This is a genomic window from Maribacter sp. 2-571, assembly GCF_050589625.1.
In the GTDB taxonomy this organism is placed as follows: domain Bacteria; phylum Bacteroidota; class Bacteroidia; order Flavobacteriales; family Flavobacteriaceae; genus Pelagihabitans.
Genome location: NZ_JBNGOP010000001.1, coordinates 173,014 through 288,356, shown reverse-complemented (window position 1 = coordinate 288,356; position 115,343 = coordinate 173,014). Strand labels below are relative to the sequence as shown.

The following is a 115,343-nucleotide window of genomic DNA, read 5'->3' as shown; positions in this document are numbered from 1 at the left end:
TCATTTCCAACTCCAACTCCTCCGGATCGACATCTTCGGCGGGAATACGAAAGTTACAGGTATGATCGAACATGAACTCTACGGAACCGGAAGTGCCCAGGCTGCCGTTACACTTTTTAAAATAGCTACGGACGTTGGCTACGGTACGGGTATTATTGTCGGTAGCGGTTTCGATCAAAATAGCGATACCATGGGGGGCATAACCTTCAAAAAGCACTTCTTTATAATCGCCTAAATTCTTGTCCGAGGCCCTTTTAATGGCCCGTTCAATATTGTCTTTCGGCATGTTCACCGACTTGGCGTTTTGAATTACCGCACGCAATCGGGAATTGGAATCGGGATCGGGACCGCCTTCTTTTACGGCTATAACGATATCCTTTCCTATTCGTGTAAAGGCCTTTGACATGGCCGACCACCGTTTCATTTTTCGTGCTTTCCTGAATTCAAAAGCTCTTCCCATAGTATTCGAAAACTTTAGTTCGTGTAATTAGAAAAGTAAAAGTAAGAAAATTTAAAGCCACGGCAAGTCACCTTGCCGGATGATGGAAATAATGAACTTGTCTTGCGTTTTTTCGTTCGTTCGAGAAACTACGGTTTTGTGCCCAGATGAAGACTTTTTTAAGCTGCATAGCCAGGCTACGAAACACAAAAAAGCCTTCATATGAGTATAAAAGATACTTCAGAAAGGAATTATAAAAACGTAAGGCGCGTTCAATATGTGCTTGCCCTTAGCCTTCGCCGAATACGATTTTTTCGATAACGGCCGCCAGCTTAAAATCTTTCTCGGTTATGCCTCCCACATCATGGGTGTTCAACCGTATGTTCAGGGTATTGTACACATTGCTCCAGTCGGGGTGGTGCCCCTGTAATTCGCATTCAAAGGCGATACGGGTCATTGTGGCGAACGCTTCCTTGAAATTTCCGAATTGCAATGCGGTTTCCAATGCTCCGTCCGTATATTCCCAACTGTCCATAGTGGCCAATTTTTCCTTGATCTGTGCTTCGCTAAGTTTTTCCATAATGCTATTTCAACGTTAAAAATGGTATTATTTTATGATGTGGTGATCGATGATTTCCTGATAGGCGACCCTCAGATTTTTGGGAAGCGTGTTCACCTTTGGCAATACCGCCAAATAACGTTCTTCGTTGGTGGTGTAAACCCGTTTGAAAATGGGATTAAAGTTTCCGATACGGTCCATTACTTCCTTTACAAAGTCCTCGTGGTGTACCAGGTCATAGCTTCCCAAATGAAAAATTCCCGTTTTATTGCGGTTGATCAGGTAATGTATCTGTTGTGTAAGTTTATCATCACTGGTAACGTTGATCACCAAATTCGGAAATACCTCAATGGGTAGATTGTTCAGGGTATTTTCCTTCATTTCCCTGATTCGGGGCGATTGGTTCCCAAAAACCATCGGTACCCTTAGGATGGCCATTTTTTTCTTGGGCAACCGAAGCAACATGTTCTCGATCTTGATCTTGAGCCTCCCATAGATGCTATCGGAGAGGGTTTTATCGTATTCGTAGGAGGGATATTTGCTATACGCATCAAAAACGTTCGCTGAGGATATGAAATAGATACGGCAGTCGTTTTTACTGACATACTCGACCAGATGCCGATGGGCCGCTACCTGACTGGCAAAATTACCCCGAAGCGCCGAAATGATCAGCTGTGGTCGTACGTTTTCCAAAAAATCAAAAACGTCGTCTTCTTGAAGGTCATAGCGGAAGAACTGCTGGTTCCCTTCAAAGCGTTTTCGAGCACTGTAATAAGTACCATAGGTGTCAAAATACGACCGGAGTTCACGGTATATGGCATTTCCGATAAAACCACTACCGCCTAAAATCAATATTTTTTTTCCTCCCGCTTCCACCGAACTGCCTTTTTATGATTTCCTAAGCCTTGTAAAACGGCAATTTTACAACGGTTGCCGGGACGGCTTTTTTTCGGATTTGAATGTGAATGTTGGTTCCCGTTTTGGAAAAAATGGTGGGTACATATCCCAGCCCGATGCCTTTTCCCAAAGAGGGCGACATGGTACCCGAGGTTACCGTTCCTATTTGTTTTCCTTGGCCATCAACAATATCATAACCCTGTCGGGGTATGCCCCTCTCGTTCAGTTCAAAGGCGATAAGCTTGCGTTCTGGGCCATGGGTTTTTTCCTTTTCCAAAGCTTCGCTGTTCACAAAGGTCTTGGAAAATTTGGTAATCCACCCCAGTCCGGCTTCAATGGGGGAAGTTTGTTCGTCAATATCGTTACCGTAAAGACAATACCCCATTTCCAAACGTAAGGTGTCCCGAGCGGCCAGTCCGATCGGCTTAATACCGTAATCGGCTCCGGCTTCGAACACCTTGTCCCAAATTTGCTGAACCTCCTCGTTCTTACAGTAAATCTCGAAACCGCCCGATCCGGTATATCCGGTAGCCGAAATGATGACATGGTCGATGCCCGCGAAATCGGACACTTCAAAATGATAAAATTTTATGGCCGAAAGGTCCACAGCGCTAAGGGATTGCATGGCGGCTACCGCCTTTGGTCCCTGAATGGCCAATAAGGAGTAGCCATCGGAAATATTGCGCATGTCGGCATTATATTCCGAATTGTAGGACAGGATGTGGTTCCAATCCTTTTCGATATTAGAGGCATTCACCACCAGCAAATATTGGTCGTCCTTTATTTTATAGATGATCAGGTCGTCTACGATACCGCCGGTTTCATTGGGTAGGCAGCTGTACTGGGCCTTACCTATGGTAAGCTTGGAAGCGTCGTTGGAGCTTACTTTTTGGATCAGGTCCAAGGCATGCGGTCCCGAAATCAAAAATTCGCCCATATGGGACACATCGAATACCCCTACGCCCTTGCGAACGGTTTCGTGTTCGATGTTGACCCCTTCATAAGAAACGGGCATACGATACCCGGCAAAAGGAACAATTTTGGCGCCTAAAGCCTCATGGGTAGTAGTCAATGCGGTATCTTTCATGATTTTGCTTTACGGTAACAAAGCTATTGAAAATATGGTGGACCAAAGTAGCGGCTTTACATGTTTTTAAAAAAAGAAACCGCAACACCTTGCTTTTGAACATTTCCCCGAATGGTATGCTTACAAAACGGCCCTTGGTAGGGCCATTGGTAAAGCGTTTTGGCCCCATACTATAGTAAGCAATGGTCGTTTTGGAACGGATCAAAACATACCGCTCCAGTGGCAACGCTAACCTCTTTTTTGTAGGAATTTTAATATTTTTTTAAATTTTTCAGGGATTATTTGTACTATTGTAACTGGTCATCCAATTTGGTTAACCAATCTGGTGATCCAATTTTTAAAAAGGTGAGAACACCTAATTATGAATATTAAACCCTAAATTTTTATGAAGTATTTTTATGAACCACTTAAGTTTAGCGCATCCAGAATAGCCCTTGTTGGCCTATTGATGCTTAGTTTTTTCAACTGTTCCAGAGACAGTTTATCCGAAGAGGAAGCCGTACTGACGACCGTAAGGGCGATTTCCCTTTCTCCAACGAATGCTTTTACCGTTCAAGCGGAAGCGTACGATCGTATGAGCGGTGTTCGAACCGAAACCACCAGTGACAACGGTGGTGGAGAAAATGTAGGATGGATCGATACCGGTGATTATTTGGAGTATGACGTGAACGTGCCGGCCGCAGGGAGTTACAAATTTGAATTTAGAGTGGCATCCTCAAACAATCCCACCGCCTTCGATTTCTACCAAGGAAACACGAAATTGGCCAGTGTTGCCAAGCCGGCTACGAATGGTTGGCAGAACTGGATTACCACTACAAAAACAAGGGAGCTTTCCGCTGGTAACGGTACATTGAAAATTTTGGCGACCGGTGGTGGATGGAATATCAATTGGATTCGAATTACACCGGTATCCCTTGATAACTCCAACAATACGGCCACCAATTTGGCCTTGAACAAAACTGCCGAACAATCGTCCGAGGATTATGGCGGTGGTGCCGAGCGGGCCGTAGATGGCAATACATCGGGAGTATGGGGCAACAACAGCGTTACCCATACCAAAAATTCAAACCGTCCATGGTGGCAGGTACGATTGGGACAGGACTATAACATCGGACAGATAAAGATTTGGAACCGCACCGATTGTTGTACGGGCCGTTTGAGCGATTTTGATGTTTTTGTTTACAACAATGCGGGAACACAGGTATTCAAAACCACGATCAAAGATGCGCCAAACCCTTCGGTAACAGTTAATACCGGCGGTGTTTCCGGGTCGAGGATACGGATCAAGCTTAAGGGCACCGATGCATTGTCCTTGGCGGAAGTACAGGTATTTGGTGATGCCGCGGAGCCTACCGGTACTGCCAATATTCCTGCGGACCTCATGGAGAACTGTAAGCAATGGAAAATAACCTATCCTACGGGCGATGAGGATAAAACACTTTGCGACGAAAACAATAACGAGTTTTTCTATGTGAACGAGAGCAGGAACGGAATCGTTTTCAGGGTCCCGATCCGCGACAACAATGGTTTCACCCTAAACTCGCCCAATGTGCGGAGCGAATTGCGGGAACGAAAATTGGATGGTTCGAGCGATGTGTTCTGGACTACCGATAACACGCATGTGCTGTACGTAAAACAGGCCATAACCCACCTTCCGATCCGAAAGGACGAACTGGTGGCCACCCAAATACACGGTAAAAAATCGGAAGGTATCGATGATGCCATGGTCGTCCGGTTGGAAGGAAGCAAAATGTTCCTCAGCTTCAATGGAGGGAAGTTAAGAAGCAATGTGACCATTAAGAACAACTACCAATTGGGTACGGTGCACGAAGTTATTTTTGTGGTCAATAATGGAAAGCACTACTGTTATTATGGTGAGGATGGCAATTTAAAAAGCGCCTATGCCAATGGTAATGCTGCCCAATACCTAGTTAAAGATGGCAGTAGGGATTACGTTTTTGATCGGTCCTATGGGGATGCCTATTTTAAGGTGGGCAACTATACGCAAAGCAACCCTTCCACCGAAGGATCGGCAACCAACGATCCCGATAATTATGGAGAGGTCGTGGTCTACGACTTTTACGCCGAGCACAGTCCAAAACTCTGAACAGGGTTACGGCCCTAGCGGCATCGTATTGAAAGAAAGGCCCGTGATGGAAATATCACGGGCCTTTTTTACGTATCTTTTTTTGAGTGTTACCACTTACTTCGAAGTAAGGAAAACGGTTATTCCAGCAAATGGGCCTTTAGTTCGTCATAGGAAACGATAGGCTTTGCGTGTTTTTCCTTACCCAATACCTTTTGAATTTGGGGAGGGATATCGGGCGAAATGCCCAAGGCGTCCTCGACCACATCAAGAAATTTAACGGGATGTGCGGTCTCTAGAAAAATACCGTAGGTATTCGGATGCTCCGATACGTACTTTTTAAGCCCCAAGTATCCCACGGCTCCATGCGGGTCGGCAATGTATTCGCCATTTTTATAGATGCTTTTCATAGCTTCCCTGGTCTGGTCGTCGGTAAATGAATAGGAGGACAGCATCTGTTCCAAAAGGCCATGGTCGTTTTGAAAGAGGTGGCGTATGCGAACAAAGTTGCTGGGGTCGCCGACATCCATGGCATTGCTGATGGTTGCCGTCGATGGTTTTGGCTCGTACGCACCGGTTTTCATAAATTTCGGAACCGTATCGTTGGCATTGGTGGCCGCAACAAAGTGTTTTACCGGCATGCCCAATTTGTACGCGACCATTCCCGCACAAATGTTTCCAAAATTCCCGCTGGGCACCGAGAACACGATTTCTTTCCCTTCCTTTTTGGCCTGCTTATAGGCAAATAAGAAGTAGAACAATTGTGGCAACCATCGGGCGACGTTGATCGAGTTGGCCGAGGTCAGTTTCATATGTTCCAAAAGCGCTTCATCCAAGAAAGCGGTCTTTACCATTTTTTGACAGTCGTCAAAAGTACCCGCTACTTTTAGGGCCGTAATGTTTTGCCCCAAGGTGGTCAATTGCCTTTCTTGGATATCGCTTACCTTACCGTCGGGGTATAGAATGACCACCTGCACCCCTTCAACGCCCAAAAATCCATTTGCAACGGCTCCCCCCGTATCCCCAGAGGTAGCAACGAGTACTGTTACCTCGTTCCGGGTGTTTTTTGAAAAATACCCCAGACATTGTGCCATAAAGCGGGCACCTACGTCCTTAAAGGCCATGGTAGGCCCATGAAAAAGCTCAAGGGTTCCCGTGCTGTCGTCGATAGGTACTACCGGAAAGTCAAAGTCGAGTACCTGCGAAAGTATTTCCTTTAACGCGCTATCGGTAAGGTCTTCTTTTACGAACTGATGTATGGCCCGAAAGGCAATTTCATGGTTTGAAAGCGTTTCGATGGTATCAAAAAACGTAGCGGGCAAAGGGTCGATTTCCGAAGGAAAATACAGCCCCCGGTCCGGAGCGATCCCATTGATCACCGCGGCTTTAAAAGAGACCTTAGGTGCGTTTCCGTTTAGACTATAATAGTTCATTGGTCACAATTGTTAGTTAAAAAGGATGCACTTGAGTGCAAGACTTTCCTCCGAGTATTCGGGGCTACAAATCTTGAACAAATTGGCAGTCCCACTTGACAGTCAATGCTTTTTATAGAGCACAAAACAACCTACTGCCAAGTTTTTACGGATTACTTTGATGCTATGTTGAAAAAGAATTTCATTCTTTTCCTATAAACCTATTCATTGTTAAATGCATAGTGGTTTGGTCAATCCAATAATTTTATCCCCTCATGATTGATCTTGGAAACGTGTACATCGTAATCGACCCCAATATCGCGATAGGTCTTTTTCATTTGTTCCCCAACGTTTTGGGCGATTTCCAATCCCTTACTCAAGGCAAAAATGGAGGGCCCCGAACCCGAAATACCACTTCCCAAAGCGCCTGCTTTAAGTGCTCCCGATTTGATGTCGGCAAAACCCGGAATTAGGATGGAGCGTATCGGTTCTACGATATGGTCCTCCAGGGAACGCCCTAAAAGGGCATAATCGTCGGTAAACAATGCGGCAACCAGTCCCCCCACATTGCCCCATTGCCGAATGCCGTCCTGTAAGGTAATATTGGTCTTAAGGATTTTTCGGGAGTCGGCCGTTCGGACTTCGATCTGCGGATGGATTACGGTTGCATACAATTTCGAAGGGGCCGGTATGGGTACAATATCCAAAGGTTCATAACTGCGTACTAGCGTAAATCCGCCGTACAGTGCCGGTGCCACATTATCGGCATGGGCGACACCGCTGGCCAACCGTTCCCCTTCCATGGCGAAGGCTACCAATTGTAAGGCATCGAAGGGCTTGCCGAGCAATTCGTTCATTGCCCAAACGGCACCTGCCGAGCTTGCGGCACTACTGCCGATACCACTTCCGGCCTTGATTTTTTTATATATTTCAATTTCAAAACCACCGGTATAATCGGTCTGTTCCAAAAGAGCCATACCCGCTACACCGGCTACGTTTTTATGGGTTTCCATCGGTAGGTCCTGTCCTTCCAGTTTGGTAATGACGATTCCTTTTTCCCTGCTTTTCCGTACGACCATTTCATCGCCTACAGCATCCAAGGCCAGTCCCAACACATCAAAACCACAGGAAATATTGGCAATGGTCGCCGGACAAAAAACGCGGATCTCGTTCATGATGCTATCGTTTTATATGCTTGTTCAATCCTTTCCATTGCCTTGTTAAAAGTTACCGATACGGATAATGTCCGCAAAAATTCCGGATGCGGTAACATCGGCCCCGGCCCCGGCTCCTTTGATGATCATGGGTTGATCGGGATAGCGCTCCGTAAAGAACAGTACAATATTATCACTGCCCTCCAAATTATAAAAATCGTGGTCTTTCGGAATATGCTGTAGGCCTACGCTGGCCTTTCCGTTTTCAAATTGGGCCACGTATTTTAATTTGCTATCCGCGGCGATCGCCTCTGCATACATTTTTTGAAAACTGGCCTCGTGCTTTATTAAGGATGCAAAGAAATCGGTATTGTTATCGGTGTCCAGACTTTCTTGTGGCAAAAACGATTTGTTTTCGATATCCTCGATTTCCAAACGGTGTCCACTCTCCCGGGCCAAAATCAATATTTTTCGCATCACATCGATACCGCTCAGATCTATTTTTGGGTCGGGTTCTGTAAACCCCTCTTCTTGTGCCTGTTTTACGATATCGTGGAAGGTGCTGTTTTGGTCGAAGTTATTGAACACAAAATTCAGGCTTCCAGAGAGTACGGCCTGAATTTTTAAAATAACATCGCCCGATGCGATTAGGTGTTTTAAGGTATCGATGATCGGAAGTCCGGCGCCTACATTGGTCTCGAACAAAAACGGTGCATTGTATTGGCGTGCCAAAAACTTCAAGTTTTCATACGCATCGTATTCCGATGAACAAGCTATTTTGTTACAGGTGACCACCGAAATGCTCTTGCTTAAATAGTTGGCATAATTGGCCGCTACGGCTGCACTTGCCGTATTGTCGACAAAAATGCTGTTGCGGTAATTGAGCCGGGTGATGTTCCCTAAAAACTGCTCACTATCGGTTTTTTCCCCTTTGGCAAGGACATCGGCCCAATTTTCGAGATCGATTCCCTGTTCGTCAAAAGCCATGGTTCGCGAATTGGAGATACCGATGACCCGAAGGTTCAATTTTAACTGTGTCCGTAAATACGCCTTTTGCTGTTGGATCTGTTTCAAAAATTTAGCGCCTACATTACCGACGCCCATAACGAACAGGTTCAATTGCTTTATATTTTCCTCAAAAAACACTTCATGCAAGACGTTCAACGCCTTTTTAACATCGGCTTCCGAAATTACCGCGGAGATATTGCGTTCCGAAGCCCCTTGTGCAATGACACGAATGTTGACATTGTTCCTGCCCAATGTGCTGAACATTTTTCCGCTGAGGCCCTGATGTTGTTTCATGTTATCACCGACCAGGGCGATAACGGCCAGTTCTTTTTCCGCGATGACCGGTTTGATCTTTTGTCGCTCGATTTCATAGGCAAAGGCACCGTTTACCGAAGCAACCGCACGATCGACGTCCAAGGCCGATATGCCCACGCAAATGGAGTGTTCGGATGAGGCCTGTGTAATGAGTACTACACTGATGTCCTCTTGGGAGAGTACTTCAAAAAACCGTTTGGACGTTCCCGGAATACCGACCATTCCAGGGCCTTCCAAGGATAAGAGTGCGATACCGCCGATGTGACTTATACCGCGAACGGTCTTCCCTTTTTCGTTCTTGCTCTTGGTGATCAGCGTACCTTCCGCATCGGGATCGAACGTATTTTTTATAACAATGGAAATTCCTTTGGACAGTACGGGCTGTATGGTCGGTGCATAAAGCACTTTTGCCCCAAAATGGGAAAGTTCCATAGCCTCTTCATAGGAAATATGGGGTATGGCCTTAGCCTGTTTTACCACCTTCGGGTTGGCGGTATACATGCCGCTTACATCGGTCCAGATCAGCAATGCTTCGGCATTTACGGCGGCGGCGATAATAGCTGCCGAGTAATCCGAACCACCGCGTCCCAAGGTAGTGGCGTCGCCATCGTGCGAGGAGGCGATAAAGCCGCCCATGACCACGATATCGGGCTGGGAGCCATTAAAAAAAGCTGTGCATCGTTGGTCGGTTTCCCTAAAGTCTACCGATGCTTTTCCGTAAACGGTATCCGTTTTTATAAGACTTCTACTATCCTGGTATACCGCTTTAAGATTTTCCGCAATGAAGTATTCGCTAATGATGTAGGACGATAGCAGCTCACCGTAACTTACAATTTTATCGGATAGCTTGGGGGTGATTTCCCCAATCAGGAAGGCACCTTCCAACAGTGTTTCCAATACGTTCAATTCACTTTTCACCCTACTTAGAACGGCACTTTGTATTGCAATCGGAAGCAGCTCCTTAATGGTTTCCAGATGGCGCTGCTCTATTTTTTGAAGCAATTCGATATAGGACTTGTCCTGTTCCGCCGCTGCGGCCGCCGTTCTTAACAACAGATCGGTGACGCCCCCTAAAGCGGATACGACCACAATTTTTTTGGATGCCGTATTGGTGGAGACGATCTGTTTGACAAGGGATATATTTGTTGCATTGGCAACCGAAGTGCCACCGAATTTTAAAACTTGCATAGGGAAAATAGATTAGGAATACTGGACTGAACAGGCGATAATTCGCAAAAACGGAAGTAATTATAGATAGCTTACCCCAAAGGGGTAGTAAGGGTGATGATAGCCGTTACAAAAAGGTTGATTGAAAAGCTAAAATTTTTTGGAATTGTCATTTCTATTGCCTTATCGCTAAAGTTCAAAAGTAGTACATTTGAGGCCTTGCACAAACGTTTGTAGGTATTTTTATAAAATCCGCGAATATTGTTAGGATATTTTAAAAATGTCGTAATAATTTCGGTACCATAGGGGTTACGGTAAAGAAAAGGGAAAAGCATTCTGTGAGCGCAAGGGATGCCAAAGCAAATTATAGCGATGAAACTATTTTCAAAGGAACAGATTTACGAAGCCGATCGTATTACCGAAAAAAAGCAGGAGATCCAAAGTGCGGAACTAATGGAGCGTGCGGCCGTCCAAATTTTCAATTGGATGCACCTGCGCATGCAAGGGGCCCCTGTAAAGATCCACTTGTTTTGTGGCATCGGAAATAACGGGGGCGACGGCATTGCGTTGGCACGCCATTTACAGGAACATGGGTATCATATTGCGGTATATGTAGTGAACTACAGCAAAACGCGTTCAAAGGACTTTCTGGTAAATCTGGAGCGATTAAAATCGCGAAAGGTCTGGCCCGAGTTTTTGGATTCGGATGCGTCATTTCCAGAAATCGGAAAAGACGATATTATTGTCGATGCCATTTTTGGTATCGGGTTGAACCGTGCCCCGGCAAAATGGGTGGTACGGCTTATGGGTCATTTGCACGCTTCGGAAGCTTTTATTTTATCGGTAGACCTTCCTTCGGGACTCTATACCGATCGCAAGGTCGAAAACGATGCTGCGGTAATACGTTCGAACTACGTGTTGAGCTTTCAGGCACCGAAGCTCGTTTTCTTTCTTCCGAAAACGGGAGGGTATTTGGAGCAATGGGAGGTTTTGGATATCGGGCTCGATCCGAAATATCTTGCGGAGACGGATACCGCGTTTCGAATTATCGGAAAAAATGAAGTATTGCCCATGTATATCCCCAGAAAAAAGTATTCCCACAAGGGAAACTATGGGCATGCCCTGATCATTGGTGGCAGTGTCGGAAAAATAGGGGCGGTACACCTAGCGGCCAAAAGTTGTTTGCGCGTGGGTAGTGGTCTGGTAACGGCCTTGGTACCCGAATGTGGTGCACTCCCCTTGCAAACGAACTTACCGGAGGCCATGGTGGCGACAGCAAACGGAACGACACATATAAACGATTTCACGGCTCCCATAACGGCGAATGCCTTTGCTATCGGCATGGGTCTCGGTACCGAGGCGAAAACGAAAAAGGCCTTTTCCGATTTTCTAAAAAAGACCGACGCCCCTTTGGTGTTGGATGCGGATGCCTTAAACCTATTGGCCCAAAACAAGGACTTGCAAAAACAACTGCCGAAACGCACGGTGCTTACCCCTCACGAAAAAGAATTGGAGCGGTTGATCGGAAGTTGGGAAAATGATTTTGAAAAATTGGAGAAGGCCATGGCGTTCGCCGCCCGGCTCGATTGTATTTTGGTGATCAAGGGCGCACATACCATTACGATCGATGGTGATAAAGGCTATGTGAACACAACGGGAAACCCTGGGATGGCCACCGCGGGAAGCGGCGATGTATTGGCAGGGATGATCGCCGGTTTAATGGCCCAAGGGTACGCTCCCTTGAACGCTGCCATTTTTGGGGTCTATCTTCACGGAAGGGCAGGGGATATCGCAATTGAGGACAAAGGCTATCAGGCCTTGATCGCTTCCGATATTACCGATGCGATCGGTGCCGCTTACATGGATCTCTTTAAAGTGCCCGAGCCGTCAAAGGAAGCGGAAACGAATGAGGCTTAGTATACCGCCGTATCAGCAGGCCGGACGTCGTGGTTGGTTTGTATGATAGAGGACAAACTACTTCCCCTTCACCATACGTTTTACCCATGCCAAGGCATTTTCATAGTCGATGAAAAATTTCATGGGTTTTTTGTAGAACAATTTCTCGATCTTAAAATTGTGCATATCCATTTCCTTGCGGGATATACCGGTGTAGGAATTTAAACTTCTTCAAAATTTATTATATTTAATATCATTGTTGCCTTAAAATTACCCGAGTAAAAAGCCGTCATTTTTTGCTTGGACGAAAAAGAAAAATAAAGCCTAGCAGTAGCTAAGGTTGTTTTTTATTTGGAAGTATAAACCGAAAAGGGCAATTTTTAAAGGGTAATTTTAAGGCGGAAATGGTATAATCGAATCCTAGGCCGAAATATTGTTTTATGGATCAGAAATCCTTGAAAGACTTGCAATCCGACGATAGATTGAAGCTGAAAGTGCTTTACAATAAATATCGTAAGGAATTTTTGGGTTTTGGAAAACGGTATCATTTGGACGATGACACCTTGGCCGATGTGTATCAAGAATCTTTTTTGGCGCTAAGGCAACGTGCGGTAGAAGGAAAATTGAACAAGGTCAACAGTTCGATGAAGACTTATCTTTTTGGTATAGGAAAGTTTAAAATATACGATACCCTTAAAGCAAGGAAAATAAATACGCGTTACCAAAACGCGCTTCATGGTATGGTAGAAGAAATACCTGAAATCGAGACCGATGCTGCTCCAATTCTGTCGGAAAAACAATTGCTGCTACGTACCCAACTGAAGGCCCTAGGGGAAAAGTGTAGACAGGTGTTAACGATGTTCTATTATAGGGGACTAAACATAAAAGAGATTGCCGAGCAAGGTGGGTATGCCAATGAAAATGTGGTAAAGGCGCAAAAATCACGTTGTTTAAAAACGCTTAAACAACTGTGTAACGTATAGTATTATGGATAAAGAAACGCTTTTGGTAAAATACTTACAGGACAAGCTAGCACCTGCGGAGTTGTCGGTGTTTAAGGAAATGTTGGACACCGATGCCGAATTTAAGAAGGAGGTCGAATTTCAAACCGATGTAAAACGGGCGATAGTAGCCAACGAGGATGACGATTTCATGGAGATGCTTTCCGAATTTGAAGCGGAAGCTCGGGCAAAAGAACGGGTTAAACCGATACCTAAAACTCAAAAGAACAGTAGGCTTCCAATACAATGGCTTGTAGCCGCTTCCTTGTTGGTGTTGCTGGGGTTAAGCTATTGGTTTTTTCAGGATAATACTGCCGATACCACCGATTTGTTTGCCCAAAACTTTGTTCCCTACCGTAACGTAACACATCCCGTAACGAGAGGGGATGCCATGGTCGATTCCAAAACGCAGGCGTTTTCGGCTTATGGGAAGGGAGACTTTAATAAGGCCATTTCTCTTTTTACACAATTATATGCATCCGATAAAGAGCCGTATTATCTTTTTTATAAAGCTAATGCCCTTATCCAAATTAATAAAGCAAGTGAAGCTGTTCCCTTGTTAAAAGAACACTTGAAAACGAAAGATGCATTGAGCGATAAATCAAATTGGTATTTGGCTATGGCCTACCTACAGTTAAAAGATGCGGATAAGGCAAAAGCAGCACTTCAAAGGGTAGTGGAAACTAAAGCATACAAAGCGGAGGATGCTAAGCGGCTGCTTGATGCGCTTTAACTTTTTTGTATCCGAATCCTAAGATTCCCACCCCGATCAGTCCGATTCCAAAATATATCCATGGAGAAGTTGGTTTCTCCGATATGGGTGAGTTATTTCCCAAGACTACAAAACCGGCCCAATAGTAGGGGTGTTTTAGCTCTTCTTCCTCGGTACTCTCGAGATATTCGAGTTTTGCTTTTTGAAGGGCTTTTGATTTTGAATGGCCATTACTCAGATGTTCGTAGTAGTAGCCCATGAGTTCGCTAGTGGCCTGGTCGTCGTTTTTCCAAAGGGAAGTCGTTAAACTATTGACTCCCGCATACTGAAAACCACGCGCGAGACTTAGCATTCCTTCGCCTTTTAGAAGTTTTCCGACTCCGGTTTCGCAGGCACTGAGGGTTACCATTATAGCATCTAATCTGATGTTATAAAGGTCCTTAATGTACAAACGGTTTTCTGCTTTTTGACCAGTACTAAAAGCCAAATATGAAAAGTCCGGTGCGTTGTCATCCACTATGGCATGTGTGGCAAAGTGAAAAATGGAAAAATCGTCTTTGATGTTTAAGAAGTTCGTTAGGGATGCCTCGTTCCCTAAGACTGTTTTGCCCGCAAACGACTCCGTTATCGATTTTACTTCCTTTTGGGCAAAAGGCAATTGGTTGAAACCTGTGTTGGGAGCGAAAGTAGGGGCAATCGCCAAAAGTCCTTTTTTAACCTCATATCTTTTGGATTTACTTGAACATAAAATGGTTGCCGAACCGGCATAGGCGATATCAACTTTGTGCAAGAGGTACTTGTTTGGTCCCGCTCCATCGGTCAAGGTTCCAAAAGGAATGTAATGCAGCAAGCCATCGGCGATAATTGTAATTTGTCCCGTTTTGGTCTTATCTATCCAAGGCGCTACTAACTCGGCATATAATCGGTTTCCAATTAGGTGTATTTCATGTTCATTTGCAGATGTGGGTTTTGAGAGCAATTTGTAAAATGCTTTTATATTTTCCCTGGTTTTGGTTGAAAATGGAAGTTTTAAAAAATGCGTTTGGGATTTGTCAACCAAAATTACGTAAAGCGTATTCTCTGTTTGGTGAAAAGAGATTACCGATTCATTGGTACTCAAGTATGACTGCAGTTCTCCGATATTTATCGTTTTAGTGTCGTACTTTAAATGATAATAGGCCGGGAATTTTTCTTTCAGCCCTTTTAAAAATTCATGATACTTGTTTTTTATGTTGAAAAGGGAATCATCAAGTATAGCGCTTGAAGCTTTTTGCGATGTGGCCTGTTTTTTTTCGATATTGGTGATATAGGCCCTGTAGTGAAGTTCCTTTTCCAATGTGGCGTTCGGGATTGCTCCAAAAGCGTTTGCTTCAGCATTTTTAACTGATTCCAATAAGAGAATACCCTTACTTTTTTCCATATATAGAAAAGCATTTTCCAAATATTTCTGCTCCTTGGTACTCTTGTAGGCCTTGTAGGCGGCATCTATCATTTCATGAAAAGTGGGATAGGTCTGTGCCAACAAAAACTGTTTGTCTATTTTACTTTCAAATTCTGGTCGAATCGCATCCAAGGTTGCAATGATGGTTTGAGCGGTTTTATCATTGGCCTGCAGTTTCTTCTGTGCTTGTTCCCGTTCGGTAATCGCGTTTATTGCTTCTATTTTTTTTCTTAAGATCGTGAGCAGCTGTATTTTTGAAAAGACGTCGGTGGGCGTAGGATTTTCATCCCATTTCTTGGATTTAAACCCATTTGATGCGGCTATCAAAGCGTTTTGGTAGTGGTCCAGCGCTATGGGGACGTTTTTTTGTGAACGTGCTAAATCACCTAATTTTAAATAGATATCGGCAATGTCCTTGTGCCTGTCTTTTTGATGAATGGCAATCGTTGTTTTTAAGATTTGATCTAATAATACCTTAGATTTTGAAAACTGTTTTTTTTCGATGAAAATTTCTGACCGATTGAGATCGGCCCTTTTTTGGAATGGAAATTTAATTCCGGTAAGATTTTTAATCTTATCTAAAACCAATAGTGCCCGATTATGGTTTCCTTTTTTAAGGTACAATTCTGATAAGTTCAAATAAGAAACTATCAAAGAATTTCTACCCCCAGCAGTTGCTTTCGTTTCGTAATAGACGACACAATCTTCCAGAATATTTTGGGCCTTTTCATATTGTTCCTGCTTGATCAGCAAATCGGCCAAGACCATCATGGATTTTACCTTAAAGGTTGCAATTTCTACGTTTTTTTGTTCTCTTTTCTGGCAGAGTCTAATCTGTTTTTCGAAGAAGATTTTGGCCCTTTCGTACTGTCCTTTGTTTTTGTTGATCAATCCCAAAAAATCAAGACTGCTTAAAAAAGCGCTTATTTGATCATCACTTAAATCATCTTCTGGAATAGAGCTAAGCTGTTTAAAGATTTTCTCGAAGTATAATTTTGCCTTACCGTACTGCTTAAGATCAAAGTAATAGTTGCCATAAAAAAGAATAACACTGTTTTGATAATATTCCAAATCGCTCATAGAGGACGAGGCGTTACTGACTTCCGTTTCAAAGAGCTTCAGTTGCTTGGAATACTCCGACCAATCAAAATAATACGTTGTGGTATACACCAAATAATCATATAAAGAAAGAGTAATATCTTTTCGGTCCTGTTTTTTGGATAGCGTTATTGCCCTGTCAAAATAGTAATAAGCGCTATCCTTGTTGGTAAAGACAAAGCCTTCGGCCTTATCGGAAAGTTGGCTGAGCGTATCGTCACCTTTGTTTTGCGAAAACAATGGGCTCAAAAAAAGGAACGCCAATAATGTGATTGGAAACGTTCTCACTTTTTAAGGTTAAATTTTTTGGACGGGAATAAACCAAGTTTTCTTATCATAATGTTCAATTCCTCTGATTCATCACCTTTTATCAGTTCCATTTTAAAATTCCCTGTTTCGGGAAAGGCAATCCGGTAGGCACCATCTTTCTTTTCAAATGGAAGTATAGTAGTTTGCCCTTCGCTGTCTGTAAGTTGGATTTTCTCAAAAGGGATTGGATAAATAAGATTGATTACTTTTCCTAAACCTCTGCAGGTCGACGAACCACAACCACCGATGATGGGACGCTTTTGGTATAAACTTTTACAATAGACTTCCTTTATCCTTTCAATATTTAAATTATTGTAGGTTGTCTTTGGGTTACAACTAGCCGTGTATGTATCCGTACAAGGTTTGCACTCTTGAATAGCGTCTATCTGAATGGCAAAAGGTTCCACCGAAGCTTCATCAGTACTATCTTGACGGTCCATTTTTTGAAATTCCTCGTAAATACGTACTTGTTCCTGTGCCAGGGTAAAATCTACTGTTGGTACACAACTACAGACTAAAAAGGTCAAATATAGAAGGGCCGACAATTTAATCGTTTTCATAATTTTTTTAGTTTTGGTTATTTTTCAATATGTCTTGATATCTTTTAGATAGGTTAACACGACTATGGTTCTCACTTTTCTAAAAATAGGTATTTTCTTGATTCGTCATATGATATCGTTTTGATATAGGCTATTATTTACGTTTTCATTGTTAACCTTATTATCGTCAGGGTTGACCAAGGGGTAATCTAAAACCTTTTAAAATGAGAACAACAACAAAATTTCCTAGACTACACGTCACGAAAAGATTTTTTTTACCAATAATCGTAGCAATTCTGACCATCGGTTGTGATTACCTGGACGATGTAACGGGCAATCCCGATGGAGAACCCGCTGATTGTACTATTGTTTGCGATGGGGAACGACCCGATTTTGAAATTATTAACGGGGCTATACTATGTAAAGATTCCATTCATTCAAATTATCAGATTGGTTGGCGCTACACGGTTCGCAATACCGGATACATGGGTGATGCGAGAAGTATTCAGGCTTGGTTGAGCGATGATTTACTGATAGATGCCAACGATACCCCGGCGGGAGGTGTTGCCCTAGGTATTCTTGAGCCTTGCAACGAATTCACCGGTGATTTTGGTGCTGGAGACCCGAGCGATCCGATTTTGATCGATAAAAAGTACTTGTTGCTCCAGGTCGATCATCGACAAGAAACGGATGAATGTGATGAATCGAACAACGTTTTTGCCATATCGATTCCCGAAAACTACGAAAACGCCTCTTGTTGTGAAGGAGGTTTACCGGATTTTACAATTACTAAAGGGCAGTTGCTGTGTCCCGATTCGGTTTCGACGAACTATCAGATAGCTTGGCGGGCCGAGATTAAAAATTTGGGTACTGCGAACGGTACCGGCAATGTTCAGGGCTGGTTAAGCGAAGATGATTTGGTCGATGCTAGCGATGCGGCCGCGGGCGGAATTGTTTTTGGGAACCTTACCGCGGGCCAAACTACAACGGAAACCTTTGGTGCTACACTAAATGGTGGTACGGTACCCGAAAGATATTCCTTTTTATTGTTACAGGCCGATTGGCAGGATGCCGTTGAAGAATGCGATGAAACGAACAATGTACGCGCCATACCGATTCCGAAGGGATATCCGGATACCCTTTGTTGTGATTTGCCGGATTTCCCTGCCAAAATCGTAACCGAAGCGGCAAGTTTTACCGGCCGTGGCGGACATACTTCATTCACTTTCAATGATCGGTTATGGATTATTGGAGGCCAAAAAAACACAGGGCTTTTAAACGATGTTTGGTCCAGTTTAGACGGCGTTAATTGGGAAGAAATGACGAGCAGTGCCCCATTTTCGAAACGTTCATTGCATACGGCCACGGTGTACGATAATAAAATATGGGTCATTGGGGGTGCAGATGATTCCGATGGGCTTGCCGATGTCTGGTATAGTGCCAACGGTTACGAGTGGAACTTGGCCACTTCTAATGCCGCCTTTGGTCCTAGAAGCAACCATGTTACCATGGTTTTTGATCGTAAATTGTGGGTGATTGCCGGAAATGATGGCGAATTACGTTTAAATGATGTTTGGTATTCTAGTGATGGATCCCATTGGACAATGGCCACCGAGAATGCCTTTAACCAAGCGAAGAGTCACCATCGGTCCCTCGCTTTCCAAAATAAGATGTGGGTCATCGGTGGTCTTGATGATAGCGAGGTATATAGTAGTTCAGATGGGTTCCATTGGTATCTTGAGAATTCAAAGGCCCCATTTGGTAATCGTTATGGCCAACAGGAAATTGTTTTTAAAAACAAAATGTGGCTTGTTGGTGGCGGAAAGCGTTCGGGAGCTTCGGAAAAAGATGCTTGGTACAGTACCAACGGAAAAACATGGAAAAAGGCAACTGAAAATACAGGGATAACGCCGATTAGTGGGCATTCCATCGGTACTCTAGAAAATAAACTGTATATCATTGGAGGTTGGACGGACGATTCCGATGATACGAACACTGTTTGGGCAATAGAATGAGTTTACGTTGAATACTACGGAAAAAGGCCTTTTTCCAGAGAAAGTACTTTTTTTAACAGATGGTGTTAACCCTTTGAAAGGTGATGGGGACAAAGGGAAAAATAATAACTATTAAAACTTTTGATTATGAAAAATGTATTTAAAAAAGCAAGGTTCCTACTATCTATCTTTATGGTATTGTTCTTGGCCGCATGTACCGGTGAAGATGGTGAAGATGGCGCTATGGGGGCAACAGGGGCACAAGGAGAGCGAGGTCTCGATGGGCAAGATGGTACCGATGGGGAAGATGGGAATGCCAATGTAAGCACCTATACCTTCGACGCTTCAATATTCACAGGAAGCAATTTTGCGATTCCCTTAGAGCAATTGACCGAAGCGGTCTTGAAAAACAATGCAGTGCTGACATATATCAAAAGAGGCGACTTTTACTACCCGATTCCAGGAGTAAGCATTAATGTTTTGTTTGAGGTAGAGTTTGGCGTAGGTGAGCTTAATGTCTACGCCTATGATCGTGCTTCTAGTTCTCTTTTCAACGTAATCGCGGGAACTTTTTCCGAGGTGAAAGTGGTTTTGATAGCGTCTTCTTCCGAACAAACGGGTAAAACTGGGGGTGCTGCCGTTCTTTCACGAATGAAGTCCCAAGGAATCGATATCAATGACTTTGAACAAGTAGCGGAGTATTTTGGACTTAGGGATTGAGTTTACCGTTGGTAGATGTAATGTCAACAAATGGAGCGGGAGAATTTTCTCCCGCTTTTCAATTTTGAACTATGGTTTTGTACCTTCTCTATTTTTAGTTACAAAATAGTATCCATACGAAACAATTCTTCTTACTTGCCCTTCACCCTACGTTTTACCCATGCCAAGGCATTTTCATAGTCGATGAAAAATTTCATGGGTTTTTTATAGAACAATTTCTCGATCTTAAAATTGTGCATATCCATTTCCTTGCGGGATACGATGGCAAAGGCCTTTAAATTCTTTAACTCCCGCAAATAACCGTATATGGTCGGATCAATGGCCGAAGAATTTTTCCGGAGGCTGATAAAACCGAAGTCTTTATTGCGATAGTGTATTTCCGATATGCCAATAATCTGATATGCCCGTTCCAAGGTCAGCGTAGAGCCTTCGTCAAAAATGGATACCATGTAATTTTCATATACTTGAATTTTCCCTATTTCCAATTGATATTCCCTAACGGTAATCTTCTTATTGGATTTTCCCACTTTCATGCTATGTTATTTATAATGTCTCGAGACGAAAGTAGCGGTATGCTCGTTGTTAGGGTAAAAAAATAGATTAAAAGCGTAAATATCGTTTATACTGCTACCCCTTGATGGAACTTACATGGTGGTTTTGGATAGTGCGGACATCACCGCATAAAAAAAGGCCGTTTAAAACGGCCTTTTTAAACTATTTTCTTACCAAATGTCAGGCTTTCGGAGACTTTTCCGCTTTCTTGATCTTTATGGTAAGTTCCTCTTTTTTGGTATCGAGATCCATATGGATGCTATCGCCTTCTTCCAGTTTGGAATTTACGATTTCCTCGGCCAGGGCATCCTCGATGTACTTTTGGATCGCCCGCTTTAACGGACGCGCACCATATTGCTTATCAAACCCTTTTTCGGCGATGTAATCCTTGGCGGTATCCGTTAGGGTAAGGGTGTAGCCGATATCCTTGATCCTATCGAACAATTTACTGAGTTCGATATCGATAATCTTGTGGATGTCCTCTTTTTCAAGGGCGTTGAACACTACCACATCATCGATCCGGTTCAAAAACTCCGGGGCAAACGCTTTTTTTAATGCATTCTCGATCACACTCTTTTGATTGGCATCTGCCTGTGAAAGTTTTGCGGAAGTGCCAAAACCGACACCCGCACCAAAATCTTTCACTTGTCGTGCCCCAATATTGGAGGTCATGATGATAATGCTGTTCCTAAAATCGATTTTGCGTCCCAAACTGTCGGTAAGGTAGCCATCGTCAAGTACTTGGAGCAGCATGTTGAACACATCGGGATGGGCTTTTTCTACCTCGTCCAGTAAAATAACGGAATACGGTTTGCGCCGTACCTTTTCGGTAAGCTGCCCACCTTCTTCGTATCCTACATATCCTGGAGGTGCCCCTACCAAACGGGAGATAGCAAATTTTTCCATGTATTCGCTCATGTCGATACGGATGAGCGCATCTTCCGAATCGAAAAGTTCTTTGGCCAATATTTTGGCCAATTGTGTTTTACCGACACCGGTCTGACCTAAAAATATAAAGGAACCGATGGGTTTGTTCGGATCTTTCAATCCGGCTCGGTTTCGCTGTATGGCTTTCGCTACTTTTGCGACTGCCTCATCCTGTCCGATGACGTTGCCCTTTATCAATTCGGGCAATTCCGCTAACTTATTGCTTTCCGTTTGGGCAATACGGTTTACCGGAATACCGCTCATCATGGAAACGACATCTGCCACATTGTCCTCCGAAACGGTCTCTTTGTGCAATTTGCTTTCTTCCTCCCATTTTTCTTGGGCGATGGCGAGTTCTTTTTCCAACCGCTTTTCGTCATCACGAAGTTTTGCGGCCTCCTCGTATTTCTGTTTTTTGACCACGCTGTTCTTTAATTCCCGAACATCTTCCAACTGTTTTTCGAGTTCAAGAATTTGCTTGGGCACGTCCATATTGACGATATGCACCCGAGATCCGGCCTCGTCCAGGGCATCGATGGCCTTGTCCGGTAAAAACCGATCGGTCATATAACGGTTTGTCAGTTTTACGCAGGCAACAATGGCCTCGTCCGTATAGCTGACGTTATGGTGGTCCTCATATTTTCCTTTGATGTTCTGAAGGATTTCAATAGTTTGCTCTACGCTCGTAGGTTCTACGATCACTTTTTGGAAACGACGTTCCAATGCACCGTCCTTTTCAATATACTGGCGGTACTCGTCCAAGGTAGTCGCTCCGATACATTGTATCTCGCCCCTTGCCAAGGCAGGTTTGAACATGTTGGAAGCATCAAGGCTTCCGGTAGCACCACCTGCACCGACTATCGTGTGTATTTCGTCAATGAACAGGATAACGTCGTCGTTCTTTTCCAGTTCGTTCATTACGGCCTTCATCCGTTCTTCGAACTGACCGCGATATTTTGTACCGGCGACCAAAGAGGCCAGATCTAAGGTTACTACCCTTTTGTTATAAAGTATCCGCGAAACTTTTTTATTGATGATTCTGAGGGCAAGCCCTTCCGCAATGGCACTTTTACCGACACCGGGTTCTCCTATCAGCAACGGATTGTTCTTTTTTCGTCGGCTCAAGATCTGCGATACGCGCTCGATCTCCTTTTCGCGACCTACTACGGGATCCAAACGGTTTTCTTCGGCCATTCGGGTAAGGTCCCTGCCGAAGTTGTCCAATACGGGTGTTTTGGACTTTTTGTTTCCCTTTTGGTTGCCACCAGATCCAAAACCGCCATCCTTTCCTTCGCCAACATCTTCAGGTTCGTTCGGGAAGGATTCCGATGTTGGTCCATCTACGATTTCATCGTCACTGGTGATCATGAACTTAAACTGTTCCTTTACCCCATCATAATCCACCTTTAGTTTGTGGAGCAATTTTGTGGTAGGGTCGTTTTCGTTCCTCAGGATGCACAATAACAAATGTGCCGTATTGATGGAGGAACTTTGGAATAGTTTGGCCTCTAAAAAAGTGGTCTTCAGGGCCCGTTCCGCCTGCCGGGTCAAATGCAGGTTCTTTTTATCTTTTTGAATGCTGTTCGAGCTTGGGTTTGAAGGACTCAATATTTCCACTTTTCTCCGCAAGTGGTCCAAATCGACATCCATGGCGTCCAAAATACTGATCGCCTTACCGTTTCCATCGCGCAAAAGTCCTAGCATCAAGTGTTCCGTGCCAATAAAGTCATGACCTAGGCGGAGCGCCTCTTCCTTACTATATGCAATTACGTCTTTTACTCGGGGTGAAAAATTATCGTCCATAAACTATACTTGTTATGTATAAAATTAGTAAAACTACTTCAATCTATGGCAAATACTGTACCCATATTCGATAAAGTAGTGGGAAATGACGAAAAAAGCGCCGCTTTCTCAAATATTTAACAGCTTGAAGAGGCCGTTCGGACCCGTGTTGTGGTGTTGATAAATTATTGAATAAAACAATTTGGAAATGCTTTGAAAGGTATGATTTTGCTTATATTGGCATGCTTTTTAACACTTATAAACACTAAGATTTTCAAATGGCTGAAGGAGAAAAACTGATTCCTATCAATATTGAAGATGAGATGAAATCGGCCTACATTGATTATTCAATGTCGGTCATTGTGTCACGTGCGCTACCAGATGTGCGTGACGGTCTAAAACCGGTTCACAGAAGGGTGCTCTATGGCATGCACGAACTGGGTGTCCGGTCCAACAGTTCACACAAGAAATCTGCCCGTATCGTGGGAGAGGTCCTTGGTAAGTATCACCCGCACGGGGATACCTCCGTATATGATACCATGGTGCGTATGGCCCAAGAATGGAGTTTGCGCTACATGCTGGTCGACGGACAGGGAAACTTTGGTTCGGTAGATGGCGATAGTCCTGCCGCAATGCGGTATACCGAGGCTAGAATGCGAAAGATTGCGGATGACATGTTGGCGGATATCGATAAGGACACGGTAGACCATCAATTAAATTTTGACGACTCGTTGGAAGAGCCCACGGTACTTCCGACCAGGGTGCCCAACCTTTTGGTGAACGGTGCATCGGGTATCGCCGTAGGTATGGCGACCAATATGCCTCCCCATAATTTATCGGAGGTGGTAGACGGTACGGTTGCCTACATCGACAACAACGATATCGAGATAGATGAACTGATCACCCATATAAAAGCGCCCGATTTTCCTACGGGAGGTATTATTTATGGTTATGAAGGCGTAAAAGAGGCTTTTCATACCGGTCGTGGCCGTGTGGTCATGCGGGGCAAGGCGATCATAGAAGAGGTTCAGGGAAGGGAATGTATTATCGTTACCGAAATTCCATACCAGGTGAACAAGGCCGACATGATCAAGAAAACGGCCGATCTGATCAACGATAAAAAGATCGAGGGTATTTCAAGCATACGGGACGAATCGGACCGGAAGGGAATGCGTATCGTTTATATTTTAAAGCGCGATAGCATCCCCAATATTGTGCTGAACATGCTGTACAAGTATACGGCGCTGCAATCGTCTTTCAGTGTCAACAACATTGCCCTAGTGAAAGGTAGGCCCCAACTCCTTAACGTGAAGGAGATGATCCATCACTTTGTGGAACACCGGCATGAGGTGGTGGTCAGGCGTACCAAATACGAATTGAAAAAAGCGGAAGATCGCGCCCATATTTTAGAGGGCTTGATCATCGCCTCCGACAATATTGACGAAGTGATCGCCATCATTAGGGCCTCCTCAAATGCGGAAGAGGCGCGGGAGAAGTTGATGGAGCGCTTTAAGCTATCCGAAATTCAGGCGAAAGCCATTGTAGAAATGCGTTTGCGGCAGCTTACCGGTCTGGAGCAGGATAAGCTAAGGGCCGAGTACGATGAAATTATAAAGACCATTGCGGACCTGAAGGACATTCTTGACAAAAAGGAACGACGCATGGAAATCATAAAAAATGAACTTGCTGAGGTCAAAGAAAAGTATGGTGACGAAAGACGGTCCGAAATCAACTTTGCGGGTGGCGACTTGAGTATTGAGGACATGATCCCCAATGAGCAAGTGGTCATTACCATTTCGCACGCCGGTTATATCAAACGGACCCCACTCACCGAATACAAGACCCAAAATAGGGGAGGGGTCGGACAAAAAGCGTCCAGCACCCGAAACGAAGATTTTCTCGAACACCTTTTCGTGGGAACCAACCACCAATACATGCTCTTTTTTACCCAGAAAGGGAAATGTTTTTGGATGCGGGTCTATGAAATTCCGGAAGGAAGCAGAACTTCCAAAGGAAGGGCGATACAAAACCTGATCAACATTGAACAGGACGATACGGTAAAAGCGTTCATTTGTACCCAAGACCTTAAGGACGAGGAATACGTAAATAGCCATTTTGTGATTATGGCGACCCGAAAAGGGGTGGTGAAGAAAACCTCTTTGGAGCAATACTCGCGTCCACGTCAAAATGGGATCAATGCCATTGGCGTGCGGGACGGGGACGAGCTCCTTGAGGCAAAATTGACCACTGGTACCAGTCAGATTTTCTTAGGATTGAAATCCGGAAAGGCAATCCGGTTCGAGGAAGGTAAGACACGCCCGATGGGCCGTAACGCATCCGGGGTACGCGGTATTACCCTGGCCAACGAGCAGGACGAAGTGATCGGAATGGTTTCGGTACACAATTTTGAGGACGATATTTTGGTCGTGTCCGAAAATGGATACGGAAAGCGTTCGAGCCTAGACGATTACCGTATTACCAATAGGGGCGGTAAAGGTGTAAAAACCATATCGGTAACCGATAAGACGGGAGGTTTGGTAGCCATTAAAAACGTATCGGACTCCGATGATCTGATGATCATCAATAAATCGGGCATCGCCATTCGAATGAGCGTTGAAGATCTTCGCGTTATGGGCAGGGCCACGCAAGGGGTACGGCTGATTAACATTAAAGGGGACGATTCCATTGCGGCGGTCGCCAAAGTAATGAAAGATGAGGATACTTTGGAAGAGGTTGACTTAAACGACATCGAAGTAAAAACTGAAGATGGCACGGCTCTTGATAATGAGGGTACGGAAGAAACAAAAGAATAATAATCAATAACACTAATTTATAATAACAGGAAAAATGAGAACTAGAATTTTAATGCTTGTTACGATGTGCTTTACCTTGGCGGGTTTTGCTCAAAAAAATGAGATAAAGGCAGCGGATAAAGCCCTTAAAGGTGGAGATGCCGCCGCGGCCAAAACTGCCTTGGAAGGGGCCGCAGGTGCTATTTCCGGTGCCGATGCCAAGCTACAGGCCCAATACTATTACCTTAAGGGCAAGGCATATGCCGATTTGGCAAAGAAAGGGGAAGCGAACGCCTATCAGGAATCCGTAGCTGCCTTTCAAAGCCTTTTGGAGGTAGAGGAAAAAAGCGGAAAGAAGAAGTATACCGATGAGGTTACCCAATCCATGCAGGCCATGACCGCCGATTTGGTCAACGCAGCGGTGGAGGATAACGCGAAGAAAAATTTTGATGCGGCCGCGGAAAAATTATATCTCAGTTATAAAATAAGTCCTAAAGATACCTCTTATCTGTATTTTGCCGCCAATAGTGCGGTACAGGGCGGAAATTATGAAAGCTCCCTAAAGTACTACAACGAGTTGATCGAGGTAGGATACGATGGTAGCGGAACGGTCTATAAAGCGACCAATGTTGCTTCCGGAGAAGTAGAGGAGATGGACAAAACACAGCGAGAGCTGATGATCAAGGCCGGAACCCACAGCGATCCCATAGATGAGACCGTACCTTCCAAAAAGTCGGAAATTATCAAGAACGTTGCGCTGATCTACACCCAGTTGGGACAGAACGATAAGGCTATCGAAGCATTTAAGACCGCCCGGGCGGACAATCCGGACGATGTGAATTTGGTGTTGAGCGAAGCCAACCTATACTATACCATGGGCGATAAGGAAAAGTTCAAGGAATTGATGGCCGAAGCCGCTACTATGGCACCGGACAATGCCGACCTTCACTACAATATTGGGGTAATCGCCATGGAGCAAGGTGAATTGGAAGAGGCCAGAACGGCCTACCTTAAGGCCTTGGAAATCGATCCGAACTATACCAATGCGCAGCTGAACCTTTCCACAACCTATGTGAACGAGGGGAACGGTCTGATTGACGAAATGAATACCTTGGGGAACTCCAGAGCGGATATTGCCCGTTATGACGAGTTAAAAGTTAAAAAGGACGAACTGTTCCAAGAAGGTGCCAAAATCCTAGAGGATGCCCTTAAGGCGAGTCCCGAGAATACCAGTATTCTTACGCAGTTGAAGAATATTTATGGCGCCATGGGCGACAATGACAATTTTATGAGAATCAAAAAGTTGTTAGGGGAATAAAACTATTCCCTTTTCAGCTAAAAAACCCTATGGTCATGTACCATAGGGTTTTTTTGTGCCCAAAGGTTTTCGTGTTTCATATTACCCATACCGTTCCAATGGGAAACGTTGGTTAGCTAAAGCCTAAGTTGCTTTTTGGGTATGCGCAAACGCTACTTTACTTTGCAAGGAAGGGTCATATCAGTTTTTTGATGACCCGAAGTTGGTGGCTATAAATACCGCGCTCAGCGTTGAAAATTCCGGTATGGTCGATGCGGTCGATCCGTACTTTACCGTTCACGTGGATGATATAATTGTCTTCCATAATAATTCCCACATGGTCGATCGTTCCTTCCGAATTGTCAAAAAAGGCAAGGTCCCCGGCTTCACTCTCCTCGATAAAACTCAACGCATCTCCCTGTGTTGCCTGTTGCGCCGCGGAACGGGAAAGGGAATAGCCGTTAATTTTATAGATCATTTGTGTAAAGCCGGAAGCATCGATTCCAAAAGGTGTTTTCCCCCCAAAAAGATATGGGGCGTCCAAATAATACATTGCTGTTTTAAGCAATTCGGGTTTGGCCTGTCGGCTGCTTACCACATTTCCTTCAAAGGTATGGCCCAACAAAGGGGCGTTGGAAACCGTTGCACCTAGCAAAACGGGTATCAAAGCGTTTTTCGCGTTCGTTACCGCGGCGACCAAGTCGTTGGAAAAGGCAGCGGATAAGGTATCGATTTCATGGTAAGTACTTTCGTCGACCAGGGCGATTTGATTGTTGTCGACCCAGCCTTCCGTAGCATCATAGGCAATTCTGATCCTGCTAAAGTGTTTTCGGGATTCCAATACCTTAAAATGGTCCCCATAAAGTAACTGGGTCATCATTTCGGAAGTGTTATCTGCGGTAAGACGAACAGAAACCAAACTTAGGGGACACACACCGTATTGCATACAACCGTCTAACTACAAAGGAATTAGTGTCTTTTAAGTACCAGGGCCGATGCTCCGCCTCCACCGTTACAAATTGCGGCGGCGCCCATTTTTGCATCGTTCCGTTCCAATACTCCCAACAAGGTTACCAAAATTCGGGCGCCGGAACAGCCTAAGGGATGCCCTAGCGAAACCGCCCCTCCGTGCACATTTACCTTATCGTCGGTAAGGCCCAAAAGTTTCATATTGGCAAGACCAACGACAGAAAAGGCTTCGTTGAACTCAAAAAAGTCGATTTCTTCCAAAGTTGTGCCCGCTTTGGCCAATGCTTTTGGTAGGGCCTTCGCCGGGGCCGTAGTGAACCATTTTGGTTCTTGGGCCGCATCGGCATAACCACTGATGGTAGCCAACGGTTTTAGTTGTAGTTCCCTTGCTTTTTCGGCACTCATTAATACCAAAGCTGCGGCTCCGTCATTAATGGTAGAGGCATTTGCGGCGGTAACCGTACCGTCTTTTGAAAAGGCCGGCCGAAGGGCCGGTATTTTTTCCATTTTTACGTTTTTGTACTCTTCGTCCTCGGTAACCATTACGGGCTCGCCCCTTCTTTGCGGCACCGAGACCGGTACGACTTCGTTTGCAAAGGCACCCGAATTCCAAGTGTTTTCGGAACGCTGATAGGATTGTATGGCATAGGCATCTTGCTCCTCCCGGCTAAACTCGTGTTCTTTGGCACAAAGATCGGCGCATACGCCCATGGCCTGCTGATCGTAAACGTCGACCAGGCCATCCTTTTGCATACCGTCCACCATGGCCGAGGGACCAAATTTTTGACCGGTTCTCAAATGCATATAGTGTGGGATCAGGCTCATGTTCTCCATGCCTCCGGCAACTACGATCTCGGTGTCTCCCAAGGCGATCGATTGGGCCCCCTGCATTACGGCTTTCATACCGGAGGAACATACTTTGTTAACGGTGGTACAGGGAACGCTATCCGGAATTCCGGCAAAAATAGCCGCCTGTCGGGCAGGTGCCTGACCGGCTCCCGCTTGAACCACATGGCCCATTAACACTTCATCTACCAAGTTTGGATCCAAACCGATTTTTTCCAAAGCACCTTTTATGGCGGTAGCGCCCAGTTTAGGTGCAGGTACGGAGGAGAGTGCCCCCATGAAACTTCCTATAGGGGTTCTTACGGCCGATACGATTACAACCTCTTTCATATACGTTCAATTTCTTGCGAAATTACTAAAATTAAGCACAATTGACCTCTAGGAACCCGCATTAAGCGCTTATCATTTTATATTTTTCTATTTTTGGTTTTTAGACCCGAGTTACATGCGAACATTATTTGATGCACTTTTCAAAAGCCAATCGCTTATCTACAAGTATGTACTCTACTTTGCCGCAGTGGTGGCCATCGTGTTTTTTTTCCCGAAGGGAGGGCAGTTCAAATATGAATTCCAAAAAGGGAAGCCATGGCAATATGACAACCTGTATGCTCCCTTTGATTTTTCGATCAAAAAAACCGACGCTGAGGTAGCTGCGGAAAAGAACGCGCAGCGATTGGACCAATTGCCTTATTATCGCCTTAGCGAAAACATTGAAAAAAAGGTGCTGGCGGACTACGAAAGTCAGTTTCCGCGCATCTTCGACTCCGATGGACTATCTCCCGAACGATTAACAAAACTGCGCCGTCTGGGCAAGGAATTTTTAAGGACGCTATATGGCCAGGGAATCCTCACTGAAAAAAAGAAAGGAGAAAAAGAAGACCTTTTGTACCTGGTGCGCCAAAACGAGGCGCAACGCGTGCCATTTAGCGATTTGGTGGCTGCCAATACCATAATGAAACGGGCCAGGAATTTTTTTCAGGAGCAGGGGGTCTCCGATTACCTGCCCAATTATAGAAGATTGTTTTCGAAAGTAGTACGGCCCAATGTCGCTCTGGACAAGGCGCTTACCGAAAAAGCATTGAGCGAGGCACTGTCCAGGGTTTCAACGACCCGAGGTACCGTGGACGAGGGGAAACTGATCATTGCCAAGGGTGAGGTCGTGGAAGCGCAGAATTTGAAAATACTGGATTCCCTAAAGCAGGAGTACGAATCGGAACTATGGGCCGCGAACAACTACTATTTTATCCTTTTTGGGTATACGATATTGGTAGCCTTGGTGTTAATGATGCTTTTTCTTTTTCTCAAAAAGTACCGCACGGATATTTTCACCAACAACGTGAAAGTCACCTTTATCTTTTTTAATATTCTACTAATGGTATTTGTCACTACTGTCGTGGTCAAATACAATGAGGCCTATATTTTTGTTGTGCCCTTATGCATATTGCCTTTAATTTTAAAAACTTTTTTCGATGCGCGCCTTGGGCTTTTTGTACATGTACTTACGGTACTCATTCTCGGTTTTGTGGTGCCCAATAGTTTTGAGTATATCTTTTTACAGATCATTTCAGGCATCGTGACCATACTTACCGTATCGGAATTGTACAAAAGGGCCAACCTTTTTATTTCTGTCGGGCAGATAACTTTGATCTACATGGTAGGTTATCTTGCCTTTCATATTATTCACGAGGGCAATTTGGACAATATCGTATGGACCACCTTTGGCCTGTTCCTCCTTAATGGAATGATCACATTGTTCGCACAGCCTTTGATCTATATGTACGAGAAACTGTTCGGATTGGTATCGGACGTTTCCCTGTTGGAGCTTTCGGATACCAACTCAAAGTTGCTCAAGGAGTTGGCCAATAAGGCACCGGGTACGTTTCACCATTCGTTGCAGGTGGCGAATTTGGCCGAGGCCGCGGCGAATGAAATCGGTGCCAATGCCATGTTGGTTCGGGTAGGGGCCCTTTACCATGATATCGGTAAAATGAACCAGCCGACCTACTTTACCGAAAATCAGATTACCAATGTAAATCCGCACGATGAGTTATCGCCCAAAGAAAGCGCTAGAATCATTATCGATCATGTGATCGAAGGAATTGAAATAGCGAGAAAAGGTAATTTGCCCGATAGGGTAATCGATTTTATCCGTTGCCACCACGGTACTTCCACGGTGTATTACTTTTATAAAAAGCAACAGGAGCAGGATGAAGGTACCGATGTGGGCGATTTCCAATACCCGGGACCGATACCCTTTTCTAAGGAAACGGCCATCCTTATGATGGCAGATTCGGTTGAGGCGGCATCAAAAAGCCTTAAAAATCCCACTTTTTTGATTATCGACAGTTTTGTAGAAAAAATCATCTCGGGTCAAATGGTCGCCGATCAATTTTTAAATGCGGATATAACCTTTAAGGACATTGAAAAGATCAAAAAAATATTCAAGCAGAAGCTTACGAATATCTATCACTTGCGCGTGGAATATCCTGAATAAGGTCGTATTTATTTTTCCATAAAAAAATCCTTTTAAATAGTTGCGTTCTCAAATAGTAACAAGTACATTTGCAACCGCAATTTCCTGATAGGGAAAGTCGAAAGTTCATTAAGAAAATAAAGGAGAGGTGCCGGAGTGGTAACGGAGCAGATTGCTAATCTGTCGACGCGCAAGTGTCGCATGGGTTCGAGTCCCATTCTCTCCGCAATTTTCTTTTACAATATCGGATAACCGAATCGGGGTGTAGCGTAGCCCGGTTATCGCGCCTGCTTTGGGAGCAGGAGGTCGCAGGTTCGAATCCTGCCACCCCGACAAATAGGGTGTCATACGACACCAAAAAATAGCTAATCTTATGAAAATCAGGGATTTTCATTTTTCTTGAAGTCATAAGATTAGCTTTACTAACAGAACAAAAGTTACCTATTCGGTTACCTGTTTCTAACCGATTATTTTGACTACATTGTAATTACATAGCGTTTGACTTTCGCTTCGATTTGACTTTCGTAAAACAAATCGATTATTCACCTAAAGCGAGAGTATATGCGAACTTCAACAACTTTTAGTATTCATTTTTGGCTAAGTCTGGCCAAACAGAAAGATGGTTTTGCACCAATTTATGCGCGCATAACCGTAGACGGCAAAAGAGCAGAAATCAGCTTACAACGACAAACTTCGGTTACCTATTGGGATACCAAAGCAAAGAAAACCACCGCAAGAACCGCAGATGGCAAGGCTCTGAACACCTACTTAGACCAGGTCTATTCCAAATTACTGAGGTGTCATAAGCAGCTTTCTTCTGATTTTGAGTTAGTTACGGCTAAATCTATTAAGGCAAGGTTTATCGGGCAGGACGAAAGACACAAATCTTTACTGGAATTGGTCACCTATCACAACGAAAATATGATCGGGGTTCTAAAAGCCGGAACCTTAAAGAACTATTTTACCACCGAGAGATACCTCAAACGTTTTCTAGTTCGAAAAAAGAAAACCAACGATGTTTACCTAAAGCATCTTACCTATAGTTTCATAATCGATTTCGAGCAATATCTCCGGAAGGGGCCTTCATTGCAAAATAGGAACCCATTGAACAATAACGGGGTTATGAAACATTTGGAACGTCTTCGAAAATTAATGAATCTGGCCATGGATTTGGAGTGGTTGGATAAAAATCCTTTTGATCGTTTTAAGCTTAAATTCAATAAGTACGAAAAAGCATTTCTTTCAAAGCAAGAATTGAAAATTTTTGAAAATACTCAGCTCAAAGAAAAAAAGTTGCAAACGGTCAAAGATATTTTTGTGTTTTCTTGCTACACCGGGCTGTCTTATTCCGATGTTAAAGGCCTTAAGGCGGATAATGTTAGTAGGGGAATAGATGGTGCCTACTGGATTTTTACCAGGCGAGAGAAAAACGAACAACCTGTCAAAGTACCCTTATTGGATGAGGCATCGAAGATTTTAGAGACATATGTAGAATATCCTATCGAAAACAATGGAAAGCTATTACCGGTATTTTCGAACCAGAAAGTGAATCTTTATCTTAAGGATATTTGTAAAGCCTTAGAGGTTGATAAAAACCTGACTTTCCATTCCGCGCGACATACATTTGCCACCACGGTAACACTATCCAACGGGGTCCCCATCGAAACAGTTTCAAAAATGTTGGGTCATACAAAAATCTCGACTACCCAAATTTACGCTAGGGTTATAGAGGCAAAAGTTTCTTTGGATATGATGGCGCTTAGAAGTAAGTTAAATGATAGTGATATCCATCTGGAGAAAAGAAAATCATCCGTAAAATAGTTTTATGTCAAAAATGTAATGCCATGAACAGCAGTCTGAAAAGTTCTGGGCAACACTAATTAATTCTTTTCTGGAAAAGAGTCTTCCCATTCGTGAATTAAATAGGAAGACTCTTTTGTGCTACGATATAGAGACCTCTTGTATTCTAAAGGGAAGTTTTTATCATACAATATTACCGAAATATAAACTCGTAAAATACTTCCATCAAAAGACTACGGCATAAAGCCGACCCTTCTTCCACTACCCATTTATTCCGTTTCCTTTTGAGCTGAGATTTTAGCTTCCGTTTGGGTACTGCTCAAATATTGTTTAACTAAAATTTCAACATTATGAAACGAGTATCACAAAGTTCCAAAATTCCACTACAAGATTTAGAAAAGCACTATCAATCGAGTAGCGAAAACTACAACATTGAAGGTGCAGAAAGTCACTTGGCTTACTACAGGGAAAAGTATCCAATGTACTACTCTGTCCTATTGCAAAACGCTTAATCTTAAATTCAAAAATTATGTATTTACAAAATTTACAGCAGGATGAAATCTTTGTTCCATCAGAAATAAAATCCTTAAGAAGTCTTACGCAGATGGAATCCCGAAGAGGGCTTGAAAATGCCATCATCTCAAATGGCAAAATCGTAAATGTGGTCTCGAACAGCTATGGCCACATTCCGAATCAACTGTTCTTCAAGAAAGCCGAAGAAATGCTGACCGATGCACAACTGAACTTCCACAAACGGACTATCAATAAGAATGACAGGTCGTTCATTACCGACTTTATCATAGACGACAAAAGCCAATTTACGGTCAAGAACAATAAGGACTTGATACTACCAATGCTTCGGTTTAAGAACTCGTATGACGGTAGTGAAAAGACCTCTGGCCACTTCGGGTTTCACAGAAAGGTATGTTCCAATGGCTTACACGTTTCGCAAGCTGAAATTGAGTTTTCCATCAAGCACAGTAAGAACAATACACACCTCATTATGCCGAGACTTAACAATCTGTTCGATAAATTTTTGGATAATGAGTTCTATACTATTACCAAGAAATTCGATGAGATGAAGGACTTTAAAATCCTTGACACACAGAAATTTGTAAAAGCAATTCTTGACAAAACAAAGCTCTTTAGATACGAATGTAGCGACAAGAATAGCGACCCCTCAAAAAAGTCTCGTGAAGTCATTGAGATTTTGAGCTACGAAGCCTTGTTGCTTAATGAGGAACCGAATTTATGGTTGGGCTACAATGCATTCAATTCAGTATTGCACAATACATTGAAGAAAAGCTTTGGCCAACAAGAACGGTTGGATAAGAAACTATTCGATGAAGTTTATGAAATGGCTTAAAGCCAAAAGGTTTATCCAGTACCTTAAACTGGATGACTAAGTAGATATCAAACATTTACTTTTAATACCACTCAGCACATTCCCCTACATTCCACGCTTCCCTGCTGAAAAACGCAGGCAACCACTACATTTCAGGAAAAGAGCTTCACTACAAATATCTTGGACACAATCCCCAATTTTAGCTTTCCATTCCGTTAACCCTTCCCGATGCTCTGGGAAGGAACACTACATTGCCGAGCCAAAATTGTGAATCAAGTCCGCATTTACCTGCTAATACACCGCACTTTCGGCAGTCATTCTATTCAATTCTAAATCAGCTTTGACACTGTCCAATTTCATTCCAATGGTCATTAGTGCCACTTTACCAAGTGGAAGACGAAGCGATGGCTTTTTGGAATTTACTAAATCAATAATTGCTTTGGCAGCTTTTTCCGGGTCACCCTCTTGTTTACCGTTGACACCTTTAAGCTTTGCCCTAAAAGCACCGGCAGTTTCAGCGTAGTCATTGATTACATTTTCGGCAAGCCCTAAACCGTCACCAGCAAATTTCGTTCGGAACGGACCTGGTTCAACAATAGAAACTTTAATCCCAAGAGGTGCAACTTCTTGTGCCAATGCCTCACTAAAACCTTCCAAGGCGAATTTACTAGCGTTATAAATTCCAAATCCTGCAAAAGCTTTAATACCACCGTGAGAGGATATTTGTACAATGTGTCCATTTTTCCCTTCTCGCATATACGGTAAAACGGTTTGGGTAAGTTTGAGCGTGCCGAAAACATTTGCTTCAAAAACACGTCTTACTTCTTCCATCGAGGTTTCTTCTACCGCACCTACAAAACCGATACCTGCATTGTTGACCAATACATCGATACGACCGTATTGTGTGATGATATCTTTGACGGTAGTTTCTATATTTTCTTCATTCGTAATATCCAGTAGAACGGAATACGCTGTTGTGGAAAACTTTTTATTGAATTCGTCAACCTGTGACTGTTTCCGGAATGTTCCTACAACGAAGTCGCCAGTAGCCATTACAGATTCAGCAAGTGCCTTGCCCAATCCGCTTGATATTCCTGTGATAAACCATATTCTATTTTTCATAATATTTATTTTTTACGTTACTTAAAAGTGTTCTTTGAAAGTTGTCGATTGTTGTTTGCATCTTCTCTTCGTTTGTCTTATCAGTTTTAAGAACTGTTTTAAAGCGAATCACAAATTCAGGACTATCTGTTTGCGTGATGCTTATAGTCGCTTTATAATAAGATAGTGGCATCGGTGTTTCCAGTATCTCATACGAGATGACGCGTTTTTTATTATCAAGCTTTGTGATTTCCTCAACGACCCTCGCGCCATTTCCTTTTAAAGTCAATGTCACTATGGCACCTTTACCATTACCTATTCCCTCTGTCTCACCTATGATTTCGGGAACGAGTTTGTCAAGATTTTCCAAATTGGAAATTGCTGTCCATACTTCATCCAAATCAGCATTCAGCGTAATGTCGTTCTCAACCTTGACTTTGACTGTTTTTTGGGCGTTCAGACTACACATCATCAATAGACAAGAAAGAGTCAGAATTCCTGTTTTATATAAATCCATAGGTCATTGCTTTTTTGATGTTGTTGAACTGTAGGTAAGATATAATCACGAAAAGAATTGTTGGTAGCAACCATATTCCGTTACCGATAAAATCGTGGGCGATATGAAAGGCCACAATATTGAATATCACCGGTAGTAATATTAACCAACCCATAAATCTGGTTTTAGGAATCAATAGCAGAATTCCACCGGTAATTTCTGCAATAGCAACTATAATATAGAGATAGGATGTGAACATTGCACCCATAAAACCTTGTGCTGTTGCATCGGCAGGTGGTTCTACTGGGATAAAACCGAAGAACTTGTTTAGCCCAAAAATGAGCATCAGTATAGCGAGTAGCCAGATGGCGATGTTTTGAATTGTATTTTTCATCGTTTTAGCTTTTTAAAGAGTTAATGATTTCGGATACTTCCACACGGTTTCTATAGTCACCACCTTCCGCTTTCGCGAAAGCGATAGTACCGTCTTGATTGATTACAAAGACGGCTGGAACTGGTAATTCCCTAGAATCATCGGAATAATGGGCATCGAAGTCAAATCCCAGTTCGGTCATTGTGTTTACTGGTGCATCACCATTTTTGAAAACAGTCGTGTAGTTTCTGGCGACGATGTTACCGTTATCGCTCAAAACTTCAAATTTGAGCTCGTTCTTTTCCTTGATGCTCAAAGACTCATCTGGTGTTTGTGGTGAAATGGCAACCAATTTTGCACCCAGAGCGTGTATTTCATCTAAGGAATTTTGATAATGCGCCAACTGTAGATTGCAATACGGGCACCAGGTTCCTCTATAGAAAACAAGTACAACTTTGTGATTTTGCAATAATTTTGATAATGTGATAGTTTTATCAGATGCATTGGATAACGAAAAATCCGATGCTTTGTCACCAACTTCTACTTTCAATATAGATTGGTGTTCTTTTTGAAGGTTCTGGGCATCGTTGTCAAAAACATCCAAAGCCTCTTTAGGAAGCATTTCACCCAAATTGCCTCTTAAATTAGTGAGGGCTTCTTGATAGGTAGGTAAACTTTCTTTAGTATTCATTTTATTCGCTTTATAGTTATGTCACTATTGACACTACAAAGTTGCGACTGATGGGTCGCTTTAAAAATGAACTAGATTAGGAAATAGTCTTGAACTAGATTAAGATTTTGAGGAAAGGTTCTTTCGGATTTTGGACATAAATTCGGGTGTCATACCCAAATAGGATGCAATTACTTTCTGCGGAACTCGGCGGACAATATTGGGATAGCGTTCCAGAAGCTCAAGGTATTTTTCCTCGGCCGTCATACTCAAATTGGACAAGGCACGCTTTCGCGAAAAGGCAAACGCTTTTTCCGTAGAAATTCTGAAATACTCGCTTAGGTTATGAATTTCTTTGCAAAGCCCTTCAATATCCTCATAGGCCATCTGAAAAATAGTAGAGTCTTCAAGAGCCTCTACGTAAAGAGTAGCTGGGGTTTGGGTAATGTAGCTGTAGAAGTCGCTTACAAACCAATCTTCAATAGCGATTTGAACGGTATGCTCTTTTCCATCCCCATCGATGAAATAAGAACGAAAAGCACCTTGAACTACATAGTTTCGATATTTACAGACATAACCTGGTTGGTCTATAAACTGCCGTTTTTTAATCTTGGTTGTACGAATAATGGCAATCAATCTTTCTATTTCTTCATCCGAAAGTGTGACGTATCTGGCTATGTTTTGAAGTATGTTACTGTATTTGTCCAAAGGTTTTTTAGCGGATATTTTTAATTTATTTTTTAAGTGGTAAAGATACTGTAATTGAGCAATCTTAAACTTAATCTAGTTTAAGAAACCCATTCAGCACATTCCCCTGCATTACACGCTTCCCTGCTGTTAAACGCAGGCAATCACTTCACTTTGGGAAAAGAGCTTCACTACAAATATCTTGGACACAATCCACAATTTAAGCTTTCCATTCCGCTAACCCTTCCCGCTTAGGCTGGGAAGAAACACTACATTCCCGAGCTAAAATTGTGAATAGAGTCCGCTTTTTTCATCGGAAAGCCATCACTTCGGTTTTCTTAACAGGATTTTCGGCGCGGTCTTCTTGAGCCCTTACTCGAAAATCCTTAAAAACCGAACCGCTGTCTTACACATTTTAAGGGGTTTATAATGGATAAAGCCTTTTATTGTTTTTCGGTACAGCGAAAAACAGGCAGAGCATAACCAATTCTAGATGAAACCCAGCTACTTATCTCGCTTAACTTCCCGTACGCTCAAACGCAACTGCGTTTAAAAGAATTGCTAATGCCCTTATGGAACTTGTCAAGACTATACAAGTTTCAGTAAAAAATAAGGTTTCTACTTCCTTGAAAATGCGAGCATTTTTCTACGTCGCAAACACACCTGATTTATTCCCTAAAAGTCTTGACAAAACCCACTTGACCCATTGTGCGGTGCACAGAAGAAAAGAACAAACACCCCTTAAAATTTAATCTGTTTTAAATCAATAGGGGAAATATAAATCACTTAAATATTTTATTATGAGTAGTATTAAAAATCACGTACAGTTAATTGGAAATGTTGGACAAGAACCAACTGTTACAAACCTTGAAAGCGGTAAGAAAGTAGTCCGCTTCTCAATCGCCACTAATGAGTATTACAAAGATGCCAAAGGCGAAAAACAAACAGACACGAATTGGCATACGGTTGTTGCCTGGGGAAAAACTGCGGACATCGTAGAGAACTACGTAGGCAAAGGAAAGGAAATCGGGATTGTAGGAAAATTGAAAACTAGAACCTACACCACCGATGATGGAAACCAAAGGTATGTTACCGAAGTGGTAGCAGATGAAATCCTATTACTTGGAAGCAAAGACGACAAGTAAAAATTTAAAATGAAAGAGGGCGTAACCGTCGAAAGATGCGCCCTCTTTTTTCATTATTCACACTTAAAAAAAGTAAACAATGAAGATACAAGTTAACGAAATAAAAGCGCGATTGCAACAATTTACGGGAACAGAAATGTTCTATCAAATCCCGCTATTGAAAACACGATTTACCGATGGATTGAAATATCTTACCGAAGTAGCAGAATGTTTTTGGCTTATTACCGACACGTCCGTAATTGCAAAAAGTCTGATGAACCGAAGCGATTTTATCACTATAGATTTTAAAAGATTGTCAGAGGAAAAACAAGATTTTACAGGTTATGAAGCCGAGATAATTTACAGCGATGGCAATGACAATATTTTGGAAAAGCAAGACTATCGTGCTACCGATTTTCCACTCGACGAACTGCGGTTATTTTTTGTAAATGATACGTTGATGTTACCTAGCGAATATTAAAATGTAAAGCTATGGTATATCTCAATTTTACAGACTTGAGCGAAGAAGCTCAAAACCGACTTTTGGAAAGTTCCAAAGAAGATGTGCAACGAAAATTTGGCGATAGCATTCGCAAACACATTAAAGAAAATTATGGCTGTTTTGAAACGATGATTGAAGAAGAAGCACTTCGCAATTTATATTCTTATACCTACGTATTTAATATCTAAATTTTCAAATCTTATAGACAGGCACCTCTGAAATTTCAGAGGTGTTTTTGTATGTAATTAAACCTACATTAATAAAAAAGTGTATCTTTATTGTGCTGAAATTCAGCATTCAAATTAAAGTAAGGTATCCACTTCTAGACTTTCGCCGATACCCTTACACATCGAAAATTAACATATTGGAAAATCATTTTCCCTGAAAATGGCAATCTGCTTTTTAGCAGGATTGTATGAATTTTTTGTCACGCTTGCGCGTGACGAAAAGGAATAGCAAGAGGGTAACACGCTACGCGATGTTAAGCATTCCTTTTCGTTTTTAAATAGCTGATTACCAGTAATTTGAAAATATTTTAATTTACTGACAATCAACGATTTGCGACAAACGGGCTGGAAACGCCCATTTTTAGGGATGATTTTGCGACAAATTGGCGAAATATGGACTCATTTATCGGAATCAGATTCAAAAAGGAAACGGCAAAACGCTTCCAAACTTTCTCACGCACGTACTTTAAATCGCATACCGAAGCAATGGCCACGATGCTCGATTTTTTCTTTTATAACGAGATTTCGCCAAAGGAAAAATTAGGTCCAACGGGACGAACTATCGAAGCCAAACTTTTAAAAAGAATCAATGCAGTCATTGCCATAATGCGAGACGTAGAAAAGACACAAACCAAACCTACGGTCGCTATGATTCAATCCCTTTTTGAGACCGAAGAGCCAAGCAAAAAGCCTTTGATAGTGGAAAAGAAATATGCCGAAGAAAAGAAGGAAGTACGCCTGCTTTCCGGCGAGGCGGGCTTTCGTGAAAAGCGAAACTTAAAGAACGAACTCTAATTTTTAAGGCTATGTACATAACCATCACACCACAGAAATTAGGAACAAATTATTCACAAAGTTCAGCAGATTTTGTGGGCTATTTAGAGAAAGAAAATCAAGGTTTGGAACAGCAGGAAATGGAATACTTTTTTAATCAATATGGCGACGAGATTTCGGCGGAAGAAGTAGTCCGGGAAATTGATGGCAACACGGCAAAACTGAAAAAGAAAGAACCTAAATTTTATTCAATTACTGTGAGTCCTTCAAAATATGAATTGAGAAAATTGCAGAACAGTAGCCAAGATTTAAAAAGATACACCAGAGAGCTGATGAAGGATTATGTGGCATCCTTTAATCGTGAAATCAACGGTAAACCTATAACCGCAGATGACATAAAGTACTTTGCGAAAATCGAACATCGGAGGACTTTTAAAGGAACAGATTTTCAGATAAAAGAAAACCAACCGTATGCCACTAAAATACTTCAGCTCAAAACGGATATCCGAAATATCCAAGAAGGACGAGTTGAGGGAAATATCAAAAGGATGAAAAAGGAAATTTCTAAACTCGAAAAACAAGCACCGCACCAACAAAACGGAAAACGGATAGTCCAGGGAATGCTAAAAGATGGAAACCAAAGTCATATTCATATCATCGTAAGCAGGAAAGATGCTTCCAATACGTTCAGCCTTTCGCCTGGTAGTAAACACAAAGCTTCAGAAGTTGAAATGCACGGTAAAACTGTAAAACGTGGTTTTGACCGTGATACATTTTTCGCGAAAGCGGAACAAACCTTTGATAAAACATTTGGCTATAAGCGCAATTATGCAGAGACCTACAAAGCCAAAAAGACGTTCGTAAAAAACCCAAACCTCTATTTTTCTGCCTTGATGAAACTGCCAGCCAACGAAAAGGCTTTGGCTTTTAAAATTATAAGCAAATCTGGGTTGCCCATTGTGCCGAGTATTCCTGTAAGTCAAACTCAAATTGCGCTTCGAGTTTTCAAAAGATTAAGACGTGGCGCCGAAATAGCCATAAAATCAAGTTCCATCGGAATCTAATCAGGATGCAAATAAACAGTCTCATAACGATACTCTCAATTATTGGTCTAGCCGGTATGGTTTGCTATGCGATGTTTCGGATAAGTCGGTATGCTTTCCTCATTAATTTTCTCGTGCTTGGTGTGATGGTCTTTTATTTAAAAGAGGAAAACGCATTGAGTATCATTGCCCTCTATTTGGTTTGCCCCCTCATATTAATTAACATAGGACTCTATGTGTTTCTTCACAAAACGGAAAAGCCGATAAATGGCGACAGCAAATATCAGGTCAATTTTGCCACCACAAAAGGCAATTTCAAACTGGATAATATTAAACGTGGCGCATCCGTCATCGGATCCGCCGGAAGTGGCAAAACGGAAAGTGTGGTCTATGGGTTTTTAAAACACTTTCGTGAAAACAATTTTTGCGGAATCATTCACGATTACAAAGACTTTGAACTGACCGAAATGGCATATCCGCTCTTTAAGGATAGCGATATACCGTTTAAGGTCATATCCTTCGATAAAATCATCCATCGTGTAAATCCTATTGCGCCACGTTATTTAGAGAACGAGGAAAGCGTAAACGAAGTGTCGAGAGTTCTCATTGAGAATCTTTTGGAACAAAGAGAAAGTGGTACAACAGGCACTACAAAATTCTTTAACGATGCTGCTGAAGGATTGATTGGTGGTTTGATTTGGAAACTGAAAACGGACTACCCGAAATATTGCACATTACCACATCTAATTGCTATCTATCAGATACTCGATACGGATAGCCTTATCCAGTTTCTAGAGACAAACACAACGTCAAGAGCAATGGCAGATGCGTTTATAAGCGGAAAAGATTCCGACAGGCAGACCGCAGGCGTTAAAAGTACCTTGGCAAATGCACTGAAGCGAATTAGCACGCAACGCATTTTTATGACATTGTCTGCAGATGAAGTGCCACTCAATATCAACAATCCAGAAAATCCCTGTGTGATTTCGATAGTAAACAATCCTAAATATGAAACCTCATATTCGCCAGTAATCGCTACGATCATCCACACGATTACCAAGCAGATGAGCGTAAGAAACAGTAAGCCATCTTTCTTGCTAATGGAAGAAGCACCCACCATCCGATTATTGAATATGCACCGTATTCCAGCAACTTTGAGAAGCTATAATATTTCAACTATTTACGTGATGCAGGATAAAATCCAGAATGATATGATGTACGGTGATAAAGCGAGTAAAGCCATTTTGAGCAATCTCTCTTACCAATTCTTTGGAAAGGTAAACGACCCAGACACCGCAAAGTATTACGAACGATTCTTTGAAATCATTAAAGACCCGACAAAAAGCATTAGTCGAGGACATAACCTTGATTTTGACACTCGAGTGACCACAGGTGAAAAGGAAATCCCAAAGATTCGTGCCGACGTGTTTTTCAGATTAAAGCAAGGCGAGTTCATCACCTATACAGATGGGAAGGATAAGAGAGTGCAGTTTAAGTTAGCCAACATACAAAGAGAATTACCGAAGAATGTAAACCAATTTTCCAAATCAGATTTGGAAGCTAATTTTGAACGGGTTTATGATGAGGCGAGGTCGATATTTGATTAGAAATAATTAGTTTTTTTGACTATGCTTCAGTAGTAATATCACGAAAGTACTGGGTTGATTACCTACTTTACCGGAACAAATGAAAGCATTTCAATGCTACTATTTTCCGCAGGACGTAAAATTGTGTAATCAAAAACAAAAGAACCTTTTTTCGGGATATTGAATATTTTACGCCCATCGTCACGGCCCGCAACGTCCGTTTCCATCCACCAATTTCTAAAGAGGTCACTTCTCTCACTAAGTCGGTTAATTAATCGAGTAATCTCAATGTTTCCCATTTGCTCAGCATATATTGCTCGGTACTGACGGATGGTAAGACGGGCGTGCCATTCCCATTCCTGTAAAAATTCCGTGAATACGGGTTCCGTGAAAAATATATTGAGTAGATTTTTATCTGTATTGCCCAGATTTGGCCAATTCCCGAATATTTGATTAGCTGCCTTATTCTGATAAATTATTTGCCATATTCCATTTAAGATAATAGTTGGTGCAGATTTGAGATTATCTGCCATACGTTTTAGAGTTATAATATTGTAATCATCATTTTCCAATGTTTGGTAATGGTGACCGGCAAGGGTAAAAAAGTACCTTTTTTCGGGAGCTGACATTTTTAAAACTACCGCAATCTTCGAGAGCATTTCTCTAGAGACTTTGATAGCACGTCCTTGCTCTAACCAAGTATACCAATCAGTACTCATTTCAGCTAGGTGCGCTACCTCGCTTCTAGACAAACCTATTGAGCGTTGTCTCTGACGTGGAGGTAGATTGGTGAAATCTTTCCTATTTATGTTATTTCGCGTGTTGGTTAGGAAAACTGATAACTCGGTAAGCCGCTCGGCTTCAATACTCTTTTTTGATCTTATAATCTTAGAGTCTGTTATCATAGGTTTGTTACTCATATAGTTGACTGAATTGTTAATAGTAATTTAGCAAAAAAAAATCGAAATGGATATTTCTAAAAAAACAGAGTTCGACGAAATCTCTAATATCATTGGAACCTTAAATATATATTCAAAAGGGGCTAAGGCAGGTGACAGTCGAGTAATGCAAAAGGCATTTCATCCACTTGCCCAAATTTACGGTCAACTAGAGAATGAACGTTTCGAGCATCCGATTAAAACTCTATTTGACTATGTAGATGAGCACGAACCATCTCAGGATTTGCAATTCATTATTCGATCAATTGATAAAAGCGGCGAAGGGGCGAGTGCACGTGTAGAAATAAGCAATTGGCACGGACATATGTTTACTGACTTTTTTACGCTACTTAAAATCGATGATAGATGGTTGATTACCAATAAAATCTTTATTACTCATTAAAATCTTGATTATAATATCCCCAAAAAAAGAATTAAGGCGCTCTTATGTTTAATAAAAGAGTTTAAGGTTTTTGATATTATTTGAAAGATTTGTTTCTATTGGGTCTCATATCGCAACCCAAAGTGCTGACACGGACAAGAAAATGTAATACAAATTCCCTAAAATTCAGAGATAACTTCTACCACAAACGAAGCAATATTCTCAAGCTGACTTAGCAGCTAATTTTGAAAAGGTATATGATGAGGCTAGGTCGATATTTCGGTGATGTTAGAACAATTCAATAGTTTAGATGTAAGTTGATTTATAATCATTATACAGGTAAGTATAAAGGTTTATACATCAATTTACCTATAGAAACCGGTCCCGTAATTTGAAAAACTTTGACGTTTTCATAATGGGTTCTAACAGTGGTCACGATTGCTTCAATAAAATCAGGTTCGGCATCGTATCCGATAAGCACATTTGATAAGGAGGATGGCTCGAATTTTACCTTACCAGTTCTATCTTTTAAAAGTCTAAGCTCTTTCTCGTAAGACCATTGTTCTGTTTTTTTATAAAACAAATCGACGATATGGTCAGGTTGCGAGATTGGGTTGTATTCGCGTTTTTTTATTCTAGAAACATAGTGTACTGGAAGAATTTTATGAAAGAAAGTAGGGTCGTCACTACTATCAAAACGAAGACAGACACCTTTATCGTTTTCTGCATAAATTTTCCACAACTTCTCATTCATCGGGTACATCGTAAAGCAAGCAATACCAAAACTTGATACAAATGGTTTTATCTTGGTTGAAGCAAATTCGTGAAGCTTCTTTTCGGTCATATTAGTATCAAAATAGTCCTTCACTTTAGGGTCAAGGATACCTTCAGCGACTATATCGTATAGTAGTTTAATTTCGGAAGGGTTCGACGACAGCTTTACAAACTCTGGATTAGAGTCCAATTCATCATTAAGTGAATCCCTCTCTGAGAACCAGATATAATTCTCTTTAAGTTCACTTAGGGTATTTTCATTGGGTGGTCTAAACCTAAATACAAAAGGAATTCCCATTTGTATGGACAGTTCGTGGTCTTGGTCGAAGATGTTATACATATTTGATAAAACTCATAATTGTTGCATATTATCAACAAAAATAGTAATTTTGTGGTAAATATGCAACGTAATGAATTCTAAGAAAACAGTTCTTCTACCAAAATATCAAAAGATTTTTGAGCAATTGGGCGAGAATATAAAGCTTTCGCGAAAGCGAAGAAAGCTTACGACAGAGCAGGTTTCTGAACGCGCAGGGATCAACCGGACTACATTGTACCGAATCGAAAAAGGCGACCCAGCAGTCGCCATAGGCTCTTATTTTAATGTTTTCAGAGTGCTCAATCTAGAAGATGATTTTAAAAAGCTGGCGGTAGATGACGAATTTGGCAGAAAGCTTCAAGACCTTGATTTACTATAAGAGTAATGGCACAGGGAAAATTTGACATACACGTTTTTGCAGATTGGGTAGGCCTTAAAGAACCTACACTAATAGGAACCTTATCGGCACATTTTGCCAAGGGCAAAAAAGCATTCAGTTTTGAGTACGATAAAGACTGGTTAAAGACCGATGCACAAAGATTATTGGACCCAGACATTGATTTTTATTCGGGACCACAGTATCCAACTGATAAAGAGAACTTCGGAATCTTTCTAGATAGTATGCCAGATACTTGGGGTAAGACTTTAATGAAAAGAAGGACTGCCCAAGACGCCAGAGCAAACAATGAAAAGGCACGCACGCTCTATGAAATAGACTATCTGCTTGGGGTTTTTGACGAAAGTAGAATGGGTGCCTTGCGCTTTAAAACAGAACTGGAAGGCCCGTTTTTAGACAATGACGACCGAACGCCTACACCACCTTGGTCCTCATTGGGCGATTTACAGGAAGCTGTTAAACAATTAGAAAGCGATGCTCAAAATGATGATATAAGAAAGTGGATTACCGTACTCATCGCACCAGGTTCTTCATTAGGTGGTGCCAGGCCAAAGGCAAATATTTTTGATACTCAAGGAAATCTTTGGATTGCCAAGTTTCCTTCTAAAACAGATACTATTGATAAGGCATTATGGGAATTCTTAGCCTATCAACTCGCGACAGCTTCAGGAATAGAGATGGCAGAATGTAGGGTAGAAAAGATAAGCGGTCAGCACCATACATTTTTGACCAAAAGATTTGATAGGGAAAGCGAGGGACGCATACACTTTGCCTCTGCGATGACAATGACCGGTAATACCGAAGATTCCATTAGAGATTCAGCGCCAAGTTATCTCGAAATTGTAGAATTTATAGAAAATTATGGTGTGGATGTTGAGGCCAATTTGCATCAGCTTTGGCGACGTATCGTTTTTAATATTGCCATTTCCAACACCGATGACCATTTACGTAATCACGGATTTATTCTAACAGAAAAGGGATGGATTTTATCACCAGCGTATGACCTAAACCCATCCATCGAAAAAGACGGATTGTCTCTTAATATCGATATGGATGATAATGCGTTGGATATTGATTTAGCCAAAAGCGTAGGGCAATATTTTCGCTTAAGCGAAAGCGAAATGCAGACTATTTTAGATGAAGTGCTTTCTGTGGTTAAGGATTGGAAATCTGTCGCAAAGAAGATAGGTATTAAAAATGCCGAAATAGAATTGATGGCTGGGGCTTTTAGATGGTAATCATTACTTAAATAATATCAAAATATTGGATGGATTACATTGAAATCAAAAATGAAAAACAAATACACTATGGATTAGTTCGTAAAACGGACTTGGACTTGAGAGCAGAGTATCCCGAACTTCACACGGTTATTTACCAAATTGAGGACGATTCCTTCGTCATTCATATAAAGAATAGAAAAGTTGATTACAACAGAATAGAAACGGAATTTGAAAAGTCCATTAAGCCTATTTTAGTGCCAATTGTATTATCCCTTCAAAAGCCAAAAGGGAAATTCAAAATTCTTTCTTCATTGGAAGATGCTGATATCCCAAAAGGATTACAAGGTGTTTTAATGCCAAAATTCAGGTGGGCCGATATGTTAATGTCTAAGTTTTCCAAAATCAATTTTTACAAAATTAGTGACGAAGCTGGTATGGTAAATATCCACATCGGTAATTATTGGTCTAAAAGTGGTTCCACAAGAAAATATCATTTTCTCACAAAAGTTCAGAAAGAACAGCTTGTTGATTTTTTGGAAAAATACCAAAGCGGTATAGATTTCAGAATTTACATTGACGAGTTAGATAGTGCGCCAGAGCAAAACGGCCACTCAAAGGATAATAGCTTAATCTACTACTGTAATCGGGCTGTTAGAGATACCCCAAAATTTGTTCAACGTGATGAGTCTTTATGGTATGATAATGTAGAGCATATATTTGAGGGTGAATTCCAAAAGAACCATCTCTATTTTTATGATAAAAATGAGTTTTCCTGTTATGTGGATTTCAGTGTCTACCCTAACATAGACTTGCGTTATTTTGTTTTATTGTACCAGCGCATCTACCTCTCACCACCTATTGATAAGAACTTTGAAGATTGGTTTAGAACCCATTCAATAAGCCGAAGAGATTTTATTGAGCTGATATTACGCGAAAGGATTACAATTTTGTTGGTTCAGGATGTATCTCGATATGACAGGAATTTTCTAAATGAAGTTTTTTCGCTAAAGCCCGAAGCTATTGTGTCAAAAAGAGCAATAGCTTGTCTTCAACAATGTGACATAATAGAGACTTCTAATAATTACCTTTTTGGGGATGGTGTTTCCATTAAAGAGATGAAATCTATAAGTGATCTTATTGCTAAAAATACCAAGATGGATGCATCCTTGGTATTCAAAACCTTGGTTTGGCCTGTAGTGGCTAGAAGAAAAAGCTTTGACGTATTGCAGTTAGGTGGTGTACTTAGTGCTTCAGTTTACGGTGTGAACAAGATTATTTCAAATCCACCGGCAACCAAAATCAGTGAGACCAGTGAATTTATGTTTAATGTGTTTTCCTACGCATCACATTTATCAAGCTCTTTGAATGCGACCTATTTTCCTGTTCGAGGTGAGGATGGGTTTACAGATGCTTCTTATACCGAACAAATGGGAACGCTATTAAATTTTTATAAAAGTGCAACGATAGACAGCTTAAAGAAATTTGTAGAAGGTGAACGGCAATTAATTAGGGGGAATACCATTATTGAGCCGATTGAATTATTAAAAGTAAATGACTACATCCCCATTTTAGAATTGGAAGATGTGCTGAACAGGGATATTGTCTTTCCAAATAGCAAAAGACTGATGGAAACCTTAGCTAGTCTTAATGGCGAGGAACAGCAAAGAAAAATAAAAATGTATAATAACGAAATCAATAAGTTTTTAGGTACTCAAAAGAAAACGGGTTTGGTATTAGACTTAGGTACGCAGACCTTAAATATAGCTATTGGGTTGGCTAGTGGTGTTCCAACAGGTCCACTAACGTCTCTTCTTAAATTAATGAGCAAAAAGCCATTGAAACGTTTAAATCCTGTCCGTGGTCTTTTGGAGAAGGTTGAACTAGCTATGAATCAAAATGAGGAGGATACTAGGAATATTCATTTTTTATCAAGAATTAATCGAGTAGCTAAATTGAAGGAAATTTAGGCTTTCAGTCAATTTTATGTAGTAATACTAATAGACTTTTGCTCAAAACTTAGAATCGTTGAACCCCATATTTTGACTTTGAGCGAATTATCGAGAATTTACCCTTTATTGGGTATTATTTACGTTTTTGATTTTAGTATTTTAACACATCAATTAAGACGATATGAAAATAAAATACTTTCAATTTTCGCTTTTGTTCTTTATCATCTGCTCAGGATCATTAAGAGCACAAGAAACTACTGCGCCAGAGTTACCCACCGCGATCAGGCAATTATATGAAAAGGATACTAAGATATTCCGCAGGGGCAAAGTCACAGACACACTTGATTTCAATAAAAAAATGCTCAATATCTTATTCACGGGGGAAATCAGTAATTACCTAACTGAATCCTCAAACCTAAATACCAGGAAAGCATATGCAGTATTGAGTGAAGAGGATAATCGTTTATTCCTAGGAGGTTCGTTTACTAATCCCTTCAAAAAAAGAAATCCAATCAACAGACTTATTGGTCTACATACGTTAGGGATTAAGGCAGATATAAAAGATAAGTTTGCCACGGTGTTCAGCTCTGATGAATTAAATAATGATTTGGGCATCAGTTATAAGTATACCTATATTGGCAGAGGCGTAATAACATACAGCACGGGAGATTCAAAGAATGCTAAAAAAAGCGATAGAAAAAAAGTTGAAGAGTTCCGCGAAGAATATCTTCTGGATGAGTACCTTAAATTAGAATCGAAAAAATCCATTGAAACAGCGTCACAAAAGCAATCCAAGAAAGACGTGGTTAGTCAATTAGAAGGTAAGTCGGTAAACAAACTAAAGAATCAGATTCCCAAAAGTACCGTCAATGAACTCTATCAAAAAGTTCTTGAAGAAGAAGCAGAAACGGTTGTCAAGCAAAAATGGTTTACGAATTATTACAATTGGTGGATTTCCCTTGAGACCTTTATTCCTATCACCGAAACGGAATACAAGACTTCTGAGGATATTACAAACAACCAAATCAATACCAGTTCATACAGTCCTCTTGAAGTTGAGTTTTCGGGCAATTTCTTTATAAAGACTGCGGGTTGGGGAAGCTTTCAGACTCGTGGAATCCTGGAAGGCTATAAGAACAATACCATTAGGGCAGAACTAACAGACGAAATCAAACCTTTTACGTTTTTGGAGTTTCAAGAACAAATGGATGAAAACCAAAATGAAGGTGATAATGCGTTTTTTGCCCAACTCGATGATAATAAAGTCAATGTTGGAGAATTTCGAGAATTTTTTACCAAAGGTCTGCGTGGAGAACTGGTCTATTTTTTTCCAGACAAACTTTGGGGGAAGGATTTTAGCTTTATTGGATTGAGTGCATCATACGAAAAATTCTTTGGTGATTACGATGCGGAAAATTGGAGGTTTGGAGTGCCATTTGTTCTAAAAGATATGGATGGTAAAGCAACCGTAAATTTTGAGGTTCAATGGCGTGAGATAAACAAACAACATTCCATTGGCTTCAGTATAGGTGTGCCTTTTGGAAAATTTGTAAAGTAATATTTTATGGTTGAAGAAATTAACAGAACAACCAATAAGTTGATAAGTGCTTTAAATAATGTTCAGGAGAATGGAGCCAAGCAATACTTCCGACACGATTTTGACTGTGCCTTTTTCAAAGACTGGAATTTAACGGATATAAGAAATTCAGAAGAACATAAAGACTTATTTCAAAACTTGGGAGCCATAACAGGACCGGTAGTTTATTGGTTCGAAATTCTTTCTGATACCAATACAACTGAAATTAGGGATTGCTTATTAAAATACAAACATTCAGAAGAAGCCAAGGCAGTTCCAGCCCTGAAAAAGAAATTCAATAAAGAGTCGAGAATATTATATGTTGGCAAGGTAAAGCGAAATTTCTGGGGTAGAGTGATTCAACATTTAGGCTATTACAAGGTAAAACGTACCCAGGGATTGCAATTGTACTATTGGGCAAAGGAACTGGGATTAAAAATTAGGTTGCACGCCTATGAATTTGAACCCGAAATGGAAGATTTGGTTGCGATATTTGAACTTAAATTAGCTCGACATTTTAAACCGATAACCGGCAAGCATTAAATGAGATTACGTTAGTATTTCGAACATTAATAATACATAAAAATAGATTTGTCAATAGAAGTTAACATAGATAGTATTACCCTTGACATTCTTACGAGGAGACTCAAGTATTTGGTCAGTCCAATGGAAATATTGGAATGGTTGAACAACTTTGAGAAAGAACAGGTTTCGATAGCAGTAGATTTTTTGAAACGTTTTACTGTCTATACTTCTAATGACATTGAGGACATTTTCCATAAAGAACTGAATGAAGTTCTGAAAGGGATACCAAAAGGACAAAAGATGGTAGTTCATCCTATCGGAAAGTTTGGTAAAAGCGGAAGTGTTATGAGCTATTTGCTCAAGAAAACAAACACCTTCAAAAACAATCCAGATAAAATATTATTAATACCCAGTAGCGAGGAGTTAGAAAATCTTCCAGATGAATACGAAACACTTGTTCTTATTGATGATTTCGTTGGTTCCGGAAAAACTATACTTGATTATTGGGACAGTAATTTAGATGGTGCAGAGGATTCCTTTGATAATATAGTTTTCATTGGTGTTGCTGGGATGAGCTTTGGTCTAAACAAAATTAAGCACCTCTTTAACGATGTGCGAATACCCTCTTCAAACATATATAAAAAAGCATTTTCAAGTGATGCTAGTTTCTTTGGCTATAGAAGTCAATCTGAACATAGGCAAATCGCTTATGATTATGGAACTCAACTAACACGGCCAAACACACTCAAATCAGGAAAAATAAATTACCCGAATGCTTTAGGCTTTTCTAATTCTCAGGCATTGGTTGGGTTCTTCTATGGATGTCCAAACAATTCATTGCCGATTTTTTGGCAGGAAAAAAACTCTGATGATTTTAAGTGGAAGTCACTATTGCCAAGGTTCAATCATCACAAAATCTCAAAAGCAAGAGACTTTAGAAAAAGCATATCATTTGAGTTGAGCCTACTTCAGGAATTTGGCACGTCAAGACTACAAAAAGAATTTGTTACCTATGAAATTAAAAGAGGCCAAAGAACATTTGATTCGGTGAGTCATATAGATTTTTCTCTTTACGCCATATTGAAACTCAAAAGAGAAGGTCATTCAGATTTTAACATCTGTCAAAAGCTGGGGATTTTACAGTCAGACTATGAGTTCTATCTAAAGTCGGGCAAAAAGAAAGGAATTTTCAACAAGAAATATGAAATTTCCCTGAAAGGGTTAGAGCTTTACAACGATGCTAAAAAATGTATCAAGAACAGCTTTAAATACCATTACGAGCACATAGCATCACATAAAGTAAAAGACATTAATTATATACCAAAAACATTCAATGGGAAGTCATAAATGGCAAGCAATATCTTGTTTAAATACAATGAATAGTAAACAAGATGACTTGGGCAGTAGCCCACGTCTGGCTGAAGTTACTTATCAACTTTCACACCACAACATCTCTGCAGGTGTTCAAGAGTTGTGGTGTAATACGCTTCGCATAATTTAAAAATGAGTTGCCGTTATGACTTACCTGTTGGATAATTATAAAAAAAGAGCCAAAGAATTAGGAAAAAGTGATGCCTTTATCAAGGAGACTTCTAAATACATCAATACGCTAACAGCGCAACAGTTGCCTGTTATTTTTTCTTTACCACACCTATGTTTAAGTTCTACCGTAAGTATTAGACATACTGTACAAGTCTGTGAATCTAATCGTAGAGATTTTTATAAGCGATTTAAAATCAAGAAGAAAAGAGGTGGTTATCGTGTAATTCAAACACCAACAAACGAACTCAAATATCTTCAGAAATGGATTCTTGTAAATATCTTAGAAAAAGTACCTTCTCATAGTGCAAGCAAAGGTTTCGAGAAGAACTTATCTATAAAAGATAATGCAGAATGTCATCTAAATGCGAATTGCATTTTAAAGATAGATTTATTACGATTTTTTGATTCAATTAATGAGCGAAGAATTTATGGGATTTTCAAATCATTAGGATATAGAGAAAACTTGTGTGTCTATTTCGCTAAAATATGCACTATAGAACAAGATGAAGCCTTTTTTAAAGCATTTAAAAAAAATGAACAGACGCTGAAAGAATATCTCATTGAAAAAAATGAGGGTATTCTTCCCCAAGGTGCGCCGAGTAGTCCAAAATTATCAAATCTAATACTAAGAAGATTAGACTATAGGCTGTCCAGGCTTTGTGAAAAAAGAAAGATTAATTATTCAAGATATGCGGATGATTTAACTTTTTCGGGCAATGAAGAGGATTTAAAAAAGATAAAAAAAATCGCTTATAAAATAATTCAAAGCGAAAACCTATTCGTGAATTTTGGTAAAACCCGCTTTCTTAAAAGAGGCAGTCCTTTTTACGTAACTGGGTTATCAATACATAATGACAAGGTCAAAGTAATAGGTAGAAAGAAAAAAGAAATAGAACATCATCTTTATCATTGTCACAAAAACGGTGTAGTTGGGCATTTAACACGAGCAGGAATTACCAACAAAAACTTTAAAGATTGGTTATTTGGTAGTATCTGTTTTGTCTATTCTATTGAGCCAGAGATCGGTCAAACTTTTTTTGACAAGTTTAATAAGATAAATTGGCCTCTATGATTTTAATACTTAATCAAAAAGGCGACACATCCTTAGAGCCTCTTGCATCCGCTTTCCATTCGCCATCTTGTTTGACCAGCTTGAAGAGCCCGGGAGTTTTATCGTAATCTGTGGTATATTTTACCCACGCCACTTCACCCATAATGGTATCTCGTAGCACCTTGAAGTTGGAGTTATCCTTTTTGGCAACATTGAACATATTTATGGTGTTCATGTAATTGGAGTAGGCCTGTGGGGTCGAGTTGGCCTTCAAAGCTGCTTCATCCTTACCGTAAAAACTCTCGATAACGATTTTAGAAGTGGCACTCGGGCCTGACATTTTGCTTTCCGAGCATGAGAGGAACAGTACTATGAGTAAACAAGGGGCGATTTTTTTCATGATTTTTCAATTAGGATTATTTATAAATCTATGTGATAGCTTCAAAGCTATATTTCGTTCGCCGTTTTTTTCATTGAGCTCCAAAAGCACTCTTCTCTCCTTCGAAATCGAAAATTTCGGTACTACGTAAACCATTTTGATATGCTGGCCCGCCGCTACTTTCGTCGGGAGGTTATGGACATATACTGGCTTTTCCCACAAGGTCTGCAACGACTTTCGTTTTCCCTTGCTTCTGGTCTGAACGGACAGGTTCAGAAAGTTCAGATCATAGTCCAAGCTTGATCTGTTCTCAATTTCAATTACGAAGTAGAGTTCTTCCTTGTCGAATACAAGATTCTCTACGTGAAGAAGAATACCTTGGTTCCCTTTCCTAGCCCTACTTATCCTTCGCTTGCGGTCTAGCAGGTAGGAACAGAATTTAGCGTAATGGTAAACGTTGTTACCGATTTTGGGCGCATTATCGACAACCTTGGAAACCTTTTCGACCAAAGGTTTTTCATTGCCTATACTTTTGGAGATAGGCACAAAATAATTCAGCCTGTCCAAAACTGCCCTATATCTTATAAGGTACGAAAAAATTGAGCCATCTCGGTTGATTACGAGAAGATTACTTTCCTTTCCTGGTTTAGCCTGTAAAAGACCGAAATATTGTTCCTTATCACGGTTATAAGTGAAAACGAAATTATCCGCACCGGTTATGCCTTGCCTTATCGGTTCCGGAAAGAATAAGGCAACATTCTTGTACTCATTGGCGTAGATGGTATCTAGTACCATCGGTTGTTGCGCGGTCGTCTGTGCCGTGCATAGTCGAGGTGCACAAACAGAAATAAGTAGGGTGGCTATGATAATATCGATTTTCATAAGTTCGGTTTTAAAATGAGTTTGTAGTTATTAAGGACGGTCACTTTTACGTTTCGATTGTTCCGCTTAAGCACTTTGGTGATTCCCCCTACTTGCGGAACACTAGGAATATTGATGTCGCTGATGATATCATCCAACACCTCATTGGTCGCCTCTGCCCGAAAACTATTCTCCACATAGATACCCTCGCTACCGTCCTGGAGGTCAAAAGCCCGAAGGTTCGTAGGATGGTGTTGGATGTTTTCGATCTCTATAAGTGCACGATTGGGCTGAAAGGTTATAAAGCCAAAGACCAATGTGTTTTTGGGCATTAGTTTACTATTGATAATGGCCGCTTTTGTAAGGCGCATCCTTAAACGGGTGTTCACTTTGACCACTTGATTGCCATCTACAACCACGTGGATGGTAGCATCGGTATTGCCATAAACGAGTTTATGATTAGGCCTAGATGCCGCCGCAAAGAAAAGTTGATGCTCAAGACCCAATTCCTTGGCATGGATTTGCTGCTTCCTTTTTAGATCGGCAGAATCAATTTCCACTGCTTTCGGGAGACTATCTTTTTTGGCCCCGAGGTTCTTATAGTTCTTTTCGGAATACTTTATGCGACCAGAGGCATAGATGCTATCCACGATCCGCCTTTTTTCTTTCTCCGGAAGGTCTGGGTCGTATCGGCCCAGTGAATCGATAAGTTTTTCATCATAAATGCTCGGTGCATTGGTCTCACGCACTTCCTTCAGATCGTTGATGGCATCCAGTTTTGAATCGTATTCCTTTTGGTTTTCATCAAGATCGGGAACCAGCGTTTGTTGAATGTTATCGTTCTTGCCATCATCGTCATCCATCACCATCAAGGAATAGGACACTAGAAAAATCAGGATGACGGCCAAAACCGCTGTAAATACTATTTTGTTCTTCTCAATTTTCATCGTTCATTATTTTTAAGGTGTTTTCGAAGAAATCGGTAATCAATAGCCCATGGGGATTATTAGGGAAATTTCTATCCACCACAATTAAATTGCCAGTGGAGACCAGTTCATAAGTGTCCACGATGGTGCCTCGATTGATTTCAAAAACGAGGGTCGTGGTAAAACTGTAGTTTCCGCCATCATCTCTTACCGAAGAATCGATGTTCAATACTTTTTGTACCAAAGAGTACTGCAGGAGGCGATTGTATACCCCATCCGCCTTTTTTTGACGGTAGAGGTTGTCCACCGAGCTATTGGCAAGCCAAAGCGCCTTTTCTAGGTTTTGTTCGTAATTGCTCGCATCGATATTGTAGAAATACGTGTGGAACAATTGAAGATGAGCCAAGGCCTCGACCGTAAAATTTTCTTTTTGGGTTACCAATTTTAAGGGGATGATACTACCATCGGTATTTATTGCAAATGCGCTGTTTAGCGCTTTTTTATTGGTCGAGAAGGCCATCCACAGGGAAAAAGCAGAGGAGAACAAGGAGCAGCCAATGACGGCCAACACAATAAACCTGTTTAGTTTCAGCACGGCATAAATACTCTTGTATGGTGTTTTCATTGCTTTGATATTAGTTGGTGAACAATCTCAGGGTAAAGGAGGTAGCACGTTTGTACAGCTTAAATTTCAGAAACACGATAAAGCCTACGGACCCAAGCTGAACCACTGGGGCAAAAAAGCCTTGTCCTATATCGGTACCAAAGAGATTGGTCCAGAAATTTGTGTTGATTTCCGTATAGAGCGCGTTGACGAAAACATTGACCAAAAAGAACGCCGGTACGAGCATATAGACGGCCGCATACAGTTTGAAAAACGTATAGGCCAAGGATCGGAATTTCTCAAAAACCGCCAGACTGATCACCAATGGAAAGAATGCCTGCATAATTCCCAACAGGAAAAAGCGTTCGGCTAGGAACAACGGATAGATAAAGAGGTCTAGAATCCATAGAAATACGCTGATGATAAAGGCGAAAATCTTAAAGCCGTACAGTGGCGTGACCAAGGCCTCGTAGAGCAGTGTCATTGCGGCACTGGCGGCATCCAACAGGCCAACTTCTTCTTCAAGCGGCAAATCCTGCATCTGTAATGGCAATAGTGCAGGGGCGGTGCCACGATAGGAGGCCTCAATGGACACTAATATACCATCGAAAAAACCCAATACCTGAGTTGAAAAGATCACCAACAGTACGACCGCAAAATTCTTCGCTAGTTCTCCCGGGCTCAAACCCCAGGTGTATCCGTACCTATCGGCAACCCCCTCATTGTATTTCTTAAGAATGTTGATCAGAAAAAACAAGACGGCCAGCGTTTTCACCCCGGCCAAGGTGTACTGGGAGAAACTACTGTTCTGAATGGTCTGGAAAATGGCATCAACGTATTCCAGACCGATTCCTAAAAAGATGGTAGCAGTCATTTTTAGTAATTTGTTTCTCGGTTGTTGACCTTATCCTGCATTTTTCTGAAAGAAATGATATCCCGATAGCGTTTGGTCTTGATGGTGACGTTAGAAACCATTTCTTTGGATTCGATTTCCTTTTGCTTTAGGATTTCCGCACGGTCCGCATCCGTCATTTTGAGAAAATCACTTGATAGTACTTGGTCGATAAAATCCAAGGTTTCCAAGGAGTTTTCCACGACGGCACTAAATGATTCGGACACTCTCGAAACTTCGTCAGGTTTGATATAGGGCGAATTCAATATGTCTTGCAAATCGTTTTGCATCACATTGACCAGACGTTCATTGTTACGGCCGATTTCCTGTACCGCCTTTAACTGTTTGACCACATTGTTCACCTTTTCCAGATTCTCCTTTTGTGTCTTTAAGAACTTGACGGTTTTGATAATGTTCGAAGTCTGCTTACCGGATTCTACCAACTGCTTTATCAAGCTGATAAAATTGACATTGTCGTAGGTGGGCATTCCTTGTGCTGTGGCTCGTGTAGCATGTAAAGTGACGATTAGCGTTAGCGTAATTAAGATTCTCGTTTTCATGGTATTACGTTTTTAGTGTGAATTCAGTAATTGCTTTTTCCATATCCTGATGCTCATCATAGAGTTTCATGATGGCCTCGTTCTCGGTTCCATCCGTCAGGTAAGCGGCGTACACCTTTTTCGGGACTTCGAGCCGGAAGATGTTGCTTTCCTTTCCTATTTTGATGAACATCTCGGTGTACTTGCGTGGCCCGGAAAGGTTGTTCTTGATGGACTTTAATTGGTTCAGGTCGTGGCTGGATAGATTAAGGCGTTTGACCAGTTCGGCATATCCCTTTTCATTGTTCAGGCTGTAAATCACCTGTGTATTTTCGAGGATGCTTGCGGAGGTAGAATTATCCGGTAGCTGATTGATGGACTGAAGTATAATCCCAATCGCACCATTCTGTTTCCGGATGGCCTGATAGTAGAATTCGACACTTTCCAGTACGTTTTCGAATTTCAGTTGCTTGGCGAACTCATCGAACAGGATGATACCTTTTTCCGCTCGGTTCTTCCAAATCGTTCTTTGGATGGCCGATTTGATGAGCTTGAGCATTACCGAAAGGATTTCCTTATTGTCCTTAACTTCGTCCAGTTCAAAAACGATGAGGCGCTTATCCTCGATTTTATAGGTCTGATCTTCGCTCACTTCAAATAGAAAGCTGTATAGACCATCGCCAACATACTCCGACATCACGTGCAAAAAGCCCGTAACATTGAAGTAGTCAGGATGGATTTTAAGTTTTGATAAAAGGTCTTGCTGATTTGTTTCGATGAATTGATAAAAGCCGTCTAAAGAGTGCTTTCCCGAAGTATTGGTATAGTAATGCCGGAGAATCTTTTTTACCGATACGGACTGTGCCTTTGTTACTTTAAGGTCGGAGGCGATCAGTTCAAAAAGGAACACTGACAGGTCTTCCAAGCGTTCCGGTGTCAGGTCGTTTTGATTGCTGATATAAAAGGGATTGATTCCAAGGTTCTTTCCACTTTCGTATCTGAGTACGGTGTACTTTTCAGGATAAAGCTTGGCAAACTTGGTATAGGATCCACCAAGGTCGATGATGACCAGACGTACGCCGCTTTCAAAGTATTGCCGTAGAATATTATTGGCCAAAAAGGATTTCCCTTCTCCCGTTGGTGCAAAGATGGCAAAGTTTCGGGCCTTGATACGTTTCTTGCCTTCGTCCCAGACATCCTTTAGAACGGGAACGTTATGCTCCCGGTCGTTGAAGATGATACCGGTATCGTCCGATTTATAGTTCGTATTATTTATAAGAAGGCAAAGTGCATGCTTGAGGTCGGTAACGTATAAATCGTTGTTAGAGAAATTGGAGGAAAAGCAGCAGTAGCTGTTGAGCAAATAATTTTTTCGTTCCTCGCCTCTAGGGTAATAAGGGATAATGTCAAGCTCCTTGAACTCGGTCTTGATTTTGGAGCCGATCCGACTCAGGTTTTCTTGGTTTTTATCCCAATAAATAATGTTGAGATGACCACGGATGATTCGGGCATTGTCATCTGCATTGATTTGGTCAAGGATGTGCTGGATTTTACCCAAGACCACCTTGTTCTGCGAACCGAAGTTGGAACTTTTGTTAAGCTCCTCAACTTTCTTATCCAATAGCTTGCGCCACTTTTGTTTATCGTCTAGATACAGAATCTGGTTGACGATATGATTTTCATTAAGCGTAAGCCCTAAACCATCAATAAACCCTTGATGAAATACGAAATCGTCAGAAGTGAATTTCTCATTGGTCTTGCTACTCTGTACACTTTCGCCAAAGCACAGTTCGCTATTGATGGCCAGGGCATCAAAATAGTTCTCGCCTATATTGACGCTTTTCTTTTCCAGTAAAATATCGGTATCGAAACCCTCGTTGAATCCGTTAAAGAAATTATCGGTAAGCTGTTCTATTCCTTTCCCTTCAAGCGGAAGAAACTCCATCTTTCGGCTATTGTTGATGAAGGAGACCGAGTCGCTAACTGCCCCTACAAAGCTTTTCACGTTGTCATCAAGCTCACTTACGATATCCTTTGCAATTTTGCGGAACGGATTGACGTATTTGGGATTGTTGAGTGCCTTGTTTTTGGTTAGGATAAAAAAGAGGTAGCATTGGTGCTCCATAAACTCACGCCCTTTGAAATGCTCGTGCGTCGCCTTTTCTAAAAAGGTCTCGTTGGGAAGAATATCAGAGGTAAAGGATTTTTTTAGATAGATATCCTGCTTATGGACTACGGTGCCTGTCGGCAACGATTTTAAAGCCTGAAACCAAGCCCCGTGCACATCCTCAAAGTCCTTCTGCGACAAAGAGTATATTTCCGGTAAGATTCCTTTATAGCACATTACGACATTGCCGTTGTTGGCAAAGATGATATTGTCTTGAATATCGGTAATAGGGCGATATGCGGAAAGGTTCATCTTATTCATATTGAAGGCCGGAGTTTCTTTTGTTGCTGATAATCTTAGGAAATACATTTCTTACCTGTAACAGCTGCGGACTATTGGTAAGCCGTGTCAATACCACATATAATGTGGCATTGAAAATCAGTATGCCAATGATCAACACAAAGCTGAACGAGAAGATGATGACAAGGAGAGAGGCAATCACCGAACTCATCATTAACGCGAACAGTGAAATAGGCAGCCCGAAGATGACTGCCCGTTTTCTGATGTTTTTATAGACCTCGAACCGTTTCATTTATACTACGATTCCGATTAGATAAGTAAAGATCCCTACGACCGCACCGGCGATCAAAACAAAGACAAGAACTCGGGTAATCCCTTTTTTGAGGTCGGCATTTTCCCCGAAGAAATGCCCGGCATTGAACAGAAAACCTACTAGGAAAATTACTCCGAGAATTATGGGGAAGATGGTTCTAATAGTATCGGAAACATCGCCAACGGAATCTTCGATGCCACCGATTTGAGCAAATAACGAAGTAGATAACAGCGAGAGCAAGGATGCCAAATAGTGTGATTTTTTCATAATGGAACGGATTAGATTATTGGTTCATTTTCGTTATGGAAAAAGTACGTAGATTTGTATTTAAATAATTGATTTTCAATTATTTGTGAATAAAATATTATTTGATTCCTTTTGGATTTCGATGGTGGTATTTGGCATCTAATTTTATGGAAATCCGCTGTTGGTCTGTTGATAACTCAAAAACCTAGAATGAAAAACCTGCTCAAAAACGTCAGTTTGGTGATTTTGCTTTTGAAAATGTGTTACGTTTTCGGTCAGGAAGTCGACTTCAAAAAGATAATCGTCATCGATCCCGGACATGGAGGAAAAGATTCCGGTGCCATCGGGATAAAAGGTATTCGGGAAAAAGACGTGGTATTGCAAGTCGCTCGGGAGATTTTAAAGCTAAATGAGGAGTTGGAAAATCCCCATGCTATCTATCTGACCAGATACAACGATACGCTCATATCGCTATCGGATAGAACCCAATTGGTCAAGGCACTAAAAGTAGATTTGTTTATCTCCTTGCATTGTAACCATTCCGATAATCCCAATGCCCGAGGCGTTGAAGTTTTTGTGACCAATCAGCAATCTGATTACGCTGAGGATTTGGTATGGCTTGCCTACAAATTACAGGCCGCGCTAAACAAGCAGTTGGGTTTTGAGAGTAGGGGCGTGAAGTTTGCCAATTTTCATATGCTGCGAGAAACGGCGGGTTTCGTTCCGGGGATGCTTTTGGAGTTAGGGTTTTTGAGCAATGGGGATGAGAATGAATACTTACTAAAGCATAAAAGTATGGAGGCTTTAGCATTGGTTATATGGGATAGTTTAATTGAAAATTTAGGAAGTTATGAGAGAGTTGGGGATTAAGATAATCAAATGTGTGAAAAAGGTTGCAGTCACTGTTATTGAAATACTTTCGTCTACAGTGATGCTCTTATGAGGCTTCGTTTGGAGAGATGTTTTAAATATCTGTATAAAATACCCAATGATTAAAATAATCGATTTACTAGTTCGGTCAGCTTCTCGTAATTCAAGCCTAATAGAATGACTATGAAAAGGAAAGAAAATTTTAGTTTTCTTTTGCGATTACGTTGACGCTTAATCCTAACAAGGGCGTTACGTTCTGTTTCCAAATTTTCCTTACGTTCAACGTAATTATGCTCATGTTTGCTTAATTTCCCCCTTTTATCTAAAAACTTTAAAGCGGCAAGACGTCCGTTCTCAACCAAAAATTCTTTCTCCCTATCGCTAAGTTTAAATCTATAGGTCGAGATTGGTCGGGGATCAATTATTACAACTTTGTCCTTGTGCCTCTCAATAGTATCAGTATCATATGCTTCGGTCCATATAGATTCGAAGTCACTCCAAATAGAACTTTTTTTGTATTCAAATATTTCAGGTCCTAGATACAGAGCTAAGAAATCAGTTTCAGGGCTATCGTTCAACATAGCTTGAACTGGAAAATTGTTCTGAAGACCTCCGTCAAAAACATTCAATCCTTCGCTCTTTTGTGGAGTAAATAGAAATGGAATAGACATACTGCATCTTGCGGCAAATGCGGCTTGCATGGAAGCATATTCAGGATTCGAAGAATCAAAAATTAGCGCTGGCTTTTCCCTCCTACTCGCATAGACTGTAACACGGGATTTAAGATTTTTCAGTTTAATCGCTGTCGGACTATCAAGTTTAACGGCTAACAGGTGATTTAGCCAAATAACAAATGTATTGGCTTCGTAACAGCCTTTTTTCGAGAAAAGGTTATAGCAGGCCTTTATAAAATTCGCATCTTTGAAGTCACTGAAGTCCTTATTGCGCATTACTTCATTTAACTCATCTAAATTATACCCCGCGGCTAAGAGGATAGCCGAAATGGCACCAGCGGATGTTCCCGCATACCAATTGAATTTATAAAATCTGAATAGTTCTTCCAAAGCCCCGATATAAGCTAATCCCTTTATGCCACCTCCTTTCATAATTAGGGCAAATGGCGGGTCATTGGATACCGACTTCTTGGCTAAAGGTGTTGTTTCTAAATTATTATGAAAGTAGAATATTTCTGAAAACACTACCTCTTGGGCACTGCTGTAAAGTTCAATATCCTGATATCTTTCCTTTATATTCTCGAGCCACAATTGACCTCCTTTCCTTACATCGTCCATCGTGGTCCAAGCAATCTTCACTCTATGATGAAATTCACTGACAATTTCCTTGAAAATTTTAAAACGTTCCGTATCGTCCAAGGGGTGTTAATGAAGAAGTGAATAGAATGGAACAACAAAAACGTCTTTAGTTTCTTTTTTGACTCCCCAGATAGTAGATACTTCATCAGGAATTTCAGAATAGTTTTCAAAGTCCTTACCAATTTTAGACCCATCATCGTCCAGGACACGATATATAGTCTTAAGCATGGACTGTTGCCGCATCAACATGAATGCCGCATTTACGTCCTCAATGGAAAAACCAAACTGGTTGGAATAAAATTCGTCCATACGAATTGCCCTTTGGTCAGCGTGTTCTCTAAACCAATCGCTAATCGCTTTGATAACCTCCGAATATTCGGGGTAATCATTAACCAAGAGATTTAATTTTTCGTCTGACATAGTTATATTCCTGTGGTGTTACATTCGCAGAAATTATTATTTGGTTAATATCATCTTTTCCCAAAGTCACAATAATATCTTTACTTAAAACTCCTTCTGAACCGCTTTCTAAAAAGGATATACTGACACCAGTTGCTTTACCCTTTTTCGATACATAGGCGTCAACTGCAGCCTTCCGAGAATCATCCTCTAGTAAATCAGTGGAATCCTCGCCGTAGGTTCTAATCTGAGCAGTGCCTCCCTGAGAATCCTGTAAATTAGTTGCTAGTAAGTTATAAATTTTTTTATTATCCTCAGATTTATCAATAATGTTGGCAATAGTTTGAGATAAATCATACTTTTTGAAGTCTTTTTGAACATTAATTCCCTTCCCCACCAGAGTGCGTAATTTTTTAAGTGAATCCGAGAGGCTCCTGTTTGAATCGAAGGTAGTTCTACCTATCTTGAATTCTAATAGATTTTTACCCGTCCACTCTACTATATAAATTAGTCTGAACTCTTTGGTTTTGTAGGTGACAATCCGAAGCCCCTCGGAGTATTTTACATCCTCGTCCTGTTTGACTTCACGGGTCTTCCTGTCATATAATTTCATCATCCATGAATCTTTCAGTCCTCTATTGGGACTTCTGAAATCAACCCATTCAACTGAAGATGGAATCATCATTAGTTTGGGAAACTTTGACATTTCACCATTAGGAATCACCTTTTTTGCTATTGCCGTTCCGTTCGAATAATCCGTATTTGTCGTCTTTGGAAGTGTTTCGTACAAAAATATATATTGGTCACCGTATTCCTCCGCATCTCTGATAATTTCGTGAACCTTTTCCAATGGAACTATTTTTAGCTCCACAGCGTCTACTAAATTCTCTATGATATCGGATTTATTACCGCTAAGTTTAATTTTATCTTTATTGTCATCCTTATAGCCTTTTAATAGGCCATGGATTTCTTCCGAGAGTACCCTGGCATGAAGAATCTCCTTTAAAACAAGTTTTTGGTTTGATTGCATTCTAATTAGTTAAGTTGACCGATAAAAAATCTGTAAAATACGAAAATAAAAATGTTTTTTACTTTCCATCTAATCTCATTTTTTAAGAGATTCGTTTTTTAAATTAAAATTTTTTCCCGACGGGCCAATCAATAGTTAAGCTTTAAAACCAGAAAAGATGTGATGACATAGTGGTATGAGTCGAATCACTTCCTCTTATCCCCAGCCCCTTTATCAAAAGCAATCAAATTAAAAAGTTCACGCATCCGACTGCGGACACGGTTGCCGTAGCGTTCTTCTAGTTCCTCGGCGTTTAAGTTGGTCGTGGCGTGCGTCTTTACTTTTTTCTTGGTTTCAAGGTATAGTTCATATCGCGACAAAAGCACTTCGCCCATTACGTTTAGGTCTTTGCCATAGAATCTTCCTGCGGGTTCAACGCCTAAATCGTCAAAACAAAAGAATTTAGTACTGCCGTATTCTTCGATGGTCTTGAAACCAAGGTGGTTAAAACTGAATGCTACGTTGCGACAGGGAATCATATCGTACGGGCGTTGCATTGGTACGATATGTCGAAGTAACCTCATTAGACTTGTCTTACCGCAACCGACAGGGCCGGAAAGCAGTATTCCTTTTTCTATATCGATACCGTTTTTTTCGCAGTTTTCTTCGTCACGTACGAAGTAATTGCAGAGCTTAAGCAGAATTTCTTTGTCCTCATCGTGAATCTGGAACTGTTTACCAAAAAGCATCTTCCCTTTCGCATTCAAATAAATCTGGATTTCCGGAAAGTCGTACAGTACACTTTTACCATCAAATTTTCCGAGCGAAAATTCCACGCCGCCTTCGATAATTTTAGAGGGGTTGCCCATAATCCTTGTTTTTAGTGGTTCGCAAGTTGTCCTTGATTTGGGACGCTTGTTTTTTGTTTGGCCCATTTTCTTCCTTAAATAATTGGGTCCTGTCCATCCAGTTTTTAGCCAAGGCGCGCCAATCTCGAATTTCTTTTCCGTCACTGGTTTGCCAACTTCGAGCTTGGTAATGATCGAAGAATTTTTTTGCTTCATCGGCATCGAAACCACCTTCTTCAAAAAATAAAAAAACGGCCTGCCAGTCCTTTGGTTGTTTTATAGTATTTACCTGTTTGGTATTGTTTGTAGTAGATACCAATGCTTGTCCACTGGTGGGACGGTGCGGGTCTAGAGCTTGTCCGTTTATGGGACGGTGGTGTCCCGTTACTGGTTCACGTATGGGATGGTACCGTTCCGCAAGATGTTCCAACGTGGGACTGTACCGTCCCGGAACAGATTCATCACTAGTTTCAATAATGGCCATCTTGATTTTGCTGCCTTTATAAGGGTTGTTCGAGGGGAAGTAGAAGAGATAATGCCAAGAATCAAGGTCGGTCACGCAACGATGATAGGTAGATTTGGAACCTATTTTCGCCACCCGCATCAGGTCACGGCGGTTAACGTAGAACTCATCCGCAAAGCGGCTACTGTTCCATTCGTGGAACAGGGCCATATATAAACTAATATGAGTTGGATTTAGGCGATCGTCAAAATAGAACTTTTCAAAAGCCGCGTTGAGGAGCTTTATGTAGTTCATCGTCTAAGGATTTAGACCATTCTGGACACGGTTTGCCGTTAATACGTTTTGGATTTCTTCGGTGTCGTAGTAAATGATACCGCCTACTTTGGTATAGGGTAAGGTGCCGTTGATACGAAGATTTTGTAGGGTTCCGGGACTGACTTGTAAAAGTTCCATCACTTCCGATGATCTCAAATACTTCTTGAGAACGCCTTTGGTCTGTTTAGAAAGAAGGTTTTTGATGTCATCCAGTAGTTCCAATTTGAACTCCCGAAGATCATCCGTAGTAATAATACTTGTCGGCATAGTAGAACGGGTTTAAAAGAAAAGGGCTATCGTGTTATTCTAGCTTTATTTGATAGCCCCTAACTTGATTTGACTTTCGTTCCGCTAATTTGCGTAGTATTATTCTTATTTATTCACAAGTCGCACCCAAGTTGGTCGATTTAATTATCTCATTCCAATTGATTGAAAATGATTTACCTAACGCCTATTAAAGATTTTTACGAAACCAATTGGCATTAAGCAAAATTAGTTTTGGCACTTCCCAAGTTGTACCCAAGTTGGGTAAAAAAATACTTGACCTAACCATCTATATCTTTCATACGTTTTAGAAGATTGTCCTTTAACCGATCCAAAAACTTGGTCTGATCGATTTTCCGTTCCCGAATTTCAAGGAAAGTGCGATAATAATTGCCCAGATCGATATCGAATACCAGTTCACAGGCACTGGCCATTTCCTTGATTCCGGCAGTCCCACTTTTGATTGCACCACAGGTCTGCAAGGCATAGATTAATTCTATCAAGTCCGTTTTTGATGCCGTCCATCCCAAACGCTCCCCGTTCACTAGAAAATCGAATGTAGGAACATCCACTTTGGTTTCGTTCAATTGTTGTAACTCTCGATTGAAGAAATGTATCATTAGATCATAAGCCAGTATATCGGCCACGACCACATCATATCCTGTGGTGAACTCTGAATCGGCAAAGAAGTGGCAGTTGTTCGACAACAGAGGTGTGTTATGCTTACCTCTTGTGAAATAGTGTTCATCCAAAAGGGTCGCACCTTCCCTGTAATATTGAATGAAATCAAAATAGGAACCTTGGCTGTTTTGCAACTTCTCAATTTCAACGTCAATGTGTTTTCTCTGTTTCGCCTTCGAACCTTGTGGTTTCTCCAAAAAGTATGAATATACCCGGGTATAAAATTTTAACCGACCGAAAACCATAGGTTTCTGGTTTTTGAAGAAATTGATTTCCTGTAATGGTGTTTTAAAGGTTGCCTTCCGCAGCCTTATCCGAAGTTTCTGTAAGTATTCCCTAGTGGATTTTATCGCAACTTCTAGCAGTTTGAAATCATTGTCAAAATCGAATTCGACTTTCGCCACATTTTGATTGTAAGCGGTTACGATTTTTGTTAGCTCTTCTGCCATTTTCCAATCATATTAAGAGATTAATACAAGTAGATTTAGTTTTCGAGCAAGGATAAGGCTGCCATAAATCTAGATAATGCTATCGTTTGATAACGTTCAAACAACGTATCCCGATAGGGAAGTTACGAATACTAATATTTCCTAATGGTCTGAAATTCAATTTTTAATGACACTTATTCGGCTTTTTAAGGCTTGCTTTATAACAAAGAATTGTAAAGTATGACTTCCCCGAAGATATTTGGAAAAGTACGGGTCGGGAATCTTGCAGTTCGCTGAATCTAAATCTTAAATCGCAATCCTGTTCTAAAATAGGTTCCTCGGGTATTATCCAATAACAAAATATTTTCTTTTTCGGAATCCCTTAATTGAACGCGTTTATCCAGAATGTAAGAGGCCCGACAGAAAAATTCGAAATGGTCTAAAAAATGGAACTCATACTGAAGACTCATGAGAATCAGCGACATGTTTATACTTTCAGCGCTATCGCCGTTCAGTAAAGGAATTCCGTTTTGAATATTGGAGGTAAAACCGTCTAGCTCCGCATACAACTTTAACCGATGTTTCTCCGAAATATGGTACTGTAAATTGGTTTTGGGCACTCCTAGGTTGTAGGACCATTTTGGATGGAATTTTCTATAATAGCTCAAAAAAGGCAATGGATAGGGAAAGCCGCGATTTCCGGAATAGGATATGCCAAAGATGAGCCTTGAAGGTTTACTGGCATCCTCTGATTTGGTTCTATCCCGTATAAAAACCAACTCGCCGGAAAGCACCAGGTCATCTGCCTTAAGCTTATCTGCCGAAAGGTTGGAGCTCATGCCTGGAGCAAATCTGGCCGCAAACCGCCAATCTTTTTTCAAAGGGAACGTATATCCGATATTCAATTCAAATACCTGTAGACCGTCAATGGCATTGGTGTTGAAGGGCTGTGGCTCTTTTCCAAAGTTAAGGTCGATATTGGCATACCCCGCACCCACGAACAGATAGGTGCCACTTTTGATTTTTACGGGATAGTTCAGCGAAACTCTGGCTGCCTCATATTCGAAACCGTCATCGGTTGCTGGAAGAAGCGTGTAGTCGACACGGGCCAGGTCTGACAGTTGGGAATAGGATGCTGATGTATGAAAAATGAGAATACCGACAATAAGCGCAAAAAATATATTATCAAATTTGTTTTTTGGCATCAGCGGGTATACTATGTAATGTTTCTGCTCATGAAGTACGTATGGTAATAACCCAAAAGTTGATCTTTTATTTGTTTTGATATACTTTAATTTGAAGTACGATTCTAGATGATCAATGGAGATGGATAACCACTCCCATTTGCCCTAGGCCAAATTTGAGATTCCATGAAACCTTTTTAGCGCCAGCATTGTATTTTTCATCGTAGCGCCGGTCAAGATATCGGTCGATGGATTCTACCGTAGCGATGCTTATGGCTGCGCTCAGTGCAACATCGGACAACCAATGTGCACCTTCCCAGATTCGGGATAGGGCCGGGATGGATCCTAAAATATAGATACCCGATTTTACCCAAACATTTTTAAATTGTTTCGCAATGGCATGGGCATTGGATAGGGCCAGTATCGCATGCCCCGAAGGGAAGGAATGCAAATCCTTGTCACTGGCAAAAGGCTCAAAATAGTTTTTCGCCAAACCGGAACGTGGCCTGGCACGACCAGTGACCGACTTAAGTACTTGTTGTAGAAATCCGGTAGCGCTGGCCGATGCAATAAGCAAGACACCGGTTCTTCGTAATTTTTCGTTCTTGAGTGCCAATCCGGTCACATACACTGCCCCTGTGAGCATATAGTTGTTTTCGGGACTTCCGTATAAGAATCCGTAATCGCTTACGATTTGGGGAATGTCTTCCTTTCGTTTTCTGAAAAATCGACTTGTTTCGTCATCTACCGTGTACAAGAGAACCGTGCCCGCACTCACCGCACCGAAGGTGAGCCAATCGTCGCCCTGCCAATGGACAGGTCTGCTATAGGCATACCCCATACCCCCGAATATACTGCCAATATCATGCTTGAAATAGTCCCATCGCGTATCGTCCGAACTTCCATTTGAAGTTTGTTGTCCGTGCAAATAGTTGGAGGCCAAAATCGCAAAGAATAGTACGATCAACTCAGGTTTTAGGTTTATCTTCATGTTGCTATCCCTTCTGTTGTATTAAAAGCCGAAACCGAAACCGATTTGAATGATATTCCCGTCCACCGAATTAAAATACCCGGCGCTAAGACCAAAAGAGCTTAGACCGCTGACCCAAATACCTCCACCTTGTGAGTGATGCCATACGTTCGAAGTATCGTTCGAGACCCAAACCCTACCGTAATCAAAACCTCCGAACAGACCAATGGTCAGGGGCAGTATGGAGGTTCGTACCCTTTTAAGACGTAAACGCAGGTCGGTACTCTGATAGAAATAGGATTTTCCGGTGAAACGTTCATCCCTGAATCCCCTTAAACCATTCTGACCCCCGAGAGAAGGTGCATGGTAAAAGAAAAAATCGTTACCGATATTGGTCATTCCTTCGAACTCTGTACCAAAGACCAAATCTCCCGATTTAATCAGTTTTTTGGAGAACGCAAGTTTCAGCCTGGCGTATCCGAAACGATTATTGTCCAATTGGGTATTCTGTCTATATCCACCTTGGAATTCCAACAAGAATCCACGAGTGGGAAAATCATTCGCATCGTCGTTTTGATACCTTATACCGGCTTCCGCTCCGATATAGTTCTGGCTTTCGAAAACTTCTGGAGTTAGATTGGTCCTATTGAAAATACGATCATCAAATTCATTGATTTTGAAATTCTCATAAACTGCGGAAATGCGCAACGTTTGAATGGCCAGACCTGCCCGTACCTTGTAATTCTGCATTACCGAACGATAAAAGTCCAGGTCAAGGGTATCTTCCAAATTTTCCGTTTCGTTGCCAAAACCGAAATAGTTTATAGAATATCTGTTGTTGGTCAGATATCCTTCCAACTCAAGATTCCATTTTGGGATGATATTCGCGAACGTACCTTGGTAGCGCGCATCGACCCCTTGAAAAATGGAATAGTAATTGGCCGAAAACAGGTGTTGTTGCTTGAAGGGGTTTCCATTGAATCCGTTCACCGTGTAGATATCGGTCAAGCCCAAGGTAAAACCGTCATTGGTACGATAGCCAATTGCGGGGACGACGACATTGTTGTTCTCTTGATAATTACGCCAGTGAAACGAATTGGTAGAAAACTGATTGGTCAGGTTCTTTCGAACGGGCATTTCCGAAAAGTCGGAGTCCTCATATCTGAAATCATAGACTTTTATCCGATCTTTATTCTCGATTTGATAGGTATCTTCCCCATAGCCACCGATCAATCTTATGAATATCTCATGGTCTCCCTCTCCGCTAACAATGAATTTATCCGTATCGTTCAGGCCGTAGATCCAGATTTCCTTGGTACGTTCCTTGTCAAAGACTCTTTCATAGAATTTCTCATTCGGGTCGTTGGTAAGATTTCTACGCAAAACGATTTTGGTTTTGCCATCAGCTTGTCGTTCCACCTGAATGATATCATCTTTATGGGTGCCATGAAGAATAACCCGTTTCTCCAAGTATTCACCGTATTGCTCAGCGTACTTATGTAAATCCTTAAGTCTTTGCTTAAAGTTGTTCTTAACTTCTTCGGACACTTCATCCTGTACTTCTTTTGGTAAAATCCCAAATGCTTTTTCCATAGCATCGTCACTTATGTTGGCCTGCATTTTCAAGGCTTCTTCTATCCATAGTTCCTTTCCGTTTTTGGTCACCAATACATTATCCAACAAATTACCTTTATCATTGAGCCATTTCAGGTTTTTGATTTCCGGCTCGTAGGTCTGCCATGAACGAATCAAGGGTGTAAACCATTGGATAAAGGGTACGCCTATGCCATCGAATTTGGGAAAGGCGTTATCACGGTCACGGGGTATGGCCACGAATCTCTTATCGTCATCGTTTATTTCATATTCACCCCAGCGATACTGGTCTGCATGTCTATCCCAATCGCCTATGAGCATATCGAACAACCGTGCCCTAACTACCGACCGTTCATCTACGGAGTAAGATTCGTCTTCCTCCAATTTCGATAGCATATCTTCGGTGCTCTCAAACGCCTTTATGCTTCCGGCCTCATCTGGAACGGAAACCGTATAGCCCTCGTAATCGATCCATTTTTCGGAGGGTCGCTCTTCTATAAAATAGAGGGCATCCCCATACACCTCGTTATACTGCCCTAATGCCTTTTGTTTTGGAATATAGAAAAGTTTTGGCGTGGCATGGTTGATTTCGGCTGCTTCCGACAACGGTCCAATGGGTAATGTGAGATAGGGGTGCGAAGTGGTGAAGAAATCGTAAATGATTTTCTCGGTTGCGGAATCCTCATATTCGTCCAAATTATAGGCAGCACCAAAAAGATTGAACTTTAAGATACGGGCGGCGTTCTTGTCGAGCGACCGCATGGCATATTCCTTACCGTCCTTATCTTCTAATCGTAGGTTATATGATTGATGCCCGCCACCTTTTTTAACGACCTCTAGACCTCCATAGAGCGTGTCTAGGATAGCCACCGGGGCGGTTACTTCTTCGGTAAAATACCTACGGTAGCGCTCTCCCCATATCGTTTTGTACAAACCCGACTTCTTCAATATTTTTTCGTCGCCCACAATCGCGCTTTTGATTTCCTTTTGAGCAATGGGTGAATAGTCCTGATTTGCTGATTTATCCGGAAAAGGCTCGTGCACCGAAAGTGTATTGGTCTCCTTTGCGGTCTTAAAAGTTACTTTAGAGGATCCGTCTTCAAAATAGTCCAATCGAGCATAACCGTTTTCACCAAAAGTATATTTGCCTTCAAATTCGAGACTTCCGCCCATGGTCGTGATGGATTCAGAAGTGCGATGCGTGGCGTCCTTTTCCGTAAGAGACCCACTGATTATCTGATGTGTTCCGTTCTGACCTACCAAATACTGTAAACTGTTTTCATGACCTGAAACGAAGGTCACGCGTTCGGACTCTTGGGCGAGAAAACTCATTAAAATCGCGTAGGCGTTGTACCTGTTGTTGGTGATTGATTTCGGGGAAAATCCGGCCAAGCTTCCATAGTTGGTAAATGCCGCCCCCAGAAAAGGTATGGGCAACAATTGGCTTCCGAAAGTGTGCTGACCTGCATACTTGCCATTGCTGAAAACCGGGTGGTGCATGGCTATCAGCACGTTTTTATCCTGTGCATCATTGATATAATTCTGAAGCTTCTCCAAGAATTGTCTTAGGGTAACAATATCAGGGCAATCCTGATGTATGCCTCGTATTCTATCCCAATCGGAAATCAACCATGTAGAATTAACGATAATCATATCGAGGTTATCATCGATATGTTTTCGCTCTAATGGACAGTTGTTTTCTGGCTCGAAATCAACGGTTTTCCAATCCTTTGACTCCACATATTTTTCGAACTTTTTTATGGAATCGACTTTTTTCGACTTCCACTCCTCGTCACCCAATAGAAAGTAAGCCTGGTTACTAGCTTTGGCCAATCCCATCTGCTGTTCTATAGATGTTATTGCCTTATTGCCATAATCCCCCAGAAAAAAAATGGTGCTTGGGGTGTTGTTTTTTACGATTTCTTCCTGCGCCTGAAGTAACAAGGGGTTTGTCGCTTTCTCTTTGTCGGCTTTGTATCCACCGAATAGATAAAAGGAATGACTTATTTCTTTTGTAATCGGTTCGTTTATTTCAACTTCTTCCGCCACATATTTTTTGGATGTGGCGCAGCCAAAGATGACAAGAAAGAATGAAAAGTATAGTATGCGAGAGGTCCAAGACCGCCTTGTGAAAATTTTCATAGTACAGATGTTTAAGTAGGGGAGGTATTTCCCGAACCCTTAATACAACGAAAGGTACTTCGGGACTTAATTCTGAGAGGTGTACTAATTCAAGAGAACATGCTACTTTTTTAGTATTAGCCAATTCCTCAGGCACTTTCGGCCCACAAGGCTACATATTACTCAGTATGGCCACGGTCACCATAAGAACGAACAAGACTACTATGAATAGATTATACCTTCTTTTCCGAGCCTTGTATTTTCGTCGCAGTGACATCCCTAAAGGGTTATAGCTTTATGGTCGAAGGATATCGAAATAGCGATCTCTTGACTCGTACATCAAATAGACCTGTAGAAGACCTACGAAAAGTGCCGCAAACTGAGTGGAAGGATCCATTCTGAAGTGAAAAAGAATTCCGTTCAGCGTTATGGGAAACATAATGACCAGCATCAGGGCCATATAGCGGTTGGTAAACAATGCCAAGGCGGTCAGTATTTTGACGGTTCCCAAAATGGGATAGAAATAGCCTGCCTCACCTAAAATGGTCAAAAAGCGTGTAGCCAATTCGCCTTGTTGGGGATTCGGTAGGGGCATAAACATGGCAAACATATTAATACCGTTGAAGAGCAAGCCGGCTCCCAATAAAAATCTGACCACGATGATCGCCCATTTTCTAATTTTACTTTTCTGTTCTGTCATAATGCTAATCTTTAAAGTTTTAGTTGAATCCAAATTTGTGTTTGATATCTTCCCAAAAAGAGAGGAAGCCAGTATCGTATTTTGCAAGTTCTTCTTGATGCTCTGCCAACTCTTTTTTGGTAATTAAAATTTCCGCATCCAAACGAATTGCATCCAGTATTTTCTCCGCATTCTGTGAACCGAAGATTGCAATCTCTTCCCTGACCCATTCAATTTGTTTGTCAATTGCCGCCACTCGAGCCTTCAAGTGTCGCTCTACTGCGCTGTGACGATCCAGGAACTTTAGATACAGTTCGTTGTAAAAGTTATCCGTCGTGCCGTAGTACATCTCTATGTTATCCTGCACGTTCAACGCTTCGTTATGTAACAGTTTTTTACCTGTCATATCTCAAGAGAATTCTCAGTTCTGAAAGCAAGGATGGGTGCTTGCTTAATTTAGGTGAAGATAGTCTGCCTTTGAACGTCGGAAATACAACTTTTTACAGTAATCGTATGACTTATTGAAAGCTTCTTGGAGCATACCACTTTCGCATCAACTTTTCTTTGAATTGGGGTAAAGTCTTAAACAGGCCTTTATCCAAATACAGTCGGTAGTCACTTTTTGATTTTGCAGTTCGAGATGTCCTATTACGGTTCTAATTGCGGCTAGGAGGAAGCCAGTTTCCTCGGCGATGTCGTTGAATATCGTTTTTTTCAGGTGGAATTCATTTCGGGCACATTCCTCATAGGCCACATGTACGAAAGCGTTCTGAAGGGTCATTTCAAACCGTCTTAAAGTTTCATTATTGAAAAACGTTCCATTCAAATCTGTCATACTTGGCGTACTGTTATGGTTAAAATTGAACCAAAACAAGAAAAGTACCTTACTACTTTTTCATGTATTCTTAAGACTAATTCCTTATAAGGCCCTAAATCAATTCGCTTGACTTTCCTATAACTTACATTTTATCGAAAAGCGTCCGATTTACAAGTTCCCCAAACAATATAACCTGTATACCTAAGTTGTAAGATTCAAGACCTATTGTGATGCCCGTACCCAAACTTTCGATGTACTTAATAATGGCGATAACCTACATGGCTCATTCTTTTATGAATGGTCAGGGAAGCATTACAATGCCGATAGAAGTTTTGGGCCAAGAAGGCGTAGCCGAAAAAATAGATTTCCTGCTTGAAGAACCCGCCAAAGGCTCGGTACTTTATCTACGCTGTAACAACCTTTCCTACGATGGGAAGGCCAGTTATAATCTAAACGGAAATGGTTGGGTAGACTTCGAGGACGCCCACGTCATAGGCAAAGGGGCCGTCTACGGTGGCATTGACGGTGGCCATCATACCATAGATCTTCAAATACCTGTAGCCCCCGCTTCGTTGGATACCAACAATGTGATTCGGTTTCGATTTAATTTTTCGGATGGAATATCGATAGGGTATCGGGTGCTTGCGTTCAATATATTGGATAGCTCGGGGACTGCCCTGATTCCTGCTGAAACCTTTATAGATGCGAATCCGAATCTTGACCCGATTGAATTGCCAATGGATGCCGCGACCATAGCCGCCGGTAAAAATCTCTGGGAAACTGCGGAACTATGGAATTCATACAAGCCGGATGCGAAAGTTATCAAAGCCAAATGCGCCAGTTGCCATGCCTCGGATGGTAGGGACATGAAGTATTTCAATTATTCGAACAAGTCCATTATCGAGCGTTCCAAATTCCATAAACTAACGCAGGAAGAAGGGGAGCAAATTGCTAGTTATATCCGTTCGTTGGATGTTCCCGCTCCCGAACAGGCGAGACCTTGGAATCCACCCTATCAACCCGGCCCCGGATTGGACGAGAAACCGGTTGAAGAATGGGCAGCAGGTGCGGGATTGGATGCCGTATTGGAAAATGATGAGGATATGCTCCCCTATCTTTTCCCAAAGGGAACCTCGGAAGACGAGATCGAAAAAGCCCTAGGCATCAAAAGCACCCTGAACATAAGGGAGCTTCCCGTGGCCATCCAATTCCCGGACTGGAAACATTGGTTGCCGGAGGTACATCCCGTAGACATTTGGGGAGAGCTTTTTGAGGAAAGTTATGGTTATCGTGCTTATAGTACTCTTTTGGAAGCCTTGGAAACTGATGGCCCCGACGTGCTCCTGGCCAACGGAACGCTCTTGGAACTCCTAAATCGATTCAATACCGATACGCACAGTTTCGTCGGCGTACGTGGACCGCAACCTTGCAAGAACAATGGCACCGCCAATAGTGTCGGAGGACTTAACGGAGCGCCCGGCTACGACTGTGAGGACAAATCGCTTGCGGTCATGCACTGGTTGGCCGTCAAACTATGGGATATCATGCAGACCTATGGCCTGGAGAATATTTCGGATCAAGCGTATACCTACGGTGAAAAATATTCATGGATAGGTTCTAACAGTTCCGTTTTCGATCTCGCCCCGCACCGCAGTGCGAACAATTCGTTCAATTTTAAAGACCAAGACCGCTTGGTGGGTGCCTACACGAATACAGCATGGTACCAACTGGAACTTATTTTAAACCCCGTACACCGATCACCGCAGAATCACAAACCCATCGACTGGAAATACCAGATGGACCATTTGTACTATAACACGAGGGAATCGGGCGAAATGCACAGTTTACGATACTTAACGACCGTTGCCAAAATGTGGCAAAATCTCGATATGACAGGCCCTGATGGACTTGGGGACGACAACGGCCCCAATAAAGAGGGATGGTGGTTGCATCACGTTCATCCAAGAAGATTATACAGTGCCCACGGGTCTTTTTTGGCAGGAAACGAGGCTTTAAGACGTGAGATGTTGGCACATTTAGATAACATCGATTATGATTTAAGACGAAAAGTGACAAAAGTGTTGTTAGCCGATTTTGTGGATAAAACACTCTCGTACGACCCGGAAGAGTTTCCTCGGGAGACCGCCGAGGGTCCGCATCAAAATACCATTGATCCCAAAGATTACGTTCCCGTAGATTATGATCCCAATAAGGGCGAGTTGTTTTTTGATGGAGGAAAAGTGGCGGACCAATTTTACCGATTGATTCCTAGGCTTAAAAATGAAGTACGGTTGGAACCGGAAACGGTGAATCGAATGGTAGATTGGTGCAAGGTTATGTGGCCCAATGGCGACTGGGACCAATTTAAAATGGATGAACTACAAAACCAACTGCCGCTACCCGACATTACAGTAGTTGGCGACAGTTTGCAGATAAACAAAGAAATCGTATTCAGCGCCGAACAATCAACAGATCCGGACGGCACCATAGTGTCCTATGAATGGGATATGGGAGATGGCGTACAATACGCTGAAACAATCTCTGCACATATTTATTCGGAAACAGGTCTTTACAAGGTCAATCTTAAAGTGACGGATGACGACGGGGAAACTTCTGGTACCTCTAGTTTTATACTCATCCTGCCGGAAGATTTTTTTGATAATGATAACGAGCCCGAGTCAGAGGCCACGGATATGTTTATCTACCCTAATCCGTTCAATGGCGGAACCCTATTCATTTCTTCGTCGAGCGATATTTATGGGGCGCAAATCTATTCGATGGAAGGGAAACTTATGACGAATATTAACCTTTCCGGAAAACCCGCAGAATTCTCGGCGCCCCAACTTTCTGCGGGAATCTACCTGCTCAAACTTCAGTATTTGGATGATGATACGAAGACCGTCACTCAAAAATCCCTTAAAATTATCGTGAATTGATTCTTCTTTTTTAAGGATTCATTTCCATGATTCACTAGACCGCTAATGTTGTACGATAAGTTGCCCGCTCAATTTTTTTCCATTTGAAAGGGTAGTTACTACTATATATATTCCGTTCGTCAGGTCCGAAACATCTATAGCCGACTCTTTATTCGCTGTAAGTTGTTTTAGCAGTCGACCTTCGTTGCTATAAATATCGAATGCTTGTAATTCTAAATCACTCTCGAATGTCACAGTCGTTCCCGCCGGATTCGGATACATGGTTAAGCCGTTCAAATTTTGTACTGAGGTTCTTAAGGCAGAGGTCGCCAGTACATCGATACCTGTTTTTTCCAATAGGGCTACATTATTGACCCAGTTTCCTCCAAGAGGAGTCAGATACGTGACCCATTTATAATCCGCGACACCGGTAGGCAGGCTATCGGGCATCGTCATTTCAAGGGTTGCTTTGTCGGCCCCGGACTGCACTTCGAAGCTCTGGTAACCATAGTCAGACCATGGTGGCATGTTCAATTGAAGATAAGCAACCATGCGTCGAGTTTCCGAGGCAGAATAAGCTACGTTGATGGTATAACTTTCTCCAGGTGAGACTTGTGCGGGTACTATTAAATTCGTTAGGCTATCCTCGAAAACTTGTTCGGGAATGCAGGATACGCCGGCCTGTATGACGATACCCGTTTGCTCTTCCCAGTCCAATCCCGAAGGCGTGCTGAAAGCCGTCCATTTATAAGCCCCTTCCGCGAGCGGAATGTCTTCGTTCACTTGAAAATCGAGGGTCACTGTTTTGCTGCCACTGACTACCGGCACGCGAGCGGAGCCATAGTTCGTCCATGGTGACTCGTTCAGTTGTAGTATTACAACGATATCACTTGCAGCCTCAGCTTCGTGTACGACCTCTATGGAATATGTTTCTCTCGGGGTAACTTCTTTGGGGGCTGAAAGTGAAACGATTTGATTCTGAACCTCTTTCCTTACCCACCATAAATCACCATAGGGTTCGATTTTGGTGAAGTCCCCGTCCGCAGTCCAAGTGGCGTACATATTTCCGACAATTCCCTCAATGCCTTCTGCTGCCTGTTGCCACCTATCGTAGTTTACATTTACGTCGCTGTCATAAAAAGCACCAACAATTTGCTTAAACTCTTTGTCCGAGAAGAATTGCAGCGAGGCGGCTGCCTTCTTGGGAATATCTACGGTTTCCCACCAGTTGGCGATAGTTACCTTGTCGGCATTTAAGGTCAACCAAGATTGGTCCAAGGTATTTTTGACCTGGTAGTAAAAGGCGTTGGCGTTGTGATTGGGATCCACCATATCGCTCCAAAAATAAAATTGTCCGTCGGGTGCTATTTCGAACAAATCTTCAAAAGCGACTTTGATACTTTGCGCCAAGGCAGCACCTGAAGTGGTGAAATTGTCCGCATCGGCTGGTTCCCATCCTCCGGTCCTGATTTCCGAATAGTTCAATAAAAAGCCATCGGGTTGATAGGTATCTTGTAAACTTTGGTGGACTTGGCGCATGCGTTCATAAGTCTCGGGATTGTTCCAGGAACAGGAAACCTGGCCGGCGGCGGTCGGTAGACCGTGATAACCGTTGATGGTCACAATGTCGCCCTCCTTGATTTTACCGCTATTGATGATTTGTATCTTGGGAGGCGCATGCTGTGTGTCAAAATCTCCTGGATAACCTGAGAAGCCTAATTTTGTATCCAATGGTACGGCCACATCTACACCGAAATCAAGTGGAGAACCGTTTTGGAATTGTACGCTTTTCGGCAAATCGTCCCTATTCAACCAATTTAAAGCGGGGGTATCCAGAATTTCAACATCATCCCACCAAATTTTGCCCGTAGTGCCTCCATAGACCGCGAGGGCCAAGTTTACCCTTGTAGCTTCAAGACTGTTGAAGGCGATCCTGACCTCGGTCCAATCCAAAGTGAATTGATTGGGGCTTTTAAAATAAGAGCGGCCTCCATCGTCCTTTCTGGTCGTGGATAGTTGTAAACTTGTGAGTTCCCTATCATGATTGTCTTCATCACGAATTAAGGCCAAGAGATTGTCCGCCGTAAGATTTTCGGTCTTTACCCAAAAACGTAAGGTGTATTGATGAAATGGAACGACCTTAAAAGTCGTGAAAATTCGGGACGATTCGCCCCCTTTTCCTTCGGCCCGAAACGAAGCTTGTCCGGATCGTTTTACTTGTGTATCTATAAAGGTCCGTGAACCAGGGGCATCTTGAAAGCCCCAATCGGTCACTAAATTTCCGGAATAGTCTTCAAAATCCCCGTTGAACAGCTCAGATGAATTGACAGGTACCAATTCGCCGTTCTCGGCCCTTAGTTCTTGATTTTTGATCGGGTAACCCGTAGTAAGGTCAGGATTATCCCCAATTAAGGAACCACAGAAGCCCATTACTGTGGTCATGAATATGAGATCCATGTCCCTTGCTTTGACGCCATCGGAAAACGCTTTCATTTCTTGGTCCCACTTTGCGCCCGCAGTACCATTTATTCCAAAAATATTGGTCTTTGAATCAGCGAAAAAGATCGTGTTGGCGCCCTTGGCTTTAGCGCGATCCACTAATGCCAAAAGATCTTCGGCGGAATCTAGCGCTAGATTGGCTACGATTTGCATTCCACGAACATTGTTGTCAATTGAAATATCATCCAATTCAAAAACGGGTTCATTTATCATCGGTTCAAATTCACTGGACCTCTTCAAAGAATTGTTTCCAAGAAGGAGAATGCTTAAGAGAATAATGGAAGACGTAAAAATTTTCATAGTATATCAGATTTAAGGGGTTACATTCCAAAATATGCTGCGCTATGATTAATTTTTTCGTCCTGAAGCACTTCGTTGAAAATAAAGTCTTGCCTGGAACGCGGTAATAAATCAGCGTGCAACATTTTACCTCGCATTTTGGTTCGAGGTAGTTAGCTTAAGATAACTCGTTTGGAAAAGTGGTTTGGTACTCGTGGAAGGTCTTATTTATTTACGGCGAAAATCGGCAAATAGACTTTTCATACTTCATTAAGCCTAGGTATTTATTCGTAATACCATTCTTACCAGAATTTATTCAAATGGTTCCTCAGGGACAAGTTCCAAAAACATATGCAGCGATACAACATGCGACCAAGTTTGAGTGCCCTCAGGCGTCTCTTCGTACCACTGCATTCCATAGTCGGTACTCAAGAGTTGACCTGTTATTTCGAACACGATTTTAGTCGGTCCGTTTTGGTCGTTAGCGGTACTTCCCAAATGTGCCGTGAGCGAGGCGAATTTTGAAATTCCGGTAATGCTAAGGTTGCCTTTTATGATGTAATGAGTTGGGTCAATTTGAACTATTCGATTGGAAACAAAAACGATATCTGGATGATTCCCTACGTCTAAAAACTCAGGGGAGCACAGTTTGCTATCACGCTCTTGATTTCTTGTGTTTACACTTGAGGCTTTGGCCTGCAAGCGAAAACTGGCATCCTGAAAACCGTCAGGATTGGTTTGAAGTACATATCCCGAAAAAAGTTCCAATTGACCGACTATCTTGGGAATATTGAGATGATATAAATTGAAACCTACTTGCGAACGCGACATAGCTACTTTCCATTTTTTTTTCATCGCCCCGTTTTAAAAAGGTATTTGGCATTTGCAATAAGGTCTTATTTTTCTCGATAGTCGAAGAAGCTTCTCTAATGGTGGTATGGGTTCATAGAAATCAAGAGTTTAATGTTTTGCCAATCGATTCTAAATGTATTAAGTAACGGCCGCATGAAAATGATACGAATTAGCGTTATGACTTCACTTTTTAATGTAAAAAGAGCTAGTTCCTGGGCGAAGGCTTATTTTAGATTTTGAACAAAATCGTGGACCATGAGCCGGAAAATCAATGAGCAGGATGTTATTGATACTTATGAACACCAAGAAGGTAGCACGAACCGTCAAAAATCGCAAGAGGAAATTCTGGTGGAACAGCTTTGTGAAGGCATGGAGGCCTATAAACAGCAGAACTCTAAAGTGTTTATAGGTTCAGTAGCCGCCGGTCTTGAAATCGGATTCAGCTATCTATTGATCGTCGTACTCTACACCTTCTTAGAGGATAAATTTTCTGCCCATACCATACCGTATCTGGTGGCGTTTGCCTACCCTGTCGGATTTATCATGGTAGTTTTAGGGCGGTCCATTCTCTTCACCGAGCAGACCTCATTGTTGGCACTACCCGTGTTGCATGGTAGACGTTCGGTACTACAGCTGTTGCGTTTGTGGGGGCTGGTCATCGCGGGAAACCTGATTGGCGGTTTTTTCATCGCCTTGATCATCTGTTGGGTGGGGTTGGCGACCGGGATTATTTCTCAATACAGTATAGGGGAAATAGCGGGACATGTTACCGAGGCTGAACTCTATGTCATTTTCGGTAGTGCCGTGCTCGCTGGGTGGTTGATGGCATTGCTCTCGTGGCTGGTCACCTCGTCAAACGAGACTATCAGCCGCATTTTCGTTATCTATATGATTACCGCCATTGTAGGTTTCGCAGGTTTTCATCATAGCATTGTCGGAAACATTGAAGTATTGGCCGGTCTTTTGTTCACCGATGACATCCTGTTTTCGACCTATGTCGGGTTTCAGACAACCGCTCTTATCGGTAACGCCTTTGGAGGTGTAGTTTTTGTAGCCTTACTAAAATACCGTGCCTTTACCGCAAATTATTAAGAAATATGACCCTGTACATAAATCGGTCAACTTCTGGATATTCCGAGTTTACGCATTCTGGACTCTAGGGTAGAAGGCGCAACCCCCAACTGTCGTGCAGCACCATTCTTACCGCTGACCTTCCATTTTTTCTTTTCCAGAACTTCTAGCAGATAGTTGCGTTCTAGTAAATCTTTCTCCCTTTTTATGGCATCCATATCAAAGTCATCGGTCAATTTCAATGCCCTCGTATTGGCACCCTCCGATGCCATCCATTCAAAATCGGCCACATTGGAATTTCCGGGATGAATCTCGATGATCTTGCCCTTTTGAGATATGATGGCCTGTTCGATGTTGTTCTGTAATTCCCTAACATTGCCTGGCCAGTCGTAGGCCTGAAAACGTTTTAATGTATTGGCGGTGAAACCCTTGAAAGGCAGACCGTATTGTTCCGAAAATTGCCGTGCGAAAAAGTCGGCCAACAACAGCACATCTTCACCACGTGCGCGCAACGGAGGTACCTGAATGGGATACCCGTTCAGACGATAGAATAAATCGGATCGGAATATACCCGTGGTAATTTCTTCGTTCAAGTTTCTATTGGTCGCGGCGATGATTCGAATATCCAAGGGTATGGTCACATTACTGCCCAGGCGTTCTACCTCACGTTCTTGAATGACCCTGAGCAACTTGGTTTGTAGCTCCAAGGGCATTTCCCCGATTTCATCTAGAAATATCGTTCCCTTATTGGCCAACTCGAATTTTCCTATTCGGTCTTTTACCGCGCCCGTAAAGGCACCGCGTTGATGTCCAAACAATTCTGATTCTACGATCTGCGACGGTATGGCCGCACAGTTCACCTTTACGAGCACCCTGTCTTTCCGGGTCGAATTTTCGTGAATTGCACGGGCGATCAGTTCCTTTCCGGTGCCGGTTTCACCTAAGATGAGTGCAGTAGCGTCTACGGCGGCTACTTCGGAAACCTGGGCGAACACGTCGCGCATCGCCTTGCTCTCGCCGATCATATGCTCAAAGTTGTAGGTTTCCTTGACCACGCTTTCCAGATAGGTTTTTTCCAATTGCAACTGTTCCGACATTTCTTTAATGGAGAAGGAAGAAAACAAGTTTTCCAAGGAAATTCTTAAGGTATTGCGAACTCCTTCTAAAATATTGCAATGTCTAATGCTATAATGGTTCTTATCCTTGCTGAACATAAAAAAGTAAACTTCGGTATGCTTTTTCTTGAGATGTAATCTATGCGGCAATACGGATTGTAGTCCCAATGCGTCCATATAGACTTTAGTTGCTTTGGGTATTTCCTTAAGTTGAATAACTTCATTCTCTTTTTTTGATAATTGAATCAACCCCTTTTGCGCCTTGGATATTTCAGTTGCGGAAAGCTTTGTGATTTCTTCTATGTTTTTGAGGGATAGTTGACGCTTCTCAACGGGTGTGATCCACTCGTATGTAAAATCATTGAGCTTGTCTTTAGTTACTTTGATTACCGTGGCAAAGGTGAAGGGAATCAAGGCCTTATATTCCTGAAAAATGTCATCCCATTTGTTATTGGATTTTTGTTCGGTGGTCAGGATGTTGGATATTTTTAGTTCTAGATCCTGAATCGCGCTTTTCCAAAGGATTTCTTTTTTGGAAAGAATGTTAGCCACGCAAATAGACACTTGCTCGGAAACCGACTTGTAATGTTTGATATGTTGTTCGTTAAAAACGCCTTCTTTCTTCAGTTTGAAGGCCATCATACCGATTTGCTTGCCTTGATTGACCAGAGGGCCTCCTAACAATTCCTTTACGCCGGCATTCACCATATCTATGTGGCGTGGATGCTCGGTGTTCTCCACCAGAAAATCCATTGAGGTAATCACCGGGCCGTTATTGGCCAACCATTCCACAGACGATCCTTGATGCTTATATAAAGTTTGTTTTTCAACGGTCGCGCCCTTCCTATTTTTATCTTCGACCTGATTTACAAATTTTTCGTTGATCAATTCATAGTGGTACGACTCGCTCTTGTCTAAAATCAACACACCTACCTGATCAAAAGGAATGATTTTCTTTACCACCGTATCAATTGCGTTGTAGAGTTCTACGGCGTTGGTCGTCGCAGCCAAGGCCTCGGTAATTTCAAGAAGACTCTCACTATATTTCTTTTCTTCTTCCGTCTGTTGATTGGCGAGAATATTGGAAATAGCCACGGAAAGTTGCTCGGTAACATTCTGAAAAAGCGAAAACTGTTCTTTTTTAAAAAAATCTTTTTGCAAGGCATTGATACAGAACATCCCGAATACGGAATCACCAATTTTTAAGTTGGCGGCAAGGCAGTCGCGAAAACCTTCTTTTACAATATCTACAAGTTGAAACTGATAATACTCTGGAAACTTATCTACTAGGTCAACAAAATCAAAAAGTACAGGCGCATTTTTTTCCGCTATCGTATTCATCATCCATTCAATTAACGACCCTTCGTGTTCTATAAGCGTTTCTCCAGAAAGATAATAGGTTTGATTTGCGAAAGACGGGTCTACTTTTAAATCGATAGCGGCTAAATCCACATTGTATTTTCCGTCTTCCCTTAACAGAAAGACACCAATATCATAAAAGTTGAAAATAGGCTTTAGCTTTTTCATTATAAAACTCAAAAAGTCGGGTAAGTTCCTGATTTTGGATACTGCGGAAGTGATTTCAAGTAACGTGGCTTTTTCCTGTTCGCGTTCTAGGATTTTTTCATTGGCTAAAACGTTATTGACCGCCACAGCCAGCTGGTCTGCAATAGCTTGAAATAAGGGTAATTGGTTTTCTGAATAGGCATTTTCTTTAAAACTGTCAAAAGCCAAAGCCCCTATTATCGAATTGCCCACTTTTAGGGGTGTAAACATCATTTCTTTGAAACCCTGACTTTTCATAATGGGCATAAACGCATTATCCGGGTATTTTTTTAGTAAATCATCAATCGAACTTATTTCCGTGCTTTCGAGCATATGGGCCACAAGTGTATCTATATCCATATAGCCGGATAAACCTTCATTTGCCAGTTCTATATTACTATCGGTAAGGTTGTAATTATCGGATACGGCTAAGTCTGCAAATTGATTCTTGTCCTCATTAAGTAGTACTATACCGACGTCATCAATGGGAATCACTGGCTTTATTTTCTCGAAAATCACCCGGAATAATTCCTGTCTGTCTTGAATCGATGCTACGGCCTCGCTTATGGCAAGTAGGATTTCCTTAAAGTTTTTTTCTTCTAAAAGGGCTTCATTGGCTAAAACGTTTGCAACGGCGACCGCTAATTGGTCTGCAATGGCCTTGAACAGCGGAAACATAGCTTCGTTGTACGTACTTTCTTTTTTTGAATCCAAAAATATTGCTCCAATCGTTTTATTGCCAATGGTAAGTGGGCCGAATAGAAATTCCTTTAGACCTTCCCTCTCCATTGCATCTACAAAAGGATTGTCTCTATGCTTCTCTTTTATCTCTGAAATCGTCAAAATCCCAATTTCTGTTATTGCCCTCGTAGTCATCGAGTCGAGCGGTAAAAAATCAGTAAAGCCTTCATTTGCCAATTCAGCATTAGAATCTGAATCGTGATAGTTATCGAGTACCGCCCAATCTTTCCAGTGCTTACCAGTTTTATCTAATATCATCACACCTACGTCATCAATGGGAATTACGGGATTTATTTTTTCGAATATCACCTTGAACAGTTCTTTCCTGTCCTGAATAGAGGCTACGGCTTCGCTGATGGCGAGTAGGGTTTCCTTAAAGTTTTTTTCTTTTACTAGTGCCTCATTGGTCAAAACGTTGCTAACGGCAACTGCCAATTGGTCTGCAATGGCTCTGAAAAGCGGAAACATAGCTTCAGTATATATGCCTTCCTTCTTCGAATCGAAAAAAATCGCTCCTATTAATTTATTGCCTACACGCATAGGGGTGTACATGTATTCTTTGATAGGATTTGCGGGTTTGGTCAATACTTTAATGGTTCGGTTTTTCGGGAATTTTTTTCGTAATCCACTCTTGGAAATGATACCCGTACTTTTTAATGCCAACCTCGCAAAAGGTTCAATATCAAAAAAGTGCCCGATACCGTACTGTTCTAAATCTCGATTAAATTGAGAATCGTGATAGTTATCGATTGCCGCTAGGTCTTTTATTTTGGTTCCATTATCATTTAAGACCAACATACCCACATCATCAATGGGAATAACGGGATTTATCTTATCGAAAATCACTTTAAACAGTTCTTTTCTGCCTTGAATTGATGCTACGGCTTCGCTAATGGCGAGTAGCGTTTCCTTAAAGTTTTTTTCTTCTACTAAAGCCTCATTGGCTAAAACGTTTGCCACAGCCACTGCTAATTGGTCGGCCAAGGCTTGAAAAAGCGTGAAATCGTTTTCTGAATATTCATCTTCCTTGCGACTGTTAAAGCAAAGCACGCCAATTGTTTTACCGCCATATTTTAAAGCACCGTAGATTTCTTGTTTCAAGCCCATTTTCAGCATACTCGCCTTATGTGGGTGTACCATATCCTTTATTGATATGAGATGTGGGCCAGCGTCCTTGATAGAATGTTCAACAGGTGTGCTCTTGTTTTTGAATGGACCTCTGCCAGCGCTTTTCCATATATATAAAGTGGACTCCTCTTTAAGTATTTCCTCATCTAAAATCTCATAATGCGAATCGCCATCGATTATCATTAAACCTGGACTATCGGAAGGGAAAATAGGTGCAATAACCTCAAAGAAAACTTTGAAAAGTTCTCTCCAATTTTGAATGGTGGCAATTGATTCGCTTATTCTTAATAGCGTTTCCTTAAAGTTTTTCTCCGCAATCAGTTTTTCGGTACTCAGTATTTTATCGACCGCTGGCCCGACCTGGTCGGTCAATTGTTGCATCAAAGGTAATTGCGCATCGGTATAAATGGCGCTCTCGAGCGATACAAGTACGAGTACTCCTATAATCTCGTTTCCCGATTTCAAAGGTGCGGTAATGAATTGCTTTTGATTATCGTTGGCAAGTATTTCGCGAAAAGCGAAATCTTCATGTGACAAAAACTCTTCAATCGTCCAAATGCGTAATGGTGTCTTTTGCATTCGTTTGGTCAACGAACAAAAGGGAATCCATTTGTCCATATTATGTTCATACAAGGCGTTAGATACGTTGGAAAGCTCGTGATATTCTTCACTTACGGTCAAATCGCGCCAGTGGGTCTTGTCTTCATTGTATACGACTACACCCAAATCATCGACTGTGATAATCGGTTTGAGGTAGTTTACTATGGTCGCCAACAGCTCTTTTCGGTCGAGAATGGTGGCCATAGCTTCGCTGATACCGAGAAGGGTTTCTTTAAATTGTTTTTCGCTGACCAGTGTCTGGTTATCAAGAATATTGCTTACTGCAACTGCAAGTTGGTCTGCAATGGCTTGAAAAAGCGGGAACTGACTTTGCGTAAAGAAACCGCGTTTTTTGGCATTGATACAGAAAAAGCCTAGCGTGTTTCCTGCGTACTTGAGTAGTACTTGCATACTATCGTGATAACCGGCCTCCACCAAAAATTTACTTTGCTCGTATTGTGGAAACTCTTTGGCCATATCGGTCAAATCGATGATTATAGGGCCATTTGCTTTGCGAAGCAAAGCTAGCTCCCAAGCCATATTTGAGCCTTTTTCAATAGATAGCGGTTTGTTGACATCTTTATCAGCTATGGCACCTTTAGATTCTACAGACAGCGCCAAGTCATTAAATTTTACTGACCAATCTTCCAGTGCTGTTTTATCTTCGTTGAATACGAACAGACCTGTATCGTAAAAATTGAATATAGGTCGAATCTTGTCAAAAATTACTCTTAAGAGCTTCTTGCCAGATTGTACGGTGGATATTACTTCGCTGATATCAAGAAGTGTCTGCTTGAAATTTTTCTCGTCCAAAAGTTGCTTTCTATCCAATATATTGGAAAGCGTTACCGCTATCATATCGGCTATTTTTGTAAATAGGGGAATATCTTTTTTGCTATAGGTGTTTTCTTTTTTGGACCATAAGACAAATAGGCCGAAGACTTTATCGTTTCTTTTTAATGGAATGCTTATAAATTGTTGAATTCCTTCTTCCCTTAGAAACTCGGTATGTGGATGTTCAGGGTATGTTGTAAGAAAATCATTTAAAGTTTCTATGCGCAACTTTTTAATCGCTGCATTCATAGACGCTTCCTGTGGCAGCCAGTTATTCCCCAAATTCTGATTGATTTTCTTGCTTGCTACGAAATTCAATTCCGAATCAGCAGCCAAGTCTCGATGCCGTCCATCTTCGAATACGTGATAAAGGCCTACATCATCAAAGTCGATAACTTTGTTTACTTTTAAGAATATGGTTTCGAGCAATTCTGGTATGGATTGTACCGAGGTGATATCATTTAATATGGAATACAGGATTTCATTTTGGTCCTGATTTTTCTCTCTTTTCTTTTCCATAGGTTAAACCTTTTCTTAAAAATAATCTTATTTCACGAAAATATCGTGAATGTCACGATGTTTTTTCGTTATATTTTCGTGATTTAATTATGGCATGTAGGGTCTCTCTGCTTAGACGTCAATGAATTAGGGTATTGTCAGCGTATTTGGTTCAGAACCATTCTTGGTATCGTTTTAGGATAGTAAGCAGTAAAGAACGCTGTTATGACGACACTACTTAAAAACATTCCTAGCCTCGATATCGATCGCTTTGTTCAAAATTTGATGAACGCCCCCAACAGGCATACTATTACTCATCGAAACAAGAAGATGCAATTTCATATTTGCCGCCTTTCGGAAATTGATGATGCCTCTCCGTTAGACAAACCCCACATCTATGATTTCTTTACCATCTATTTCGTGGAAGCCGGTTCCCTTGCGAAAATCAATCAATTGGAATCGTTACAGCTAAACGCCAAAGAGGTTTTCTTTTCAAAACCGGGCGAAATCAAGACCTGGCAGAAAATGAAGGGATTAAAGGGATATCTGCTTTCTTTTACCATCGACTACCTTTTGATGTTAATCAATGATAAGAACATCATCAACAGTTTCGATTATTTGATGCCCGATTCGCAACGAAAATTTGCGTTGGACGAAGCAAACTTTGCGTACTATCAAAATGTCTTCAATGAGCTTGGTAAAGAGTATGCCGAGCCAAAACTACAGTCTACCGAACTTATTCGGTTTTGGATATTCGTGTTGTTGATCAAGACCAATCGGTTGCACCAAGAGCAACATCAACTGGTCAAACCGAAAAAACTTACCCGCTCCTCAGACGTTATCTGTGCCAAGTTTCTAAAACTTTTGGACGAGACGTTCACTGACTTGGCTAAAGGTACCATTATGAAACCCCCAAGGATAAAGGAGTTTGCCGAACTTTTGAATGTCAATCCTACCTATTTGGGGGAGTGCGTCAGAAAATCGAGTGGAAAATCGGCTAAGTCGATTATCAATAGAAAGACGCTCTTGTTGGCCAAATGCCAATTGTTGCATACCCAGAATAATATTTCCGAGATCGCGTACCAATTGGGTTTTGAAAGCCCTGGCTATTTTATTCGGTTTTTCAAAAAATTCGAGGAGCTGACACCCTTAGAGTTTCGAAAATCAATGAGTGCCTAAAGCTTTTTTATACCTCAATTGTTCATATTATGATTACATACATTAGATACCGTCTATATAAAAATAACATCCGGGAATTCGTTAGGGATATGAAAACCGCACTCCTGGGTTTACATCGTTATAAAAATTGTACCTATTGTGACCTGACAGAGTGTGATTCTGAAAAAGAGAATTTTATACTGCGTATCGAATGGAATGCCAACGTTCAGGGAAATCTCTTGGAGTCAAAAGCACCGGAGATAATCACTTTTCTTAGTGCCATCAGAAAACATCGTGAGTTTATTTTGGAAATGCGTAATTACAGCATTCTCTAAATTTTAACCACAGGTCGTCACTCTTCTTCGTTGTATATTTTTTCGACCTTTCGATTCGGAAAGAACCAAATAGCCGTATTGACCAAATAAACGATGCATCCGAGAATCGGGAAAAAATAGGTTACCCCAATACCCACTACAAAAAGGAGCATTGAATATTTACCTTTGTTGTCCCCATCATGAAGTTTTACGATAGCGTCATCACCGGCGTGGGTTTTGGCCAAGTAATTCACCAACAACCAAAAGGAAAAACTGGAACCCAACAGTATGATGCCATACAGTATCAATGCATTTCGGGCAAAGCCGCTTTCCCCGATCCAACTGGCACCAAACGGAATCAGCGATAACCAGAACAGCAGGTGAAGATTGGCCCATAGAATCTTTCCGTTGACCCTCTTTGCGATACGTAACAGATGGTGGTGATTGCTCCAAAAAATGCCTAAATAAACAAAACTCAGGATATAGCTGAAGAAGTTGGGGAGTAATGGCAGTAATGATACAAATTCCACTTCGCTCGGCGCTTGAAAATTTAGAACCATTATCGTAATGACGATGGCAAGTACCCCATCAGTAAATGTCTCTAAGCGCTCTGTTCGCATGGTGTATTTTTCGATAAATCACCTTTTACTTGAACGTCTTGACCGGTATCCGGGTCGTGTAATTCAAATAACTGGTGTCGCTAGCGGATTTTAGCGTATACCTTCCGCGCTTATTTTTTTCTGCATAGGTCAAGGAATGAACGCCATTGACAATTATAAAAAATAGTGTCTTTTTTTCGCTCATTAATCGTAGCACATCGGCGTATGAGAAGTTCTTGACTTTTCCATTGTCATCAACGCACTCGAGGTATTCAAAGTTTTCCTCACCGTCCTCCGAAGTACATTTGGTACAGTATTGAATGATGTATCTCTTTCCCATGGCCTTTTTTCATTGCATTTGATTTACTTCGCTTCGGCCAGTTGCAAATCAAACCGAACACTTACCTTTTTTCCCAAAAAGACCGCTCCATTAGGTAATTCTGCGCCCTTGGCGATTCCAAATGCCTCCCTATCGATTTTTGTCTTGGCGGTAAAGCCAATCTTTTCGACGCCATCCTTATCCTTGGCGTTTCCTCCTTTGTTCAAGATAAAGGTGACGTCCCATTTATTCCCTTTCAAATGGAGTTCTCCTTGCAGTACAAATTGATTTTTTTTACGCGCTTTAAAGCTCGTGGAAGTAAAAACGATTTTTGGATGCGCTTCTGTATGGAACCAATACTCTGCCTGAAGGTGCTCATCTCGTTGCTCAACGCCTGTATCGATACTGGCAACATCAATTTCAACCCTTACTTCGGTGGCCGACCAATCTTCATTATTCCGAATGAACGATCCCGAAAATTCGTTGAAGGTTCCGCCGATTCCCGATATTCCCAGTAATCTGGCCCTAAAAGCGAGTGTGGAATGTACTTTCTCAATGATATACTTGGTTTTCATACAACGGTAGGGGATTTAATTTGTGATTAAAATCGTTTGTTTGTCGTATTGTTTATCGGTTATCAAATTGGCTAGCACCCTACCGACGTCCTCTCTTGAAATAGTTTCGGGTTCTTTTTCGTTTTCGAGGTCTTTGATAAAGCGTACCTCGCTACTTTCATCATTGCTCAACTCCGTAGGTCTGATGATTGACCATTCAGGTAGTTGGGAGTTTCGTACGATTTCTTCCTGACGTGTTCTATCCTCCATAATTCTACCAAGGAGTACAGGTTCGATAATATTTCGGAAGATGAAACGGCCGTGCCCTTTGGAGTCTCCGGCGCCGATAGCCGTCATGCATATCAATCGCGGCACATTTGCCCCTTTCATTGCATCTACCGTAATCAGGGTTCCCTTCTCACAGAGATCGGGAACATTGAACAGCGTGTCTTTGTTCAAAGGAGCACCAAAAGTTAAAATCGCTACATCTTGATGTTGCATAGCATTTTGGACATCCTCTAATTTCGTAACATCGCCTTTGTAGATGGTCAGATTTGGATTCAAGTTTTCAATTTTTTCCACAGATCGTCCAAAGGCGGTTACCGTGTGGCCATTTTTAAGGGCGTAGTCCACCGTGTGTTGACCGACATTTCCAGTGGCACCTATGATTAAGACGTTCATTAGTTTCTTCCTTTTAAGGTTAATAGAATCATATACCTGAGAATCATATACCTGTTCCCGTTACAAGGGCCGACCATTGTTACAATTGCAATACCGCCAACAGATTAGCTGATCTTCTCAAGAATGAGTTTTCAGAGGGTAGCGGAAATCTACAGCGATTTTGTTTTTTCCGCTTTACATAGATTTTTTACTATATAGTCTTGCTGCATTTCATTCAATCCAAATTGGGGTTTGCCATGTAGCGGCAAGATGTGTTTAAAGCGTAGCTCAACATTTTCCCAAAAACCCCTTAAGCGTTCATCATTTTCTTTGTTATTGGGAGGACGTTCAAAATAATATTGCTCCTCTTCATATGGTGAGCCTACCGCGCTATCACCGGTGAACAGAATCCCTCCATTCATTTCGGCATATATGACGACACTACCAGGAGTATGACCCGGAGAATGATGTACTTGAACATTGAAGTCCGTGAAAATGTCTATGGCACAGGTGATATCGAATAAGGCATTGCTATTCTTTGGAGTATCATCTGGATGAATGAAAATCGGTGCATTGCCTAAATCTTCACTTATTTCATGAAGGGGTGCGTAAGCTTGTCCCAAGAGGTCCCGATGGGTCAGAAAGACTCCGGATATACTATACCCATTGGCCATCCAGTTCTTCAAGGATCGTACGCTTTCATCGCGGACTGCGTCGATGAGCAGTAGCTTTTTGTGTTCTTGATGTACAATAATGTACATGTTGCCGTAGCGGTAGCGATGTTTATCAGCTTTTATAGTATAAACATTGTCTAGAATCGGAAGAATGCTACCTAGTTCAGCCGACAAAAACTTTTTGTGCAATGGCAGTGCGTTCTGTTCGGTGTCCTTCATGAGTTTCTTTTTTAGTGAATGTGTGCGTAAATCAAGAAAAATCGGAACTATTTCGCATAGGCGTCCTGAAAGCCTCCCCAAGCACTATGTTCTTGATACAATTTTCCCACCTTTGGGCCTTCGGGTGTTTTCCAATCCACCATGAGTTCAGAGGCAAGTGTACCCCACGTAATCATTGTAGCCCCGGCCTGTTGCATACGCATCATCGCTGCTTGTTCAACGATAGGCTGATCGGTGCCCGAAGCGTCGACCACAACATAGACTTCGTAACCGTTTGCGAGCAAATCCAAAGTAGTCAACTGGGTGCAGATATCAATTGAAATTCCGCCGATGACTATCTTCTTTTTGCCGAACTTCTCGATGGCATCCCGAAAGGGTTTGGAGCCCCAAGCACTTGCCGTATGACGTTCGATTTTGATGTCGTTTGACAGATGCTGCTGCACCATAGGGTAGAAATCCCCCCTAAAACCTCCTTCGTCACCAAGAACTATGGTCGGCATATTGAAGATTTCGGAAACCTTTGCAAAGGCGGTTGCATTATTCACGAAAGTCGCCCTGTCAATGGTTCGGAGTCCTGGATCGAATCCTGTCAAATAATCCACCATGACGAAAGTGGCGTTATCCTTGGCTATTTTCTGTGTGTACCGATTGGGTTCTATCGGATTTGGGCTAGAGGTGAATGCAACGAGCAAAAAGCTTATTGTCAATACGCACACTGCTATGAATATCGTGTTCTTAGGGATTCTCATCTTTCTGTAAATTTATTGTTCATTTTAAATTTGAATGGTAAGGGAAGTGGCTTCGATCAATTGTCACCTTGAAGTGATTCTATCAATTTCATCACATTCGGATCGGCCGAAAGTTCCCTTTTTACGAATAACCATTTTCCATCCTCTTTTATTAAAACATCGTTGAAGGTACCCGTGCCCGCCATGGTATTCTCGTCTCTATTGAATACCGTTAAGTAACAGTACATCGTTGCATTTTTGCCGTCACCTTCAATTTCATGATTGGTCAATAGATGTCTTCTGCCTCTCGCGAAACTGTCCAATAGCCCGGGGAATTGTTTCCTTAAATCCTCTTTTCCCTTTGTGCTTCCCCAAAACCCGGAGAGTTCTCCATCATCCGCCCAAACGGTCATGTATTTTTCAAGATTTTCGCTGTCCATGGCGTTATCGAATGTTGCCGTTAGTTGTATGATATCTAATTTGTCTTCTGCTGTCAATTTCATTATTTCTATGTTTTATGGTTTATAAATGTGCTTGTAGTGGGGGTGTCCCGATTTGTTCTTTCATCATATCGGCATTTTTGGCGACCCCTAAATAGTTTGACATCGCCACGGAATATTGTCCCATATGCTCGCTTAGCAAATTCGCGATATGCATGCCGTTTATCTGTGTATTATTGGCCAATTCGGCCAATACGGCCACCCAAGTCGTCACAACGACACCGGCCATTGCCAAGCGCTTCATGGTGACTTCCGTAACCAACGGATTCCAATCGGCGGAGGCATCTATTACGGCATAAACTTCGTAGCCCTCTTGAACTGCCGCAATAGCCGGAAACGCCACACAGACCTCTGTTGCCAGTCCAGATATTACCAATTTGGTACGGCCTGTGGACTTCACGGCTTGTTTTGAGGTCTCATCGTTCCAGAAGTTGACGTAAGGTCTATCGATGACACTTTCCTCACCGAAAAGTTCTATTAATTCCGGTAGCGTGGGGCCATTGGGGCCCTGAGGCCAACTGGTGCCTAAGATGGTCGGAATATCGAAAGCTTTAGCGGTTTTTGCATGACCCAGAATATTGTTCTTCAATAGTGCAGGATCGATCGACGTCAAAAACGTGGATAGCCCCACCTGATGATCGATCATTACAAAGCAGCAATTGTCCGGAGTGAGTTCCGTGCGAAATGGATTTTTTAATTCATTCATAGCCTTTATTACTTATTATGCTCTAGTTCAACTTATTTCTTGAGGTAAAGTTCCATATAAAAGGAGGTTATGGATATTACTAATTTCCAGTTATTATGGTACTTTTTAATGCGTTTAAGGTGATGGTCTAGCGAACATTTCAAAATAGGTAAGGAATCATTTAGATTACCATGAAAATGTCGGTAGAATCTTGATGTCGAATAATTTTTGATAGTCAAGGCAAGAATACTTTTATACCCTAGCGAAGGAAACCTTATAGTTGATCTGGGGATGCATCGACCGTTTATCAACTTCAATTCAGTGCACCTTAATTTCTACCATCATTGCTTGCAAAAGTGAATTTCACGAGAGAAAGCATGGACTAATTTTGGATTTAGAAACTCAGGATACTACTATCCTAAAAACAAAAATTCGACATTATGAAAAATCTAATTACACTACTCGCAATCTTTATGGCATCATCGGCCATGGCACAATGGAAACAGTATAATCCGAATAAGAATAACGATCCTGCGAACGCTTCAAAGGAATTGATCAACCCGGCAAACCATACCTTAATGCTTATTGATCACGAGAGTCAGATGGCCTTCGCGGTAGAGTCTAATCCGATAGACGAAATACGAAATAATGTAGGGCTGATTTCCGCTATTTCCCAGCTCTATGAAATTCCGACCGTAATAACGACGGTTGCTGAAAAGTCGTTCAGCGGACCTGTTTTTCCTGAAGTTCGGGAATTCTTTCCTGATGAGAGCGGTTATATCGACCGCACGACTATGAATTCATGGGAGGATACACGGGTGGTCAAGGCCGTAGGCGCTTTTAAGAAACCCAAACTTGTTTTGGCCGGTCTTTGGACAGAGGTCTGTATTCTTTCCGCCGCACTTTCGGCCCTGGAAGACGGATATGACGTATATGTCATTACCGATGCTTGCGGTGGTGTATCAAAAGAGGCTCACGATATGTCTATTGCCCGAATGATACAAGCAGGTATCAAGCCCATGACGGCCATGCAGTATGGTCTGGAAATACACCGTGATTGGGCGCGTTCGGACACTTATGTTCAAATGAACGATATAATGAAAAAATGGGGAGGTGCCTACGGATTGGGAATCGATTATAAGAAAACTTTGGATAAGTGGGAAAAGGAACATTCCGAAAAATAATAAAGTTTTAGGTTGGTTAGTTGGTAAGGTTTGTCCTGACTATCTTAGGTCAGGGCAAATCTTTTGTTCTTTAAGGGTCCAAGGAAGGCACTAAACGATATTTGAACTAAAAAATATGAAAACAACACTTTATAAAGCCGAATCAAGAGGCCATGGCAATCATGGATGGCTCAAGAGTTATCACTCTTTTAGCTTTGCCAATTATTATGATCCGAAACGAATGGGTTTTGGTGTTCTTCGGGTTTTGAACGATGATGAAGTAGCGCCGGGCATGGGTTTCGGTACCCATGGCCATAGCAATATGGAAATCATTTCGATACCTCTGGAAGGTGATTTAGAGCATAAAGACGATATGGGCAATACTACGGTCATTCGTAGCGGGGATATTCAGGTCATGAGTGCCGGTACTGGCGTTAAGCACAGTGAATATAATCACAGTAAAGACAATACGGTAAAATTTCTACAGATATGGATAGTGCCAAAAAAGGCCAATGTCGAACCTCGGTATGACCAAATATCATTAGATGAAGAAGACCTAAGAAATCAGCTTTGCCAAATAGTTTCCCCAAGTTCAGATGATGACGGTGTTTGGATCCATCAGGATGCCTGGTTTCATCTCGGGTACTTCGATAAGTCTACCCGACTTGAATATGTATTGAAGAAAAAATCCAATGGCGTTTATGTTTTTTTGTTGGAAGGAACTTGTTCCATAAATAATGAGAAGTTGGGAAAACGAGATGCCCTTTCGCTAGTAGATGTCACTACATTCAGTCTGGACATGGAAGCTAATTCAAGGATACTCCTGTTAGAGGTGCCAATGTCAAATTAGTGCCTGTTAGAACATCACAAATTCGATTAAAATAAAGAACGGAGGGAATAAGATTTGCCTTAGTTCAATCCGCTATAACCTTTATTGAAGCCGTTGATTCTGGTAATTTGGAAGTATCGTTTAATCAATCCAGACCGATTTTGTATTTACAAATTCCCGAATGCCATAACCCGAAAGTTCCCTCCCGTAGCCACTGTTTTTAATGCCCCCGAACGGTAGTCTTGGATCTGACACCACCAGCTTATTCACGAAGCTACTGCCAGCCTCCAATTGCAGGGCAACCTTTTCACCTCTTTCAGTATTTCCGGTAATGACACCCGAGCCCAATCCGTATTGGGAATTATTCGCCAGTTCAATAGCATGCGCTTCGTCCTTCGCTTTGATTACGGAGGCTACCGGTCCAAAAAGTTCAACATCAAAAGCCTCCATTCCCGGTTTCAAGTCGGCAAGAATGGTCGCCGGATAGTAAGCGCCATTTCCTTCAGGAATGTTTCCGCCCAAAACCAACCGACCTCCTTGGGAGATGGTTTTCTGCACTTGCTCATGAATCTCGTCCCGTAAATCGTGCCGGGCCATCGGCCCGTAATAGGTATCCTCATCCGTGGGTTTGCCCATCTTTGCCTTCTTCATCTTTTCCGAAAATCGGTCCAAAAAGTCATCATAGATAGCATCCAGTACTATAAAACGCTTGGCCGCGATACAGGTTTGACCGTTATTCTGTAGTCTACCATAGGTCGCCAAGTCGGTGGCCCTCTCCAAATCCGCATCGTCTAGAATGATATAGGCATCACTACCGCCGAGCTCCATTACGGTTTTTTTTAGATTTTGTCCTGCAATAGAGGCTACGGAACGCCCTGCGGGGTCACTGCCGGTCAATGTGACGGCAACGATGTTCTCATCCTCGATTATTTTTTTCACTTGTTTTGATCCGATGTTCAGGTTGGTGAATATCCCTTTTGGGAATCCCGCCTGCGTAAAAGCGTTCTCCAAAGCCCCCGCACAGCCTTGAACATTGGAGGCATGCTTCAACACTCCGGTGTTTCCTGCCATTATAGCCGGCACCGCAAAACGAATCACTTGATAGAAGGGGAAGTTCCAGGGCATGACGGCAAGAATCACACCTATTGACTGAAACGTCACATAGCTTTTCGCCGCCTCGGTTTCCACTTTTTCATTCGCCAGTAGCTTCTTTGTGTTATCAGCATAATAGCGGCATATCAAGGCACATTTCTCCAATTCTTTTCGAGCCTGACCAATGGTCTTGCCCATTTCTAGGGTGGCCAATTGCGCATAATCTTCCTTCTTTTCTTCCATCACTTCCGCCAACTTGTGCATCATCGCCGCCCGTTCCTCGTAACTATTTTCTTTCCAAAGCTTAAAGGCACTATTGGCTTGGCGCACTTTTTCAAGAGCGGTTTCATCGGAAATTCGGGCATATTGCGCTACTTTTTCACCCGTAGCGGGGTCTATAATTTCAGCATAATCCATTATCAATCTTTTTTTAGGTTCTGCGAGTATTCTTTGATAAGAACATTCAGTATTTTATGGTTCAAAGAGTAATCTACTGCGAGGTCTATCAAATGAACCCCGGTTGCGTTTAGACAGCTTTTTAAGGTCTTTTCAAAATCCTCAACAGAATTTGGTCTATGGCCTCTGGCGCCAAAACTTTCCGCATACTTTACGAAGTCTGGATTGCCGTAGTCCAATCCGTATTTCGGGAAACCTTCGCCTTCTTGCTTCCATTGGATCATTCCATAGGCGTTATCATTCAATATAATTACAACCAAATCAAGTTGAAGGCGAACGGCGGTTTCCATTTCCTGCGAATTCATCATAAAACCGCCATCACCGTTAACGGAAATCACTTTTTTATCGGGATTCAGTTCTTTCGCCATGAGGGCCGATGCCAAACCTGCACCCATAGTAGCCAGGGCATTATCAAGAATAAGGCTATTCTGCTTGTAGGCAGGATAGTTGCGTGCAAACCATAACTTATAAATGCCGTTATCCAAGGTCACGATACCATCTTCCGGAAGCACGTCCCGTATGATTTTGACCAAACGTTGTGGTAGGATTGGAAATCGGTCGTCCTTTTCATACTTGGAAAGACGTTTTGAGACCTTGTCTCGAATAGCGAGGAAAAAATCGGTATCCCAGCTTTTTGAATCGGCAACCAAGGCCTTTGTCAATTGGTTAACGCTGTCCGCAATATCACCGATGACATTGAATTGGGGGAAGTAGACTTCGTCGATTTCGGCCGCAAAGAAGTTGATATGAATCACTTTTCGTTCGTCTTCGGGATTCATAAAAAACGGCGGCTTTTCAATCGTGTCATGGCCCACATTGATAATCAGGTCCGCCTCGTCAATCGCTTCATGTAAGAAATCATAGTCCGATAGGGCTGCTGTTCCTAAGTATAAGGGATGTCTTTCATCTATAATACCCTTACCCATTTGGGTATTGAAAAAGGGTATTTGTGATTTTTCCACAAATTTCGTTAGGGCCGTGCTTGCTCTCTTTCTATTGGCTCCCGCACCTATCAACAACAATGGTCTTTTGGCGGCAAGTATTATCTTAGCAGCCTCTCGAATAGTTTCGGGCCCTGCATTCGGAATTTTATAGTTCACGACCTTGAACAGCTTTGGGTCGGTCACTTCTTCTTGTGCAATATCTTCCGGAAGTTCAATATGTACCGCTCCGGGTCGTTCTTCGGTCGACAACCTGAAGGCTTCTCGAATGATTGACGGAATGTGTTCTGCATGGGTTACTTGCTTCGTAAACTTTGTTAGTGGCTGCATCATCTCCACGACATCGATGATCTGAAATTTGCCCTGCTTGCTTTTTTTGATAGGTTTTTGCCCCGTAATCATGACCAAGGGCATTGCCCCCAATTGTGCATAAGCGGCCGGTGTCACAAGATTAGTCGCACCTGGCCCCAAGGTGGCCAAACAGACACCCGGTTTTCCGGTTAACCTTCCGTACGTCGCCGCCATAAAACCGGCACCTTGCTCGTGTCGGGTAAGTACAAATTTGATTTTATCGGATTTTCTGAGCGACTCCAAAAAATCGAGATTTTCCTCCCCGGGTAGTCCGAAAATATATTTAACTCCCTCATTTTCCAGAGCACTAATACATAAGTCCGATGCTTTCATTAAGTTGAATTTTAGTAAAGCTAATTAATAATATGTTTTTGACGATTTCTTAGTCGCTATGACCTCTTTAATGTTAAACTATTCCTGATTTGCGTTAATGCTTATTCCATATACTATGATTTCGCCTACTTATATGTTAAGATTTAAGTTTAAGTAGCGTATTATCCTTTGTGGTAATATTGTATATAAAAAAGCCAACACCCATCGCTGCCATGGCCAAACCGGCGTACAAAAATGCCGAATTCATGGTTGTGGCATCGGCCAAGGGTTGTATAAGAATCGGAGAAAAGAACTGACCTAGAAACATAAATGCCGAGAGCAAACCCATAATCGTTCCGCGCACTCTATTTGGTGCTACGTTCATTACTAAGGCGGTCGTGTTTGGCATTATGAGCCCATTTCCGAATCCGGCTATGAACAGACTGGCCGTAATCCCGATGAAGGTATCGAATGACGCTATGAGTACATATCCAATACCCATGATCAGAAACGATGCCATATATAACCAGGAGGTATGGAAATTTGTATTCAGCTTTTTGTAAGCCAAGGATGAGATGGCTCCCGATAGCGTTCCTGCTGCAATCGCCAAGCCGACTTTGGTGCTACTTACGCCGATTTTGTTCAATATGAACGGTACTTGTACCGGCATCATGTAAAAGAATACCATGGTTACGAAAATCAAAAGTAGGAGAAATAGTATGGCATTACGTGGTTTAGGTTCTATGCTTTTTAGATTGGCTGATCCATCGCTTTCCATTTTTTCAGGTTCTTTGATAAATCGTATGGCCGGTATGACTATCAACAGGGATAACCCGTATATGAAGAACGGACCCCTCCAACTCATTTCGGCCAGCACTCCACCCAGACTAATAAATAGTATGCCTCCTATGGCCATGGCCGCCGCTTGCTGCCCCAAAAAATTACTGCGCTCTTCGCCTTCGAAATAGTCCGCTATTAATGTGGAGGTCACGGTCATAACGATAGCCACCGCGATGCCTAACAGTCCTCTGCTGACTAAAATCCACATGAGACTGTCGACCAGACCGCCCAGACTTCCCCCGATTCCATAGAGTATAAGTGAAACTATCAAGAGTGTTTTTCGGCCGATTTTATCTACCGCGACACCGGCGATAGGTGATATGATGGCTATGAACAGTGCAGGTAATGTGAGTATGAGTTTAGAAAGAAAATCAGAATCCGGATTGTCCGAAAAGGTTTCCTTTATCAAGGGTAGGGAAGCAGCAATAGTGGCCCCGGACATAACGGTAAGGGTACTGGATGCGAGAAGTGTGATTTTAACGAATTTGACGTTGATTTTCATATATATTTCTTGAACCTCTTTGTTGTATTTGTTACCAAAACATTTTACCCACAGCTAAATTTTTATCGCTGATATAGAAACTATCCTTACGAAAAGCTAAAATCTATGAAGGAGTATTACGTTTAAGAAATCGCTTATTTCCTGAGGGGTTTCATTTTCGGCTATGAATCCTTCGGCAAAAAAGTGAGAGTAATCTATAACCACAGAAGTGTATTTCGTAATGGCATACTTACAGTTGAAATCAAGTTGCTTGCCCAACGCCAAAGTATCACTACCGGTGGGCGCAATCAAAGGAATACCAGAACCATTCACGTAAATACCATCTTCCTTTTGTGTTCGCCAATACCAAGCCCAGTTTACATTGAAAGAAAATTCCTTTCCATAGGCTACGGTAAAGCTCGGATGAATGTACCAAAAGTTGGTTCCGTAGAGTGCTGCCGCACCTTGATAATAGCCTTGCCTTGGGTACATAGGATTAAATGAATTCAACTTATTATCCTCCGCATTGGTATCTCCGGAGAAGTAATTTGCCTTTAGGCCTAAACGCTTTTGAAAGGGTTTTTCGGCGTCGAACGTGTAACCGATGTTCGAGAAAATACCGTGAGCCCTAATATCGCTTTCACCAGCTTTCCCGAATTGACCTGTTACCTCTAAGTCATAATCAAAAGCACCCTTATCGGCAAAAATTCTGACTCCCAACGAATGCCTAGTCTCTTTGCCGGTCGCGTTGAAAAACTGTGTTTCATCTTGCTCAAATCCCAAATAATAGATATCCGTACTAAAACCTTTTATAAAACTCTTATCCAGTGTGCTGTAAATTCCCCATAAGGTTTCATCACTGTCGAGGATTGGATTGTCGAAAATACCTAAGTTTTGTTTCCCAAATTGAGTCACAAAAGAATCGACCGAGAGTCCTTTGGCCTCGTAAGCTACTTTCGCTCCTTCCCAATACTGTCTAACATTGGGGCCTTCACGGATGGTTATCAAGTGACCGGCACCGTAGTTTAATTCTTGCCGTCCTACTCGGAGAATAAGGGACTTACTATCCTCATTCAGAAAGTCGTAATCTACAAATGCGTTCAATAGGAATAGTTCATCCCGGTCTACAGGTGCCGGCATTGCTTCTTTGAAAAAATCCAATCCCATGGCTGGTTGTAAAAAAATGCGCAATCGTTTTCCCAAATAGATGTCTGCATGCAACATCACTCGGGTCAGAAGATAGCCTTCACCCTCATCTTGTCTATTGTATATACTTTGGTACATTAGCCGTGTTTCCCCACCCAAGGATAGATAAGAGGAGCCATTTTCATTCATCGGAATGTATTTGACGGGGTCGTAGAAATGTCTGAGCTTCGTACTGTCTTTCAAATACCCATAATTTTCCAGGAACCGAATAGGGAGAATTGGTTGTGAGCCCTTTTCTTGAGCCATGCTGTCTTCATGAGCTAGTAAAACCAAGACTGTTATGAAAAATAATTTTCGAATCAATACCATTCGCTAATCGTTATTTTTCTTTCTAAAAGATTTTCCGCGTAGACTCGTTGTGTCAAGATAAATCACATGGTAATTTCTCTTTTTAAAGAACCATCCCCCGTCCTTCTTAATGAGCTCATCTTGGTAGTTTGCAAGATTGTAATTGCTTGAGTTTGATCCTCTCGCTATCTCGTTCAAATAAAAGTTCGCCGTTGCGGTCTTACCATCGGCGCTCAAATCCACGTTATAGCCCGAATTGAGTTGAACGAAGAATTCCCAGCTTCCTATCAGATGTTCAAAAGCATTCGCTATGCTGTCCCGACCTTTGAAGGTTTTGCCTATCGGAGGTCCGATAATCCACTCGCCATCTTCTGCCCAAAGACTTTTAAATAGTTCTTTGTCCTTTTGCCCTGCGGCATCGGTAAATGCGTTGCTCAAACCAACAATCAGCTGTTTATCCTTGAAACGTATGAACTCTGATTGCAAGGCCTCAAAGTCGTCTTTTGAAACCGATGATGCATCTGCACATGAATTGAGAATGGCTCCAAGGAGAAATACGGTAATTGTTCTAATGGTCATTTTCATAGGTAAGAGATTATAGAAAATTGCTTAAAAAGTGAATGGTCTTTTGTGGCTTTTTGCTTGTTGTGCAAAGCCACGGATGGCAAGACTTTTCTCTATATCAAACTTCTAAAGAATCAAGGCAATTTCATGTTCATAAATACCCCAATGATGTGACTTTTTAAATGATTTCCGCTGCGTAGTAATGGAAAAAGTGACATTTTAAAGGTGTTAAGTAGTATGTAGTAATCTCTTGAGGCGATTATCTTATCGGTCTTAATGAGACGTATGAAAAACGAAACTTTTGATGCAAGCCCGACCCTATTATGCATACCTGATATCAGTGGTTTTACGAAGTTTATGACCGAAGTGGATTTTAAAGTCAGCTCGCAAATAATCCCGTCTTTGTTGAACAATATTATCTACACCAATTCTTTAGGGTTCAAGGTCTCTGAAATAGAAGGGGATGCCATTCTTTTCTATAAACAGGGTCTGCTTCCAGAATTTGATGACTTGGTAGACCAGTGTAAACTTTTTTATAAGGAGTTTTACGAAGCTATGTTCGCCATTGCAAGTGATTTTAGCAAAGAACGCAAAGCTCACAAAACCCCAGATATGCTAGGGTTGAAAATCATTGTTCATTATTCGGAACAAATTGGAATGGCGCAAGTAGGTACGCACATAAAACTGATGGGCGAAGATGTCATTGTAGCACATCGGTTTCTAAAAAATTCGCTCAAGGAAAATGAGTATCTGCTTTTTTCCGATGCAACGATGAATCAGTATAGCGAAAAAGAAATGTCCTCGGCTCTCAATTGGCATGTGGTCAAGCAAAGTTCCATCATTGAAAAAGATTTAGGTGAAATTCCCTTTAGCTATATTGATTTGACACCGCTAGTGCCCACGGGCAACTAGTACAGGGCGCAAACCATGAAATAAGATATCGATCTTGGTGATGTTTTACAAGACTATGGTGTAAACCTAAGCTTTTGCAGCATCTCAGCACTAGGAGGTTCGCTATACGCGCCATAGGCATCGATCAGTATTCCTTTAAGCTGATATCTTTTCGAGGAAATGGCATAGAGCACCGATTCGTCAGACGGGTTCGTGTTGCCGTCAAAACGATAATAACCATCTACCGTAAATTCTTCCGGTGCTATTTGATGATGGGGTTCCTTACATTCCAAAAAAGATTTTTGAAGATTGAAATCCTTATCATACCCCAGCATTTTGAGGTCATTGATGGCGTCTACCAAACTGTCATATCCTTTCTTCATCCTTAAGATTTTCTTTGTTTCTACTTTGCTCTACCTAGAAAACTCCTTTTTTTAAAAACCACCTACCATAAACGATAGATGGTTTTAACCAACCAACCAAACTATTTTTTTGATGACAACATAATTCAAACCCACTACTACTTTAGCTGCCGGAATTAGGATTGAAATACGCTTCAAAGTTCTAATATCATTCAAGCCGGTCGTTATACTTTTTACACTGTTTATAGTCATAATTCCGTGTCTAACATTAAACGTCGGTCGGTTTGTGAACGCCCCAAACCCCGTATCACTTTAAAAAGTAATATCAAATCACTAATTATTGCTCTATTGGAGCACGTTGTTCTTGGGATATTTGGTGCTTCAGGATATTCAATCAGTATTGAAGAACCTTTGATCTAAAAACGCGATTTGATGAAACGATATGTTTACATTTTTTTGATTTCTTTCCTTATCTCTTGTTCTGGTGGGAAAGAGGGTCAGCAGGAACGGCCGCTGCCATCCTTACCGGTAATAGAGGTCCAAAAGCAAGATGTTGTCGGTTATAAAATGATAACGGCCAATATAGAAGGGACTGTGAACGATGAAGTCAGACCAAAAATATCCGGTTACATCACCAATGTGTATATAGACGAAGGGCAGAGAGTCAAAAAAGGACAACTGCTTTTTAAGTTGGAGACCCTCTCGGTAAGTCAAGATGCGTTGGCCGCAAAAGCTGATTTGGAGTCTACTTCCATAGAGGTAGAGAAGATTAAGCCCTTGGTCAAAGAAGGTATTATCAGCGAAAGGGAATTGGAGACTGCAATTGCCTTGCAGTCAAGTTCTCGCGCTACCTATAACAGTGTTCTTGCGCAAGCCGATTATGGTAATGTGCGCGCATCGGTAAATGGTATTGTAGGAGAGATTCCATTTCGGGTGGGTAGTCTGGTCAGTCCCAATGATGCGGAACCCTTGACGACCCTGTCGGAATTGAATGAAGTCTATGCCTACTATGCCATGAATGAAAAGGACTATCTCACCTTTTTAAGGGATACCGAAGGAAATTCTACTCAGGAGAAAATCAAAAATTTTCCAAAAGTGAAATTGGTACTTGCCGATGACACTGAATATGAAGAAGAAGGTACGGTGGAAACTACGACCGGACAAATAGATACGCAAACCGGTACGATAAGTTTCAGGGCCCGTTTTTCGAACCCGAAAGGATTATTGACGAACGGAAACAGTGGATATGTGAAAATACCCCAATATTACAAAGACGTACTCGTGGTTCCGGAGCAATCAACCTTTGAAGAGCAAACTATTGTCTATGTATATACGGTAAAAGCGTCGGATACGGTACAGCAAAAAGCGGTTAAGCCTTTGGCCCGTATCAATAATCTCCTTTTGATAGCAGAAGGACTTGGCGAAGGTGATAAAATCGTGGGCAAGGGATTGTCGAAAATAAGGGATGGCGCCGCAATAAAGCCAATACCCACCCCATTTGACTCAGTGGCTACTTCAACCAAGAGAATTTTCAAATCTAATTAACGTCAAATGCTAAATACTTTTATAGAACGCCCTGTATTGTCTACGGTAATTTCGTTGATTATCGTGATTTTAGGTGTGCTTGGTTTGCAGAGTCTGCCGGTGACCCAATACCCGGAAATCGCACCGCCAACGATTAGTGTGACAACTTCCTACCCTGGGGCGAGCGCCGAGACTATCTTAGAGAGTGTCATCATTCCGATTGAGGAAGAAGTGAACGGAGTAGAGGGAATGGACTACATTACTTCCACGGCCAGTAATAACGGTACAGCCTCGATCACCGTATATTTCAACCAAGGCGTAGACCCCGATATTGCCGCTGTTAATGTTCAAAACAGGGTCGCTCGTGCCAATAGTCTATTACCCGCAGAGGTTTTGCAGAATGGTGTGATAACGCAAAAGCAACAAGTAAGTGCGCTCATCTATTTTGGACTGTATTCCGAAAATGAGGATTACGACGCTACCTATATTTCAAATTATCTAAATATCAACATTGTCCCGGAACTATTGCGCATCGATGGTGTTGGAGAGGTGAGTCCGTTTGGAGATAAAAATTATTCCATTAGAATATGGATCAAACCCGAAAAGCTTAGAGCGTATAATCTGGTTCCTGCCGATGTGGTAGCGGCTTTAAATGAACAAAGTATCGAAGCCGCACCCGGAGCGTTGGGTCAAAATTCCGGAGGGGCCTTTGAATATGTCATTCAGTATGAGGGCCGCTTTAAGGACGCCGAGAAGTATGATGACATCGTGATTAAGGCATTGGACAACAATCGCCTACTCAAACTTAAAGACGTAGCGGAAGTGGAATTGGATGCCTATTCCTACAATACCGTTTCCGTATTTGGGGATTATCCTTCGGTAAACGCTGGAATTTTTCAAACGCCTGGCTCCAATGCCCAAGCGATTATTCAGGAAATTCAAGGAAAGTTCGATGAGATGGAAAAGGAGTTTCCAAAAGGATTGAAACTGACTATAAACTACAACATCAACAATTTTCTCGAAGAATCCATTTCGGGTGTAGTCTCAACTTTGATAGAGGCCTTTCTGCTGGTTTTCCTTGTTGTATTTATTTTTCTTCAAAACTGGCGAACTACCCTCATTCCGGCAATCGCCGTTCCTGTCTCCATCGTGGGTACGTTTTTTTTCCTGCTCATCTTCGGGTATTCCATAAATCTATTGACACTGTTCGCCCTCGTACTCGCTATCGGAATCGTGGTAGATGATGCCATTGTGGTGGTCGAAGCCATTCAGGCAAAGTTAGAAGAAGGGGAACAGAATGTTTTGAAAGCTACAAAAGATGCGATGAGTGAAATTGCGGGAGCGATCATATCCATCACCTTGGTTATGTGCGCGGTATTTGTACCGGTTACGTTCTTAAGTGGTCCTACCGGGGTGTTTTATCAGCAATTCGGTATTACGCTCATCGTAGCCATCATTATTTCTGCTATCAATGCTTTATCCCTTAGTCCAGCGCTGTCGGCTTTGTTTTTGAAACCCGAGGAGGAAGAGACTAGCGATAAAAAGGAAAATTTCTTGACAAAGGCGAAGAATCGCTTCAATCAAGGTTTTGATAAACTGACCAAAAAGTATGGCAATACGATTGGTTATACATGGAAGCACAAGTGGATTGTTCCATTAGCGCTCGTCGGTGCTGTCGCCGTTCTATATTACTACAACACGTCACTTGCGACGGGTTTTGTCCCGACCGAAGATAGAAGTATTCTATTTGCCAATATTGAACTCCCGCCCGGCGCTTCCTTGGCAAGAACGGCAAAGGCAACGGAAAAATTTGAAAATTTGGCAGCTCAAATACATGGAGTGAAAAGTGTCTCCGTAATCAATGGTCAAAATTTCTTTTCCGGGGCAGGTAGCCCATATGCACTCTCATTTATTGTATTGGATGGTTGGGATGAGCGAGTGGCCGATTCCCTCTCCATCGAAAGTATTAGCGGTCAACTCTTTGGTGTTGCGGCCCAAATTGCAGATGCACAAATGGTATTTTTTCAACCCCCACAAATTCCCGGGTTTGGAAATTCAGATGGTTTTGTTGTCAACCTTTTGAATGATTCGGAGGCTAGTTTTATCGAACAGGATAGGGTCGCCAAAGAATTCTCTGGAGCCTTGACCCAACGACCGGAAATTGCATTTGCCCAAAGCTCGTTCAATACAAGCTTTCCGCAATATACCATGACGTTGAATACCGATAGGATAAAGTTGTCTGGTATCGCCATCAGCGATGTTCTGGCTACAATGCAAGGTTATGTCGGTGGAATTTACGTGAACAATTTTAGTCGGTTCGGTAAGCAATATCGCGTATTTCTTCAGTCTTTGCCGGAAGACAGGGAAGATGTGGCGGATATCAATGAATTGTACATAAAGACCGCAAATGATAAAATGGCACCCATAGGGGAGTTCGTAACCTTAGAACGTACCTATGGCCCCCAATTCGTGAACAGATTCAATCTTTTTAACTCAGTCACTATTAATGGGTCCACCGGGCCGGGCTACAGTACAGGTGAAGCGATTTCGGCAATTCAAGAAGTAGCCGAGAATCTTGAGCAGGGGTACAGTATAGACTTTTCTGGATTAACAAGAACCGAGGTCGATGCCTCGGGAGAGCTTATAACGATATTCGGCCTAAGCCTGCTCTTCGTCTTTCTTTTCCTGGCAGCGCAGTATGAGAGTTATCTAATTCCATTTGCAGTAATCCTGTCGCTACCAGGAGGTATTGCCGGAGCTTATTTCTTTACGGCGATTTTCGGACTACAAAGTAACATATACTTTCAGATTGCATTGGTGATGCTTATCGGGCTGTTGGCCAAGAATGCCATTCTGATTGTGGAATTTGCGATTCAAAGAAGAAAAAACGGAGCTTCGATTGTAGACTCCGCCATAGCGGGCGCAGAAGTGCGGTTAAGGCCGATTTTAATGACATCCTTGGCATTCGGTGCAGGTATGATTCCATTGGTAATTGCATCTGGTGTGGGTTCAAGGGGAGATAATTCTATAGGTACGGGTGCAGCCGGAGGTATTATCATAGGAACGTTTATCGGAATATTCTTGATACCGTTCCTATACATCGTGTTTCAATCGTTACAGGAAAAAATATCAGGCAAACCAGTTGCTTCCGAAGAAACGGATAAAAAAAGTATTCCAAATGAGGCTTAAACCACATACATTAAAAATCATATCGATTATCCTGATAGTGCTGGCGTTACAGTCTTGCCTGGTCACAAAAGAATACGTAACCCCGGAAATCGAGATACCTGATAACTTTAGAGATTTTAAGGATAACGATTCCATATCAATGGCCATGATGCCTTGGGAAGAGCTGTTCGAGGATACCGTACTGCGCAATCATATCAACGAGGCCCTGACAACAAATTACGATGCACAACTTGCTTTACAAGATATACTGAGAGCCCAAGCACAATACAAACAGGGAAAGGCGGGATACCTGCCTACCTTATCGCTAGATGGCTCTGCGACTTCCTCGAAATTTAGCGGTAACGGCATTCAGGGACTACAGTTCGGAGGAGGAGATCAAGAAGGAAATCCGGCCGGAGGTTCGAGCAGAATCGAACAGTACAACCTTTCGGGAACCCTTAATTGGGAACTTGATATCTGGGGCGCTATTACCAGTAATAAAAAGGCCACCGCTGCCGCCTATCTCGCTACGGAGGCGGGACAGCGCTTGGTACGAACGGCCTTGATCGCCAACATCGGTACGCTCTATTACGAGTTGATCGCTTTGGACGAACAGTTATTCATTGCCCGGCAAACGGTAGAGGCACGGAAAAATAGCTTCGATATCACACAAAAACTGAAGGAGGCGGGCCGGGAACGTGAGGTGGCCGTACAACAAGCAGGTTCACAATTAAAAATAGCTGAACTTTTGGAATTACAGTTGGAACTGGAAATCAAAACGACCGAAAATGCGTTCAGTATTCTTCTGGGCAAATCCCCAAGGGAAATCGAAAGAGGCGACTTTCGGGAAAGACCGCCCAATCTGAATACTTCCGTCGGGTTACCGTCTGCCATTCTAAGAAACCGGCCAGATGTGATCCAAGCGGAGTTTAACCTAATCAACGCCTTCGAGCTGACCAACGTTGCCAAAACCGAGTTTTACCCAAAATTGACCTTGGGAGGAACTGCAGGATTCAATAGTCTCGATGCAAGCGACTGGATCAGTAGTGCATCGTTTTTCAATGATCTTGTTGCAGGAATTACACATCCCTTGTTGAACAACCGGAAAATCAGGACGGCTTACGAAGTGGCGAAAATCGATCAACAGTCTGCCTTGCTCGAATTCGAGCGAACACTATTGATCAGTTATCAAGAAGTGGCCGACGCCTATCTGACCTATAATTCTATAACGGAGCAATACAATGTTACCGATGAGCAAGTAGATTTTTTAAAGAATGCATCGAACTACTCGCTAAAATTGTATCAAAACGGTTTTACAAATTATTTAGACGTGCTTATTGCCGATACCAATTTACTAGACGCGCAGATATCATTGATCAACACCCGATTTGCCAAAATCAGTGCTACGATTGAACTGTATAGAGCTCTGGGTGGTGGATGGAACAAGGTAATAGCACCAGAGGAAGTCACGACAGAGACATCCGAGGAATAAATTAAAGATTGAATCTACTGGGAAGTTGCAATACATTGAAACAACCTATTTGGAAAATCGGTCCCAGAAGCAATGTTTCATAAAATACTTCAGTCTCTAAAATTGCAAGCCCCGGTTATTATTGGGCCAATTAAAATTTAAGCTGCGCTTCACATAAAAAATGAAGGGTGTTCGTACCGAGACCCGAGGCTTCGATAAAGTCCCCACGAATGAGGTAATTCGATTCCATTCCGAAGCTTAATGAAGCAGAAAAATTGTAGGATATGGCGGCCCCGACTTGATGGGCAATAAATTGTTCATCATTGAGATCTTCGTATGACAGATTGAGACCGGCACCATAAATTCCATCGTCGGTAGATTCTCTCCAGAAGGCCACATAATCCGTAAAGAAAGTCCATTTATTGGTGTTATAGGTCAGCGAAGGATGGACATCGATAAGATTGGCGGGGCCAAATTGCGCAATTCTTCCGAAATAGGCTCCTCTAGGGTAGAGGGCGTTAAAGGTATTCAGTTCATTGTCCATAGGATTATCATCGCCCGAGATGATTTCGCTTTTCAGGTCAAATGTCAAATCTCCTGACCCTAAAGTCATTTTGTAGGCCAAGTTCATAGAGGCGGTCCAAGCGGAGATATCCGTTTGACCAAATCGGCCGAATTGGTAGAGGAATTCCGAATTAAAACTCAATTTCGAATTTATGTTCCCAAAATAGCGAAGACCTAAAGAGTGCCTATTTTCTTCCGCTGTTCCTTGTTGGTAGCGGACTTCGTCCTTCCCAAATTTCAGATAGTAGATATCCAGATTTTGGTTTTTTGAACTGTTGGAAAATGTATTGTAGGTTCCGAAAATATATTCATCCCCATCCAAAACATCGTTGTCGAAAGCAAAAGGATTTATTCCCACTATCTGATAATAGAATGCTTCTAGTTTTATTTTGTCCAGGCGTCGTATCACATTGACACCATCGAAGTAGCGCCGTACATTGGGTCCCTCCCTAAAGGATATAATACGGCTACTGCCATAAGATAGGTTTTCTCGCCCCACCTTAAAGACCCAGTTATCATCGTCATATTTCAAGAAAAGTTGATTGAAAGCAAGTTCATCACGGTCTACCGGAGATGGATTCTCTTTTGACACTATTGAACTACTGTTCAATTGCGCAAAAAATTGCCAATTATCGTGACGGACATCAGCATGTAACATCAGTCGACCTAAGACCCAACTGTCGGTTGCTCCTTCAATAAAATCCTGGTCATTGAAATATTCGAATTGCGTCCGGTAGCTTCCCCCAAAGGATAGCGAGCCGTTTTCGCCAAACGGAATGAACTTAATCTTGTCGTAGGTATTTCTGTTCTGTACATTTCTTAAAAAGGAGAAATCGTCATATTGACTGAGCACACCATATGCAAAAGGTTTCGGCTCATTTACGACTTGCGCCCCTAATTGATAGAAGAAGAAACCCAATATGAAGAATGTCAGTGCGGCTTTGTTATTCATTGAGTAAGATATCGATATCTGCGATCAGGTCTGATGTACTTTGAACGTTGGTACCATCATAAATACCCCGAATTCTCCGTTTTCTGTCCACAAGGATAAAACTTCCGTCATGAACGAAGCTGTTGAGCGCTAATTCGTCTTTCTTTGCGGTAACATAGTACTCCTTGGCGATTTTATCGATAGCACCATACGAACCCGTAACCAAGTGCCATTTACCGCGGATTGCATCCAGATTTTCTGAATATTCCCTTAGTACCGATACGGAGTCGTTTAGAGTGTCGATTGAATGGGAAAGTATCATAAAATTGTCGTTGTCCCTGAAGTATTCTTGAAGGCGTTGTTTGTTTCCGCCCATTACAGGACATATGGAGGGGCAGGATGTAAAAAAGAAATCGGCGATGTAAATTTTATCCGTTACGTCAACCTGTGTAACTTCTTCCCCGTATTGGTTGGTAAAACTAAAGTCGGGAATTTTGGAGCTTTTCAAGCGATTCTCCACCAACTCGAGACGGTTTTGAGAAGTATTGTAATTCTCGGAAATTTTTTCTCCGGGTTCGGTAAAGAATACATAGTAAGCCATCATCAGAATACCGATTCCTGTGAATATAATCGCTATTCTTAAAAATCGTATCACGTCAAGAGCTCAAAAGTTATTTCCTCAATCTGCAATGGTTCATCCGGAATATTTCTACCACGTACTTGAACCGGTTCGAAAAATACTTTGATGGCCTCTTTATTCTGTATTTTTTGGGCTATGCCTTTCGTAATTTCCACGTGCATGTATACATCTTTTTCCAGCTTACCTTCTTCAGCGGATACAATAGGAAGAATGGTAAAGGTGCCTATGTACTTGCAATTATCGGCGTTAGGCTCTGTGTTTCCAAATAGAAAAAATACCCTGGAACAGTAAGGCATATAGGGTAATTTCGCCCTTTCAAATTTGAGTCGAACCTGTGTAACCTCGTTTCCGTCCGTTTTCGTAAGCATTTGAACTTTCTGTTCCTCTTCAATGGAAGTATTGTAGACAGACGATGCCTTCACCAAATCGTAAGAAGGCACGATTAAATCTTCCCTTGAATTATAATCTCCATCTGGGCTATTAAAATCCAAATCTTCAAAACGATAGCCCAGTTTTTCAGTATCTAGAACATCTTTCACTTTAATCTCTATGGGCTTACCTTTTTCATCGGTGAAGTAAAATACCTTTTCTAAAAATTCCTCATCGGTCGGATTTTGATGATTTGGATCGGCATCCAACCAAGCCTGCCAAAAACGATCGCAGTTGCCATGATGGCCATAGAAAATGGGGTCATAACCTGCAGCTACGAAACCGGCCATTTCACCACCGATCCAATTGTGGATGTTATTGTGAAAGCTCTGCTCGGCCATTCCATCGATTTGAGGCTCGCTACCATCTTTGTAAAACGGATAGCCGCCAAAAGTTGAAAACTTCTTTGCCCTTAGGGCTGGCCCCATATTCATAAAATCGAAAGGGATAATGTCATCCGGATTAACACGGCGCGTATCATTATATAGAGGATTGGAATCACCACCTTGATATTGCTCTGGTATACCGGGCTTTTTTGTCCAATCCCAATAATGTAGGGCCAGTTTCGGTTCCCGTACCGCATGTTGCAGCTTTTTCTCCAATGTCCACAAGTACGTTCTATGCCATGGCCATACATACCAACTGTAATGCACCTGATAGCTAAACTCGGTAGTCGCACAAAATTTGGTGTGCAAGGCACCGTTCTCACTCCATCCGGCTGGATCCAAGGGCCAATCTGCGCTACGTTTTCTAAGAATACCGATAGCATCTTTAAGAAGTTGTAACTCTGGGTCATCCGCTGCCATAGTCGCAATATTCTTACGTGTCACTGTCGTGCCTATGTTACCTTTCAACGTAGATGCCACGGAAGAGATATCCGATTGCGCGTTTACCTCGCCACACGACTGTAACACCGTTGAGCCCAATGATAGTCCAGTGGCTCCCCATGTAATATTCCTTAAAAATGACCTTCTAGTGTTTAAATTATTCTTAGGTTCCATAGCTTTTTGTCGTATTAGTAGTTTTCCTCTTTGAACCACAGCTTGCTAATTATGCGATCGGCAGAATACTTTCCGGGACCCAATATGATAATCACCAAAAACGCCAAGGAGTACATCAAGGGAACATCCCTGACGACCCATGGATCGTTCGCATGAACAATGGTTAGCCCGATGAACGGAATCATAAAAGCGCCAATAGCGAAAACTCTTGTGAAAAGCCCCATGGCAACGAATATCGAGCAAATCACATTCGAGAATATTGCTATTATGGTGGCTGTATAACCCCCCATATTAAAGGGGTCTGGGATGTGCTGTACCTCTTCTTGAAAATTCAGGATTTTCTTTGATCCGTGTATGA

99 protein-coding genes and 2 tRNA genes (2 of these 101 only partly in view) are annotated in these 115,343 nt (G+C 41.9%); 38 read left to right on the top strand and 63 right to left on the bottom strand.

The genetic code is table 11. The features are described from left to right. From ACRD7P_RS01165 to gcvT, 4 genes are all read right to left on the bottom strand, one after another. Positions 1–460: the 5' portion of a YebC/PmpR family DNA-binding transcriptional regulator gene (locus tag ACRD7P_RS01165; RefSeq protein WP_430905632.1), read on the bottom strand. The gene continues 251 nt to the left of window position 1, outside the view; 460 of the gene's 711 nt are visible here — the first part of the coding sequence; its start codon is at positions 458–460; its stop codon lies beyond the left edge, outside the window. Positions 461–728: 268 nt separating this feature from the next. Continuing rightward, positions 729–1,019: a 4a-hydroxytetrahydrobiopterin dehydratase gene (locus ACRD7P_RS01160; protein ID WP_430905631.1), complete on the bottom strand. Its 291-nt coding sequence runs from the start codon at positions 1,017–1,019 to the stop codon at positions 729–731. Positions 1,020–1,046: 27 nt separating this feature from the next. Next, positions 1,047–1,874, bottom strand: a complete 828-nt coding sequence (locus ACRD7P_RS01155) for a sugar nucleotide-binding protein (protein ID WP_430905630.1) — start codon at positions 1,872–1,874, stop codon at positions 1,047–1,049. A gap of 22 nt (positions 1,875–1,896) precedes the next feature. Further along, positions 1,897–2,982, bottom strand: a complete 1,086-nt coding sequence (gene gcvT / locus ACRD7P_RS01150; RefSeq protein WP_430905629.1) for a glycine cleavage system aminomethyltransferase GcvT — start codon at positions 2,980–2,982, stop codon at positions 1,897–1,899. Positions 2,983–3,367: 385 nt separating this feature from the next. On the opposite strand from gcvT, the gene ACRD7P_RS01145 reads away from it, so the two are divergent. Further along, the gene (locus tag ACRD7P_RS01145) at positions 3,368–5,089 is read left to right on the top strand and encodes a carbohydrate-binding protein (protein WP_430905628.1); all 1,722 of its coding nucleotides are present in this window, start codon (positions 3,368–3,370) and stop codon (positions 5,087–5,089) included. Positions 5,090–5,208: 119 nt separating this feature from the next. Here the strand turns inward: ACRD7P_RS01145 and thrC are convergent, their stop codons facing one another. From thrC to thrA, 3 genes are all read right to left on the bottom strand, one after another. Further along, the gene (thrC, locus tag ACRD7P_RS01140) at positions 5,209–6,501 is read right to left on the bottom strand and encodes a threonine synthase (protein ID WP_430905627.1); all 1,293 of its coding nucleotides are present in this window, start codon (positions 6,499–6,501) and stop codon (positions 5,209–5,211) included. Positions 6,502–6,731: 230 nt separating this feature from the next. Then, the gene (locus tag ACRD7P_RS01135; RefSeq protein ID WP_430905626.1) at positions 6,732–7,655 is read right to left on the bottom strand and encodes a homoserine kinase; all 924 of its coding nucleotides are present in this window, start codon (positions 7,653–7,655) and stop codon (positions 6,732–6,734) included. A 45-nt stretch (positions 7,656–7,700) separates the two neighbouring features. Next, positions 7,701–10,145, bottom strand: a complete 2,445-nt coding sequence (thrA, locus tag ACRD7P_RS01130) for a bifunctional aspartate kinase/homoserine dehydrogenase I (protein WP_430905625.1) — start codon at positions 10,143–10,145, stop codon at positions 7,701–7,703. A 351-nt stretch (positions 10,146–10,496) separates the two neighbouring features. On the opposite strand from thrA, the gene ACRD7P_RS01125 reads away from it, so the two are divergent. From ACRD7P_RS01125 to ACRD7P_RS01115, 3 genes are all read left to right on the top strand, one after another. Continuing rightward, complete coding sequence (locus ACRD7P_RS01125; RefSeq protein WP_430905624.1) at positions 10,497–12,041, top strand: NAD(P)H-hydrate dehydratase; 1,545 nt, start codon at positions 10,497–10,499, stop codon at positions 12,039–12,041. A 419-nt stretch (positions 12,042–12,460) separates the two neighbouring features. Beyond that, on the top strand, positions 12,461–13,003 hold the full coding sequence (locus ACRD7P_RS01120; protein ID WP_430905623.1) for an RNA polymerase sigma factor: 543 nt from the start codon (positions 12,461–12,463) through the stop codon (positions 13,001–13,003). A 4-nt stretch (positions 13,004–13,007) separates the two neighbouring features. Then, complete coding sequence (locus ACRD7P_RS01115; protein WP_430905622.1) at positions 13,008–13,754, top strand: tetratricopeptide repeat protein; 747 nt, start codon at positions 13,008–13,010, stop codon at positions 13,752–13,754. Here ACRD7P_RS01115 and ACRD7P_RS01110 read toward each other — a convergent pair. Next, positions 13,729–16,560, bottom strand: a complete 2,832-nt coding sequence (locus tag ACRD7P_RS01110; RefSeq protein WP_430905621.1) for a CHAT domain-containing protein — start codon at positions 16,558–16,560, stop codon at positions 13,729–13,731. The genes ACRD7P_RS01115 and ACRD7P_RS01110 overlap by 26 nt on opposite strands. After that, entirely contained in the window at positions 16,557–17,141 is a 585-nt protein-coding gene (locus ACRD7P_RS01105) for a hypothetical protein (protein WP_430905620.1), read from the bottom strand. Before ACRD7P_RS01105 ends, ACRD7P_RS01110 begins: the two co-directional genes overlap by 4 nt. Positions 17,142–17,344: 203 nt before the next feature. On the opposite strand from ACRD7P_RS01105, the gene ACRD7P_RS01100 reads away from it, so the two are divergent. Then, positions 17,345–19,135, top strand: a complete 1,791-nt coding sequence (locus ACRD7P_RS01100) for a Kelch repeat-containing protein (protein WP_430905619.1) — start codon at positions 17,345–17,347, stop codon at positions 19,133–19,135. 126 nt (positions 19,136–19,261) lie between these two features. Then, positions 19,262–19,834 (top strand): hypothetical protein, encoded by a 573-nt coding sequence (locus ACRD7P_RS01095; RefSeq protein ID WP_430905618.1) that lies wholly within the window; start codon positions 19,262–19,264, stop codon positions 19,832–19,834. Positions 19,835–19,965: 131 nt separating this feature from the next. Here ACRD7P_RS01095 and ACRD7P_RS01090 read toward each other — a convergent pair whose 3' ends face one another. Beyond that, complete coding sequence (locus tag ACRD7P_RS01090) at positions 19,966–20,367, bottom strand: STAS/SEC14 domain-containing protein (RefSeq protein ID WP_430905617.1); 402 nt, start codon at positions 20,365–20,367, stop codon at positions 19,966–19,968. Positions 20,368–20,566: 199 nt separating this feature from the next. Continuing rightward, positions 20,567–23,116, bottom strand: a complete 2,550-nt coding sequence (locus ACRD7P_RS01085) for an ATP-dependent Clp protease ATP-binding subunit (RefSeq protein WP_430905616.1) — start codon at positions 23,114–23,116, stop codon at positions 20,567–20,569. 257 nt (positions 23,117–23,373) lie between these two features. Here ACRD7P_RS01085 and gyrA point away from each other — a divergent pair, with 257 nt between their 5' ends. Together gyrA and ACRD7P_RS01075 are read left to right on the top strand one after the other, a co-directional pair. Next, complete coding sequence (gene gyrA / locus ACRD7P_RS01080; protein WP_430905614.1) at positions 23,374–25,908, top strand: DNA gyrase subunit A; 2,535 nt, start codon at positions 23,374–23,376, stop codon at positions 25,906–25,908. A gap of 34 nt (positions 25,909–25,942) precedes the next feature. Next, on the top strand, positions 25,943–27,205 hold the full coding sequence (locus tag ACRD7P_RS01075; protein WP_430905613.1) for a tetratricopeptide repeat protein: 1,263 nt from the start codon (positions 25,943–25,945) through the stop codon (positions 27,203–27,205). Positions 27,206–27,380: 175 nt separating this feature from the next. On the opposite strand, the gene ACRD7P_RS01070 is transcribed toward ACRD7P_RS01075, so the two are convergent. Continuing rightward, complete coding sequence (locus ACRD7P_RS01070; RefSeq protein ID WP_430905612.1) at positions 27,381–28,130, bottom strand: NlpC/P60 family protein; 750 nt, start codon at positions 28,128–28,130, stop codon at positions 27,381–27,383. Between the two features lie 23 nt (positions 28,131–28,153). Continuing rightward, positions 28,154–29,329: an acetyl-CoA C-acyltransferase gene (locus ACRD7P_RS01065; RefSeq protein WP_430905611.1), complete on the bottom strand. Its 1,176-nt coding sequence runs from the start codon at positions 29,327–29,329 to the stop codon at positions 28,154–28,156. Between the two features lie 115 nt (positions 29,330–29,444). On the opposite strand from ACRD7P_RS01065, the gene ACRD7P_RS01060 reads away from it, so the two are divergent. From ACRD7P_RS01060 to ACRD7P_RS01040, 5 genes are all read left to right on the top strand, one after another. Beyond that, positions 29,445–31,493, top strand: coding sequence for an HD family phosphohydrolase (locus ACRD7P_RS01060; protein WP_430905610.1), 2,049 nt, complete (start codon positions 29,445–29,447; stop codon positions 31,491–31,493). A gap of 121 nt (positions 31,494–31,614) precedes the next feature. Next, positions 31,615–31,698, top strand: a tRNA-Ser gene (locus ACRD7P_RS01055). A 32-nt stretch (positions 31,699–31,730) separates the two neighbouring features. After that, a tRNA-Pro gene (locus ACRD7P_RS01050) sits at positions 31,731–31,805 on the top strand. Between the two features lie 228 nt (positions 31,806–32,033). After that, a complete protein-coding gene (locus ACRD7P_RS01045) occupies positions 32,034–33,293 on the top strand; it encodes a site-specific integrase (protein ID WP_430905609.1) in 1,260 nt (419 codons plus the stop codon). Between the two features lie 508 nt (positions 33,294–33,801). Then, positions 33,802–34,638, top strand: coding sequence for a DUF932 domain-containing protein (locus ACRD7P_RS01040; RefSeq protein ID WP_430905608.1), 837 nt, complete (start codon positions 33,802–33,804; stop codon positions 34,636–34,638). A 270-nt stretch (positions 34,639–34,908) separates the two neighbouring features. On the opposite strand, the gene ACRD7P_RS01035 is transcribed toward ACRD7P_RS01040, so the two are convergent. The 5 genes from ACRD7P_RS01035 to ACRD7P_RS01015 all read right to left on the bottom strand — a co-directional run bounded on the left by ACRD7P_RS01035 (position 34,909) and on the right by ACRD7P_RS01015 (position 37,965). Next, positions 34,909–35,739: an oxidoreductase gene (locus ACRD7P_RS01035; protein WP_430905607.1), complete on the bottom strand. Its 831-nt coding sequence runs from the start codon at positions 35,737–35,739 to the stop codon at positions 34,909–34,911. Beyond that, on the bottom strand, positions 35,729–36,235 hold the full coding sequence (locus ACRD7P_RS01030; RefSeq protein WP_430905606.1) for an SRPBCC family protein: 507 nt from the start codon (positions 36,233–36,235) through the stop codon (positions 35,729–35,731). The genes ACRD7P_RS01035 and ACRD7P_RS01030 overlap by 11 nt, the downstream gene beginning before the upstream one ends. Then, positions 36,222–36,608: a hypothetical protein gene (locus ACRD7P_RS01025; protein WP_430905605.1), complete on the bottom strand. Its 387-nt coding sequence runs from the start codon at positions 36,606–36,608 to the stop codon at positions 36,222–36,224. Before ACRD7P_RS01025 ends, ACRD7P_RS01030 begins: the two co-directional genes overlap by 14 nt. 4 nt (positions 36,609–36,612) lie before the next feature. Next, a complete protein-coding gene (locus tag ACRD7P_RS01020; protein ID WP_430905604.1) occupies positions 36,613–37,278 on the bottom strand; it encodes a peroxiredoxin-like family protein in 666 nt (221 codons plus the stop codon). A 99-nt stretch (positions 37,279–37,377) separates the two neighbouring features. After that, the gene (locus tag ACRD7P_RS01015; protein WP_430905603.1) at positions 37,378–37,965 is read right to left on the bottom strand and encodes a Crp/Fnr family transcriptional regulator; all 588 of its coding nucleotides are present in this window, start codon (positions 37,963–37,965) and stop codon (positions 37,378–37,380) included. A gap of 779 nt (positions 37,966–38,744) precedes the next feature. On the opposite strand from ACRD7P_RS01015, the gene ACRD7P_RS01010 reads away from it, so the two are divergent. The 6 genes from ACRD7P_RS01010 to ACRD7P_RS00985 all read left to right on the top strand — a co-directional run bounded on the left by ACRD7P_RS01010 (position 38,745) and on the right by ACRD7P_RS00985 (position 43,221). Next, positions 38,745–39,089 (top strand): single-stranded DNA-binding protein, encoded by a 345-nt coding sequence (locus ACRD7P_RS01010; RefSeq protein ID WP_430905601.1) that lies wholly within the window; start codon positions 38,745–38,747, stop codon positions 39,087–39,089. Between the two features lie 79 nt (positions 39,090–39,168). After that, positions 39,169–39,549: a DUF6876 family protein gene (locus ACRD7P_RS01005; RefSeq protein ID WP_430905600.1), complete on the top strand. Its 381-nt coding sequence runs from the start codon at positions 39,169–39,171 to the stop codon at positions 39,547–39,549. Between the two features lie 11 nt (positions 39,550–39,560). After that, positions 39,561–39,758: a hypothetical protein gene (locus tag ACRD7P_RS01000; protein ID WP_430905599.1), complete on the top strand. Its 198-nt coding sequence runs from the start codon at positions 39,561–39,563 to the stop codon at positions 39,756–39,758. Between the two features lie 432 nt (positions 39,759–40,190). Then, complete coding sequence (locus ACRD7P_RS00995; protein WP_430905598.1) at positions 40,191–40,592, top strand: BfmA/BtgA family mobilization protein; 402 nt, start codon at positions 40,191–40,193, stop codon at positions 40,590–40,592. Between the two features lie 11 nt (positions 40,593–40,603). Further along, on the top strand, positions 40,604–41,635 hold the full coding sequence (gene mobB, locus ACRD7P_RS00990; RefSeq protein WP_430905597.1) for a MobB family relaxase: 1,032 nt from the start codon (positions 40,604–40,606) through the stop codon (positions 41,633–41,635). Between the two features lie 5 nt (positions 41,636–41,640). After that, positions 41,641–43,221 (top strand): type IV secretory system conjugative DNA transfer family protein, encoded by a 1,581-nt coding sequence (locus tag ACRD7P_RS00985; protein WP_430905596.1) that lies wholly within the window; start codon positions 41,641–41,643, stop codon positions 43,219–43,221. Positions 43,222–43,283: 62 nt separating this feature from the next. Here ACRD7P_RS00985 and ACRD7P_RS00980 read toward each other — a convergent pair whose 3' ends face one another. After that, positions 43,284–44,120, bottom strand: a complete 837-nt coding sequence (locus tag ACRD7P_RS00980) for a helix-turn-helix transcriptional regulator (protein WP_430905595.1) — start codon at positions 44,118–44,120, stop codon at positions 43,284–43,286. Positions 44,121–44,166: 46 nt separating this feature from the next. Between ACRD7P_RS00980 and ACRD7P_RS00975 the strand changes: the two genes are divergently transcribed. After that, entirely contained in the window at positions 44,167–44,541 is a 375-nt protein-coding gene (locus ACRD7P_RS00975; protein WP_430905594.1) for a nuclear transport factor 2 family protein, read from the top strand. A gap of 310 nt (positions 44,542–44,851) precedes the next feature. On the opposite strand, the gene ACRD7P_RS00970 is transcribed toward ACRD7P_RS00975, so the two are convergent. Beyond that, positions 44,852–45,592 carry a DUF2971 domain-containing protein gene (locus ACRD7P_RS00970; RefSeq protein WP_430905593.1) on the bottom strand — a complete coding sequence of 247 codons (741 nt, stop codon included), beginning with the start codon at positions 45,590–45,592 and terminating at the stop codon, positions 44,852–44,854. A 112-nt stretch (positions 45,593–45,704) separates the two neighbouring features. Here ACRD7P_RS00970 and ACRD7P_RS00965 point away from each other — a divergent pair, with 112 nt between their 5' ends. The 7 genes from ACRD7P_RS00965 to ACRD7P_RS00935 all read left to right on the top strand — a co-directional run bounded on the left by ACRD7P_RS00965 (position 45,705) and on the right by ACRD7P_RS00935 (position 53,894). Beyond that, complete coding sequence (locus ACRD7P_RS00965) at positions 45,705–45,992, top strand: helix-turn-helix transcriptional regulator (RefSeq protein ID WP_041495873.1); 288 nt, start codon at positions 45,705–45,707, stop codon at positions 45,990–45,992. Positions 45,993–45,997: 5 nt separating this feature from the next. Further along, positions 45,998–47,248, top strand: a complete 1,251-nt coding sequence (locus ACRD7P_RS00960; protein ID WP_430905592.1) for a type II toxin-antitoxin system HipA family toxin — start codon at positions 45,998–46,000, stop codon at positions 47,246–47,248. Between the two features lie 29 nt (positions 47,249–47,277). After that, on the top strand, positions 47,278–49,197 hold the full coding sequence (locus tag ACRD7P_RS00955; RefSeq protein ID WP_430905591.1) for a hypothetical protein: 1,920 nt from the start codon (positions 47,278–47,280) through the stop codon (positions 49,195–49,197). Between the two features lie 163 nt (positions 49,198–49,360). After that, positions 49,361–50,737 carry a hypothetical protein gene (locus ACRD7P_RS00950; protein WP_430905590.1) on the top strand — a complete coding sequence of 459 codons (1,377 nt, stop codon included), beginning with the start codon at positions 49,361–49,363 and terminating at the stop codon, positions 50,735–50,737. A 6-nt stretch (positions 50,738–50,743) separates the two neighbouring features. Further along, on the top strand, positions 50,744–51,298 hold the full coding sequence (locus ACRD7P_RS00945) for a hypothetical protein (RefSeq protein WP_430905589.1): 555 nt from the start codon (positions 50,744–50,746) through the stop codon (positions 51,296–51,298). 48 nt (positions 51,299–51,346) lie between these two features. Then, the gene (locus ACRD7P_RS00940; protein WP_430905588.1) at positions 51,347–52,627 is read left to right on the top strand and encodes a phosphoribosyltransferase-like protein; all 1,281 of its coding nucleotides are present in this window, start codon (positions 51,347–51,349) and stop codon (positions 52,625–52,627) included. Positions 52,628–52,796: 169 nt separating this feature from the next. Then, on the top strand, positions 52,797–53,894 hold the full coding sequence (locus ACRD7P_RS00935) for a retron St85 family RNA-directed DNA polymerase (RefSeq protein ID WP_430905587.1): 1,098 nt from the start codon (positions 52,797–52,799) through the stop codon (positions 53,892–53,894). 13 nt (positions 53,895–53,907) lie between these two features. On the opposite strand, the gene ACRD7P_RS00930 is transcribed toward ACRD7P_RS00935, so the two are convergent. Genes ACRD7P_RS00930 through ACRD7P_RS00890 form a run of 9 tightly spaced genes read right to left on the bottom strand, consistent with a single transcriptional unit; the run spans position 53,908 to position 61,061 of the window. After that, the gene (locus ACRD7P_RS00930) at positions 53,908–54,273 is read right to left on the bottom strand and encodes a hypothetical protein (RefSeq protein ID WP_430905586.1); all 366 of its coding nucleotides are present in this window, start codon (positions 54,271–54,273) and stop codon (positions 53,908–53,910) included. 6 nt (positions 54,274–54,279) lie between these two features. Next, positions 54,280–55,134 (bottom strand): DUF4138 domain-containing protein, encoded by an 855-nt coding sequence (locus tag ACRD7P_RS00925; RefSeq protein ID WP_430905585.1) that lies wholly within the window; start codon positions 55,132–55,134, stop codon positions 54,280–54,282. Then, the gene (gene traM / locus ACRD7P_RS00920) at positions 55,131–56,060 is read right to left on the bottom strand and encodes a conjugative transposon protein TraM (protein WP_430905584.1); all 930 of its coding nucleotides are present in this window, start codon (positions 56,058–56,060) and stop codon (positions 55,131–55,133) included. The genes ACRD7P_RS00925 and traM overlap by 4 nt, the downstream gene beginning before the upstream one ends. Beyond that, positions 56,050–56,664, bottom strand: a complete 615-nt coding sequence (locus tag ACRD7P_RS00915) for a conjugal transfer protein TraK (RefSeq protein WP_430905583.1) — start codon at positions 56,662–56,664, stop codon at positions 56,050–56,052. Before ACRD7P_RS00915 ends, traM begins: the two co-directional genes overlap by 11 nt. 10 nt (positions 56,665–56,674) lie before the next feature. Continuing rightward, positions 56,675–57,517 carry a hypothetical protein gene (locus ACRD7P_RS00910; RefSeq protein ID WP_430905582.1) on the bottom strand — a complete coding sequence of 281 codons (843 nt, stop codon included), beginning with the start codon at positions 57,515–57,517 and terminating at the stop codon, positions 56,675–56,677. 2 nt (positions 57,518–57,519) lie between these two features. Then, positions 57,520–58,095, bottom strand: a complete 576-nt coding sequence (locus tag ACRD7P_RS00905) for a conjugal transfer protein (RefSeq protein WP_430905581.1) — start codon at positions 58,093–58,095, stop codon at positions 57,520–57,522. A gap of 4 nt (positions 58,096–58,099) precedes the next feature. Then, entirely contained in the window at positions 58,100–60,502 is a 2,403-nt protein-coding gene (locus tag ACRD7P_RS00900; protein ID WP_430905580.1) for a TraG family conjugative transposon ATPase, read from the bottom strand. Continuing rightward, positions 60,495–60,773: a hypothetical protein gene (locus ACRD7P_RS00895; RefSeq protein WP_430905579.1), complete on the bottom strand. Its 279-nt coding sequence runs from the start codon at positions 60,771–60,773 to the stop codon at positions 60,495–60,497. Before ACRD7P_RS00895 ends, ACRD7P_RS00900 begins: the two co-directional genes overlap by 8 nt. Further along, on the bottom strand, positions 60,774–61,061 hold the full coding sequence (locus ACRD7P_RS00890; RefSeq protein WP_430905578.1) for a hypothetical protein: 288 nt from the start codon (positions 61,059–61,061) through the stop codon (positions 60,774–60,776). A gap of 189 nt (positions 61,062–61,250) precedes the next feature. On the opposite strand from ACRD7P_RS00890, the gene ACRD7P_RS00885 reads away from it, so the two are divergent. Then, positions 61,251–61,910: an N-acetylmuramoyl-L-alanine amidase family protein gene (locus ACRD7P_RS00885; protein ID WP_430905577.1), complete on the top strand. Its 660-nt coding sequence runs from the start codon at positions 61,251–61,253 to the stop codon at positions 61,908–61,910. Positions 61,911–62,032: 122 nt separating this feature from the next. On the opposite strand, the gene ACRD7P_RS00880 is transcribed toward ACRD7P_RS00885, so the two are convergent. From ACRD7P_RS00880 to ACRD7P_RS00820, 13 genes are all read right to left on the bottom strand, one after another. Beyond that, a complete protein-coding gene (locus tag ACRD7P_RS00880) occupies positions 62,033–63,283 on the bottom strand; it encodes a patatin-like phospholipase family protein (protein WP_430905576.1) in 1,251 nt (416 codons plus the stop codon). Positions 63,284–63,289: 6 nt separating this feature from the next. Further along, entirely contained in the window at positions 63,290–63,643 is a 354-nt protein-coding gene (locus tag ACRD7P_RS00875; protein WP_430905575.1) for a hypothetical protein, read from the bottom strand. Next, complete coding sequence (locus ACRD7P_RS00870; RefSeq protein WP_430905574.1) at positions 63,612–64,652, bottom strand: hypothetical protein; 1,041 nt, start codon at positions 64,650–64,652, stop codon at positions 63,612–63,614. Before ACRD7P_RS00870 ends, ACRD7P_RS00875 begins: the two co-directional genes overlap by 32 nt. A 185-nt stretch (positions 64,653–64,837) precedes the next feature. Next, positions 64,838–65,500, bottom strand: a complete 663-nt coding sequence (locus tag ACRD7P_RS00865) for an ATPase (RefSeq protein ID WP_430905573.1) — start codon at positions 65,498–65,500, stop codon at positions 64,838–64,840. Then, on the bottom strand, positions 65,484–66,236 hold the full coding sequence (locus tag ACRD7P_RS00860) for a hypothetical protein (protein WP_430905572.1): 753 nt from the start codon (positions 66,234–66,236) through the stop codon (positions 65,484–65,486). The genes ACRD7P_RS00865 and ACRD7P_RS00860 overlap by 17 nt, the downstream gene beginning before the upstream one ends. A 3-nt stretch (positions 66,237–66,239) precedes the next feature. After that, positions 66,240–66,524: a helix-turn-helix domain-containing protein gene (locus ACRD7P_RS00855; protein WP_430905571.1), complete on the bottom strand. Its 285-nt coding sequence runs from the start codon at positions 66,522–66,524 to the stop codon at positions 66,240–66,242. A 278-nt stretch (positions 66,525–66,802) separates the two neighbouring features. Then, positions 66,803–67,651 (bottom strand): RteC domain-containing protein, encoded by an 849-nt coding sequence (locus ACRD7P_RS00850; RefSeq protein ID WP_430905570.1) that lies wholly within the window; start codon positions 67,649–67,651, stop codon positions 66,803–66,805. Positions 67,652–67,929: 278 nt separating this feature from the next. After that, positions 67,930–68,835, bottom strand: a complete 906-nt coding sequence (locus ACRD7P_RS00845) for a DUF6268 family outer membrane beta-barrel protein (RefSeq protein ID WP_430905569.1) — start codon at positions 68,833–68,835, stop codon at positions 67,930–67,932. Between the two features lie 112 nt (positions 68,836–68,947). Beyond that, on the bottom strand, positions 68,948–69,805 hold the full coding sequence (locus ACRD7P_RS00840) for a phosphatase PAP2 family protein (protein ID WP_430905568.1): 858 nt from the start codon (positions 69,803–69,805) through the stop codon (positions 68,948–68,950). A 21-nt stretch (positions 69,806–69,826) separates the two neighbouring features. Continuing rightward, entirely contained in the window at positions 69,827–73,519 is a 3,693-nt protein-coding gene (locus tag ACRD7P_RS00835) for a ShlB/FhaC/HecB family hemolysin secretion/activation protein (protein ID WP_430905567.1), read from the bottom strand. Positions 73,520–73,793: 274 nt separating this feature from the next. After that, a complete protein-coding gene (locus ACRD7P_RS00830) occupies positions 73,794–74,198 on the bottom strand; it encodes a hypothetical protein (RefSeq protein ID WP_430905566.1) in 405 nt (134 codons plus the stop codon). A 19-nt stretch (positions 74,199–74,217) separates the two neighbouring features. Further along, a complete protein-coding gene (locus tag ACRD7P_RS00825) occupies positions 74,218–74,583 on the bottom strand; it encodes a hypothetical protein (protein ID WP_138851795.1) in 366 nt (121 codons plus the stop codon). 147 nt (positions 74,584–74,730) lie between these two features. Next, the gene (locus ACRD7P_RS00820; protein WP_430905565.1) at positions 74,731–75,012 is read right to left on the bottom strand and encodes a hypothetical protein; all 282 of its coding nucleotides are present in this window, start codon (positions 75,010–75,012) and stop codon (positions 74,731–74,733) included. A 260-nt stretch (positions 75,013–75,272) separates the two neighbouring features. On the opposite strand from ACRD7P_RS00820, the gene ACRD7P_RS00815 reads away from it, so the two are divergent. Continuing rightward, positions 75,273–77,930 (top strand): PKD domain-containing protein, encoded by a 2,658-nt coding sequence (locus ACRD7P_RS00815; RefSeq protein ID WP_430905564.1) that lies wholly within the window; start codon positions 75,273–75,275, stop codon positions 77,928–77,930. Between the two features lie 42 nt (positions 77,931–77,972). Here the strand turns inward: ACRD7P_RS00815 and ACRD7P_RS00810 are convergent, their stop codons facing one another. Together ACRD7P_RS00810 and ACRD7P_RS00805 are read right to left on the bottom strand one after the other, a co-directional pair. Continuing rightward, positions 77,973–80,708 (bottom strand): T9SS type A sorting domain-containing protein, encoded by a 2,736-nt coding sequence (locus ACRD7P_RS00810; RefSeq protein ID WP_430905563.1) that lies wholly within the window; start codon positions 80,706–80,708, stop codon positions 77,973–77,975. Positions 80,709–80,999: 291 nt separating this feature from the next. Then, a complete protein-coding gene (locus ACRD7P_RS00805; RefSeq protein ID WP_430905562.1) occupies positions 81,000–81,542 on the bottom strand; it encodes a YceI family protein in 543 nt (180 codons plus the stop codon). Between the two features lie 252 nt (positions 81,543–81,794). Between ACRD7P_RS00805 and ACRD7P_RS00800 the strand changes: the two genes are divergently transcribed. Beyond that, the gene (locus ACRD7P_RS00800) at positions 81,795–82,631 is read left to right on the top strand and encodes a formate/nitrite transporter family protein (protein ID WP_430905560.1); all 837 of its coding nucleotides are present in this window, start codon (positions 81,795–81,797) and stop codon (positions 82,629–82,631) included. A 26-nt stretch (positions 82,632–82,657) separates the two neighbouring features. Here the strand turns inward: ACRD7P_RS00800 and ACRD7P_RS00795 are convergent, their stop codons facing one another. Further along, positions 82,658–89,092 (bottom strand): GAF domain-containing protein, encoded by a 6,435-nt coding sequence (locus ACRD7P_RS00795; RefSeq protein ID WP_430905559.1) that lies wholly within the window; start codon positions 89,090–89,092, stop codon positions 82,658–82,660. Between the two features lie 204 nt (positions 89,093–89,296). Here ACRD7P_RS00795 and ACRD7P_RS00790 point away from each other — a divergent pair, with 204 nt between their 5' ends. Together ACRD7P_RS00790 and ACRD7P_RS00785 are read left to right on the top strand one after the other, a co-directional pair. Beyond that, the gene (locus ACRD7P_RS00790; RefSeq protein ID WP_430905558.1) at positions 89,297–90,250 is read left to right on the top strand and encodes a helix-turn-helix domain-containing protein; all 954 of its coding nucleotides are present in this window, start codon (positions 89,297–89,299) and stop codon (positions 90,248–90,250) included. A gap of 89 nt (positions 90,251–90,339) precedes the next feature. Further along, positions 90,340–90,564, top strand: coding sequence for a hypothetical protein (locus tag ACRD7P_RS00785; protein ID WP_430905557.1), 225 nt, complete (start codon positions 90,340–90,342; stop codon positions 90,562–90,564). Positions 90,565–90,581: 17 nt separating this feature from the next. On the opposite strand, the gene ACRD7P_RS00780 is transcribed toward ACRD7P_RS00785, so the two are convergent. From ACRD7P_RS00780 to ACRD7P_RS00745, 8 genes are all read right to left on the bottom strand, one after another. Next, positions 90,582–91,163, bottom strand: a complete 582-nt coding sequence (locus ACRD7P_RS00780) for a TMEM175 family protein (RefSeq protein WP_430905556.1) — start codon at positions 91,161–91,163, stop codon at positions 90,582–90,584. Positions 91,164–91,188: 25 nt separating this feature from the next. Further along, positions 91,189–91,482 carry a hypothetical protein gene (locus ACRD7P_RS00775; RefSeq protein ID WP_430905555.1) on the bottom strand — a complete coding sequence of 98 codons (294 nt, stop codon included), beginning with the start codon at positions 91,480–91,482 and terminating at the stop codon, positions 91,189–91,191. A 23-nt stretch (positions 91,483–91,505) separates the two neighbouring features. After that, positions 91,506–92,036 carry a YceI family protein gene (locus ACRD7P_RS00770; RefSeq protein WP_430905554.1) on the bottom strand — a complete coding sequence of 177 codons (531 nt, stop codon included), beginning with the start codon at positions 92,034–92,036 and terminating at the stop codon, positions 91,506–91,508. A gap of 15 nt (positions 92,037–92,051) precedes the next feature. Beyond that, entirely contained in the window at positions 92,052–92,696 is a 645-nt protein-coding gene (locus tag ACRD7P_RS00765) for an NAD(P)-dependent oxidoreductase (RefSeq protein ID WP_430905553.1), read from the bottom strand. Positions 92,697–92,845: 149 nt separating this feature from the next. Then, the gene (locus tag ACRD7P_RS00760; RefSeq protein WP_430905552.1) at positions 92,846–93,568 is read right to left on the bottom strand and encodes a hypothetical protein; all 723 of its coding nucleotides are present in this window, start codon (positions 93,566–93,568) and stop codon (positions 92,846–92,848) included. Positions 93,569–93,615: 47 nt separating this feature from the next. Beyond that, positions 93,616–94,317 carry an isochorismatase family protein gene (locus tag ACRD7P_RS00755; protein WP_430905551.1) on the bottom strand — a complete coding sequence of 234 codons (702 nt, stop codon included), beginning with the start codon at positions 94,315–94,317 and terminating at the stop codon, positions 93,616–93,618. A 56-nt stretch (positions 94,318–94,373) separates the two neighbouring features. Beyond that, the gene (locus ACRD7P_RS00750; protein WP_430905550.1) at positions 94,374–94,799 is read right to left on the bottom strand and encodes a nuclear transport factor 2 family protein; all 426 of its coding nucleotides are present in this window, start codon (positions 94,797–94,799) and stop codon (positions 94,374–94,376) included. Positions 94,800–94,818: 19 nt separating this feature from the next. Beyond that, positions 94,819–95,502, bottom strand: a complete 684-nt coding sequence (locus ACRD7P_RS00745) for an isochorismatase family protein (protein WP_430905549.1) — start codon at positions 95,500–95,502, stop codon at positions 94,819–94,821. A gap of 419 nt (positions 95,503–95,921) precedes the next feature. On the opposite strand from ACRD7P_RS00745, the gene ACRD7P_RS00740 reads away from it, so the two are divergent. Together ACRD7P_RS00740 and ACRD7P_RS00735 are read left to right on the top strand one after the other, a co-directional pair. Continuing rightward, positions 95,922–96,665, top strand: coding sequence for a hydrolase (locus ACRD7P_RS00740; protein ID WP_430905548.1), 744 nt, complete (start codon positions 95,922–95,924; stop codon positions 96,663–96,665). Positions 96,666–96,780: 115 nt separating this feature from the next. Continuing rightward, positions 96,781–97,494, top strand: a complete 714-nt coding sequence (locus ACRD7P_RS00735; protein WP_430905547.1) for a pirin family protein — start codon at positions 96,781–96,783, stop codon at positions 97,492–97,494. 120 nt (positions 97,495–97,614) lie between these two features. Here the strand turns inward: ACRD7P_RS00735 and ACRD7P_RS00730 are convergent, their stop codons facing one another. From ACRD7P_RS00730 to ACRD7P_RS00710, 5 genes are all read right to left on the bottom strand, one after another. Continuing rightward, on the bottom strand, positions 97,615–98,982 hold the full coding sequence (locus tag ACRD7P_RS00730) for an NAD-dependent succinate-semialdehyde dehydrogenase (RefSeq protein ID WP_430905546.1): 1,368 nt from the start codon (positions 98,980–98,982) through the stop codon (positions 97,615–97,617). A 2-nt stretch (positions 98,983–98,984) separates the two neighbouring features. Beyond that, a complete protein-coding gene (locus ACRD7P_RS00725) occupies positions 98,985–100,646 on the bottom strand; it encodes an acetolactate synthase large subunit (protein WP_430905545.1) in 1,662 nt (553 codons plus the stop codon). 136 nt (positions 100,647–100,782) lie between these two features. Then, the gene (locus ACRD7P_RS00720) at positions 100,783–101,967 is read right to left on the bottom strand and encodes an MFS transporter (RefSeq protein WP_430905544.1); all 1,185 of its coding nucleotides are present in this window, start codon (positions 101,965–101,967) and stop codon (positions 100,783–100,785) included. Positions 101,968–102,063: 96 nt separating this feature from the next. Continuing rightward, positions 102,064–103,461: an alginate export family protein gene (locus ACRD7P_RS00715; RefSeq protein WP_430905543.1), complete on the bottom strand. Its 1,398-nt coding sequence runs from the start codon at positions 103,459–103,461 to the stop codon at positions 102,064–102,066. A 3-nt stretch (positions 103,462–103,464) separates the two neighbouring features. Continuing rightward, positions 103,465–104,025 carry a nuclear transport factor 2 family protein gene (locus tag ACRD7P_RS00710; RefSeq protein WP_430905542.1) on the bottom strand — a complete coding sequence of 187 codons (561 nt, stop codon included), beginning with the start codon at positions 104,023–104,025 and terminating at the stop codon, positions 103,465–103,467. Positions 104,026–104,289: 264 nt separating this feature from the next. On the opposite strand from ACRD7P_RS00710, the gene ACRD7P_RS00705 reads away from it, so the two are divergent. Continuing rightward, positions 104,290–104,916, top strand: a complete 627-nt coding sequence (locus tag ACRD7P_RS00705) for a DUF2652 domain-containing protein (RefSeq protein WP_430905541.1) — start codon at positions 104,290–104,292, stop codon at positions 104,914–104,916. 53 nt (positions 104,917–104,969) lie between these two features. Here ACRD7P_RS00705 and ACRD7P_RS00700 read toward each other — a convergent pair whose 3' ends face one another. Continuing rightward, positions 104,970–105,278 carry a phosphoribosylpyrophosphate synthetase gene (locus tag ACRD7P_RS00700; RefSeq protein WP_138851825.1) on the bottom strand — a complete coding sequence of 103 codons (309 nt, stop codon included), beginning with the start codon at positions 105,276–105,278 and terminating at the stop codon, positions 104,970–104,972. Between the two features lie 411 nt (positions 105,279–105,689). Here ACRD7P_RS00700 and ACRD7P_RS00695 point away from each other — a divergent pair, with 411 nt between their 5' ends. Genes ACRD7P_RS00695 through ACRD7P_RS00685 form a run of 3 tightly spaced genes read left to right on the top strand, consistent with a single transcriptional unit; the run spans position 105,690 to position 111,441 of the window. Then, complete coding sequence (locus tag ACRD7P_RS00695; RefSeq protein ID WP_430905540.1) at positions 105,690–106,802, top strand: efflux RND transporter periplasmic adaptor subunit; 1,113 nt, start codon at positions 105,690–105,692, stop codon at positions 106,800–106,802. A gap of 6 nt (positions 106,803–106,808) precedes the next feature. Beyond that, positions 106,809–109,970 (top strand): efflux RND transporter permease subunit, encoded by a 3,162-nt coding sequence (locus tag ACRD7P_RS00690; RefSeq protein ID WP_430905539.1) that lies wholly within the window; start codon positions 106,809–106,811, stop codon positions 109,968–109,970. After that, complete coding sequence (locus tag ACRD7P_RS00685; protein WP_430905538.1) at positions 109,960–111,441, top strand: TolC family protein; 1,482 nt, start codon at positions 109,960–109,962, stop codon at positions 111,439–111,441. The genes ACRD7P_RS00690 and ACRD7P_RS00685 overlap by 11 nt, the downstream gene beginning before the upstream one ends. Before the next feature lie 130 nt (positions 111,442–111,571). On the opposite strand, the gene ACRD7P_RS00680 is transcribed toward ACRD7P_RS00685, so the two are convergent. The 4 genes in view from ACRD7P_RS00680 to ACRD7P_RS00665 are tightly spaced (at most 14 nt apart) and all read right to left on the bottom strand, a layout consistent with a single transcriptional unit that may run on beyond the window. Then, positions 111,572–112,936: an alginate export family protein gene (locus ACRD7P_RS00680; RefSeq protein ID WP_430905537.1), complete on the bottom strand. Its 1,365-nt coding sequence runs from the start codon at positions 112,934–112,936 to the stop codon at positions 111,572–111,574. Next, positions 112,929–113,570, bottom strand: a complete 642-nt coding sequence (locus ACRD7P_RS00675; protein ID WP_430905536.1) for an SCO family protein — start codon at positions 113,568–113,570, stop codon at positions 112,929–112,931. The genes ACRD7P_RS00680 and ACRD7P_RS00675 overlap by 8 nt, the downstream gene beginning before the upstream one ends. Further along, entirely contained in the window at positions 113,567–114,985 is a 1,419-nt protein-coding gene (locus ACRD7P_RS00670) for a tyrosinase family protein (protein WP_430905535.1), read from the bottom strand. Before ACRD7P_RS00670 ends, ACRD7P_RS00675 begins: the two co-directional genes overlap by 4 nt. Positions 114,986–114,999: 14 nt before the next feature. Further along, positions 115,000–115,343: the 3' portion of a DoxX family protein gene (locus ACRD7P_RS00665; RefSeq protein WP_430905534.1), read on the bottom strand. It continues 133 nt past the right edge of the window; only the last 344 of its 477 coding nucleotides appear in the window; its start codon lies off the right edge, out of view; it ends in the stop codon at positions 115,000–115,002.

Bases quoted from the DNA above. Each gene is read 5' to 3' on its own strand.
- ACRD7P_RS01160 (WP_430905631.1), bottom strand. From the start codon at position 1,019: ATGGAAAAACTTAGCGAAGCACAGATCAAGGAAAAATTGGCCACTATG.
- gcvT (WP_430905629.1), bottom strand. From the start codon at position 2,982: ATGAAAGATACCGCATTGACTACTACCCATGAGGCTTTAGGCGCCAAA.
- ACRD7P_RS01145 (WP_430905628.1), top strand. From the start codon at position 3,368: ATGAAGTATTTTTATGAACCACTTAAGTTTAGCGCATCCAGAATAGCC.
- thrC (WP_430905627.1), bottom strand. From the start codon at position 6,501: ATGAACTATTATAGTCTAAACGGAAACGCACCTAAGGTCTCTTTTAAA.
- ACRD7P_RS01135 (WP_430905626.1), bottom strand. From the start codon at position 7,655: ATGAACGAGATCCGCGTTTTTTGTCCGGCGACCATTGCCAATATTTCC.
- thrA (WP_430905625.1), bottom strand. From the start codon at position 10,145: ATGCAAGTTTTAAAATTCGGTGGCACTTCGGTTGCCAATGCAACAAAT.
- ACRD7P_RS01125 (WP_430905624.1), top strand. From the start codon at position 10,497: ATGAAACTATTTTCAAAGGAACAGATTTACGAAGCCGATCGTATTACC.
- ACRD7P_RS01120 (WP_430905623.1), top strand. From the start codon at position 12,461: ATGGATCAGAAATCCTTGAAAGACTTGCAATCCGACGATAGATTGAAG.
- ACRD7P_RS01115 (WP_430905622.1), top strand. From the start codon at position 13,008: ATGGATAAAGAAACGCTTTTGGTAAAATACTTACAGGACAAGCTAGCA.
- ACRD7P_RS01105 (WP_430905620.1), bottom strand. From the start codon at position 17,141: ATGAAAACGATTAAATTGTCGGCCCTTCTATATTTGACCTTTTTAGTC.
- ACRD7P_RS01100 (WP_430905619.1), top strand. From the start codon at position 17,345: ATGAGAACAACAACAAAATTTCCTAGACTACACGTCACGAAAAGATTT.
- ACRD7P_RS01095 (WP_430905618.1), top strand. From the start codon at position 19,262: ATGAAAAATGTATTTAAAAAAGCAAGGTTCCTACTATCTATCTTTATG.
- ACRD7P_RS01090 (WP_430905617.1), bottom strand. From the start codon at position 20,367: ATGAAAGTGGGAAAATCCAATAAGAAGATTACCGTTAGGGAATATCAA.
- ACRD7P_RS01085 (WP_430905616.1), bottom strand. From the start codon at position 23,116: ATGGACGATAATTTTTCACCCCGAGTAAAAGACGTAATTGCATATAGT.
- gyrA (WP_430905614.1), top strand. From the start codon at position 23,374: ATGGCTGAAGGAGAAAAACTGATTCCTATCAATATTGAAGATGAGATG.
- ACRD7P_RS01075 (WP_430905613.1), top strand. From the start codon at position 25,943: ATGAGAACTAGAATTTTAATGCTTGTTACGATGTGCTTTACCTTGGCG.
- ACRD7P_RS01070 (WP_430905612.1), bottom strand. From the start codon at position 28,130: ATGCAATACGGTGTGTGTCCCCTAAGTTTGGTTTCTGTTCGTCTTACC.
- ACRD7P_RS01065 (WP_430905611.1), bottom strand. From the start codon at position 29,329: ATGAAAGAGGTTGTAATCGTATCGGCCGTAAGAACCCCTATAGGAAGT.
- ACRD7P_RS01060 (WP_430905610.1), top strand. From the start codon at position 29,445: ATGCGAACATTATTTGATGCACTTTTCAAAAGCCAATCGCTTATCTAC.
- ACRD7P_RS01045 (WP_430905609.1), top strand. From the start codon at position 32,034: ATGCGAACTTCAACAACTTTTAGTATTCATTTTTGGCTAAGTCTGGCC.
- ACRD7P_RS01040 (WP_430905608.1), top strand. From the start codon at position 33,802: ATGTATTTACAAAATTTACAGCAGGATGAAATCTTTGTTCCATCAGAA.
- ACRD7P_RS01035 (WP_430905607.1), bottom strand. From the start codon at position 35,739: ATGAAAAATAGAATATGGTTTATCACAGGAATATCAAGCGGATTGGGC.
- ACRD7P_RS01030 (WP_430905606.1), bottom strand. From the start codon at position 36,235: ATGGATTTATATAAAACAGGAATTCTGACTCTTTCTTGTCTATTGATG.
- ACRD7P_RS01025 (WP_430905605.1), bottom strand. From the start codon at position 36,608: ATGAAAAATACAATTCAAAACATCGCCATCTGGCTACTCGCTATACTG.
- ACRD7P_RS01020 (WP_430905604.1), bottom strand. From the start codon at position 37,278: ATGAATACTAAAGAAAGTTTACCTACCTATCAAGAAGCCCTCACTAAT.
- ACRD7P_RS01010 (WP_430905601.1), top strand. From the start codon at position 38,745: ATGAGTAGTATTAAAAATCACGTACAGTTAATTGGAAATGTTGGACAA.
- ACRD7P_RS01005 (WP_430905600.1), top strand. From the start codon at position 39,169: ATGAAGATACAAGTTAACGAAATAAAAGCGCGATTGCAACAATTTACG.
- ACRD7P_RS01000 (WP_430905599.1), top strand. From the start codon at position 39,561: ATGGTATATCTCAATTTTACAGACTTGAGCGAAGAAGCTCAAAACCGA.
- ACRD7P_RS00995 (WP_430905598.1), top strand. From the start codon at position 40,191: ATGGACTCATTTATCGGAATCAGATTCAAAAAGGAAACGGCAAAACGC.
- mobB (WP_430905597.1), top strand. From the start codon at position 40,604: ATGTACATAACCATCACACCACAGAAATTAGGAACAAATTATTCACAA.
- ACRD7P_RS00985 (WP_430905596.1), top strand. From the start codon at position 41,641: ATGCAAATAAACAGTCTCATAACGATACTCTCAATTATTGGTCTAGCC.
- ACRD7P_RS00980 (WP_430905595.1), bottom strand. From the start codon at position 44,120: ATGAGTAACAAACCTATGATAACAGACTCTAAGATTATAAGATCAAAA.
- ACRD7P_RS00975 (WP_430905594.1), top strand. From the start codon at position 44,167: ATGGATATTTCTAAAAAAACAGAGTTCGACGAAATCTCTAATATCATT.
- ACRD7P_RS00970 (WP_430905593.1), bottom strand. From the start codon at position 45,592: ATGGGAATTCCTTTTGTATTTAGGTTTAGACCACCCAATGAAAATACC.
- ACRD7P_RS00965 (WP_041495873.1), top strand. From the start codon at position 45,705: ATGAATTCTAAGAAAACAGTTCTTCTACCAAAATATCAAAAGATTTTT.
- ACRD7P_RS00960 (WP_430905592.1), top strand. From the start codon at position 45,998: ATGGCACAGGGAAAATTTGACATACACGTTTTTGCAGATTGGGTAGGC.
- ACRD7P_RS00955 (WP_430905591.1), top strand. From the start codon at position 47,278: ATGGATTACATTGAAATCAAAAATGAAAAACAAATACACTATGGATTA.
- ACRD7P_RS00950 (WP_430905590.1), top strand. From the start codon at position 49,361: ATGAAAATAAAATACTTTCAATTTTCGCTTTTGTTCTTTATCATCTGC.
- ACRD7P_RS00945 (WP_430905589.1), top strand. From the start codon at position 50,744: ATGGTTGAAGAAATTAACAGAACAACCAATAAGTTGATAAGTGCTTTA.
- ACRD7P_RS00935 (WP_430905587.1), top strand. From the start codon at position 52,797: ATGACTTACCTGTTGGATAATTATAAAAAAAGAGCCAAAGAATTAGGA.
- ACRD7P_RS00930 (WP_430905586.1), bottom strand. From the start codon at position 54,273: ATGAAAAAAATCGCCCCTTGTTTACTCATAGTACTGTTCCTCTCATGC.
- ACRD7P_RS00925 (WP_430905585.1), bottom strand. From the start codon at position 55,134: ATGAAAATCGATATTATCATAGCCACCCTACTTATTTCTGTTTGTGCA.
- traM (WP_430905584.1), bottom strand. From the start codon at position 56,060: ATGAAAATTGAGAAGAACAAAATAGTATTTACAGCGGTTTTGGCCGTC.
- ACRD7P_RS00915 (WP_430905583.1), bottom strand. From the start codon at position 56,664: ATGAAAACACCATACAAGAGTATTTATGCCGTGCTGAAACTAAACAGG.
- ACRD7P_RS00910 (WP_430905582.1), bottom strand. From the start codon at position 57,517: ATGACTGCTACCATCTTTTTAGGAATCGGTCTGGAATACGTTGATGCC.
- ACRD7P_RS00905 (WP_430905581.1), bottom strand. From the start codon at position 58,095: ATGAAAACGAGAATCTTAATTACGCTAACGCTAATCGTCACTTTACAT.
- ACRD7P_RS00900 (WP_430905580.1), bottom strand. From the start codon at position 60,502: ATGAATAAGATGAACCTTTCCGCATATCGCCCTATTACCGATATTCAA.
- ACRD7P_RS00895 (WP_430905579.1), bottom strand. From the start codon at position 60,773: ATGAAACGGTTCGAGGTCTATAAAAACATCAGAAAACGGGCAGTCATC.
- ACRD7P_RS00890 (WP_430905578.1), bottom strand. From the start codon at position 61,061: ATGAAAAAATCACACTATTTGGCATCCTTGCTCTCGCTGTTATCTACT.
- ACRD7P_RS00885 (WP_430905577.1), top strand. From the start codon at position 61,251: ATGAAAAACCTGCTCAAAAACGTCAGTTTGGTGATTTTGCTTTTGAAA.
- ACRD7P_RS00875 (WP_430905575.1), bottom strand. From the start codon at position 63,643: ATGTCAGACGAAAAATTAAATCTCTTGGTTAATGATTACCCCGAATAT.
- ACRD7P_RS00870 (WP_430905574.1), bottom strand. From the start codon at position 64,652: ATGCAATCAAACCAAAAACTTGTTTTAAAGGAGATTCTTCATGCCAGG.
- ACRD7P_RS00865 (WP_430905573.1), bottom strand. From the start codon at position 65,500: ATGGGCAACCCCTCTAAAATTATCGAAGGCGGCGTGGAATTTTCGCTC.
- ACRD7P_RS00860 (WP_430905572.1), bottom strand. From the start codon at position 66,236: ATGAACTACATAAAGCTCCTCAACGCGGCTTTTGAAAAGTTCTATTTT.
- ACRD7P_RS00855 (WP_430905571.1), bottom strand. From the start codon at position 66,524: ATGCCGACAAGTATTATTACTACGGATGATCTTCGGGAGTTCAAATTG.
- ACRD7P_RS00850 (WP_430905570.1), bottom strand. From the start codon at position 67,651: ATGGCAGAAGAGCTAACAAAAATCGTAACCGCTTACAATCAAAATGTG.
- ACRD7P_RS00845 (WP_430905569.1), bottom strand. From the start codon at position 68,835: ATGCCAAAAAACAAATTTGATAATATATTTTTTGCGCTTATTGTCGGT.
- ACRD7P_RS00840 (WP_430905568.1), bottom strand. From the start codon at position 69,805: ATGAAGATAAACCTAAAACCTGAGTTGATCGTACTATTCTTTGCGATT.
- ACRD7P_RS00835 (WP_430905567.1), bottom strand. From the start codon at position 73,519: ATGAAAATTTTCACAAGGCGGTCTTGGACCTCTCGCATACTATACTTT.
- ACRD7P_RS00830 (WP_430905566.1), bottom strand. From the start codon at position 74,198: ATGACAGAACAGAAAAGTAAAATTAGAAAATGGGCGATCATCGTGGTC.
- ACRD7P_RS00825 (WP_138851795.1), bottom strand. From the start codon at position 74,583: ATGACAGGTAAAAAACTGTTACATAACGAAGCGTTGAACGTGCAGGAT.
- ACRD7P_RS00820 (WP_430905565.1), bottom strand. From the start codon at position 75,012: ATGACAGATTTGAATGGAACGTTTTTCAATAATGAAACTTTAAGACGG.
- ACRD7P_RS00815 (WP_430905564.1), top strand. From the start codon at position 75,273: ATGGCTCATTCTTTTATGAATGGTCAGGGAAGCATTACAATGCCGATA.
- ACRD7P_RS00810 (WP_430905563.1), bottom strand. From the start codon at position 80,708: ATGAAAATTTTTACGTCTTCCATTATTCTCTTAAGCATTCTCCTTCTT.
- ACRD7P_RS00805 (WP_430905562.1), bottom strand. From the start codon at position 81,542: ATGAAAAAAAAATGGAAAGTAGCTATGTCGCGTTCGCAAGTAGGTTTC.
- ACRD7P_RS00800 (WP_430905560.1), top strand. From the start codon at position 81,795: ATGAGCCGGAAAATCAATGAGCAGGATGTTATTGATACTTATGAACAC.
- ACRD7P_RS00795 (WP_430905559.1), bottom strand. From the start codon at position 89,092: ATGGAAAAGAAAAGAGAGAAAAATCAGGACCAAAATGAAATCCTGTAT.
- ACRD7P_RS00790 (WP_430905558.1), top strand. From the start codon at position 89,297: ATGACGACACTACTTAAAAACATTCCTAGCCTCGATATCGATCGCTTT.
- ACRD7P_RS00785 (WP_430905557.1), top strand. From the start codon at position 90,340: ATGAAAACCGCACTCCTGGGTTTACATCGTTATAAAAATTGTACCTAT.
- ACRD7P_RS00780 (WP_430905556.1), bottom strand. From the start codon at position 91,163: ATGCGAACAGAGCGCTTAGAGACATTTACTGATGGGGTACTTGCCATC.
- ACRD7P_RS00775 (WP_430905555.1), bottom strand. From the start codon at position 91,482: ATGGGAAAGAGATACATCATTCAATACTGTACCAAATGTACTTCGGAG.
- ACRD7P_RS00770 (WP_430905554.1), bottom strand. From the start codon at position 92,036: ATGAAAACCAAGTATATCATTGAGAAAGTACATTCCACACTCGCTTTT.
- ACRD7P_RS00765 (WP_430905553.1), bottom strand. From the start codon at position 92,696: ATGAACGTCTTAATCATAGGTGCCACTGGAAATGTCGGTCAACACACG.
- ACRD7P_RS00760 (WP_430905552.1), bottom strand. From the start codon at position 93,568: ATGAAGGACACCGAACAGAACGCACTGCCATTGCACAAAAAGTTTTTG.
- ACRD7P_RS00755 (WP_430905551.1), bottom strand. From the start codon at position 94,317: ATGAGAATCCCTAAGAACACGATATTCATAGCAGTGTGCGTATTGACA.
- ACRD7P_RS00750 (WP_430905550.1), bottom strand. From the start codon at position 94,799: ATGAAATTGACAGCAGAAGACAAATTAGATATCATACAACTAACGGCA.
- ACRD7P_RS00745 (WP_430905549.1), bottom strand. From the start codon at position 95,502: ATGAATGAATTAAAAAATCCATTTCGCACGGAACTCACTCCGGACAAT.
- ACRD7P_RS00740 (WP_430905548.1), top strand. From the start codon at position 95,922: ATGAAAAATCTAATTACACTACTCGCAATCTTTATGGCATCATCGGCC.
- ACRD7P_RS00735 (WP_430905547.1), top strand. From the start codon at position 96,781: ATGAAAACAACACTTTATAAAGCCGAATCAAGAGGCCATGGCAATCAT.
- ACRD7P_RS00730 (WP_430905546.1), bottom strand. From the start codon at position 98,982: ATGGATTATGCTGAAATTATAGACCCCGCTACGGGTGAAAAAGTAGCG.
- ACRD7P_RS00725 (WP_430905545.1), bottom strand. From the start codon at position 100,646: ATGAAAGCATCGGACTTATGTATTAGTGCTCTGGAAAATGAGGGAGTT.
- ACRD7P_RS00720 (WP_430905544.1), bottom strand. From the start codon at position 101,967: ATGAAAATCAACGTCAAATTCGTTAAAATCACACTTCTCGCATCCAGT.
- ACRD7P_RS00715 (WP_430905543.1), bottom strand. From the start codon at position 103,461: ATGGTATTGATTCGAAAATTATTTTTCATAACAGTCTTGGTTTTACTA.
- ACRD7P_RS00710 (WP_430905542.1), bottom strand. From the start codon at position 104,025: ATGAAAATGACCATTAGAACAATTACCGTATTTCTCCTTGGAGCCATT.
- ACRD7P_RS00705 (WP_430905541.1), top strand. From the start codon at position 104,290: ATGAAAAACGAAACTTTTGATGCAAGCCCGACCCTATTATGCATACCT.
- ACRD7P_RS00700 (WP_138851825.1), bottom strand. From the start codon at position 105,278: ATGAAGAAAGGATATGACAGTTTGGTAGACGCCATCAATGACCTCAAA.
- ACRD7P_RS00695 (WP_430905540.1), top strand. From the start codon at position 105,690: ATGAAACGATATGTTTACATTTTTTTGATTTCTTTCCTTATCTCTTGT.
- ACRD7P_RS00690 (WP_430905539.1), top strand. From the start codon at position 106,809: ATGCTAAATACTTTTATAGAACGCCCTGTATTGTCTACGGTAATTTCG.
- ACRD7P_RS00685 (WP_430905538.1), top strand. From the start codon at position 109,960: ATGAGGCTTAAACCACATACATTAAAAATCATATCGATTATCCTGATA.
- ACRD7P_RS00680 (WP_430905537.1), bottom strand. From the start codon at position 112,936: ATGAATAACAAAGCCGCACTGACATTCTTCATATTGGGTTTCTTCTTC.
- ACRD7P_RS00670 (WP_430905535.1), bottom strand. From the start codon at position 114,985: ATGGAACCTAAGAATAATTTAAACACTAGAAGGTCATTTTTAAGGAAT.